106 protein-coding genes and 5 pseudogenes (1 of these 111 running past the window's edge) are annotated in these 115,343 nt (G+C 38.7%); 64 read left to right on the top strand and 47 right to left on the bottom strand.

The features are described 5' to 3' along the window. Nucleotides 1–142, top strand: the 3' portion of a protein-coding gene (locus FTU12_RS09630) for a transposase (RefSeq protein WP_168378619.1). 77 nt of this gene lie to the left of the window's left edge; only the last 142 of its 219 coding nucleotides appear in the window; its start codon lies off the left edge, out of view; the stop codon is at nucleotides 140–142. Between the two features lie 135 nt (nucleotides 143–277). Here FTU12_RS09630 and FTU12_RS09625 read toward each other — a convergent pair whose 3' ends face one another. Both FTU12_RS09625 and FTU12_RS09620 read right to left on the bottom strand, forming a co-directional pair. After that, entirely contained in the window at nucleotides 278–997 is a 720-nt protein-coding gene (locus tag FTU12_RS09625) for a UDP-2,3-diacylglucosamine diphosphatase (protein WP_180041586.1), read from the bottom strand. Between the two features lie 122 nt (nucleotides 998–1,119). Then, nucleotides 1,120–1,629: a peptidylprolyl isomerase gene (locus tag FTU12_RS09620; protein WP_180114252.1), complete on the bottom strand. Its 510-nt coding sequence runs from the start codon at nucleotides 1,627–1,629 to the stop codon at nucleotides 1,120–1,122. 168 nt (nucleotides 1,630–1,797) lie between these two features. On the opposite strand from FTU12_RS09620, the gene FTU12_RS09615 reads away from it, so the two are divergent. Both FTU12_RS09615 and FTU12_RS09610 read left to right on the top strand, forming a co-directional pair. Continuing rightward, nucleotides 1,798–3,525: a glutamine--tRNA ligase/YqeY domain fusion protein gene (locus tag FTU12_RS09615; protein WP_180004641.1), complete on the top strand. Its 1,728-nt coding sequence runs from the start codon at nucleotides 1,798–1,800 to the stop codon at nucleotides 3,523–3,525. 135 nt (nucleotides 3,526–3,660) lie between these two features. Further along, on the top strand, nucleotides 3,661–4,572 hold the full coding sequence (locus FTU12_RS09610) for a bestrophin family protein (protein ID WP_180059086.1): 912 nt from the start codon (nucleotides 3,661–3,663) through the stop codon (nucleotides 4,570–4,572). Nucleotides 4,573–4,581: 9 nt separating this feature from the next. Here FTU12_RS09610 and FTU12_RS09605 read toward each other — a convergent pair. Then, nucleotides 4,582–5,505: pseudogene (locus FTU12_RS09605) on the bottom strand (LysR family transcriptional regulator). Nucleotides 5,506–5,601: 96 nt separating this feature from the next. Here FTU12_RS09605 and FTU12_RS09600 point away from each other — a divergent pair. Next, nucleotides 5,602–6,632: pseudogene (locus tag FTU12_RS09600) on the top strand (aldo/keto reductase). A gap of 80 nt (nucleotides 6,633–6,712) precedes the next feature. After that, a complete protein-coding gene (locus FTU12_RS09595) occupies nucleotides 6,713–7,171 on the top strand; it encodes an SRPBCC domain-containing protein (protein WP_180026256.1) in 459 nt (152 codons plus the stop codon). A 139-nt stretch (nucleotides 7,172–7,310) separates the two neighbouring features. Here the strand turns inward: FTU12_RS09595 and FTU12_RS09590 are convergent, their stop codons facing one another. Beyond that, on the bottom strand, nucleotides 7,311–7,847 hold the full coding sequence (locus FTU12_RS09590) for a lecithin retinol acyltransferase family protein (RefSeq protein WP_111883727.1): 537 nt from the start codon (nucleotides 7,845–7,847) through the stop codon (nucleotides 7,311–7,313). Between the two features lie 135 nt (nucleotides 7,848–7,982). Between FTU12_RS09590 and FTU12_RS09585 the strand changes: the two genes are divergently transcribed. Beyond that, nucleotides 7,983–8,759: a phosphodiester glycosidase family protein gene (locus tag FTU12_RS09585; protein WP_257227307.1), complete on the top strand. Its 777-nt coding sequence runs from the start codon at nucleotides 7,983–7,985 to the stop codon at nucleotides 8,757–8,759. A 56-nt stretch (nucleotides 8,760–8,815) separates the two neighbouring features. Here FTU12_RS09585 and FTU12_RS09580 read toward each other — a convergent pair whose 3' ends face one another. The 4 genes from FTU12_RS09580 to putA all read right to left on the bottom strand — a co-directional run bounded on the left by FTU12_RS09580 (nucleotide 8,816) and on the right by putA (nucleotide 14,848). After that, complete coding sequence (locus tag FTU12_RS09580; RefSeq protein ID WP_078188680.1) at nucleotides 8,816–9,064, bottom strand: hypothetical protein; 249 nt, start codon at nucleotides 9,062–9,064, stop codon at nucleotides 8,816–8,818. A gap of 263 nt (nucleotides 9,065–9,327) precedes the next feature. Next, on the bottom strand, nucleotides 9,328–9,552 hold the full coding sequence (locus FTU12_RS09575; RefSeq protein ID WP_168378613.1) for a hypothetical protein: 225 nt from the start codon (nucleotides 9,550–9,552) through the stop codon (nucleotides 9,328–9,330). Between the two features lie 252 nt (nucleotides 9,553–9,804). Next, nucleotides 9,805–10,887, bottom strand: a complete 1,083-nt coding sequence (trmA, locus tag FTU12_RS09570) for a tRNA (uridine(54)-C5)-methyltransferase TrmA (protein ID WP_180114251.1) — start codon at nucleotides 10,885–10,887, stop codon at nucleotides 9,805–9,807. 229 nt (nucleotides 10,888–11,116) lie between these two features. Next, nucleotides 11,117–14,848, bottom strand: a complete 3,732-nt coding sequence (putA, locus tag FTU12_RS09565) for a trifunctional transcriptional regulator/proline dehydrogenase/L-glutamate gamma-semialdehyde dehydrogenase (RefSeq protein WP_180114250.1) — start codon at nucleotides 14,846–14,848, stop codon at nucleotides 11,117–11,119. A gap of 133 nt (nucleotides 14,849–14,981) precedes the next feature. On the opposite strand from putA, the gene FTU12_RS09560 reads away from it, so the two are divergent. Further along, nucleotides 14,982–15,476 (top strand): Lrp/AsnC ligand binding domain-containing protein, encoded by a 495-nt coding sequence (locus FTU12_RS09560; protein WP_180114249.1) that lies wholly within the window; start codon nucleotides 14,982–14,984, stop codon nucleotides 15,474–15,476. A gap of 61 nt (nucleotides 15,477–15,537) precedes the next feature. Here the strand turns inward: FTU12_RS09560 and putP are convergent, their stop codons facing one another. After that, on the bottom strand, nucleotides 15,538–17,040 hold the full coding sequence (gene putP, locus FTU12_RS09555) for a sodium/proline symporter PutP (protein ID WP_180114248.1): 1,503 nt from the start codon (nucleotides 17,038–17,040) through the stop codon (nucleotides 15,538–15,540). A 423-nt stretch (nucleotides 17,041–17,463) separates the two neighbouring features. Between putP and aspA the strand changes: the two are divergent. The 5 genes and pseudogenes from aspA (at nucleotide 17,464) to FTU12_RS09530 (ending at nucleotide 25,438) form a co-directional block, all read left to right on the top strand. Continuing rightward, nucleotides 17,464–18,913, top strand: a pseudogene (gene aspA, locus FTU12_RS09550) (aspartate ammonia-lyase). A gap of 335 nt (nucleotides 18,914–19,248) precedes the next feature. Then, nucleotides 19,249–19,605 (top strand): hypothetical protein, encoded by a 357-nt coding sequence (locus FTU12_RS09545; protein ID WP_180007827.1) that lies wholly within the window; start codon nucleotides 19,249–19,251, stop codon nucleotides 19,603–19,605. A 179-nt stretch (nucleotides 19,606–19,784) separates the two neighbouring features. Further along, nucleotides 19,785–23,252, top strand: coding sequence for a transcription-repair coupling factor (gene mfd, locus FTU12_RS09540; protein ID WP_180114288.1), 3,468 nt, complete (start codon nucleotides 19,785–19,787; stop codon nucleotides 23,250–23,252). Between the two features lie 223 nt (nucleotides 23,253–23,475). Next, entirely contained in the window at nucleotides 23,476–23,910 is a 435-nt protein-coding gene (locus tag FTU12_RS09535) for an HIT domain-containing protein (RefSeq protein WP_067762788.1), read from the top strand. A gap of 61 nt (nucleotides 23,911–23,971) precedes the next feature. Continuing rightward, nucleotides 23,972–25,438, top strand: a complete 1,467-nt coding sequence (locus FTU12_RS09530; protein ID WP_180004649.1) for an adenylate/guanylate cyclase domain-containing protein — start codon at nucleotides 23,972–23,974, stop codon at nucleotides 25,436–25,438. Nucleotides 25,439–25,610: 172 nt separating this feature from the next. On the opposite strand, the gene fdx is transcribed toward FTU12_RS09530, so the two are convergent. The 8 genes from fdx to FTU12_RS09490 form a co-directional block, all read right to left on the bottom strand. Further along, the gene (gene fdx / locus FTU12_RS09525; protein ID WP_078193483.1) at nucleotides 25,611–25,949 is read right to left on the bottom strand and encodes an ISC system 2Fe-2S type ferredoxin; all 339 of its coding nucleotides are present in this window, start codon (nucleotides 25,947–25,949) and stop codon (nucleotides 25,611–25,613) included. A gap of 16 nt (nucleotides 25,950–25,965) precedes the next feature. Further along, a complete protein-coding gene (gene hscA / locus FTU12_RS09520) occupies nucleotides 25,966–27,825 on the bottom strand; it encodes a Fe-S protein assembly chaperone HscA (RefSeq protein ID WP_180114247.1) in 1,860 nt (619 codons plus the stop codon). Nucleotides 27,826–27,864: 39 nt separating this feature from the next. Further along, entirely contained in the window at nucleotides 27,865–28,380 is a 516-nt protein-coding gene (hscB, locus tag FTU12_RS09515) for a Fe-S protein assembly co-chaperone HscB (RefSeq protein WP_078188669.1), read from the bottom strand. A gap of 104 nt (nucleotides 28,381–28,484) precedes the next feature. Then, the gene (gene iscA, locus FTU12_RS09510) at nucleotides 28,485–28,805 is read right to left on the bottom strand and encodes an iron-sulfur cluster assembly protein IscA (RefSeq protein ID WP_078188668.1); all 321 of its coding nucleotides are present in this window, start codon (nucleotides 28,803–28,805) and stop codon (nucleotides 28,485–28,487) included. Nucleotides 28,806–28,842: 37 nt separating this feature from the next. Then, nucleotides 28,843–29,229: a Fe-S cluster assembly scaffold IscU gene (iscU, locus tag FTU12_RS09505; protein WP_078188667.1), complete on the bottom strand. Its 387-nt coding sequence runs from the start codon at nucleotides 29,227–29,229 to the stop codon at nucleotides 28,843–28,845. Between the two features lie 104 nt (nucleotides 29,230–29,333). Continuing rightward, complete coding sequence (locus tag FTU12_RS09500; protein WP_078188666.1) at nucleotides 29,334–30,551, bottom strand: IscS subfamily cysteine desulfurase; 1,218 nt, start codon at nucleotides 30,549–30,551, stop codon at nucleotides 29,334–29,336. Nucleotide 30,552: 1 nt separating this feature from the next. Next, nucleotides 30,553–31,026, bottom strand: coding sequence for an Rrf2 family transcriptional regulator (locus FTU12_RS09495; RefSeq protein ID WP_078188665.1), 474 nt, complete (start codon nucleotides 31,024–31,026; stop codon nucleotides 30,553–30,555). A gap of 112 nt (nucleotides 31,027–31,138) precedes the next feature. Next, on the bottom strand, nucleotides 31,139–31,786 hold the full coding sequence (locus tag FTU12_RS09490; RefSeq protein ID WP_180114246.1) for a hypothetical protein: 648 nt from the start codon (nucleotides 31,784–31,786) through the stop codon (nucleotides 31,139–31,141). Between the two features lie 207 nt (nucleotides 31,787–31,993). On the opposite strand from FTU12_RS09490, the gene FTU12_RS09485 reads away from it, so the two are divergent. The 3 genes from FTU12_RS09485 to FTU12_RS09475 all read left to right on the top strand — a co-directional run bounded on the left by FTU12_RS09485 (nucleotide 31,994) and on the right by FTU12_RS09475 (nucleotide 34,901). After that, nucleotides 31,994–32,464 (top strand): phasin family protein, encoded by a 471-nt coding sequence (locus tag FTU12_RS09485; RefSeq protein ID WP_180022145.1) that lies wholly within the window; start codon nucleotides 31,994–31,996, stop codon nucleotides 32,462–32,464. Between the two features lie 166 nt (nucleotides 32,465–32,630). Beyond that, a complete protein-coding gene (locus tag FTU12_RS09480) occupies nucleotides 32,631–32,903 on the top strand; it encodes an HU family DNA-binding protein (RefSeq protein ID WP_078188662.1) in 273 nt (90 codons plus the stop codon). 132 nt (nucleotides 32,904–33,035) lie between these two features. Then, the gene (locus FTU12_RS09475; RefSeq protein WP_180090032.1) at nucleotides 33,036–34,901 is read left to right on the top strand and encodes a SurA N-terminal domain-containing protein; all 1,866 of its coding nucleotides are present in this window, start codon (nucleotides 33,036–33,038) and stop codon (nucleotides 34,899–34,901) included. Nucleotides 34,902–35,014: 113 nt separating this feature from the next. Here the strand turns inward: FTU12_RS09475 and FTU12_RS09470 are convergent, their stop codons facing one another. Beyond that, nucleotides 35,015–35,761 carry an IS5 family transposase gene (locus FTU12_RS09470; protein WP_180114245.1) on the bottom strand — a complete coding sequence of 249 codons (747 nt, stop codon included), beginning with the start codon at nucleotides 35,759–35,761 and terminating at the stop codon, nucleotides 35,015–35,017. Nucleotides 35,762–35,929: 168 nt separating this feature from the next. On the opposite strand from FTU12_RS09470, the gene FTU12_RS09465 reads away from it, so the two are divergent. The 3 genes from FTU12_RS09465 (at nucleotide 35,930) to FTU12_RS09455 (ending at nucleotide 38,435) form a co-directional block, all read left to right on the top strand. After that, nucleotides 35,930–36,577 carry an Ig-like domain-containing protein gene (locus FTU12_RS09465; protein ID WP_180114244.1) on the top strand — a complete coding sequence of 216 codons (648 nt, stop codon included), beginning with the start codon at nucleotides 35,930–35,932 and terminating at the stop codon, nucleotides 36,575–36,577. Between the two features lie 78 nt (nucleotides 36,578–36,655). Continuing rightward, entirely contained in the window at nucleotides 36,656–37,267 is a 612-nt protein-coding gene (locus FTU12_RS09460; RefSeq protein ID WP_180022148.1) for a hypothetical protein, read from the top strand. Nucleotides 37,268–37,517: 250 nt separating this feature from the next. Further along, nucleotides 37,518–38,435: an alpha/beta fold hydrolase gene (locus tag FTU12_RS09455; protein ID WP_373684146.1), complete on the top strand. Its 918-nt coding sequence runs from the start codon at nucleotides 37,518–37,520 to the stop codon at nucleotides 38,433–38,435. 77 nt (nucleotides 38,436–38,512) lie between these two features. On the opposite strand, the gene FTU12_RS09450 is transcribed toward FTU12_RS09455, so the two are convergent. After that, entirely contained in the window at nucleotides 38,513–39,382 is an 870-nt protein-coding gene (locus FTU12_RS09450) for a DUF2797 domain-containing protein (RefSeq protein WP_078189198.1), read from the bottom strand. Nucleotides 39,383–39,416: 34 nt separating this feature from the next. Between FTU12_RS09450 and FTU12_RS09445 the strand changes: the two genes are divergently transcribed. Continuing rightward, nucleotides 39,417–39,887: a DUF6231 family protein gene (locus FTU12_RS09445; RefSeq protein WP_180114243.1), complete on the top strand. Its 471-nt coding sequence runs from the start codon at nucleotides 39,417–39,419 to the stop codon at nucleotides 39,885–39,887. A 112-nt stretch (nucleotides 39,888–39,999) separates the two neighbouring features. Then, nucleotides 40,000–40,626, top strand: coding sequence for a YidB family protein (locus FTU12_RS09440; protein WP_180114242.1), 627 nt, complete (start codon nucleotides 40,000–40,002; stop codon nucleotides 40,624–40,626). A 98-nt stretch (nucleotides 40,627–40,724) separates the two neighbouring features. On the opposite strand, the gene FTU12_RS09435 is transcribed toward FTU12_RS09440, so the two are convergent. Genes FTU12_RS09435 through FTU12_RS09425 form a run of 3 tightly spaced genes read right to left on the bottom strand, consistent with a single transcriptional unit; the run spans nucleotide 40,725 to nucleotide 42,680 of the window. Next, entirely contained in the window at nucleotides 40,725–41,333 is a 609-nt protein-coding gene (locus tag FTU12_RS09435; RefSeq protein ID WP_180114241.1) for an OB-fold-containig protein, read from the bottom strand. Between the two features lie 16 nt (nucleotides 41,334–41,349). Then, the gene (locus FTU12_RS09430; protein ID WP_180004656.1) at nucleotides 41,350–41,676 is read right to left on the bottom strand and encodes a Rieske (2Fe-2S) protein; all 327 of its coding nucleotides are present in this window, start codon (nucleotides 41,674–41,676) and stop codon (nucleotides 41,350–41,352) included. Further along, a complete protein-coding gene (locus FTU12_RS09425) occupies nucleotides 41,676–42,680 on the bottom strand; it encodes an adenosine kinase (RefSeq protein ID WP_180114240.1) in 1,005 nt (334 codons plus the stop codon). The genes FTU12_RS09430 and FTU12_RS09425 overlap by 1 nt, the downstream gene beginning before the upstream one ends. A 277-nt stretch (nucleotides 42,681–42,957) precedes the next feature. On the opposite strand from FTU12_RS09425, the gene FTU12_RS09420 reads away from it, so the two are divergent. From FTU12_RS09420 to FTU12_RS09405, 4 genes are all read left to right on the top strand, one after another. Next, complete coding sequence (locus FTU12_RS09420; protein ID WP_078188654.1) at nucleotides 42,958–43,407, top strand: GNAT family N-acetyltransferase; 450 nt, start codon at nucleotides 42,958–42,960, stop codon at nucleotides 43,405–43,407. Nucleotides 43,408–43,570: 163 nt separating this feature from the next. Next, entirely contained in the window at nucleotides 43,571–44,344 is a 774-nt protein-coding gene (locus FTU12_RS09415) for a hypothetical protein (protein WP_180114239.1), read from the top strand. A gap of 141 nt (nucleotides 44,345–44,485) precedes the next feature. Then, nucleotides 44,486–47,425 (top strand): insulinase family protein, encoded by a 2,940-nt coding sequence (locus FTU12_RS09410; RefSeq protein WP_180114238.1) that lies wholly within the window; start codon nucleotides 44,486–44,488, stop codon nucleotides 47,423–47,425. An 18-nt stretch (nucleotides 47,426–47,443) separates the two neighbouring features. Next, on the top strand, nucleotides 47,444–48,601 hold the full coding sequence (locus FTU12_RS09405) for a phospholipase A (protein WP_180022830.1): 1,158 nt from the start codon (nucleotides 47,444–47,446) through the stop codon (nucleotides 48,599–48,601). A 378-nt stretch (nucleotides 48,602–48,979) separates the two neighbouring features. On the opposite strand, the gene FTU12_RS09400 is transcribed toward FTU12_RS09405, so the two are convergent. The 4 genes from FTU12_RS09400 to ilvA all read right to left on the bottom strand — a co-directional run bounded on the left by FTU12_RS09400 (nucleotide 48,980) and on the right by ilvA (nucleotide 53,333). After that, entirely contained in the window at nucleotides 48,980–50,317 is a 1,338-nt protein-coding gene (locus FTU12_RS09400) for a TrkH family potassium uptake protein (RefSeq protein ID WP_180114237.1), read from the bottom strand. A 51-nt stretch (nucleotides 50,318–50,368) separates the two neighbouring features. Beyond that, a complete protein-coding gene (locus FTU12_RS09395) occupies nucleotides 50,369–51,028 on the bottom strand; it encodes a TrkA family potassium uptake protein (protein WP_180065508.1) in 660 nt (219 codons plus the stop codon). A gap of 104 nt (nucleotides 51,029–51,132) precedes the next feature. Continuing rightward, nucleotides 51,133–51,600 (bottom strand): hypothetical protein, encoded by a 468-nt coding sequence (locus FTU12_RS09390; RefSeq protein ID WP_218955936.1) that lies wholly within the window; start codon nucleotides 51,598–51,600, stop codon nucleotides 51,133–51,135. Between the two features lie 194 nt (nucleotides 51,601–51,794). Continuing rightward, nucleotides 51,795–53,333 (bottom strand): threonine ammonia-lyase, biosynthetic, encoded by a 1,539-nt coding sequence (ilvA, locus tag FTU12_RS09385; protein ID WP_180114235.1) that lies wholly within the window; start codon nucleotides 53,331–53,333, stop codon nucleotides 51,795–51,797. 107 nt (nucleotides 53,334–53,440) lie between these two features. Here ilvA and rpiA point away from each other — a divergent pair, with 107 nt between their 5' ends. The 8 genes from rpiA (at nucleotide 53,441) to FTU12_RS09345 (ending at nucleotide 60,561) form a co-directional block, all read left to right on the top strand. Beyond that, nucleotides 53,441–54,112, top strand: coding sequence for a ribose-5-phosphate isomerase RpiA (gene rpiA, locus FTU12_RS09380; protein WP_180114234.1), 672 nt, complete (start codon nucleotides 53,441–53,443; stop codon nucleotides 54,110–54,112). Between the two features lie 167 nt (nucleotides 54,113–54,279). Beyond that, nucleotides 54,280–54,960 (top strand): SprT family zinc-dependent metalloprotease, encoded by a 681-nt coding sequence (locus FTU12_RS09375; RefSeq protein ID WP_180114233.1) that lies wholly within the window; start codon nucleotides 54,280–54,282, stop codon nucleotides 54,958–54,960. Between the two features lie 10 nt (nucleotides 54,961–54,970). After that, nucleotides 54,971–55,342 carry a hypothetical protein gene (locus FTU12_RS09370; protein WP_180114232.1) on the top strand — a complete coding sequence of 124 codons (372 nt, stop codon included), beginning with the start codon at nucleotides 54,971–54,973 and terminating at the stop codon, nucleotides 55,340–55,342. A gap of 185 nt (nucleotides 55,343–55,527) precedes the next feature. Beyond that, nucleotides 55,528–56,580, top strand: a complete 1,053-nt coding sequence (gene argC / locus FTU12_RS09365; protein ID WP_180084340.1) for an N-acetyl-gamma-glutamyl-phosphate reductase — start codon at nucleotides 55,528–55,530, stop codon at nucleotides 56,578–56,580. A 79-nt stretch (nucleotides 56,581–56,659) separates the two neighbouring features. Beyond that, nucleotides 56,660–57,409, top strand: a complete 750-nt coding sequence (locus FTU12_RS09360) for a hypothetical protein (protein ID WP_180114231.1) — start codon at nucleotides 56,660–56,662, stop codon at nucleotides 57,407–57,409. 18 nt (nucleotides 57,410–57,427) lie between these two features. Then, entirely contained in the window at nucleotides 57,428–57,841 is a 414-nt protein-coding gene (gene clpS / locus FTU12_RS09355; protein WP_078188641.1) for an ATP-dependent Clp protease adapter ClpS, read from the top strand. Nucleotides 57,842–57,853: 12 nt separating this feature from the next. After that, nucleotides 57,854–60,130 carry an ATP-dependent Clp protease ATP-binding subunit ClpA gene (clpA, locus tag FTU12_RS09350; protein ID WP_078193466.1) on the top strand — a complete coding sequence of 759 codons (2,277 nt, stop codon included), beginning with the start codon at nucleotides 57,854–57,856 and terminating at the stop codon, nucleotides 60,128–60,130. Between the two features lie 77 nt (nucleotides 60,131–60,207). After that, nucleotides 60,208–60,561, top strand: coding sequence for a YnfA family protein (locus FTU12_RS09345; RefSeq protein ID WP_180007869.1), 354 nt, complete (start codon nucleotides 60,208–60,210; stop codon nucleotides 60,559–60,561). 330 nt (nucleotides 60,562–60,891) lie between these two features. Here the strand turns inward: FTU12_RS09345 and FTU12_RS09340 are convergent, their stop codons facing one another. The 3 genes from FTU12_RS09340 to FTU12_RS09330 form a co-directional block, all read right to left on the bottom strand. Next, entirely contained in the window at nucleotides 60,892–61,368 is a 477-nt protein-coding gene (locus FTU12_RS09340) for a hypothetical protein (protein WP_180114230.1), read from the bottom strand. A 91-nt stretch (nucleotides 61,369–61,459) separates the two neighbouring features. Beyond that, nucleotides 61,460–62,380: an ornithine carbamoyltransferase gene (gene argF / locus FTU12_RS09335; protein WP_078193464.1), complete on the bottom strand. Its 921-nt coding sequence runs from the start codon at nucleotides 62,378–62,380 to the stop codon at nucleotides 61,460–61,462. A gap of 112 nt (nucleotides 62,381–62,492) precedes the next feature. Beyond that, nucleotides 62,493–63,146, bottom strand: a complete 654-nt coding sequence (locus tag FTU12_RS09330; RefSeq protein ID WP_180114229.1) for a TetR/AcrR family transcriptional regulator — start codon at nucleotides 63,144–63,146, stop codon at nucleotides 62,493–62,495. A gap of 239 nt (nucleotides 63,147–63,385) precedes the next feature. Between FTU12_RS09330 and prpB the strand changes: the two genes are divergently transcribed. Continuing rightward, nucleotides 63,386–64,270 (top strand): methylisocitrate lyase, encoded by an 885-nt coding sequence (gene prpB, locus FTU12_RS09325; protein ID WP_180114228.1) that lies wholly within the window; start codon nucleotides 63,386–63,388, stop codon nucleotides 64,268–64,270. Nucleotides 64,271–64,273: 3 nt separating this feature from the next. Next, nucleotides 64,274–65,410, top strand: coding sequence for a 2-methylcitrate synthase (gene prpC / locus FTU12_RS09320; RefSeq protein ID WP_180041409.1), 1,137 nt, complete (start codon nucleotides 64,274–64,276; stop codon nucleotides 65,408–65,410). 64 nt (nucleotides 65,411–65,474) lie between these two features. Here the strand turns inward: prpC and FTU12_RS09315 are convergent, their stop codons facing one another. Both FTU12_RS09315 and FTU12_RS09310 read right to left on the bottom strand, forming a co-directional pair. Further along, nucleotides 65,475–66,092: an aminotransferase gene (locus tag FTU12_RS09315; RefSeq protein ID WP_180114227.1), complete on the bottom strand. Its 618-nt coding sequence runs from the start codon at nucleotides 66,090–66,092 to the stop codon at nucleotides 65,475–65,477. Nucleotides 66,093–66,171: 79 nt separating this feature from the next. Further along, nucleotides 66,172–66,648 carry a CinA family protein gene (locus FTU12_RS09310; protein ID WP_180007802.1) on the bottom strand — a complete coding sequence of 159 codons (477 nt, stop codon included), beginning with the start codon at nucleotides 66,646–66,648 and terminating at the stop codon, nucleotides 66,172–66,174. Between the two features lie 236 nt (nucleotides 66,649–66,884). Between FTU12_RS09310 and FTU12_RS09305 the strand changes: the two genes are divergently transcribed. Next, entirely contained in the window at nucleotides 66,885–67,115 is a 231-nt protein-coding gene (locus FTU12_RS09305) for a hypothetical protein (protein ID WP_078190858.1), read from the top strand. A 438-nt stretch (nucleotides 67,116–67,553) separates the two neighbouring features. On the opposite strand, the gene FTU12_RS09300 is transcribed toward FTU12_RS09305, so the two are convergent. Together FTU12_RS09300 and FTU12_RS09295 are read right to left on the bottom strand one after the other, a co-directional pair. Beyond that, the gene (locus tag FTU12_RS09300; protein WP_180109210.1) at nucleotides 67,554–68,759 is read right to left on the bottom strand and encodes an alpha/beta fold hydrolase; all 1,206 of its coding nucleotides are present in this window, start codon (nucleotides 68,757–68,759) and stop codon (nucleotides 67,554–67,556) included. Between the two features lie 272 nt (nucleotides 68,760–69,031). Then, nucleotides 69,032–69,538, bottom strand: a pseudogene (locus FTU12_RS09295) (GNAT family N-acetyltransferase). Between the two features lie 482 nt (nucleotides 69,539–70,020). On the opposite strand from FTU12_RS09295, the gene FTU12_RS09290 reads away from it, so the two are divergent. Then, the gene (locus FTU12_RS09290) at nucleotides 70,021–70,383 is read left to right on the top strand and encodes a NirD/YgiW/YdeI family stress tolerance protein (RefSeq protein ID WP_180109205.1); all 363 of its coding nucleotides are present in this window, start codon (nucleotides 70,021–70,023) and stop codon (nucleotides 70,381–70,383) included. A 336-nt stretch (nucleotides 70,384–70,719) separates the two neighbouring features. Here FTU12_RS09290 and FTU12_RS09285 read toward each other — a convergent pair whose 3' ends face one another. Continuing rightward, nucleotides 70,720–70,953 (bottom strand): DUF2171 domain-containing protein, encoded by a 234-nt coding sequence (locus FTU12_RS09285; protein WP_180090177.1) that lies wholly within the window; start codon nucleotides 70,951–70,953, stop codon nucleotides 70,720–70,722. Between the two features lie 340 nt (nucleotides 70,954–71,293). Here FTU12_RS09285 and FTU12_RS09280 point away from each other — a divergent pair, with 340 nt between their 5' ends. Next, nucleotides 71,294–71,491, top strand: coding sequence for a hypothetical protein (locus FTU12_RS09280; RefSeq protein ID WP_180114226.1), 198 nt, complete (start codon nucleotides 71,294–71,296; stop codon nucleotides 71,489–71,491). A gap of 64 nt (nucleotides 71,492–71,555) precedes the next feature. Here FTU12_RS09280 and FTU12_RS09275 read toward each other — a convergent pair whose 3' ends face one another. Both FTU12_RS09275 and FTU12_RS09270 read right to left on the bottom strand, forming a co-directional pair. Beyond that, nucleotides 71,556–72,041 (bottom strand): hypothetical protein, encoded by a 486-nt coding sequence (locus FTU12_RS09275; protein ID WP_180009667.1) that lies wholly within the window; start codon nucleotides 72,039–72,041, stop codon nucleotides 71,556–71,558. After that, nucleotides 72,010–72,657, bottom strand: coding sequence for a hypothetical protein (locus FTU12_RS09270; RefSeq protein ID WP_180009666.1), 648 nt, complete (start codon nucleotides 72,655–72,657; stop codon nucleotides 72,010–72,012). The genes FTU12_RS09275 and FTU12_RS09270 overlap by 32 nt, the downstream gene beginning before the upstream one ends. Nucleotides 72,658–73,109: 452 nt before the next feature. Here FTU12_RS09270 and FTU12_RS09265 point away from each other — a divergent pair, with 452 nt between their 5' ends. The 4 genes from FTU12_RS09265 to FTU12_RS09250 all read left to right on the top strand — a co-directional run bounded on the left by FTU12_RS09265 (nucleotide 73,110) and on the right by FTU12_RS09250 (nucleotide 79,375). Beyond that, on the top strand, nucleotides 73,110–74,513 hold the full coding sequence (locus FTU12_RS09265; protein WP_180114225.1) for a hypothetical protein: 1,404 nt from the start codon (nucleotides 73,110–73,112) through the stop codon (nucleotides 74,511–74,513). 611 nt (nucleotides 74,514–75,124) lie between these two features. After that, the gene (locus FTU12_RS09260; RefSeq protein WP_168379498.1) at nucleotides 75,125–75,541 is read left to right on the top strand and encodes a DNA breaking-rejoining protein; all 417 of its coding nucleotides are present in this window, start codon (nucleotides 75,125–75,127) and stop codon (nucleotides 75,539–75,541) included. 456 nt (nucleotides 75,542–75,997) lie between these two features. Beyond that, nucleotides 75,998–77,968 carry a choline BCCT transporter BetT gene (locus FTU12_RS09255; protein WP_180114224.1) on the top strand — a complete coding sequence of 657 codons (1,971 nt, stop codon included), beginning with the start codon at nucleotides 75,998–76,000 and terminating at the stop codon, nucleotides 77,966–77,968. Nucleotides 77,969–78,214: 246 nt separating this feature from the next. Beyond that, nucleotides 78,215–79,375 (top strand): MFS transporter, encoded by a 1,161-nt coding sequence (locus tag FTU12_RS09250; protein WP_180114223.1) that lies wholly within the window; start codon nucleotides 78,215–78,217, stop codon nucleotides 79,373–79,375. A 24-nt stretch (nucleotides 79,376–79,399) separates the two neighbouring features. On the opposite strand, the gene FTU12_RS09245 is transcribed toward FTU12_RS09250, so the two are convergent. Beyond that, a complete protein-coding gene (locus FTU12_RS09245; protein WP_257227306.1) occupies nucleotides 79,400–80,782 on the bottom strand; it encodes a sensor domain-containing diguanylate cyclase in 1,383 nt (460 codons plus the stop codon). 299 nt (nucleotides 80,783–81,081) lie between these two features. Between FTU12_RS09245 and FTU12_RS09240 the strand changes: the two genes are divergently transcribed. Continuing rightward, nucleotides 81,082–81,564, top strand: coding sequence for a hypothetical protein (locus tag FTU12_RS09240; protein WP_180114221.1), 483 nt, complete (start codon nucleotides 81,082–81,084; stop codon nucleotides 81,562–81,564). 71 nt (nucleotides 81,565–81,635) lie between these two features. Here the strand turns inward: FTU12_RS09240 and accC are convergent, their stop codons facing one another. From accC to aroQ, 3 genes are read right to left on the bottom strand one after another with little or no spacing between them, the layout of a single operon-like run. Further along, nucleotides 81,636–82,997 (bottom strand): acetyl-CoA carboxylase biotin carboxylase subunit, encoded by a 1,362-nt coding sequence (gene accC / locus FTU12_RS09235; RefSeq protein ID WP_180005521.1) that lies wholly within the window; start codon nucleotides 82,995–82,997, stop codon nucleotides 81,636–81,638. Between the two features lie 17 nt (nucleotides 82,998–83,014). After that, nucleotides 83,015–83,431: an acetyl-CoA carboxylase biotin carboxyl carrier protein gene (accB, locus tag FTU12_RS09230; RefSeq protein WP_078190790.1), complete on the bottom strand. Its 417-nt coding sequence runs from the start codon at nucleotides 83,429–83,431 to the stop codon at nucleotides 83,015–83,017. Between the two features lie 15 nt (nucleotides 83,432–83,446). Further along, nucleotides 83,447–83,902, bottom strand: a complete 456-nt coding sequence (aroQ, locus tag FTU12_RS09225) for a type II 3-dehydroquinate dehydratase (protein WP_180022653.1) — start codon at nucleotides 83,900–83,902, stop codon at nucleotides 83,447–83,449. A gap of 1,118 nt (nucleotides 83,903–85,020) precedes the next feature. Between aroQ and FTU12_RS09220 the strand changes: the two genes are divergently transcribed. From FTU12_RS09220 to FTU12_RS09180, 9 genes are all read left to right on the top strand, one after another. Continuing rightward, nucleotides 85,021–85,389: a hypothetical protein gene (locus FTU12_RS09220; protein ID WP_078190788.1), complete on the top strand. Its 369-nt coding sequence runs from the start codon at nucleotides 85,021–85,023 to the stop codon at nucleotides 85,387–85,389. Between the two features lie 3 nt (nucleotides 85,390–85,392). Then, nucleotides 85,393–85,785 (top strand): hypothetical protein, encoded by a 393-nt coding sequence (locus FTU12_RS09215; protein WP_257227305.1) that lies wholly within the window; start codon nucleotides 85,393–85,395, stop codon nucleotides 85,783–85,785. A 268-nt stretch (nucleotides 85,786–86,053) separates the two neighbouring features. After that, nucleotides 86,054–86,314, top strand: coding sequence for a hypothetical protein (locus FTU12_RS09210; RefSeq protein WP_180064169.1), 261 nt, complete (start codon nucleotides 86,054–86,056; stop codon nucleotides 86,312–86,314). 3 nt (nucleotides 86,315–86,317) lie between these two features. Further along, on the top strand, nucleotides 86,318–87,073 hold the full coding sequence (locus tag FTU12_RS09205) for a zeta toxin (RefSeq protein WP_257225714.1): 756 nt from the start codon (nucleotides 86,318–86,320) through the stop codon (nucleotides 87,071–87,073). A gap of 40 nt (nucleotides 87,074–87,113) precedes the next feature. Beyond that, complete coding sequence (locus FTU12_RS09200; protein WP_180008109.1) at nucleotides 87,114–87,359, top strand: hypothetical protein; 246 nt, start codon at nucleotides 87,114–87,116, stop codon at nucleotides 87,357–87,359. Between the two features lie 241 nt (nucleotides 87,360–87,600). Beyond that, nucleotides 87,601–88,014: a YeeE/YedE family protein gene (locus tag FTU12_RS09195; protein WP_180005525.1), complete on the top strand. Its 414-nt coding sequence runs from the start codon at nucleotides 87,601–87,603 to the stop codon at nucleotides 88,012–88,014. Between the two features lie 2 nt (nucleotides 88,015–88,016). Beyond that, nucleotides 88,017–88,436: a DUF6691 family protein gene (locus tag FTU12_RS09190; RefSeq protein ID WP_180008166.1), complete on the top strand. Its 420-nt coding sequence runs from the start codon at nucleotides 88,017–88,019 to the stop codon at nucleotides 88,434–88,436. After that, nucleotides 88,436–89,320, top strand: a complete 885-nt coding sequence (locus tag FTU12_RS09185) for an MBL fold metallo-hydrolase (RefSeq protein WP_180059885.1) — start codon at nucleotides 88,436–88,438, stop codon at nucleotides 89,318–89,320. Before FTU12_RS09190 ends, FTU12_RS09185 begins: the two co-directional genes overlap by 1 nt. 176 nt (nucleotides 89,321–89,496) lie before the next feature. Continuing rightward, nucleotides 89,497–90,258, top strand: a complete 762-nt coding sequence (locus FTU12_RS09180; protein ID WP_180114220.1) for an alpha/beta fold hydrolase — start codon at nucleotides 89,497–89,499, stop codon at nucleotides 90,256–90,258. 43 nt (nucleotides 90,259–90,301) lie between these two features. Here the strand turns inward: FTU12_RS09180 and FTU12_RS09175 are convergent, their stop codons facing one another. The 6 genes from FTU12_RS09175 to tssH are packed head-to-tail and all read right to left on the bottom strand — an operon-like array spanning nucleotide 90,302 to nucleotide 97,944. Next, entirely contained in the window at nucleotides 90,302–91,258 is a 957-nt protein-coding gene (locus FTU12_RS09175) for a M15 family metallopeptidase (protein ID WP_180059881.1), read from the bottom strand. Further along, the gene (locus tag FTU12_RS09170) at nucleotides 91,255–91,926 is read right to left on the bottom strand and encodes a hypothetical protein (RefSeq protein ID WP_180059879.1); all 672 of its coding nucleotides are present in this window, start codon (nucleotides 91,924–91,926) and stop codon (nucleotides 91,255–91,257) included. Before FTU12_RS09170 ends, FTU12_RS09175 begins: the two co-directional genes overlap by 4 nt. A gap of 12 nt (nucleotides 91,927–91,938) precedes the next feature. Continuing rightward, entirely contained in the window at nucleotides 91,939–92,742 is an 804-nt protein-coding gene (gene icmH, locus FTU12_RS09165; RefSeq protein ID WP_111885479.1) for a type IVB secretion system protein IcmH/DotU, read from the bottom strand. A gap of 9 nt (nucleotides 92,743–92,751) precedes the next feature. Next, nucleotides 92,752–94,116 (bottom strand): type VI secretion system baseplate subunit TssK, encoded by a 1,365-nt coding sequence (tssK, locus tag FTU12_RS09160; protein WP_078193368.1) that lies wholly within the window; start codon nucleotides 94,114–94,116, stop codon nucleotides 92,752–92,754. Nucleotides 94,117–94,121: 5 nt separating this feature from the next. After that, a complete protein-coding gene (gene tssA / locus FTU12_RS09155) occupies nucleotides 94,122–95,252 on the bottom strand; it encodes a type VI secretion system protein TssA (RefSeq protein WP_180114219.1) in 1,131 nt (376 codons plus the stop codon). 19 nt (nucleotides 95,253–95,271) lie between these two features. Beyond that, nucleotides 95,272–97,944, bottom strand: a complete 2,673-nt coding sequence (gene tssH / locus FTU12_RS09150) for a type VI secretion system ATPase TssH (RefSeq protein WP_180114218.1) — start codon at nucleotides 97,942–97,944, stop codon at nucleotides 95,272–95,274. 373 nt (nucleotides 97,945–98,317) lie between these two features. On the opposite strand from tssH, the gene FTU12_RS09145 reads away from it, so the two are divergent. The 13 genes from FTU12_RS09145 to FTU12_RS09085 all read left to right on the top strand — a co-directional run bounded on the left by FTU12_RS09145 (nucleotide 98,318) and on the right by FTU12_RS09085 (nucleotide 115,145). Then, entirely contained in the window at nucleotides 98,318–99,013 is a 696-nt protein-coding gene (locus tag FTU12_RS09145) for a hypothetical protein (RefSeq protein ID WP_180114217.1), read from the top strand. A 15-nt stretch (nucleotides 99,014–99,028) separates the two neighbouring features. Next, nucleotides 99,029–99,532: a type VI secretion system contractile sheath small subunit gene (tssB, locus tag FTU12_RS09140; protein ID WP_078193364.1), complete on the top strand. Its 504-nt coding sequence runs from the start codon at nucleotides 99,029–99,031 to the stop codon at nucleotides 99,530–99,532. Next, on the top strand, nucleotides 99,525–101,009 hold the full coding sequence (gene tssC / locus FTU12_RS09135) for a type VI secretion system contractile sheath large subunit (RefSeq protein ID WP_168379480.1): 1,485 nt from the start codon (nucleotides 99,525–99,527) through the stop codon (nucleotides 101,007–101,009). Before tssB ends, tssC begins: the two co-directional genes overlap by 8 nt. Nucleotides 101,010–101,057: 48 nt before the next feature. After that, nucleotides 101,058–101,561 (top strand): type VI secretion system tube protein Hcp, encoded by a 504-nt coding sequence (locus FTU12_RS09130; protein ID WP_078190771.1) that lies wholly within the window; start codon nucleotides 101,058–101,060, stop codon nucleotides 101,559–101,561. A 70-nt stretch (nucleotides 101,562–101,631) separates the two neighbouring features. Then, nucleotides 101,632–102,108 carry a type VI secretion system baseplate subunit TssE gene (tssE, locus tag FTU12_RS09125; protein ID WP_078190770.1) on the top strand — a complete coding sequence of 159 codons (477 nt, stop codon included), beginning with the start codon at nucleotides 101,632–101,634 and terminating at the stop codon, nucleotides 102,106–102,108. 15 nt (nucleotides 102,109–102,123) lie between these two features. Then, on the top strand, nucleotides 102,124–103,932 hold the full coding sequence (gene tssF, locus FTU12_RS09120; RefSeq protein ID WP_180102273.1) for a type VI secretion system baseplate subunit TssF: 1,809 nt from the start codon (nucleotides 102,124–102,126) through the stop codon (nucleotides 103,930–103,932). Next, on the top strand, nucleotides 103,896–104,888 hold the full coding sequence (gene tssG / locus FTU12_RS09115; protein ID WP_180023729.1) for a type VI secretion system baseplate subunit TssG: 993 nt from the start codon (nucleotides 103,896–103,898) through the stop codon (nucleotides 104,886–104,888). The genes tssF and tssG overlap by 37 nt, the downstream gene beginning before the upstream one ends. 2 nt (nucleotides 104,889–104,890) lie before the next feature. Then, entirely contained in the window at nucleotides 104,891–106,336 is a 1,446-nt protein-coding gene (locus tag FTU12_RS09110; RefSeq protein ID WP_180114216.1) for a hypothetical protein, read from the top strand. Nucleotides 106,337–106,364: 28 nt separating this feature from the next. After that, nucleotides 106,365–110,195 (top strand): type VI secretion system membrane subunit TssM, encoded by a 3,831-nt coding sequence (gene tssM / locus FTU12_RS09105; protein WP_180008120.1) that lies wholly within the window; start codon nucleotides 106,365–106,367, stop codon nucleotides 110,193–110,195. A 57-nt stretch (nucleotides 110,196–110,252) separates the two neighbouring features. After that, on the top strand, nucleotides 110,253–111,212 hold the full coding sequence (gene tagF, locus FTU12_RS09100) for a type VI secretion system-associated protein TagF (protein ID WP_180114215.1): 960 nt from the start codon (nucleotides 110,253–110,255) through the stop codon (nucleotides 111,210–111,212). Nucleotides 111,213–111,232: 20 nt separating this feature from the next. Beyond that, nucleotides 111,233–111,979 (top strand): OmpA family protein, encoded by a 747-nt coding sequence (locus FTU12_RS09095; protein ID WP_257227308.1) that lies wholly within the window; start codon nucleotides 111,233–111,235, stop codon nucleotides 111,977–111,979. Nucleotides 111,980–112,387: 408 nt separating this feature from the next. Beyond that, a complete protein-coding gene (locus FTU12_RS09090) occupies nucleotides 112,388–114,016 on the top strand; it encodes a long-chain-fatty-acid--CoA ligase (RefSeq protein WP_180114213.1) in 1,629 nt (542 codons plus the stop codon). A gap of 241 nt (nucleotides 114,017–114,257) precedes the next feature. Then, complete coding sequence (locus tag FTU12_RS09085) at nucleotides 114,258–115,145, top strand: DMT family transporter (RefSeq protein WP_180041436.1); 888 nt, start codon at nucleotides 114,258–114,260, stop codon at nucleotides 115,143–115,145. An 87-nt stretch (nucleotides 115,146–115,232) separates the two neighbouring features. On the opposite strand, the pseudogene FTU12_RS09080 reads toward FTU12_RS09085, so the two are convergent. Then, a pseudogene (locus FTU12_RS09080) lies at nucleotides 115,233–115,343 on the bottom strand (IS5/IS1182 family transposase); the annotation flags it as partial.

Genomic DNA, 115,343 nt, shown 5'->3' with positions numbered 1-115,343 from the left:
ACGTCAACAAAATACCAATGCTGGTTTAATTTGGGTTGATGTTGGGCAAATGGTTGAATTAGAAACAGGCGAGACATTTAACCTGAATCTAGATGGCAAAAGCTTCTATACTGGCCCAAACCAGCTATATCGCTTAGCCTAAAAGCAAAAAACAGCAGATCATCTGCTGTTTTTTTTTTTGCTTAATTAAAAGTCTACGTTTGCATGGTCTGGATACGTACATTAATCAGATATGATGGTAAGTTTTTCTAAAGTCTAACGATTAGAAAGCTATGGACTAGTAAGACCATATTTTTAATTTTAAATCACTTACAGATGGGTTTTCATTAAACTCTAATATTTGAGCTTGTTCTGCACGCCAGTCCCCTAAAACGATACGTGATTTGCCGTGCACATCATGTATTTGGGGGCGGTGGGTATGTCCATGAATCAGTAGATCGGCTTGCTCTAAAGCCTTTTCTACAGCTTCGGCATTTACATCCATAATGTCATAGGATTTAACTTGCTTGGTTTCAGTACTTTTTTTGCGGAAACCATTGGCGATTTTTTGTCGAATGCTAAGCGGTAAGCTTTTTAAGAAACCTAAAAGGAACGGATTACGAATCACTTTACGAAACTTTTGGTAAGACACATCATCGGTGCAAAGTAAATCGCCATGTTCGAGGCGAATTTTATAGTTGCTAATGTGGAGATAATCAACGTCTTGTAATAATTGACCGTGAAATTTATCTAAAAACTTTTGACCCAATGCAAAGTCACGATTACCTACTTGGAAATAAATTTGATTTCCCAAAGCAGTAAAATCTTTAAGCGCTGCAATGATTTCGTCTAACCATGGGGCAGTAAAGTCATCACCAATCCAAGCATTAAACCAATCACCTAAAATATACAGCTGGGTATTTTGAGTTTTGTATTGTTCTAACAAAGCTAAAAACCCCCGAACGAGTCGAGGGTGTTCAGGTGACAAATGTAAATCAGCGATAAACAGATAGGTCACGAATCTTTTCCTTATTCTAAAAATCCCTCCCAGCCTCCCTTTGGAAAAGGGAGGAGTTCCGACATTTATTTCATATTGAAACTCCCTCCTTTATTAAAGGAGGGTTGGGGAGAATTTAAAAATTACTCAGAAATGATTTTAGCTGATTCAATTACAACGTTCTCTAGAGGAACGTCTGCGTGGTAGCCACGGTTACCAGTGCGAACGCCTTTGATTGCGTCAACAACGTCAAGACCTTCAACTACTTTACCAAATACTGCATAGCCCCAACCTTGCGCTGTTTTACCAGTGTGGTTAAGGAAGGAGTTGTTTTTAACGTTAATGAAGAATTGAGCTGAAGCAGAATGAGGTGCTTGAGTACGTGCCATAGCGATCGTACCAACATCATTGCTTAAACCGTTGTCAGCTTCGTTTTCAATAGAATCACGAGTTGTTTTTTCTTTGAAGTTTTCATCCATGCCGCCGCCTTGGATCATGAAACCATCAATAACACGGTGGAAAATCACGCCGTCATAGAAACCATCGCGAACATACTGTAAGAAGTTTTCAGCAGTTTTAGGTGCTTTTTCAGTGTTAAGCTCAAGAACAATACGACCTTTATTGGTGTTTAATTCGACTTGAGGAAAACTCATTGTGTAATCTCCTGTACATGGACATGAAAGCCATGGGTTTTTTGGTTGTGAGAAGCATAAGCAAACTGTAAACTACAAGGCAAGTAAAAACGTTACTTTCTTTGTTAAAAATAAAGAAAAGCGTTTTAATTATCCTAATTTTATCTTTATAGAAGTGATTTTATTACCATGAAGCCAAACGATGTTGTTTCATCCCTGCCTAACAATCCGACAACCAAGAACAATGCCCCTGTCGAAGCTGCGCAGCAGGAACAACAGCCAGGCTTAGATTTTGTACGTCAAGTCATTACCGATGATTTATCTGCAGGTCGTACAGAACAAGTTGTAACACGTTTCCCACCAGAGCCAAACGGCTACCTACATATTGGTCATGTAAAAGCCATTTGTCTGAACTTTGGTATTGCTCAAGAATTCGCGGGTCTATGTAACCTCCGTTTCGACGATACAAACCCAGATGCCGAAGAACAAGAGTATGTAGATGGTATTGCCAATGACGTGAAATGGCTAGGTTTTGAGTGGAACGGCGAGCCGCGTTATGCATCGAGCTATTTTGATCAGCTTTACACTTGGGCAGTTCAATTGATTGAACAAGGTGATGCCTATGTGGATTTGCAAAGCCCTGAAGAAATCAAACTAAACCGCGGTAATTTTGTTGAGCCGGGTAAAAACTCGCCGCAACGTGATGCTAGCGTAGAAGAAAACTTAGCGCGTTTTGAACAAATGCGTAATGGTGAGTTGGGAGAAGGTCAGGCAGTACTACGTGCCAAAATTGACATGACTTCACCTAACATTCATATGCGTGATCCTATTTTGTATCGTATTTTGCATTCTGAACATCACCAAACTGGTGATAAATGGAAAATGTACCCAATGTACGATTATGCGCATCCATTATCAGATGCCATTGAAGGAGTTACGCATTCACTGTGTACACTTGAGTTTGTTGATCACCGTCCATTCTATGACTGGGTTGTAGAAAAAGTTAAATCACCATCTGTACCACGTCAGTACGAATCAAGCCGCTTAAATGTGGATTACACCATTACCTCTAAGCGTAAATTACGTAAATTGGTTGAAGGTGGTTTTGTGAATGGTTGGGATGACCCGCGTATGCCGACCGTTGTAGGTATGCGCCGTCGCGGCTTTACTCCAGAAGGTCTGCGTGACTTCTGTAAACGTGTCGGTGTAACAAAAGTCGATGGCAGTATCGTGGATGTTGCAATGCTTGAATACTGCATCCGTCAGTCTTTAGAAAATACTGCTTCGCGTGGTATGGCAGTGTTGAATCCACTCAAAGTGACTTTAACTAACTTGCCTGAAGCAATGGATTTGGTACATGCACGTCATCCAAACGTTGACATGGGTGACCGTATCATTCCGTTGACTCAAGACATTTACATCGACCGTAAAGACTTTGAAGAAGTTGCACCTAAAGGCTTTAAACGTCTTATTCCGGGCGGTGAAGTGCGTTTACGTCATGCGTATGTGATTAAGTGTGATGAAGTGATTAAAGACGAGAACGGTGAAGTGGTTGAATTGAAATGTTCAATCGACCCTGAAACTTTAGGTAAAAACCCTGAAGGCCGTAAAGTGAAAGGTGTTGTACATTGGGTTTCTGCAAGCAAGGGTATTGCTGCGGAAGTTCGTATCTACGACCGTTTATTCACTGAATCAGACCCTGAAGTGGGTGATGACTTCCTTGCAAACTTAAATCCAGAATCACTTAAAGTAGTTCAAGCGGTCATTGAGCCTGCATTGGCAGAAGCAAAACCTGAAGATCGTTTCCAATTTGAACGTGAAGGTTACTTTGTTGCAGATCAGTTTGATCATACAGCTGAAAAACCAGTGTTTAACCGCATCTTAGATTTGAAAGACAGTTTTAAACCGGGTAAATAAAATCTTAGTTTTTAAAGGGATTCATCTTTGAATCCCCAATAGGTTAAGATCAAGTAGGTTAAGATTAAGCTCAACTTCGGTTGGGCTTTTTTCATGCTTGAGATGGTTCATTAAGGCAGTACAGAGGGGAAATAAGTGATCATTCGAAATAAAAATAATAGCTTTAAACTTTTATTTGCATGGCATGGCACGATACTCCCAAAAGTCATGCCTGCGTTGGCTGTCGTCGTGAGTTTGTCGGCGATTTTGGTGTATCTTAGCGCTGCACATTACCTGAATACGCCCGAAGTTCCAGCCATCGGGTTTACTATCTTTGGGGTAATTCTGTCGATTTTTTTGAGCTTTCGAAATACTGCCTGTTATGACCGTTGGTGGGAAGGTCGCAAGCTTTGGGGCACATTGATTGCCAATACACGCCACATGATTCGGGATAGTCATGTACTTGAAGATGAGCAAAGAACCGTGTTGATGTACCGCATCATGCTGTTTTGCAATTTGTTACGTGATCGCTTACGCTATGAATCACAAGATATTGTACATTTTAAAGACGGTGTAGATTTAACGGAGCAGCAATGGCAGCAATGCCGAGACAATATCAATGCACCACAGTATTTACTTGAAATTATTCAAAAAGATTTAGTCAAAGCCTATAAGCAAGGTCAGATTACAGACATTATCTACAGCACGCTTACACGTCATACCGTAGCGATGGGTGATATCCATGCAGGCTGTGACCGTATTATGACCACGCCATTGCCATTTTCCTATTCGGTGCTTTTACATCGCGCGGTGTATTCATTTTGTCTGATTTTGCCGTTTAGCCTAGAGGCCAGTTTAGGGATTTGGACACCTGTAATTGTGGCTTTGATTGCATATTTATTTTTAGGTTTGGATGCGTTAAGTGCAGAACTGGAAGAGCCTTTTGGCTTGCAGGAAAATGATTTGCCGCTGGACTCGATTGTACGAAACATTGAGCGTGAAATGTATAGCAGCTTAGAAGTTGAACTTCCGCCGCTGATTAAGACTTTTAACAGTAATTTAAGATAAATTCTTGGCCTAATTTTCAGATAAATTAGGCGATACATACCACGCATATTGATGCTGAAAAAAATCGTCCAAGTGTTGCATAAAGGCCTGTACTTTAGGCGGAACAAAATGTCGATGCGGAATTACCACATAGATTGCTGTGCTTTGAACAGGGATTGCTGGTAGAACTTGGACAAGTCGGCCAGAGAGTAGATCGTCCTCCACATGCCAAATAGAGTGGTTTGAGATGCCTAAACCTGCAAGTGCTGCTTGGTGTACGCCTTCACCTGAGTTGATATGAACTTGTCCTGAAACAGGTATATTTATGTTGTGTTGATCTTGGACGAATGTCCAAAGCTGCGAAACACCCTTAGGGTATTTCTGTAAAATGCATTGGTGTATAGAGAGCTCTTCTAGGGAGTGAGGTTCGCCATGTTGTTCGATATAGCTAGGCGAGGCACACAAAATACGACGGTTTAAGCTGAGCGGTTTAGCAATCAGTGATGAGTCTTCTAACTATCCAATACGTATCGCAACGTCGATACCTGCGGAGACCAAATCTAAATTTTGATCGGTCTGTTCAATATCCAAAGTCAATGTTGGATGCAACTTGGCAAAGGCTGCAAATACTGGCCCTAAAATACGATTTCCAAAAACTTCTGAACATGTGATTTTTAATACGCCACTGAGTTGTTGTGGTTCAGGCTGAAATTGGCTCAGTAGCGAATTAAATTGTTCGAGTAAGGGAAATCCTTGCTGCAATAAAACAGCACCTTCCTGTGTTAAATGTAGCTGCCGTGTGGTGCGATGAAAAAGGCGCAGCCCTAAACTTTGTTCAAGTCTGTGTAGACGGCTACTAGCGACAGAAACAGAGAGATTGGCTTCTTTGGCAGCTTGACTGATTGAACCCAGTGCCGCCATTCGTGTGAATAAGTCGAAATCTTCAGTTAGCATTATCAATATAATCAAGAAAGTCTTTCTCGATATTCAGGGTTTTTCTGATAAATATCTGTGCCTATTCTGTGTGTAAATTAAACACAGGAAATCACCATGAACTATCACAATCTAGGGCAATCTGGCTTACAAGTTTCAGAGTTCGGCTTTGGTACAGGTACATTTGGCGGGCAAGGCCCAATTTTCTCTGCATGGGGGCAATCGAGTTTAAATGATGCCCAACGTATGATTGATCTGTGTATTGATCAAGGCGTGAATTATTTCGACACTGCAGATGCTTATTCAAATGGTGCCTCAGAGCAGATGCTCGGTGGATTACTTCAATCAAAACGCCAAGAGGTGATTATTTCCAGCAAAGTGGGTATTCTAGAAGCTATATAATTCAAGCCGTGGAGGCGAGTTTAAAGCGTTTAGGCACGGATTATATTGATGTGCTGCAACTGCATCAGTTTGATAGCACGACGCCACTTGAGCAGCTGATGCGCAGTTTGGATGACTTGGTACGTAGTGGAAAAGTTCGCTATATCGGTGCGTCGAATTTTTCAGGCTGGCAGCTTATGAAAGCACAGTCGATTGCTCAACAGCATGGCTATGAAAAGCTAAGTGTGCATCAAGTCTATTATTCTTTGATTGGACGTGACTATGAATGGGAGTTGATGCCTGCGCAGCATGATCAACAGATTGGTGCAGTGGTATGGAGTCCGCTAGGCTGGGGGAGATTAACAGGAAAATTTGATCGTGAGCATGCGATTCCAAAGCAAAGTCGACTACATGAGACAGCACAATTCGCACCACCAGTTCAACACGAAAAGTTATTTGCAGTGTTAGATGTAATGCAAGAAATTGCCATGGAAACAGGGCACTCTATCCCGCAGATTGCATTGAATTGGCTGAAAACCAGACCGACTGTGTCTAGTATTTTGATAGGCGCACGTAATGAACAGCAACTGTTGGAGAACCTTGCGGCGAAGGAATGGTCATTAAGCGTAGAGCAGTTAGCCCGATTAGACGTAGTCAGTGCAGTGTATCCACCTTATCCATACTATCCCTATTGGAATGGGCAATTTGCAGAGAAAAATCCAACGCTAGTGACATCAGCATGTATTTCAGAACATACAGCAGAATAGGGCAATAACAATTCAGTGGTAGGCAATGATCAGTTCTCTGTGCTATCACTGAATAAAATTAAAATACTGAAGGAATACTGATGAGTGTCGTGATTGAAACCCAGATGTTAATTCGTAAGTCCATCAATATCGTATTTAATGCTTTTGTTGATCCTTTAATAACACAGCATTTTTGGTTTAGTGCATCGAGTGGATATCTAGAAGAAGGTAAAACGGTGCAATGGACTTGGCAAAAATATAATGCAGTCGCCGATGTAGACGTGCTGAATATTAAGGAAAACAAATTAATTCAAATACAGTGGGGTGAACCAAAAACTCAGGTCGATTTTATTTTTGAGCAAATTAGCCCGATGGAAACCTATGTTCGCATCAAAAATTCAAAGATTCCTCTGCAAGGTCAGGCATTGATTGATTTTATTATTGATAGTACAGGTGGTTTTACAACGGTTTTGGATGCAGCCAAAATTTATTTAGAACATGGCCTGCAAAGCAATTTGGTTGAAGATAAATTTCCACCTTTTAGCAATGCGAACTTTTAGCAATGTGAAGAGTGACCAAGATTAAGCATTACATCTGATACGCTAAAATAAAAAGCTTGTGTATTGGCACAGGATCTCTAAGCAATGTGCTGATCTACTGAAATTTGATAAAGCCACAGTTCAACGATGCTGTAGTGGATTAACGATTTTTATGTTCTTCACGCTTTAAATAGGTATAAACCGGCATCTGCATTTTGGCTTTTTCGCGCAGTTTCTTTTTGATATAGAACACCAGTGCAAAGCAAGTAGTGGTCACGGTCAGCATCATGCTACTCATAAAACTCATCAGAGAACTGACATAACCAATCGTGGTGAGTCGGTTCATCATACGAAACACCTGAGGACTACTTTCAACACCGGTAATGGCCCATGTGCATAAGTGTTCGCAGTTATTAATAATCAGATGATAGTTGTTTTCATGCATACGTGAGCGCATGCGACGCACCACTTTACGCCCTTTAAATTTTGGATTGCTGTACGACTGAACGATGATTTTTTTGCCGTGACTGAAATTTTCGATAGAAGTCATTTCAATCGGATGTTTTTTGAAAAGGTGTGCAAAACCTGAGTAGTGAATGACTCTACCGCGGCCGGCATATATGCCATGATGGCTATAACCGAAGTGTTTAACAATCAGATGTGTTCCAAGAGGAAAACCATCTTTCTGCACATGCATGTATTTACCAGTCCTACTTTAAATCCGAATTATTTTTAAAGATTAGTCTACTTTTAATCTGTGAATTAATCGACTATTTTAGCGATGATTTAGCTAAAATTTGTTCGATTTTTAACGTGCGCTATGGATAGGGTCATGCTTGGTCTTCAATTAACCTCAATGTTTAAAAAAATGCGCTTTATGATGCTGCTCGGTCTGATTTTCTCACCGAGTATTTCCTATGCCAATATTCAAGCGAAACGTGTCAGTCAGCCTATTGCCGTGGATGTGGTTGAAATTTCCGATCTGAGTCAACTAAAGCTCTATTTATATGATACACAGCAGCAGCCATATCGAGACCTACAGCGTTTAAAGCAGTCATTAGCGCGTAAGTGTAATACGATGAGCTTCGCAATGAATGCAGGGATGTATCATGCAGATTTAGCACCTGTTGGTCTATACGTTGAAAATGGAGTGCAGAAAAAAGCCTTGAATCGTGCAACACGAGGCTTTGGTAATTTTTTAATTCAGCCGAATGGTGTTCTAGCATGGAATGGCAAGCAAGCGGTGATATCAACCACACAAAAATATGCTTCCACAGATTTTAAGGCACGTTATGCAACGCAGTCAGGTCCAATGCTGGTGGTAGATGGAAAAATCAATCCAAACTTTATCCCACAGTCAGATTCATTGAAAATCCGCAATGGTGTGGGGATCAAAAACGGCAAGTTGTATTTTGTGATCAGTCGTGAAGGCGTGTCGTTTTATGCATTTGCACAATATTTTAAGCAGCAATTATCGATTAACAATGCCTTGTATTTAGATGGATCTGTGTCTAGTGCAGATATCCAAGCGTTGAATAGACATGATTCGAGTTTAAAACCTTTAGGGCCAATTGTAGCGTATACAACAGGATCTCAATGCAAACAATAAAAGCCCGAATAATCGGGCTTCATCTGTACAGTGTTTAGATTGATAGAAACAACTGTTTATTTGCCGACTAAACCTAAAAAGGTACTTTGGGTTTGGCACATTTGAATGGCTTGTTCTTTAGATTGTTTTTTAATACTTTCTTCAAACTGTTTTTTCTGTTCTTTGATTTGTTCTTCGTTTAAGCCCATTTGTTTCGACAAGGCTTCGAGTTTGTCCCAAGATTCTTCGCATTCTTTGGGGATTTGGCTACAAGCACTTAGACTAAGTATGCAGCAGGCAATAAGGCAACTTGTTAATTTATTCATGTTCATTCCTTTAATTTTTATATCAATGCTGTTTAGAGGTCATCTGCCTCTTATTTGATGCAATATTAGGTTTTATTGTCGTATGTTTAAAAATTAGACATCACTGAGTTGCCTTGGAGCATAGCATAAAAGCTGTAAATAGCGATGTGGCCAATCCACAAAACCTGATCTGTAAATAAGCGGCATACTTTTGATTAGACTAAAAAATGAAAAAGGCACTCTGTAAAACAGAATGCCTTGTTTGAACACTGAATGTTCAGACTCTACTGTAGAGGTAGATGCTGGATTTCATTTAATTCCTTACGGCTATAACCGCGCGAAGCGAGCACTTTTTTAATACCGAGGATAACATCTTCATCTGTTGCCTTTGTAAGAGCAGCAATAAGCTGTTCATTGGTTTTACAAGAGCAATCATTTTCAACACAGGCAATTTGATTCTTATGCCCGTTTTGCTGTTCATTAGCGAACAACTTATGCCAAAAACTCATAGAGCCTTCATTTGCGACCTAACATAGGACGAAATATAACCAATCCAATAAATAAAGCAAGACTACTAAAGTGATATTTTAGCCAGTTGAATGATCATTTTTTCGATTGGACTTTTAGAATCTTTGCCTAATTGATATAAAAAGGCATCCATTGCACTGCATGTGGCGAGAAAATAAAGCTTTTTTAGCATATAAAAAAGGAGCTTTTAGAAAGCTCCTTTTATGACAACAACATGATTTGAAATAATTTGTTTAAATCTTCTCAAGAAACACACCAGACTCTACATGGTGTGTATAAGGGAATTGATCAAACAAGGCAAATTTACTGATTTTATGCGTTTGTGAAAGCAGTTTAAGATTGTCATGTAAAGTATCTGGGTTGCATGAAATATAGATAATGCGTTCAAAACGTTGCAACAGTTTTAGTGTTTCATCATCGATACCTGCACGCGGTGGATCGACAAATACCGTATCGAAGTTATAGCTTGAAATTTCAATCTCAGCTTCTTCAAGGCGGCGGAATGTACGTTCAGCATTGTAGGCTTGGGTAAACTCTTCAGCTGAAAGACGAGCCACTTGGATATTATCAATACCATTTTGCTCAATATTCCACTGCGCGGCATAAACTGAAGACTTGGCTAATTCGGTTGCCAAAACGCGATTAAAGCGTGTTGAAAGAGGCAGCGTGAAATTACCATTACCACAGTAGAGCTCAAGTAAGTCTTTGTCTGAGTGATCCGCAACCTGACACGCCCATTCCAGCATTTTTTGACATACGCCGGCATTTGGCTGTGTGAAGCTACTTTCAATTTGTTTATACTGATATTTACGGTCAAATACTTGGAGTTCTTCAACCACATAGTCATCAGTTAAAATCACGCGCTGACCACGACTACGACCATAAATCTTGATATTGAGCTTTTCAGACAGCGCTTTGGCAGCAACTTCCCATTCAGCATTGAGCGGGCAGCGGTAAACCAATGAAACCAGCATTTCACCTTTCAGCGTTGCTAAGAAATGAACTTCAAATAATCGGCTATATAAGATCTCTTGTGCCTTGAGTTCATTTAATAATACGGGCATTAAATCATTAATGCTTTTATCTGCAATCGGGAAATCTTTAATTTCGACAACTTGTTTTTCATTGTCTGCATTGCGTTCAAACATTGCATAGAACATATCATTTTCAGTATGCCAAATTCGGAATTCCGCTCGCATACGAAAGTTTTGTTCAGCAGAAGGAAAAACTTCTAAAGAGGGAGGGTTGTATTCTGAAAATTGAGCCGTAATGCGGGCAACTTTGGCATCAAGTTGTTGCTGATAAGTTGAAGTCATATGCAGTAAAAAATCGCAAACATATTAAAAAAAGTCATGTTAGCAAAATTCACCTTATAAGACTAAATTAATTCCACTTTTGGCTGTATTTATCTGTCGAGAGGATGAGTCTGAATGCGCTAAACAGAATATTTATCTAGGGGTAGTTAAAAAAACGCTCAATCTTTATGGAACATTCATAAAGATTGAGCTAAGTGAGGAACTGATTAGTTGGAGTTCAATTCAGTGTTTAATTCATTGTCATTAAGCTGGCATTACCACCGGCTGCCGCTGTATTGACACTGATTGCCCGTTCAATCACGAAACGTTCTACAGGGATGTCATATTGGCCTGAAGCTAAATGTGTAATGCCAATAATTGCACCTTCACGAGACGCGATGACTTGTTGAATTTTTAATAACTCAGCTTTTTCACCATGATGTAAAACCGCATCAAAATTGCCATGATAAATATCCGTGATCACTTTAAATTGGTCTACGAGGACTTTTGGCATGCTATTTAAGTGTTTCAACACAAAAGTATTGTCTGCAAGTACAACAGGCTGACTACCCACCGATAAAATCGCAGCAATTTGATTCAGTTGATCTGCATCATTGTTAGCCAATGAAAGCACACCTTTACGTGCCAAAATGGCATATTGGTTGTTTTCACCAGTTGGGCCTTGCAGTTCAAAACTTTGTCCTGCAGCTATGGCCTGCGGTGTTTGAATAGCAATGCCTGAAAAATGTTGCTTCGCCCAAGTGTTAAAAGCTTCATATGCAGGGAAGTGTGCAGCTTGTGTTTCTGCCTGAGCCGCATAAGGTGTAGCCAATTTTTTCTCAGAAACTTGATGCATTAAACGGTAAAGATATAAAGGACCGCCCGCTTTTGGACCAGTACCTGATAAGCCTTCGCCGCCAAAAGGTTGTACACCGACCACTGCACCTACAATATTACGGTTAATGTACAGGTTGCCGACTTCTGCATGACCGATGACTTTTTGAATCGTGTCATCAATACGTGTATGCAAGCCCATGGTTAAACCATAACCTTTGGCATTAATTTGTGTTAATAGGTTTTCAATCTCACCATATTTGTAGGTGATTAAATGCAATACTGGCCCAAAAACTTCGCGTTCTAAATCATTTAAATTTGGCAGTTCAATCAAAGTTGGTGCAACGAAAGTTCCCGTACTTAAGGCATTGCCATCAGCATTAAACATGATTTGATGTACTGGATAGCCTTTGCTACGCATCTTCTCAATATGTTTTTCAATATTTTGCTGTGCTTCAAGGTCGATCACTGGGCCAATGTCAGTTGCTAAAAGTGCAGGATTTCCGACACGAAGTTGCTTCATCGCACCTTGTAACATGGTACGGACAACGTCCACATTATCTTCTTGTACACAGAGAATACGTAGGGCAGAACAGCGTTGGCCTGCACTGTCATAGGCAGAGTTAACGACATCTAATACCACTTGTTCTGTCAATGCAGATGAGTCAACAATCATGGCATTCTGACCGCCAGTTTCAGCAATCAAAACCACACTTTCGCCAAATTGGTTTAAGCGCTGTGCCACGGTTTTTTGCAAGATACGTGCGACTTCAGTGGAGCCTGTAAACATGATGCCTTGGATACGTGAGTCAGCACTGAGTTTGGCACCAATGGTTTCGCCACGCCCAGGAAGGAGTTGCAATACATCAAACGGAACACCTGCTTCCCATAAAATATGTACAGCTTGAGCAGCAATCAGTGGCGTTTGTTCAGCAGGCTTGGCAATCACTGTATTACCTGCAACCAATGCTGCAGCAATTTGACCTGTGAAAATAGCAAGCGGGAAGTTCCACGGGCTAATGCACAGCACAGTGCCAAGGGGTTCAATTTGGGTATTTTCAGCTAGATCAATCATTTGAGCAGCATAATAACGTAGAAAATCTACAGCTTCTCGAACTTCAGCAATAGCATTGGCATAGGTTTTACCACTTTCACGTGACAACAACACCATGAGAGATTGCAATTGTACTTCCATCAAATCCGCCGCACGGTTTAAGCATGCTGCACGCTGATCTTTGTCTAAAGTTTTCCATGAAGCTTGGGCATTTAACGCATTATTTAGGGCGATTTCCGCTTGCTCTAGACTAGCTTCACTGACACTGCCAACCACATCACTACGGTTTGCAGGGTTTGTAATGTTGATACTTGCAGTATGAATTTCTTCTAAATTAGCGCCGATTGCACTAGCATGCCACTGGGTATGTGCATGCTGTACTGCCGTGGTATTGAGCTGAGATAAGTCGCGATCATTGGCTAAATCGAGTCCTTTTGAGTTGCGACGTTCTGTGCCATACAAATCTTGCGGAAATGGGATAGAAGGATGCTTAGCTCCAGTGATACCTTCTTTTTCAGCCGTCGCTAATATCGTCTGTCTTGGATTTTCAATTAAATCTTCAATTTTTAAATTTTTATCTGCAATACGGTTGACGAAAGAGGTATTCGCACCATTTTCCAGTAAACGTCGAACCAAATAGGCCAATAAGGTTTCATGGTTACCCACTGGTGCATAAATACGACAAGGCACACCCAGTTTGTTATCAGACTTCGAACCCACCACTTGTTCATAGAGGGGTTCACCCATGCCGTGAAGGCACTGAAATTCATACTGGCCTGGATAGTAAAGCTCTGGCTGTGCTAATTGGTAGATCGTAGCAACGGTTTGCGCATTGTGTGTTGCAAACTGAGGATAAATTTGCTCAGGTGCTGCCAAGAGTTTTTTAGCACATGCAATATAAGACAGGTCGGTATGAACTTTGCGCGTAAATACAGGATAGTCACTCATACCTTCAATTTGCGCTTTCTTAATTTCGCTGTCCCAGTATGCACCTTTCACTAAGCGGATCATTAAACGTTTTTGGCTACGCTTAGCGAGGTCAATAATATGGTCGACCACATAGAAACAGCGCTTTTGGTAGGCTTGAATCACAAATCCAATACCTTTCCAGTCTGCTAATTTAGGCTCAAAACACAGGCGCTCAAGTAGTTCCAAAGAAATTTCTAGGCGGTCAGTTTCTTCAGCATCAATGTTTAAACCAATATTGTAATGCTTAGCTAATACAGCAAGTTCTAGCACTTTGCCATAAAGTTCGTTATGTATACGGTCGATCTGTGAACGTTGGTAGCGTGGGTGTAGGGCAGACAATTTGATCGAAATACCTGCGCCGTTATAAACATCCTTACCTTCAGAGGCTTGACCAATCGCGTGGATCGCATCGGTATAGTCTTGATAATAACGTTCTGCATCAGGTTCAGTTAATGCTGCTTCACCTAACATGTCATATGAATAACGGAAGCCTTTGTCTTCTAATACTTCTGCATGTTTAAGCGCTTCATTGATGGTCTCGCCTGTAACAAACTGTTCGCCCATCATACGCATAGCCACGTCGACAGCTTTACGGATAATGCCGCGACCACTACGTGCTAAAATACCGGTCAATAGACTAGAAAGACTTTTTTGTTGAGGGGTTTCCATTAGTTTACCCGTCAGCATTAAACCCCAAGCAGCAGCATTTACGAACATGAGGCTACTTTGGCCAACATGATCTTTCCAGTTACCTTGGTTGATTTTATCTTTGATCAGTAAATCACGTGTTGCTTTGTCTGGAATACGGAGTAGCGCTTCAGCTAAACACATGAGCGCGATGCCTTCCTGAGAAGACAATGAAAACTCTTGTAGCAAGCCTTGCACAATGCCTGCTTTACCTGTACCGCTTTTACGTTCACGTAATGAATGGGCTAAGTCAAAAGCCAATTGTTGAATTTGATCGCTGATCGGGGAAGGGATTTCACTGTGTGCTAATAAGTTTTCAATGCACTCAGTTTCAGCACGACGCCATGCTGTATTAATCGATTGTTCAAAGCTATTCTTGTCTTTAAATTCAGTGATGTAGTCATCGCTTCCCGTGACTTCAAATACTTTTCCATTCATGTTTCAATTTTCCGTGTCAAAGTTCTATGACGAGCAAATAAATCTTGAGCTTGATCCTTTATTTAATTTATCATCACAGAATATTTAGCGAATAACTCACTATAGTTTTAATAATATTTAGAGAAAAATTCAGATGACTAGCCCATATTTGAGCTTAGACCGTATAGATATTCGAATTTTAGAGCTGCTGCAAGAAGACGGGAAATTGTCCAATATTAGGCTTGCGGAAATGGTGAATTTATCACCTACTGCGGCGTTGGCACGTGTGCAAAAATTATCGAAAGAAGGCTTTATTTTAGGCTATGAAGCGCGTTTAAATCCGGTCTTACTCAACAATGGATTTGTGGTTTTTGTGGAGATTTTACTAGATAAAACTACGCCCAATGTATTGGAAGATTTTTCGGATGCAGTGCGTCAAATTCCAGAAATTGTAGAATGTCATATGATCAGCGGCGGTTTTGATTTTGTAGTGAAAATACGCTGTGCAAATATGGAAGAATTTAGAAAAATTTCAGGGCAGGTGCTTTGGCAATTACCTGGTATCAAGGAAACGCGTAGTTATCCTGTGATGGAAGTGATCAAAGAAAGTATGCAAATTAAGCTGAAACCTGCGGCTCGGCCGAAGTAGCTAATCATCAATAATTGAGTACTAAAAAGGGGCATTTAGCCCCTTTTTAGTGTCAAAAATTTTAGATTTCAGACATTTCTTTTTGATATTGCGCTTCGGCTTTTTCAAAGCGTTCAACCACATCCGCCTCTGGTGCTTTGCCCAATAAGCTCACGACAACGATACTGATTGCAGAGAAAATAAAGCCTGGAATGATTTCGTATAAACCAAGGTGGCCTAAGTAGTTTTTCCACACGATGACAGTCACAGCACCTACGATCATGCCAATGATTGCTCCGTTAAGCGTCATACGTTTCCAAAGCAATGAAAGAATAATCAGTGGGCCAAATGCAGCACCGAAACCTGCCCATGCATAAGCCACTAAGCCTAAAACTTTACTTGCAGGGTTCATTGCAAAGGTGATTGCAAATACGGCAATTGCCAAGACCATCGCACGTCCAATCCAAACCAATTCTTTTTGCGATGCATTTTTACGAATAAATCCTTTGTACAAATCTTCCGTCAAGGTGGTTGAGCAAACCAATAACTGACAGCTAAGTGTGCTCATCACCGCAGCTAAAATTGCGGCTAAAATAATCCCAGCAATCCACGGATTGAATAGAATTTTAGTCAACTCCATAAATACCGTTTCAGGGTTGGCATTAACGACACTTGCCAGTTCTGGGTGGACTTGGAAGTAAGCAATACCGATATAACCCACTGCTACAGCACCGCCTAGACACAGGATCATCCATGTCATACCAATGCGTCGTGCATTCGGAATGGATTTAACAGAATCGGCTGCCATAAAGCGAACCAAAATATGCGGCTGACCAAAATAGCCTAAGCCCCATGCCATGCTGGATAAAATCGCAACTGTACTTAAACCTTCAAATAAATTAGAAGCTTGTGGGCGAGCTGTTTCCAAAACAGCAGCAAGATTTTGACTGTTATCACCTAAAGCAAGGTAGGCGATGATCGGTGTGATCAGCAGTGCAAAGATCATCAGACCCGCTTGGAAAGTATCGGTCCAACTGATCGCTAAGAATCCACCAATACAGACATAGCTGATGGTTGCAATTGCACCAATCCACAGTGCTGTTGTGTAGTTCCAACCGAATAAACTTTCGAAAAGTCGTGCGCCAGCCACCATGCCAGAAGCACAGTAAATCGCAAAGAACACTAAAATCACTACAGCTGAAATGATACGTAAAATCTTTTTACGGTCTGCAAAACGGCTCGTGAAATAATCGGGCAGGGTCAGGGCATTATTTTGATATTCGGTATGAACACGCAAGCGACCAGCAACGATCAGCCAGTTCAACCAAGCACCGATAATTAAGCCGATTGCAATCCAAGCTTCGGAAAGACCAGATAGATAAATTGCACCAGGGAGACCCATGAGTAGCCAACCACTCATGTCGGATGCACCTGCTGAAAGTGCAGTCACAACACTTCCTAAACTTCGTCCACCTAAAATGTATTCGTCAAAGTTATGCGTAGCTCTGTAGGCATACAAACCAATGGCAAGCATTGCAAGAATATAAAAAATAAAGGTGACTAATGTCGGGTTTAAATGGCTCATAGGCGGTTCATCCTTAATGAAAGCAAATCATCTCTGTCCTAGATGAAAATTTGTACTTCTGTCGTAAGTCGCAGATTCAAGCACGATTTAAAAATTACACTCTGTAACCTTTAAGCATATTTTATGTATGTTTTGCGTAAATGATATTTTTTCTTATTACAAATCGAATTTTTTATTGTGCTGCTGAAATGTTGTACAGAAGGGAATTTAAATTTTGAAATGTAAATCTACTTAAGACTTTTCATCACAAAAAGAGAACTAATGAAATTAGGTAAAAATTACACAATGTTACATGGTGAACAAGAAATGTGCATTTGAAATATTTGGTTGCAAATGTGCATCACATCATCTGTAGTGAGATGATTTGAACAGGTCGAATATGAGGTATGCACAGTCTTGGTGCGTAATTAGAGGGAATGCGCAGTGACAACGGTTCAAATGGAAAAAACGAGAATAGAGCATGATTTATTGGGGGATAAAGCAGTCCCGCAGTCATGTTATTACGGTATACATACATTGCGTGCCATCGAAAACTTTCAAATATCAAAGCAGCATGTCGGACAAAATTTAAACTTTGTACGCGCTATTGCTCGGGTAAAAAAAGCGTCAGTAGAAACCAATTATCAATTTAACTTAATACAAGATTGATATTCGCCAAGCGATTCAGCAGGCGTGTGATGCATTGATAGATCATCCAGAACAATGGTCGGATTCATTTCCAATTGATATTTATCAAGGTGGAGCAGGCACTTCTATTAATATGAATGCCAATGAAGTCATTGCCAATATTGCCCTTGAGTCGCTCGGAGATGCTAAAGGCAGTTATCAACGGATTCATCCAAACGATCATGTTAATAAGTCACAATCCACCAATGATGTCTATCCAACAGCGCTGCGTCTAGCAACATTTAGCGCTTTTGATGCTTTATTTGTGGTTTTAAATCAGCTAATTGGAAGCTTACATATTAAAGCCGATGAGTTTAAACATGTCATCAAAATGGGGCGTACACAGTTACAAGATGCAGTTCCGATGACTTTGGGGCAAGAGTTCCGAGCATTTGCAACATTATTAAAAGAAGATTTGAAGTTGATTGAGCAAAATCGACAGCTTCTATTGGAAATTAATTTAGGTGCGACGGCAATTGGCACTGGCGTGAATTCTCCTGCGGGTTATGCAGGCAAGGCCGTTGAAAATCTAGCTCATTTGACCGGTCTAAAATTGCAAGGTGCAGAAGACTATGTCGAAGCAACCAGCGATTGTGGCGTATTCATTTTATTATCAAGCTGCTTAAAACGTTTAGCTGTCAAACTTTCTAAAATTTGTAATGACTTACGTCTTTTAAGTTCAGGGCCACGAACAGGTTTAGCGGAAATTCGTTTACCTGAGTTACAAGCAGGTTCGTCGATCATGCCTGCAAAGGTCAATCCTGTGATCCCTGAAGTGGTCAACCAAATTGCATTTCGAGTAATGGGGAATGATTTAACCATTACTTTGGCCGCAGAAGCGGGGCAATTACAATTAAATGTCATGGAGCCGGTGATTGCATTGTCCATGAATGAATCAATTGAGCTTTTGGTGAATGCGGTGAAAACTTTAGACAGCAAATGTATTCAAGGGATTCAGGCAAATGAGCAAGCATGTTTTGATGCTGTGATGCGTAGTGTAGGAATCGTGACCTTACTTGATCCATATTTAGGTCATGCAAAATGTGATGAAATCGGTAAGCAATGTATTGCCGAAAATAAAACCATTCGCCAAGTGGTATTAGAGCAAGAGCTGTTAACTGAAAGTCAATTGGATGAAATTTTCTCGATTGAAAATTTAGTTTCTGAAGTGACACCATTTAGTATGCCACTCGCTCAAGTGAGTTAAATGCTTATTTAGGACTTTTAAATAGCTAAATGATGAGTAAATGACGAAGGTTAATCCTTCGTTTTTTATTTGAAGAAATTAGTGGTAAATATAGAGAACTAAACTAATGACAGTCATGTATTAAGTATCCATTAGAAACCTAATTTCTAAAAGAAAGTATTAGGTTGAGAATAAAACGCTATATTTGCTTAGGATTGTAATTATTGTTCTATATATAGTCATGAAGGTTTGGATGAAAAATTTAGTGCATAGATAAAGTCAGAAAAGCTTTAACTTGCCCAAAAAAGGATGTAATCGAAGTACAATAGGTTTTTTATCATGTTGTAGATAGTCAGATGTTTAATAAGTTAGTCGATTTATTCAAAGGCGCTAAAGAGTCGCCTGAGCAACTTTACTTAGAACAACACCACATTCAATATGATGAAACTCAGGGCTATATCATTGAAGGCGTAGTTTTAAATACTTTGTCTGAACGTATGGAATATTTGTCGAATAGAAAAATGACAAATTTCGATGATTTAAAACAGCTCTATGCGACTGCAATGATTATCAATGAAAAAATAGACTTGGAAATTGCAAATCAACGCTTTGTTGCACGATTAGGCAATACTGAAGAAAATCTGTTGCAATTTAAACATTATGTCAAACTATTGAATGATTATTATCGTCAATTCATCCGTGATCGTAAGTAAGTGAATGGACTGCAGTGTTTGAGTTTGATGGGTGCGTTAAGGGTATTCATCAATAGAAAATACAATCGCAAATCCATATTGGTTAAAACACTGTATATAGTTGCTTAATTCTCGGAATGTAAAAAGCATCGTGTTAATATGATCACCAAGTGATTAAAACATTAAAAGCTATTTACATCATGTTCCAGCAAGAAATTTCACAACTCAATCTTAAACAGCTTAAAGCTGGCGAAAAGCGGTGGGTCGGAAACTTACAAGGCTCATCTGCTGCATTATTATTTAAAGAAATTAGCAAACAATCCAAACAGTTGTTTGTGATTGTTGCACGTAATAATCAGCATCTCGGGCAGTTAGAAAGTGAGCTGGAATTTTACGGAATTAAGCCGACTATTTTCCCAGATTGGGAAATTTTACCTTATGACCGGCTGTCGCCACATCAAGACATCGTTTCTGAGCGCTTGGCGATTTTGTCCAATATGCCACAGCAAGGTGTGTTGTTGGTTTCAGCAACAACTTTAGCGCAGCGAGTTGCGCCTGCATCTTGGGTATTAGGTGAACACTTTGATATTAAAGTAGGTCAAAAATTTGATATAGAACAACAAAAATTAAGATTAGTACAAGCGGGCTATCACTTGGTGGATACCGTTTATGATCATGGTGAATTTGCAGTACGCGGCAGCATCATGGATATTTACGCTTCGGGGCAAAGTTCACCGATTCGTGTTGACTTATTTGATGATGAAATCGATACCCTCAAATTCTTTGATCCTGAAACTCAGCGAACCACCCAAAATTTAGATCATTTTACGGTTTTACCTGCAAAAGAATTTCCATTAAAAGAAGCGCGTTCACTGTTTCGTGATCGATATGCGGAAAATTTTCCGACGGCAAATCCAAAGAAAAATCCAATTTATCAGGATGTACAAGATGGCATAGCTTCACCGGGTATTGAGTTTTATTTTCCGTTGTTCTTCTCTGAACAAGCCATGAGAGAGCAAAGTACGCTATTTTCGTACTTACCAGAGAATGGCATTGTCATTACAGATAAAGCTATTGATGACACATTGATTCAGTTTTGGTCAGACATTGTGCGTCGTTATGAAGACCGCCGTCATAATGTTGACCAACCGATTTTGCCGCCAGAGCAGATTTTCCTACAACCAAATCAGGTTTTAGAACAATTAAATCTTTGCCGTCGTATCGTGGCTTCACCTGAGGCTTTTGATGAACGCAATGGCGTGATCAATCTTGCAGCTGAGATTCCACCCCGATTACCTGTCGATCCAAAACGTGAAAAACCATTTTCTGCGGTTAAGCAGTATATCGATGCGGCAAATTATCCGGTACTTTTAGTGGCTGAAAGCGCTGGTCGACGTGAAACTTTAAAAGATGCATTGCGTCCAAGTTTGGGTGATATCCCGACGGTCGAAAGTTTTAATGATTTTATGCATTCTATGCATGCGATTGCGATCACCAATGCGCCCTTAGATCGTGGTTTATTGCTAACTGACAAACTCAGTGTAATTTCTGAAAATCAGCTTTATGAACACCGTGTGGTTCAACGTCGTCGTAAACGCCAACAGGAAGTATCAGAAGAGTTCCTTGTTCGCAGTTTAACCGAGCTAAGTATTGGCGCACCTGTGGTTCATATTGATTATGGTGTGGGGCGATATGCAGGTTTAATTACCTTGAGTATCGATGACCAAGACCATGAATTTTTGCAGTTAGACTATGCCGATGCAGCCAAGGTGTATGTCCCTGTGACAAACCTGCATTTAATTAGTCGATACAGTGGTGGTGACCCAGATCTAGCACCATTACATAAATTGGGTACAGATGCATGGTCTAAAGCCAAACGCAAAGCTTTAGAGCAGATCCATGATGTGGCGGCAGAACTTTTACATATTCAAGCACGTCGTCACTCGAAGCCGGGTTATGGTTTTGAACTGGATCAGAGCCTTTATATGCAGTTTGCCAGTGGCTTCGCCTATGAAGAAACTTTAGATCAAGCCAATGCTATTGAGGCGACACTGTATGACATGCAACAAGCGAAGCCGATGGATCGTTTGGTTTGTGGTGATGTCGGTTTTGGTAAAACAGAAGTGGCCATGCGTGCTGCATTTGTGGCAGTACAAAATAACAAACAAGTGGCTGTACTTGTGCCAACCACGTTGTTGGCGCAGCAGCACTACGAGTCTTTCAAAGACCGTTTTGCGGATTGGCCTGTACGTATTGAAGTTCTTTCACGTTTTGGTTCATCAAAATCACATACCAAAACCATTGAAGACCTCGCAGAAGGCAAAGTGGATATCGTGATTGGCACACATAAAATCTTGCAGGAAAGTGTGCAATTTAAAAATCTCGGTCTCATGATCGTGGATGAAGAGCACCGTTTTGGTGTACGGGATAAAGAGCGAATTAAAGCCTTACGTGCCGATGTTGATATGCTGACGCTAACTGCAACGCCTATTCCACGTACGCTGAATATGGCTTTTAGTGGTATGCGTGATCTATCTATTATTGCAACGCCGCCTGCACGTCGTCTTGCCGTGAAAACTTTTGTGCAAGAACACACTGGTGATTCGATTAAAGAAGCCATCTTGCGTGAATTGCTACGTGGTGGACAAGTGTATTTCTTACACAACGAAGTCGAGACCATTGAACGTACGGCAGAAACTCTACGTGAATTGGTTCCTGAAGCCCGAGTTGCGGTAGCACATGGTCAAATGCGTGAGCGTGAGCTAGAGCAAATCATGCAGCAGTTCTATCACAAAGAATATAACGTGCTGGTGTGTTCAACCATTATTGAAACTGGGATTGACGTGCCAAACGCCAATACCATTTTGATTGAACGCGCAGATAAACTGGGACTAGCGCAGTTGCACCAACTACGTGGTCGTGTCGGTCGATCGCACCATCAAGCCTATGCATATTTACTTGTGCCTTCGCTTAAAGGTTTAAAAGGTGATGCTGAAAAACGCCTAGATGCCATTTCTCGTGCATCGACTTTGGGTGCGGGTTTCATGTTGGCAACAGAAGACTTAGAAATTCGTGGCGCAGGTGAGTTGCTGGGTGAACAGCAAAGTGGCTCAATGCAAACCATAGGTTATAGTCTTTATATGGAAATGCTTGAAAAAGCCACCAAAGCCATTCAAAAAGGTAAAACGCCTAACTTTGACTCTCCATTGTCATTAACGGCTGAAATTAGCATGCACATGCCAGCCTTAATTCCAGATGATTATTTAGGTGATGTACATCAACGGTTATTGTTCTATAAACGCATTAGTAATACGGATACTCAAGAGAAACTCGATAACATTCGTATGGAGTTGATCGATCGTTTTGGCTTGCCGCCGCAAGCAGTCAAGCAGTTATTCTCTGTCCATCAGTTGCGTTTAAAAGCGGAACAATTGGGTATCACAAAAATTGATATCAGTTCACATGGCGGCAGTATTGAGTTCTCACCAGATACACCAGTTCAAGCCATATCGATCATTCAAATGATGCAAAAGCATCCGACTTTCTTCCGAATGGAAGGTGGACAGCGTCTAAAAGTGATGGTCATGCTCGAAGAATATGACAAACGCATTCAATTTATAAATGACTTATTAGACAGTTTGCTGAAGGAATTGGCGCCAAATCAATAGATTTGGCGTATAAATTGCTTGTTTAGAATGAGTAGATTTTCATGAGTGTTTTTTATATAGAAGAAACGCTTGATTTTTTTGAAAAATTTATTAGAGTCATAAGCACGCAACGTTTTATTCAAATGCAGTTTATTTGTAATGAAACGTTCTGTACAGAATATTCACACCCATAAGGATGTGATAGTATTAGCCATCATTCTAATTTTGCATCATTTATAAAGATATGTTTAGTTTACATCCACAACTTGCTCAAGATACGTTTTATGTAGGCGACTTTCCTCTGTCAACATGTCGTTTGATGAATGATATGCAATTCCCGTGGCTTATTTTGATTCCACGTGTTCCGGGAATTACAGAGCTTTATGAATTAAGTCAGGCAGACCAAGAGCAGTTTTTACGTGAATCAAGCTGGTTATCAAGCCAATTGTCACGTGTATTCCGTGCAGACAAAATGAATGTAGCTGCATTGGGTAATATGGTTCCACAATTACATTTTCATCATGTTGTTCGTTATCAAAATGATGTGGCTTGGCCGAAACCAGTTTGGGGTACGCCAGCAGTTCCTTATAACAATGATGTCTTGGCACACATGCGCCAAACACTAATGCTTGCACTACGTGGTCAAGGTGATATGCCTTTCGATTGGCGTATGGACTAATCCCGATTTACGGACAATATCAGGATAGTAGAAGAATGAGTGTCCGTATGGGGGCGATCGAGTGCCGTTAGACAATTTAATCAGCAAAGAGCCTAAACAGTTTGAATATTTTCATCGTTTGATGGGATATATCATGCTGTCTTTGGTGATTGTTGTCTATCACTACACCCAACCAGATACGCATTATCAAATCTATATTCCTGCATTTTTATTTTTTCTGATTTTAGTTGTTCCCAAGTTTTCCCATTGGCTAATTTATCGATATAGCAATCAAACTAAACGCAATGTGCTGTTTCTGATCGATATCATAGTTATTGCTGTACTGATGTCTGCGGTACATTTAAGTCTTGTTTTAACCTTTCTTGCGGTCTTTGCGCTGCTATACACAACAATCTATAACAAGATCAATTTCTTAATGATGTCCTTGGCAGGGATTGTTGGCGTCACTGTATTTTATTTATGCAATATTTATGTCTTTGGTTTTCAAGAGTATTTTGAGTCGACCAGCAGTGAATTAACCGTTCTTGGCTTTCTGTGCTTAATTACATATTTCAGCGTAGGGGCTTTTTATCAACACACCCAAGTTCAGTCTCTGAGTAATAAAAAGAACCACTATTATGATCAGATGAATCGTTATATGGAATTCGCCAATCAGCTGAGTCGTTATGCGCCTATGCAACTTTGGCAATCGATTATGAAAGGTGAGTCTGAAGCTAAAATCGAATATAAACGTAAAAAGTTAACGATTTTCTTTTCCGATATCCAAGGATTTACTGAGCTTTCTGAAACATTAATTCCAGACGATTTAGCATTTCTACTCAATGACTATTTGAGTCATATGACTGAGATTGCCAAACAGTATGAAGCGACTGTTGATAAATTTATGGGGGATGCAATTCTAATCTTCTTTGGTGATCCACATAGCCAAGGCGTAGAGCAAGATGCAAAAACTTGTTTAGAGATGGCAATGGTCATGCGTCAGCAAATGAAGTTGCTGCGTGAACGTTGGATTAAAATGGGTTATCCGCCGTTACATATTCGTATGGGTATTTCTACAGGGTATTGCCACGTTGGGAACTATGGTGCAGCTCACCGTATGGCGTATACCATCGTTGGTCGTGATGCGAACTTGGCTGCACGATTGCAAAGTGCGGCTGAAGTCGATGAAATTTTGATTTCAGACGATACGCATCATTTAGTGAAAAATGACTATTTATGTGCACCTAAAGCACCGATCTTCTTAAAAGGCATCAAAGGCCCAGTACGTACTTGGCAAGTGATGGAAAAATACACCTCGCAGAAAACAGATTATCAGCGGTGGTTTGACTACGAATATAAAGGCTTTAATCTATTGTTGAACTTAGATGAAGTACAAAACTTTGAATATCCTGAACTAATACATGTTTTAGAACGTATGATTCAACGCTTACAAACTCAGCAAAAAATGACCAACTCTGCTGGTATCGTAAAACTGAATTTAGAAGACGAAGTGATCGAAGAAGTCAAAAAAACTGAATCTCACTCTTAATTTCACATATACATTATAAAATTAGATCTAATCGTATCGCGTAAAATTTAAACAAGAACACAATTCATGCTTTTATCAAAACGTCTTCTTTTTTGATATGTTGAATACATTTATGTATAAAAAAGCCAGTTACGATAAACTGGCTTTTTAATTATAGAAAATTATCTATAAATTAATGATTTTCTGAAGCATGGTTGATGGTGTATTTAGGAATTTCAATTTCCAAATCTTCATCTTCAATTTTTACTTGGCATGACAGACGAGAGTCTGGTTCTAACCCCCAAGCACGATCGAGAAGATCTGCTTCGACATCATCCATTTCATCTAGACCATCAAAACCTTTACGTACAACCACATGGCAAGTGGTGCATGCTTTAGACATATCACATGCATGCTCAATTTTGATGCCGTTTTTTAACATGCTTTCGCAAAGGTTAGCATTTGATTCGACTTCAAACTCAGCGCCGTTTGGGCAGATTGTTGCGTGAGGCAGTACTTTAATACGTGGCATAATCTTGACCTATAAATTAATTTGAGTTTGACCAGTCATCGAGTTTTGTGCCTTTCAATGCGGCATCAATGTGCTGATTCATACGAGCTGCAGCAAATGCATCGCTATGTATTTTAAGCTGTTCTACAGCATGTTCAATAGCTTTAATATCTGTCGTTTCAAGTGCAGCATCTAAAACAGTGCGTGCTGCAGTGAGGGAACTGAGTTGCTCTTGGCTGAGAAGTTGAGCATCCACTTTAAGTGCTTGATCAAGTGCTTCAAGTTCACGTTTTGCTTCCACTTTGGTTTCTTGAAGATGACGTAAGTTTTTATCTTCTTCAGCAAACTTATAACCATCAATCAGTAAGCGTTCAGTGTCGGCATCAGATAAACCATAAGAAGGTTTGATGTCAATTTGGGCATGCACACCAGAAGTGGTTTCTTTGGCAGACACCGTGAGTAAACCATCTGCGTCAACTTGGAAAGTCACTTCAATGCGCGCTTGACCCGCAGTCATCGGTGGAATACCACGAAGCACGAAACGACCTAGACTACGGCAATGTTCAACCAGATCACGTTCACCTTGTACAACATGAATTAACATCGCTGTTTGACCATCTTGATAGGTTGTGAATTCTTGGCGACGCGCCACTGGAATGGCTGTATTACGCGAAATAAGGCGCTCAACCAAACCGCCCATGGTTTCTAAACCTAAAGAAAGCGGTGTGACGTCTAAAAGCAATGAACCATCATTAGAGTTACCAATAAGTTGGTTTGCTGTAATCGACGCGCCAATGGCCACAACTTCATCAGGGTTAATTGTGCAGAGTGGTTCTTGATTGAAGACATCTTGAACAGCTTTTTGCACAGCATATGAACGGGTAGAACCACCGACCAATACCACATTTTGAATATCGCTGAGCTCAAGCTTGGCATCACGCATGACACGTTTGCAAACGCTGATGGTTTTATCCAAAGCAACTTTGATGATTGATTCAAAAGTAGGGCGGTCTAAAGTCAATGATTGATCAAGAACTTTAAGCTCTACAGATTTAGCCTCGGTTAGAGCTTCTTTTGCTTTACGTGCAGAAACAATGAAATGCGCATATTCAGCATCATCTAAAGTTTCAATGTTCAGTTGTTTTTTTGCCCATTTTACAATCAGACGGTCTAAGTCATCACCACCAAGCGCCGTGTGGCCACCAGTTGCTAGAACTTCAAAAACACCTTGAGAGAAACGTAAAATTGAAACGTCAAAGGTGCCGCCACCTAGATCATAGATCACATAGTTTTGATCATGTGCAAGATTGGTGTCTTGGTCTAAGCCATAAGCCACTGCAGCAGCAGTCGGTTCATTTAAAAGACGTAGTACATTTAAACCTGCAAGCTGTGCTGCATCACGCGTTGCTTGACGCTGTGCTTCATCAAAATAGGCAGGTACAGTAATGACAGCACCATTTACTGGATTGTTTAAACTACTTTCTGCACGGTCTTTGAGTTGTTTTAAAATTTCAGCAGAAATTTCAACTGGTGTTTTACGACCTTGTGCAGTTTCAAAAGCAGGCATTTCATTCGCTTCACCGACTAAGTTGTACGGATGTTGGAATTTGATATCTGCTTTAGAGCGACCCATAAAGCGCTTTACAGAAACGATGGTATTTTTAGGATCAGTCGTTAAGAATGCCTTTGCGTCTTCACCATATTGCGCAGTGGATTCGCCATAGTGTGCAATAGAAGGGAGTAACACACGACCATGTTCATCGTTAAGCACTTTCGCTTTACCAGAAAGTACCGTGGCTACTAAAGAGTGTGTAGTCCCAAGATCGATACCAATTGCGATGCGGTGTTCATGCGGCGCACTTGATTGACCAGGTTCTGCAATTTGCAAGAGAGCCATGTGTGTTACATCCTTTGAACGTCAAATATAAAAAATAAATTAAAAATCATCGTCTAAATCAAAGCTATCGTCGTCTAAGAAGCGATCTTCAGCTTTATCGATGTCAGCCATTACTTTTTGGAAGAAGCGTAATTTACGTACGGTATCACGTGCTTCAGCCCAGTCTTCGTCGTCATAATCAATCTTGAATTCACGAACCAAACCGTCAATCCATTGCTGAACTTCAGTTTTAAGTGAAGTGAGGTCATCAGCAGAGCCTGCCTCATCTAACTGTTCACGAATTTCTAAGGCATCTTGTAGGAACTCAAAATCACTAATTGATTGATCAAGGTGATAATCTTGTTTTTTGAGACTTAATAGATATGCAGCGCGGCTATCAACATTGGATAAAGCTTTAAATGCTTGATTAATCTCACTGGATTTAATCAGGGCTAGATCTTTGTCTTCGGCTTTATCTGGATGATATTGTTGCTGCAACTTTAAAAATTCAGATTTTAAAACTGCTAAATCAATATCGAGTGCTACAGGTAAGTTAAACAACTCAAAATGATTCATGGGAGATGGTGTCCGCAATAGAGGTGCAAAAAGTGTTGCTTTAAATGCAATTAAAACAGTGAATTTTACACTGTTTTAATGCGAAAAAGGAGTGTGGAAAAGGCTTAAACCGTAAACGATTCGCCGCAGCCACATTCGCCTTTTTTATTTGGGTTATTAAATTCAAAACCTTCGTTTAATCCATTTTTCACATAGTCCATCTCCATACCTTCGAGATAAACTAAGCTTTTTGGGTCAACGAATACTTTTACGCCAAACTGATCGAATACTTGGTCATGCGTGTCAATATCATCGACAAACTCAAGTACATAAGCTAAACCAGAACAGCCAGAAGTTTTCACGCCAACGCGAATGCCTTCACCCTTACCGCGATTCTTGATGTAATTGCTGATATGAGTTGCAGCATTTTCAGTTAAATGAATCATGAAAACTCCGTTAATCTTTTTTAAAACACGTAAACAATTAAGCTTTTACTTTCTTGCTACGGTAGTCTTCTACAGCAGCTTTGATTGCATCTTCAGCAAGTACAGAGCAGTGTACTTTTACTGGTGGAAGTGCAAGTTCAGTTGCAATATCAATGTTCTTAATTGCTTGAGCTTCATCAAGAGTTTTGCCTTTTAGCCACTCTGTTACTAATGAGCTAGATGCAATTGCTGAACCACAACCGTAAGTTTTGAAGCGAGCTTCTTCAATTACGCCGTTGTCATCAACTTGGATCTGTAGACGCATAACATCGCCACAAGCTGGTGCACCGACCATACCTGTACCAACGTTTTCTGCATTTTTGTCTAAAACACCAACATTACGAGGGTTTTCGTAATGATCAATTACTTTTTCGCTATAAGCCATGACGCTTCTCCAAACCTCGGGGTCAGCCTTAAGATTAATATGGGGGTGAAATTACGTTAATCAATGAGATAGCCTTAAAATAAAAGCTATCTCACCGGGATGAATTAGTGTTCAGCCCATTCTACAGAATTAAGGTCGATACCTTCTTTGTACATATCCCAAAGCGGTGAAAGATCACGTAGTTTTTCAACTGCTGCTTTGGTAATTTCAAGTACATGGTCAATATCGGCTTCAGTGGTGTATTTACCAAAGCTGAAACGAATCGAGCTATGAGCCAATTCATCTGAAAGACCCAATGCACGAAGTACATAGGATGGTTCTAAAGTTGCTGATGTACATGCAGAACCAGAAGATACTGCGCAATCTTTAAGTGCCATCATTAACGATTCACCTTCAACGAAGTTAAAGCTGACGTTTAGATAGTTTGCAACGTTGTATTCTGGGTGACCGTTCAGGAAGACTTGTTCAAGACCTTGCAAGCCATTCCAAAGTTTGTCACGAAGTACACGAATACGAGTTTGTTCGGCATGTAAGTTTTTGCCTGCAAGTTCGAACGCTTCGCCCATACCCACGATTTGGTGAGTCGCTAGCGTACCTGAACGCATACCACGTTCATGACCGCCACCGTGCATTTGCGCTTTAATACGTACACGTGGTTGACGACGTACATAAAGAGCACCAATACCTTTAGGACCATAGATTTTGTGGCCAGAGAAACTCATCAAATCAACTTTCATTGTTGAAAGATCAATTTCTACTTTACCAGCAGCTTGCGCAGCATCTACATGGAAATAAGTTTTGTTTGCACGAGTCAATTCACCGATTGCAGCTACATCTGTAGTTGTACCGATTTCATTGTTCACCATCATCAAAGATACAAGAATTGTATCTGGACGAAGGGCTGCTTGAACCATTTCAGGTGTGATTAAACCTGTTTTTGCTTCTGGCTCAAGATAAGTAATTTCGAAGCCTTCTTCTTCAAGCTCGCGGCAAGTATCAAGAATTGCTTTATGTTCAATTTTACTTGTAATAATGTGCTTCCCTTTAGATGCATAGAACTGAGCAATACCTTTAAGCGCAAGGTTGTCAGATTCAGTTGCACCAGAAGTCCAAACGATTTCGCGTGGATCAGCTTTTACTAGATTAGCAACTTGTTCACGTGCATATTCTACTTTTTCTTCTGCCTGCCAGCCGTAAGCATGAGAACGAGAAGCTGCATTACCAAAAGTACCGTCAAACGTTAGACATTCCATCATACGTTCTGCGACTTGAGGGTCTACAGGTGTAGTTGCTGCATAGTCAAGATAAATAGGACGCTTCATGTCAAATACCTGTAACCGATAAAAGGGCTGAATCAAAGTTTGCTGAATTTTGACGAATTGATACGGTTTGAACGTTATCGCGTGCTACAAGGTCAGCAAGGGTGATTTTTGCAAGATAATCGGCAATGTGGTGGGAGAGTTCCTGCCATAAATCGTGAGTCAAGCACATTGCACCATTTTGGCAGTTGCCTTTGTGGTCACAACGGGTTGCATCAACTGTTTCATTTACAGCTTCAATAATTTCCAAAACAGTGATGTCTTCAGCACTACGAGCAAGGTGATAACCACCGTTTGCTCCACGGATGCTGGAAACTAAGCCGTGACGCTTTAATTTTGCAAATAACTGCTCAAGATAGGCCACTGAAATGGTTTGACGAGCTGCAATTTCTGCAAGAGTGATCGTTTGTTCAGTTGGCTGCAAAGCTAGATCAAGTAGAGCAGTCACTGCGTAGCGACCGCGAGTTGTTAAGCGCATGATTCGATACACATGTTAAGTCTAGATGTGCAGATTTTATGAATCCTGACTAAAATAGTCAAGTTTTTTTGAGATTGTTTATTTGTTTTATTTTGTCTGAAAAATTATGTATTTATTTGAACCACACATTATACACTAATAACGTTATTAAAAGAACAGATATTAGACTAAAAGCGATATTAATCCGCTTTTGACGACGTTCGATACGCTTAATACGGTTTTTGTATTGTTTAACTTCAACTTGTAGCGTGTTTATTTTAGAGCGTTGCTGTTCGATTTTTTCTAAAAGTGGGGCAATACGTTTTTTGGAAGCAATAATCTCCTGTTCATCAGTGGGTTCGCTAAGCCACTGTTTCCAGTCAGATAAAATTTTCGGCACACTAAATAAAGAAACCAAATCACGAAATTCATCTTTTAAAACCACATCACCATCGATACGCATGGTTTTGATACTTTTGCGATTACCAAAGACAAAGATTTTCACCAAATCCATTAGTGTCGTACGGACATCAAGGTCGATCGCTTTATCTGGGGATTTTGTGTCGAACAGAATACCGTGTTCAGTAAACTGAACATAAAAATCAAAATAAGGGATATAGCTATTTATTTTCAGTGCGACTTTTTGATCAACAAATTTTTTAGCTTGTAATGCTACAACGCGGTCATGTTTTAAAATGAAAGTAAAAATCGTTTCTAAAACAATCAGGGTCATAGTAAGCAACAAATGTGGTTGAGCTTGTGTTTGTTGCGTATCACTCATAAAAAAAATGTCCTTGTTAAAATCTGAAAGCACTGGAAATTGAGCATCCTGCTCTAGAGGAACTTAGAATATACCAAAAAGTTGGTAATTCACCAGCTTTGTAGAACAGTTTAATCAATCTATCAAGTCATATGTTTGCTATTATGTTGTTAAAATGAAGAATCACATGTTGCTGTGCACATAAAATAATCAGGAGAAGTGCGGATTATGGAAAATACAGAAAGCATAATTGATGATGCACAAGAAAAAGCAGAAAAGCCGGCTAAAACTCGCGTACGTAGTCATTCTGACCGTCGCTCTAAAATGGATTTTCGCAAATATACCAAACAGATTTGGTTGGCTGGATTAGGTGCTTTTTCACGTGCTGAGGGTGAAGGAAATAAGCTTTTTGACTCTTTAGTCAAAGTTGGAGAGGAGCTTGAGTCCAAAACGATTGATATTGCAGATCAAACTGTCGAAAAAGTTTCAGAAAAAGCCAAAGAATCTGTAACTGATACGAAAGATAAAGTAGAAAAAATTTTAGATAATGGTGTTAATCATTCCTTAAACCGTTTAGGATTGGTGACTGTAAAGGATTTACAGCACGTAGAAAGGCTTATACTTCAATTACATACTAAAGTTGACCTATTGGCCGAAGAAAATGCCCAACTGAGGGCCGAAATACTAAAAAAACACTAACTTTTTTACTATTATCGAATTTTCAAGGTTTTTTTCGTCAAAAAATTCTATAAAAAGAGGTTGATGAGTATTGCGTTTAACCCTAAAGCATTGCTATAAAGGCGTTATGGCGTTTTATACAAATTCTTGAACCTTAAATAAACGATATTAAGAGGACGTAATTTTCATGAATAAATCAGAATTAATTGATGCAATTGCCGAAAATGGGGGATTATCTAAGGCCGATGCCGGTAAAGCTTTAGATGCTACAATTGCTGCAGTTACCAATGCATTGAAAGCTGGTGATACAGTTACTTTAGTTGGTTTTGGTACTTTCAGCGTTAAAGAACGCGCTGCACGTACTGGTCGTAACCCACAAACTGGTGCGACTTTAGAAATCAAAGCAAGCAAAGTTCCTAGCTTCAAAGCTGGTAAAGGCTTGAAAGATTCTGTAGCTTAAGCTTATTAAGCACATGAGACGCGCCATTATTTGGCGCGTTTTTTATTGGTAAATGTGATTAATTGATATATCGCATTCATTCATCTCGGGTTTTCGGTTAAAATTCACCGCAAATAAAATATTGGAATACTTATGGAATCGTTTCGTAAAGTCATTAAGGGTTGGCTGGGCAAGGTCTTGCTCGTTTTGTTTTTGACCCCTTTAGCACTTGTAGGTATTGAAGGATATTTTAGTGGTGGATCTAAAGATGCAGCAAAGACTGTAAACGGTACTGAAATTTCGCAAAAAGAACTCGAAGCACTGACGAACTCATTAAAAGAACAATATCTGGCATATGCTCAGGGTGATGAAACGTTATTGAATCAAAATTTCATTAGCAATAAAGCGATGGATACTTTGGTTTCACGCCAATTGTTATTGCAACAAGCTGATAAATTAGGCATTAGCTTGAGTGATGCACAAATTGTGCAAATGATTCATCAGCAGCCAAGCTTCCAAGTCAATGGTCAATTTTCAGATGAAGCGTTTGGGAGATACCTCGAATCGATTGGTATGACGAACCGCACATTCATTGATAACTTACGTAAAGACCATGCTTTAAAAATGTTGTCTACAACATTTATGGAATATGCATTGGTGAGTAAGCTTGATATCTTGCAAATTGCGAACTTACAAACGGAACAACGTAGTATTCAGTTGGCGAGCATTAATCTTGAAAATTACAAGAAAAATGTAAAAGTATCTGATGCCGAAATTGCCGCTTATTATGAGCAGCATAAAAACAAATTTAAGCAAGCAACCAGTATTGATGCAGATTTTGTCGTATTAACACCTGCCAATATTACTGCACCTGTAGAAGCTGCAACTGATGCTGAATTGAAAGAAGCGTATAACAGCTTTGTTGAGAATGCACAGAAGTCAGTTAAACCACTCGTTAAGCACATCATGATCACTGCAGACAGTCGTTCAGATGCCGAAGCTAAAAAACTGGCTGAAAGTGTTCAAGCTAAAATTAAAGCGGGTTTAAGCTTTGACCAAGCTGCAGCGCAATTCTCTGAAGATCCGGAATCTAAAGCAAAAGGTGGTGAACTGGTTGCTTATGAAAAAGGTGTGTTTGGTGATGCGTTTGATGCTGCAGTTGAAGGTGCTCTAGCTGGTCAAGTGACTGCTCCAGTGAAAACAGACAGTGGTTATCACTTGATCGAAAAAGTGGCACCAGCTGTAAAAGTGGCTTCATTTGAACAAGAAAAAGCACGTCTACAAGCTGAAGTTGCTGCTTCGAAAAAAGCCAATGTTTTTTCTGACACTGTAAACAGCCTCAATGACATGGTCGTGAGCAGTGATGCCCTTGATGTCGTGGGTCAAGAAGTGAAAGGCGTAAAAGTACAATCATTGAATGGCTTAACATTAGCATCGCAACATCCAGTTTTAAGTGATGCAAACGTCAAAGTTAAATTGTTTAACGATGATGTTAAAAATGGTGAACGTAATGTTTCATCGAGCATTCAGTTGAAAAACGGTGATGTGGTTTGGGTGAAAGTGCGTAACTATCATGCTGCGGGTGTTCAAACCTTAGCTGAAGCGAAAGCGCATGTGAAAACTCAGTTGATTGAAAAGAAAGCGTCTGATGCTGCAAAAGCCCAGATTCAAGCGACATTAAAAGAGTTTGCTGCAAAACCTGCTGCTTCAGTTGCAAAAGGCAGTTTAAACTTTGAAAATGCGGGTACATTCACTCGTGCGGATGGTTTGTTAAAACGCGAAATTCAACGTGCTGCATTTAGTGTAAAAGCGCCGAAAGCAGGTCATTGGTCTGTTACTACGACTAATCTACCAAATGAATTGGTTGTGGTTGCTGTGACTGCAGTGAACAAACAATCTGATGCGGCATTAACGGGTGAGCAGTTAGATGAGTTAACAAAACTTTATCAACAGCTTCGTGGTCAACAAGAATTTGATGACTACACACGTTATCTAAAAGATCATGCCAAAATTAAATAATTAAGGCAGCTTTAAAAAAAACCAGCTTTCGAGCTGGTTTTTTTATGTTTAAGTTTAATGCATCACACTTTAAGAAAAACTTTTACAAACAAAGATTAGGGTCTGTTGACATTTCATAATGGTAGCCAGATAAAGATACAAGCTAGAGCAACTGAGTTTTCATAATTCTGCTTTAGCTTGTCGTAACGAGTGGCAATCCCTCTAAAATGTTTTAATCTAGCAAATGTATTCTCTACTAAGTGTCTGATTTTATATAAGTACCAATCCATATTTTGATTGCAGGACTTGGAGTTACATTTTTTCGGAATATTTGCTTTAGTTTGGGTATTTTCGATTTGTACTCTGATTAATTCAGAATCATACCCTTTATCAGCACATATGATTTTGGTTTCCTTTAAATCCAAAGCATCAATTAAGTCTGGTGCAACTTTCACATCGTGAGTTGTGCCATCACCAATTATAAATTCGATAGGATTACCATGGGCATCCACAGCTAGGTGAATTTTAGAGCTATTCCCACCGATGCTTTTCGAAATGGCTTGATTATTAATGCCTGTCGCATGTTGATGTGTTCTTACATGACTGGCATCAATAAAGATCCATTCTAAATCTGCATGATTAGACAATAATTTAAATATTCTTAGTAATTTACTATCTTTACTCCATCGACTAAATTTCTTAAAAATAGAATTTGGCTTACCGAAAGCATCAGGTAAATCACGCCAAGGGCATCCTGTTCTAATCCGATAAAGGATCGCTTCGATAAACGACCTTAAATTGTGTTTGAGATAAACACCAAAATTGGCGAGAATAGATTTCAGCTTAGACCAGTGTTGATCATTCAGCATTGTGCGAGGCATAGCGAGGAGTGAATTTGGTTTGGCGATTGAATTCTACTTTCTCGCTATTTTTTTGAACAGCAAATGTCAACAGTCCCTAAATAAAATTGACTATTTAAATAATTCTCTTAAATTGAGTTTGGGAAGGCATTTTCCCAAATAAATATAATGATGTGATTTGAGGGTGTTATGCAAAAGATGAGAGATTTAAACGGTATTTTAAAAAACATTTTGGGACAAGTTGAAATAAAGCAGTTGCTGATTCAGGGGAAAACACAGCATCAGCATATTCCCTCAACACCAGAAGTGACTGGACTAGATGATCTTATAACTGGCACGGCAGAGCCAAAAACATGGGTGATCATTTCAGTCGGTGAAACTGTTACACGCGTCAAAGTGGATAAACAAGGACATCGGCAGATTGATAATCCACTGAAGGATGGTGGAGTTGCCACAATTTATGCGGTAAATCATCATGGCTTACGCTCAGAGGCAATAATGATTGCTCCAATTGCAGAGCCAAGTGTGCTACCCAAGATGCCGGAAATAATTGAAAAAGGCGAATATTTGGTTGGTAAAGCTGATGCAGGAAATACGGTGGTTGTGAACTATGGTGAGCAAGAGTTTATAACAGTTGCTGATGTAAATGGCGATTGGTCGATGCTCAATCCTTTAACGACCACAGGTGCAATAAGTGTTGTGGCAATTGATCAGGACGGTAATCGTTCTGAGGCGTTGCATACAGCGCAAATCATTTTACCGCAAGCTGTTACGATTTTAGAGTCTGGCGCGGTGATATCAGGTACTGCCGCACCAAATACGACTGTTGTGATTTAGTCGGATCAAGCGGTCTATCGTATTCAGGTCGATGAAAATGGTGATTGGTCAATAGAAAATCCAGTGGCAAATGGTGGCATGTTGATGATTGTTGTGGAAGATCAATTTGGTCAGCAATCTCCTGCGATTGGCTTGGTATTTCCATTTATTCAGACCTCGCCTGAAAATCCAAGCTATCTACTGCCGGCGCCAGAAGTGACGCTAAATACTGAAAAACTCGAAGGCAATGCATTTCAACAGGCTAAAATCATTGTTACAGCCAATGGTCAAGAGTACGTGACGTATGCCAATGAAAGTGGTTTTTGGTCGATGGATAACCCGATTCAAAATGGTGGCTTTGCAACAATCGTGGCGGAGGACAGTCGTGGTGTTCAATCGCCTGAAATCTCAATAGCTAAACTGTTTCTTGCACAACCTGAATCATCTGTTGAACTTACAGAGATTTTATTGGCAAGTGATGAGCAAAGTGAAAACCAAAATGACAGTCAAATTGAGCCGATTCAATCTGTGATCAATCTAGATACGCTTTTACAGGATGCGAATGAAGTCCCAATTGTATTGCACACCGATGAACAGGATTTGATCGCATTGGGCAGCGACGTTTCAAATCCGCCCGCTATACTTCCTGCGCTTGAATATCCAAGCTTACTCATTGAAGCTCCACTGACACCGTCTGATTGGCTTGCTTAGAAATATGAACCAGCTTCCGAGCTGGTTTTTTTTGGTTTAAATTGACAGATATAATTTTTATTTAAAAGATTTGGCAAATGAAATATTGACTCTAGCATCGTAGATTGGTGTTCTCAAAAAATAATATGAAAAAAATAACTCATCACGACAAAGGATTAAGTGGATGATATCTCTGTATATGCCTCAATGTAAACGTTTAAAGAACCCGTTATTGCGATGGATAGATCATTATTTTAAACACATGATACAGATGCTACTAACGATTTGCGTTGCCAGTAGTATTCAAGCTGCAGAACTAAACTTTCAAAAAGTTTTAGAGCAGGAAAGAGCTTGGGCGGGCTTGAGTAGTAAAAAAGTCAAAAATAATGAAATCGAATGGACATACAGTGAAGGAGGAGATCCACGAAAACCGACGCTACTGTTGCTGCATGGTTTGTCAGGCACGCGTGATAATTGGAACCGAGTTGCCCGTTATTTAACGCCCAATTATCATGTCATTATTCCAGATCTGCCGGCACATGGAGAAACTATTGTCGCAGATCAATTTGATCTATCAATTCCTAATTTAACTGAAAAATTACGACGATTTATAGATGCTGCAAAGTTAGATCCAAATTTACATATCGCAGGGCATTCGATGGGTGGTGCAATTGCCATGCTCTATAGCGCTCAGTATCCCTTAGAAGTGAAATCTTTATTGTTGGTGGATTCAGCAGGTGTCTTTAAGTCGAGCAATACAGCGTATCTAAAAGATACGGCAAAGCTTGCAGAGCTAGTGGTCAGAAAAACTGGTGATTTTGATCGCGTGATGAAGATCGTGATGCAATCTCCGCCTTTTATTCCACAAGAATTAAAAATTGGGCAAGAAAAGTTGATGATCGTTCAGTCTAAACAAACCAATAAAATGGTGGAGCAACTGCAAAAAATGGCCACCTTGTATACGCCAGAGTCCTTTGCTTTGGCTGCACGAGGCATTGATGCATCTGTGTTTATTATCTGGGGGAAGCAAGATCAGATTATCAATGTTGAAGTAGCAGAAGAACTGAGACGCTTATTTAAAAAAGCCGAAAAGCCTCTGATTTTAGACCATGTTGGTCATATGCCAATCTTAGAAGCGGAGCAGTTAATGGCGTTGCCATATTTAAAGTTTCTTTCAACTGTTCAATGAATCAGATTGGTAGAGTAGGTGTAAAAAAGCGAGAAATATCTCGCTTTTTTAAACTTAATTAGATACTTTGAGTCGATTTAAGTACGTACTTTAATTTCATAGCCAGTGTATTTTCGAATATTAATCACACCGGTATCCAAAATCAGATACTGACCTTTAATCCCTTGTAATTTTCCTCGAATAATCGGTGTTTTGTCCAAATTATGCGATTTGATTTTTTCAGGATATTCATCTACCGGGTAGATAAATTGGCGTGGCAACTCATCTTCTAGCAGTTCAACGGTTTCATTAAACTCTAAATTTTGGCTAAATTCTTCACGAATGGTCTGAATTTTTGGTGCGAATTCTTCTACCAATTGGTCGCGAATTTCGATCAGGTTGATCGGTTCTGCTTCACCTTTGAGCAATTTACGCCAATCGGTTTTATCGGCCACTTGCGTACCAAACATGACTTCAAGCTGACCAGATAAACGACGTGAACCAACTTTCATAATAGGCAAAGCTTGCGTCGCACCTTGGTCTAGCCAACGTGTAGGCATTTGACCCAATCGGGTAATCCCGACTTTTAAGGCACTTGAATTGGCTAAATAGACAATATGCGGTTGAAAGCAAACTTCATGGGCAAAATCATCTTCACGGCAAGTCCCGAGATGATAATGACAGGTTTCAGGCTTCATGATGCACATATCACAAGAAGCCTTAGTCTTCATGCATTTGAAGCAATGACCTTGTGAATACGATTTAGGTGTTTTTGCGCCGCAAGAAATGCAGTAGATATTTCCAGTGGCTTCGATTTCAATTTCTTGACCAAGGCTAAACGGTAGATCAACTTCTGAGCGATCTAGAATAAATTTATACTCAACATTTGCCTTGTGTGTATGTTGATCAGTTACACTAAGGTCTTTAAGACCTGCATGCATTTTATGGCAAATGCCTTGTAGTTCCATACGAATACTCACTTCATTATTAAGGATGCGGTCAATGGCTGAACAAAATGTCATCACTTCTATGCTAGACGATTTGTCAAAAGAGCAGCCCATTTTAACCGCAATCTGTATTGGCCAGGATCTTGAGCAATACAATCAATTTCATCCAATTCAATGGCAACATTTTAACGTAACTGAGTTTTTAAATCTGCCTTTTACCCAGCGTTTTGACCTTGGATTTGTGATTCTTGATACTGAAACGATGTTGAGTTTGGATCAGCAGCAGAAAACTCAGATGTTGGTAAAATTGCGTGATCTATTTGCCAAACGCATCGTAGTGGTGAGCAAATTACACGATGAACAATTATTACGTGCTTTAGGCTTTACTCAACTCATAGATAAAACCACGCATGAAAGTGATTTTGCTTTATGGCAGTTTAATATTTTGACTTATAAACACATTCCAGATTGGTTTAACTCTAAATTTTGGGCAAATCCTGAAAACTGGGATAAATTCCGTTGGTAACAAATACTTAGCCTGCGAGAAATTGCAAAAAATAACAAACATTTATGATAAATCTATGTTTTCCCACGTATGCTGTAATTAAGTTTATCTAGGTTTTACTGGGAAAAATAAAATGACAAATTTAAATAATATTGTTGAGATTTTAGCAAAGCAGGCCCTTGGTGGTGCAAACAATCAAAATCAACAAGGTGGCTTGGGCGGTATTTTAGGTTCGGTGCTGGGTCAATTGGGCGCAAATGCAGGCACTCAAAATACCCAAACCAATGCTCAAAACCAAGCGGGTGGTTTGGGTGGAATTCTAGGCTCTGTGTTGGGCCAACTGGGTGGTGCAGCGCAGCCGCAGCAACGTAGTAGCGGTGGTAATGCATCAACCATTTTAGTAGCAGTGTTACCTCTGGTGCTGGCTTGGATTCAAAAACAAGGTGGCCTACAAGGTGCTTTGGATAAATTACGTGGACAGGGCTTGAGCAGTCAGGTTGATGATTGGGTATCTACAGGTCCAGGTGATAATGCTGCTGTGAATAATCAACAAGTACAAAATTTATTTGATGATGCCGAAGTAGAGCAAGTTGCACAAGAAACTCAAACGCAGAAACAAGATGTGTACAGTGCAATTTCAACAGTATTGCCGCAAATTATTGACTCATTGACGCCACAAGCTGGACAAACCAATCAGCAAGAAGCGAATGCAGATATTCAACAAGTGATGAATTTGGTCTCAGGTTTTCTTAAGCGTTAATCAAAATATCGCTTTAGGTATTTGATTGAATAAAAGCCAGTGAATACTGGCTTTTTTATGACTTGAAAAATGATAACAATGTGTCACTAAGATTGTCACTAGGATGGATTAAATAGACGGTTCGATACACTGATTTTTTTGCCAATATAGTGTGATTTTTTTTGACGAATCAAAATGATTTTCGACTGAAATTCTAACTCACCAAACTCTGGCTCAACTTGCACATAATGTAGTTGACCAAACTCATCACGCACACGCGCTTGAGCTGAAAAGCCGGGACGGGCATTTCCACTAGAAATGGTTGCTAGACGACCCAGTAGGTTAACGGTTTGTTTTTTATATTTGGGCGGGACAACCTGATCCAAACAATGAATCATAAATACCGTAAAGAAAATGGCAATAATCAACGCAGGTAAAATAAGATAATAAGCAGGAACGAATTGACCTTCTTTGGCGTGGATACAGAACTGAAGTACATAGCCTGCAAAGCTAAAATTCATCAATAGGAAAAACAAAATCAGAGTCTTGGAAAATTTGACATTCAATAATGCCAATTCTTGTATGCGCTGTGGGGCGATTCTTTTTAAAACTTGGCTAGGACTAATATTGATGTAATAGCCAATGGTTTCAATCATGCCCAATAACAGTACGGCCAATAAACTTAAATGAAAGGGTATTAAGTTATAGTCTGTTAAAAATGCGGACATGGTTGTATTCCAGTGTTTATTCTTCTGTGAGGTAGATTCCACCATCAGAATGCACGTTAATGTTCACTTTTTCAAGGGCTTGACCTTGGCATGGGCCAGAAATACATTCCCCAGAGTCGACCATAAACAGTGCGCCATGTGTTGAGCACTCAATAAATTCTTGGTCACGATCTAGAAACTGATTTTCAAGAAACTCAAGTTCCACGTGCAAGTGTGGGCAGTTATTTTGATAAGCGTAAAACATGCCATCACGTTGGGTGATAAAAATCGTTTCACCTTCAGGCGTTTCGAATGATCGTGCTTCACGTTCAGGCACATCATCCGTCATGCAAATTTTAAACATTAAGCACATTCCTTCTGAAATGATTGTAAAAGCTGAGCATAGTCTTCAACTGCTAGGCGTGGACCAAACTGAGCCACAACTTCACTTGAGATCAAGATGGCAAGTTCAGCAGCCGTTTGATAGTCATGACCTGCATTCAGTGCATATAGGAAAGCACCAGCAAAAGCATCACCAGCACCATTGGTATCTACTGCGGTAACTTTACGACCTGGCACGGTAAATGTTGCGGCTTCATTATGAATTAAGGCACCTTTGGCACTCAATGTAATGACAATGTGTTTGCTTAGTGATTGCAATTTCGTAAGTGCAGCATCTAAATGATCTGTTTCTGTGTACATCAGTGCTTCTTGTTCGTTACAGAACAATAAGTCCACACCATCATCGAGCAACTCATCTAGACCTTGACGTGCATATTGCACCATTGCTGGATCAGATAAAGTCAATGCAATTTGTACATCATTGGCTTTGGCGATTTGACGTGCTTGTTTTACCGCAAGACGCGCGCTATCTGATGTTGAAAGATAACCTTCGATATATAGCCATTTCGCAGTATTTAAGCTGCCAAAATCAATTTGGCTATCAGTCAATTCAGCAGTAATACCGAGGTAAGTATGCATCGTACGTTCAGAATCAGGGCTGACCAATACCATACATGTGCCAGTTACACCTTCACTGATTGATTGAGTTGCAGTTTGGATGCCAGCGTCGTTTAAACCATTTAGGTAAATTTGACCTAAGTCATCATTACCGACACGACAACCATAAAATGCAGTTCCGCCTAAAGCACTAAAAGCAACCGTTGTATTTGCTGCAGAACCACCAGAAGCTTGACCTTTATATTCTTGAGTGGCTTTTAGATTGTTATAAAGGGCTGCTTGAGTATCGCCATCAGTCAGTTGCATCGTACCTTTTTGCAGATTGTGTTGAATTAGAAATTCGTCAGAGACTTTAAATTCTTGGTCAATAAGTGCATTACCAATTGCAAAAAGGTCAACAGTTGCCATGTTGTATGTTCACATCAAAAAAATGAAAGTGCTAAGTTTACACGAATGCTCAGGATTGCTGTAGTTTGTTGAAAAAAATTCAATTAAAGGACAAGTGTGTATAAAAATCGGGCAAATCCATTATATTTTTACATTTTTTTTGAATTAGTTGCCGTTTTAATCAGCTTTGCTATTGTGCAAATCGAAAAATTTTACTTTTATAGAGCTATAGGGTGTTCAGACTGAATCAAGATGATTTGGTCATCATAAATAGATAACAGATTAAAAGTGTGAATATATGGAAATTACGATTCGTCCAGCAGAGCAACTTCCTGCTCAAATCGAAAATATTGCTGCTTTGGCGCAGCATGAAGGCTATACATTTATACACCGTTTAATTGAAGAATATCAAAGTGGTAAAAATCGTTTTGACCAAACGGGTGAGCAATTATTGCTTGCTTATGATGGCGATAAATTAATTGCTTGTGGCGGTTTAAATCAGCAATGGGGTGATACTGGTGTAGAAGAACGGATTGGACGAGTTCGCCGTTTCTATGTGCATCCGCAGTACCGTCAGCATGGCGTGGGTAAGCAGCTATTGGTGGAATTGGAAAAGGGTGCGAAAAAGCATTTTTCTGCACTGTGCTTAAATACAGAACTTAAAAATGCTGCAAAATTCTATCAAAAGCAGAATTATGTCTATGTTGAAAGTCATCCAAATTATAATTATTTTAAATATCTAGTTTAGTTTTAAATCCACAAATAGACAGTAAATACTGTAAATGAAGCATCCGATATCGGGTGCTTTTTTTCTTGTGACAATTCTAAAAAAAGAGTGCCTTATTTTAAGCAAAAATTCATTTCAGTTATCGAAGATATAAGCATCAAAATAACTGCATTGAGTGATGCATATGCATATGCAAGTGCATGAACTACAAGACTACGTTAAAAAAGTCCCCCAGATTACCGCGCTGTTTTGGTTGACCAAAATTTTTGCGACCACTTTTGGTGAAACCAGTGGTGATGCACTGTCCATGTCCTTAAATTTGGGCTATTTACTCAGTACCTTTATTTTCGCAGGCATATTTATCAGTCTGCTGTATTTTCAAATACAGTCCAAAGCCTATAAACCTTATTTATATTGGGCCACGATTATTGCCAGTACTACGGTCGGTACGACTTTAGCGGATTTTGTAGATCGTTCTTTAGGGATTGGCTACTTGGGTGGTAGTTTGCTGTTACTGAGTTTGGTGCTCGTATCGCTTTTTAGTTGGTATCGAGTCGAAGGCTCGATCAATCCAAGCGTGGTGAATTTGCCGCGAACACAGATCTTTTATTGGTTGACGATTACATTTTCTCAAACGCTAGGTACAGCTTTGGGGGACTGGACTTCCGATAGTGCAGGATTAGGCTATAGCGGTGGTATATGGCTATTTGGTGGTTTAACTCTATTGATGGCGTTGTTGTATTTTTTTAGTCGGGTCTCAAAGACGATTTTATTTTGGGCTACTTTTGTTTTGACACGTTCATTGGGCGCTGTTGTCGGTGATTTTTTAGATAAGCCCATCAGTTCAGGTGGATTGGACCTAAGTCGCTTTATGGCTTTTTTTGTATTGTTGTTGGCGATTGTGATTTGTGTCTATTGGTCAATACGAAATGATATGCAATCCATAAAACCAGTCTAAATGTTTTAGTGCGAAAACAAGTGATTTTTAAAATTAAAGTTCAAGTTGATTAAAACAGTTGGAAATGTTGTTTCGGTGAATCTAGTTGTGATTTTTTAAGGTATACTTTGCCTAATTTAAATGAATAGATTAGGAGCACACATGACTGTAGATGTCACTGAAACCATTTCTCAAACTGTACATCCCGCGTTTCAGTTGATTCGTCAACATCATGTTGAAGCTTTAGACATTTTAGTGTCTGAATATAAACACAAAGTGACTGGCGCAGTGCATTATCACTTAGCCACAAACCATGACGAAAACGTATTTTTAGTTGCCTTCCGTACGCAGCCGATGGATTCAAAAGGTGAGGCGCATATTCTTGAGCATACAGCACTGTGTGGCTCAGAAAAGTTCCCTGTACGTGACCCATTCTTTTTAATGATTCGCCGTTCACTCAATACGTTTATGAATGCGTTTACCGCAGCGGATTGGACGGCTTATCCATTTGCAACGCAAAACAAAAAAGATTTCCAAAACTTGTTAGAAGTTTATATGGATGCTGCTTTTGCTGCGAATTTGAACCCGCTTGATTTTGCGCAAGAAGGGATTCGTATTGAGCTAGAAAATGGCGAAGCTGTATATAAAGGCGTGGTATTTAATGAAATGAAAGGTGCAATGAGTTCACCTTCAGATCAGTTGTATCACCAACTTGCCCATCATTTATTCCCAGAAACAACTTATCATTACAACTCAGGCGGTGATCCGAAAGACATTCCTGACTTAAGCTATGAAGAGTTGGTCAGTTTCTACAAATCACATTATCACCCAAGTAATGCGGTGTTTATGACCTTTGGTAATGAGCCTGCATATAATTTACAAGAACAGTTTGAAACGCTTGCTTTGTCTAAATTTGAAAAAGGTCAAACGCTGTATTCAAAACCTGAGCGCCGCTTAACTGCGCCTGTAACTGTAACTGAAACGTATGCAGTTGATGCTGAAGACCTCAAAGACAAAACATATCATGTGCTTTCTTGGTTATTGCCTGAAGCAAGTAATATTAAATTACGTTTAGGTATGCGTTTGGTTGAGGGGGTATTGCTTGAAGATTCTGCTTCGCCATTACGTCATTACTTAGAAACCTGTGGTTATGCACAGTCTACTGGTCCATTCATGGGCGTAGATGACTCAAACTATGAAATGACGTTCTACTGTGCAATTCAAGGTTCAAACCCTGAGCATGCAGAACAATTTAAAAATGGCGTGTTTAAAGTATTAGAAGACGTTGCGGCTAAGCCTGTTGATCCAGCTTTAGTTGAGGCGATTTTACATCAGATTGAATTGCATCAGCGTGAAATCAATGGTGATGGTACACCATATGGCCTAAGCTTAATTCTGAATGGTTTAAGCAGTGCGATTCACCATTCAGACCCTGTAGATGTTTGGGATGTGGATACGGCCATTGAACAAGTGAAGGAAGAGTTGAAAGACCCAATGTGGTTATCTAACTTAATCAAAACCTACTTGCTTGATAATCAACATCGTGTGCAATTAACTTTGGTTCCAGATGCTGAAAAAAATGCGTTGGAAGCGGCAGCAGAAAAAGCACGTTTAAAAGAAATTGATGCGAACTTAACTGAAGCGCAAAAAGCAGAGATTATTGCGCAGACTGAAGCACTGAACATTCGTCAAGATACCCCAGATGATTTGAACCTATTGCCTAAAGTAGGTTTAGAAGACGTTCCTGCACAATTACAGATTGTACAAGGTCAATTACGCGAAATTATCAGTAATGGCTTGGATACGCCGTTAAATCTTTACCACGCAGGCACCAATGGTCTTTACTACCAACAAGTTTTGATTCAGATTCCTGATGAAGTGGTGCAATCGCCGTATTTCAATCTCTTATCGATTTTGATGGGTGAAGTTGGTGCAGGTGAATACGATTACTTAGAGCTACAACAGTTGCAAACAGCTGTGAGTGGCGGTTTAGGTATGGGGGCATCGCTGCGTTCAAAAGTGGATGATAAAGGTCAAATTAGTGCTTGGCTAACGTTGACCACTAAATCATTGGTGAATAATCTTGAAGCCATTCGCTTATTGAAATTGGCTTTTGAACAGCTACGTTTTGATGAAAAAAATCGTATCGTAGAGTTATTGCAACAACGTAAAGCACGTTGGCAGTCACGTGTATCTGGTTCTGGTCATAGTTATGCAATGCAAATTGCAGGTCGTCAACATAGTGCATTGGCGCTACGTGATTATCATAATACAGGCCTAGGCGCGCTGAACTGGTTGTCAGAACTTGTCAGCAAAATTGAGCAAGACGAAACGGCTTATAATGCCTTGATTGATGAGCTTAAGTTAATTCATAACCGTTTGCTTAAAGCACCAAAACAATTCTTGGTGGTGTGTGAAGAACATCATTCAGACCGATTGGTTGAGGAAGTTCAAACCATTTGGGATAAAGTGGCGATTGATGATAACCCACATGCTTTAACTCAAGTGAATTTTGCAGATAGCAACAATGACGAAGCTTGGCTCATTCAAGCCAATGTTCAGTTCTGCGCTTCAGCATATCCTGCGGTGGAAGTGTCACATCCAGATGCAGCACCTTTAATGATTTTGGCGGCTTATTTGCGTAATGGCTTCTTGCATAGCGCGATTCGTGAAAAAGGTGGTGCTTATGGTGGTGGTGCAAGCTATGACGGTAATGCATGTTCATTCCGTTTCTATAGCTACCGTGACCCACGTTTAGCTGAAACGTTTAAAGATTTTGACGCAAGTGTGCAGTGGCTACTGAATGCTGAACAACAACCGCATCAGCTAGAAGAAGCAATTTTGGGTCTAATTGCCAGCATGGATAAACCGGGTTCACCAGCGGGTGAAGCCATTACAGCTTGTTATGCTTTATTGCATAAACGCACGCCAGCTTTCCGTCAAATGTTACGTGAACGTCTGTTGAATGTGACTTTGGAAGATCTAAAACGTGTTGCTGTGGCGTATTTGGTTGAACAACAACCGACAAAAGCTGTGGTTGCACCGGTGGCTAAGCGAGATGCTTTGGTTGAGCTTGGTTTCGAAATAAAACAAGTGAATTAAAACAAAAAAGGGGTTTTTATGGCGTTCAAATCTCTTGAGCGTACGACATTGCAACTGAGCCTCATTGCGCTCAGTTCAATGTATGTCAGTACTGTAAATGCACAAAATGCGGATGTGGCTGCTAAGCCTGCAACCGCAGAAGCATGTGTGGCACTTGAGTCAAATGCAGAGCGATTATCGTGTTATGACGCTTTGTTTAAAGTGCAACCTGCTGAAAAAGAAATGTTGGTCTCTGAGCGTCAAGCCGCACAAGAAATTAAGCCTGAACCGACAGAGAAACTAACTTTCAAAGAAAAAGTCAGTCATGCGTTTACGGACCGTTTATTTGCTGTAGAAGCACCGAACCTCAATCCAAATCTTTCACTATTGGATAGTCGTTGGGAGCTTTCTCCAGAAAGTAAATTGGGGACGTGGAATATTCGTGGCTATCAACCTGTGTATTTAATGCCGGGATATTGGACTTCGGATAAAAATGAACGTCCATCAAGCCCGAATGAAAACAACACGGTACAAGCCGATCAGGAACAAAACCTGAAATCGATGGAAGCCAAATTCCAATTGTCATTAAAAACCAAAGCTGTTGAAAACTTATTTGGTGATAATGGTGATATCTGGTTGGGCTATACCCAGTCTTCTCGTTGGCAAGTCTACAATGAAGACGAATCACGACCATTCCGTGAAACCAACTATGAGCCTGAAGCCAGTCTGGTTTTTCGTACCAACTATGAACTCTTGGGTTTGAACTGGCGTATGCTGGGCTTAACTTTTAACCATCAGTCTAATGGGCGTTCTGATCCTTTATCGCGGAGTTGGAATCGTGTCATGTTAAATCTTGGATTTGAACGTGACAATTTTGCACTGATGTTACGTCCTTGGTATCGTTTCGAAGAAGATACCAAAGATGATAACAACCCTGACATTACCGATTATGTGGGACGTGGGGATTTAACAGCGTTTTATCGTCATAAAGATCATGACTTTAGTTTGATGTTACGTCATTCATTGAAAGGTGGTGATGATTCACATGGTGCGGTGCAGTTCGATTGGACTTTCCCAATCAATGGTAAATTACGCGGCACAGTTCAATTGTTTGATGGCTATGGTGAAAGCCTGATTGACTATAACCATCGGGCAACCTATGTCGGTGTCGGTGTGTCATTAATGAATTGGTTTTAATGATTGCTCAATAATTAATTTACGGACGTAAAAGTAATTTCGCATTTTTAAGATGCTTTTAAGTCTAATCGACGGAGTCTTATATCTAGGGATTGAATAAAGGGATTAGCCTTCGGCTGGAGGTACTTTTGTTTAGGCAAAAGTACCCAAAACCATTGTCATCCGCAAAACTCGCTCTCTAGCGTCTATTTACTTAAAGTATCGCAAAAACATTTTTGATTAGAAGTCATCCTGTCTCAAACACTTGCGGATGACCTTACCGCGTATCGTTCTTTCATTTGAATCAAATTACGCTACTGATGTTACTATGTAACATCAGTAAATAAAAAAACCATGCTATGGCGTCGTTTTTTTTATGGCGGAGAGAAAATGTACAAATCAACCGATTTGGATCTCAGAAGGTGGGTGTTTTAAGCGACTCTTCTTCGGTGTAGCAATCAGATAAGCCAGTGTTAAGGGGCCAAGACGGCCTGCGAACATTAATAACATCAGGGCGACTAAACTGGCGGGTTGTAAGTCACTGGTAATGCCACGAGATAGACCAACGGTGCAGGCAGCGGATACTGCTTCAAAGAGTAAGTCTAAAAAGCGTTTGTCAGGCTCTAGTAATAATAGACTGAAAAAACCAATGAAAATCAACGTTACTGTAATGAAAATTACCGCTAATGCTTTAAAGGTGGTTTTTTCTGAAACAGAGTGGTTAAACACACGCAGTTCATCTTCACGTCTTAAAAAACTGACCACACTGAGTACAACAATAATAAACGTCCCGACTTTGATGCCACCAGCTGTACTGAGAGAACCACCACCAATAAACATCAGTAACATCGTTACGAGTGATGATGCATCGCTCATGCTTTCCATAGGTAAGCTGTTAAAACCCGAAGAGCGTGGAACCGTTGCATGGAACCACGCGTTGAGGGCTTGGTCACCAAGTGACATCGTGGCTAAGGTCGCAGCATTATTGGCTTCTAATAACCAAATGGTGATGAAGGCAAAGACATTTAAACCTGCAATAGTCGATAAAATCAGCTTGCTATTGGTACTGAGTTTTTTCCAACTTTTATTGCGCTTAATGTCCATTAGTACCAAAAAGCCGATACCCCCAATAATGTAAAGCATACTGATGGTAAACGTAATGAAATAACGGTCAGCAAAGCTCATTAAACTATTAGGAAATAATGAAAATCCACCATTATTAAATGCAGAAACACTATAAAAGGCAGCATAAAACAGGGCCTGGTTAAAATTGTATTCTTGCATCCAAGCGATGGTCAAAATAACCGTTCCCACCATTTCAAAAAATAGCGAATAAAGCAGTACGCCTTTGATGGTCATGGTCACTTTGGCAAGGCTGGTTTGTCCAATGGCTTCTTGAGCCATAATTTGTTGTTTTAGCCCAATTTTAGGGGACAAACTCATAGCGGCCAATATCGCAAAGGTCATAAAACCGAGACCACCGCATTGTAGTAACCCCATAATCACGACTTTACCAAACACCGTATAGGCTTCGCCGACATTTACAACTGAAAGTCCTGTAATGGTTACGGCAGAGGTCGCTGTAAAGAGGGCATTGATCCAACTTAAATCGCCATGATGTGAATATGGGAGCTTTAACAGCAAGGTGCCAATGATAATTAGCCCAAGAAAACCCAATGCCAAAATACTGGGTGGGCTAAGATTAATGGTATTACGCTGTTTATTGTGCAGTTTCATGTTTTTCTACTGTCATCTTGCGCGATTGTGTGCAAATAGACACGACGCTGATTACAAAGTTGCTTTAAAGTGTTTAGCCAGTCGACGTAAATGTTCGAGTAAACCTTCAACCACTAAAATATCGCCTGTTTGTAAAATCAGGTTCGGATCTAAACTATATTGAAGCTGGGTGCCACGTTTATGCAAAATCGCCTTCACTTCAGGGACATGACCCATTATTTGATTTAGACGCGTGCCTTGTTGTGATTCTTTAATTTCAACTTTCACCAAATAATGATCATCTTCGAGCACCATGTAGCGACTCACCATCGGATAACTCAGTGACTGGGCAACACGGACGCCCATATCTTCTTCAGGATGGATGATTTTGCTGATGCCTAAATGGGTTAAAATCATGTGATGCGCTTTGGACTTGGCTTTGGCCCAAATTTTGTTGATCCCCATGTTTTTAAGATGGAGCACACATAAGATGCTGGCTTCAATATCTTCACCAATTGCGACTACGACTGCTTCACAATTTTGAATATTGAGTTCTTGTAAAACGTGTTCATCTGTTGCATCAGCAATCACTGCATGGGTTAGTTGGTCCGAAATACTTTCAACAAACTTTTTGTTGCTATCGATTCCAATGACATCGTGTTTTAAACCCATGAGTTCAGTGGCTACAGTTGCGCCAAAACTTCCTAAGCCAATCACAGCGAATTGTGCCATGCCGTATTCCTAAATTATTCTAAAGTTATTGAATATGTTGATGTTAGCTTGTTCAGCCTAGAGCGGCTATGAAAATTTACATAATCCATCTAAACCGAAAAGTTTTAATTTTTAATTTCTTCAGCGTTTTGATAGGCATAAAGTTCAGCAATATTGGGACAATTATCCATAACTTGTTGGTATTTAAAAATTTCATAGCCTAGTTTATTTTTTAGAATATATTGAAATTGATGTTGATCTTCTTTAATGACATTTAGAGTGGCTTTACGAACGAGCTCGGAATTGTTCTTTAAACGGTTTAAGCCATCGCATGAAAATTCACGGATAATGGCTTGAACAGATTCGGGAGCGGTTTGATCACTTAGCTCATCAAAGCGAATATATACAATGTAATTTGGATATTGATTCAACATTTCAGCCTGCGCGGTATAGCCGTAAATATTTTCTAGATTTTGCGTACGTGACTGATTTGGAATTTGTTTCATACTTTGACGAATCTTATCTTCCTCTTGCTTAAGTTGATAAGCCGGATATGCATAAAAATATCCACCTAAACCCACAATGACGATCATAAATAAGGCATAAAAATTCAATTTTAAATATCCATTTTGTTTTATTTTCAATGGATTATAGGGTGTGGTGAATTTAACAACAATGACGGCGTTGATGAATTAAATTGATGAATATATTCTTTTTGATGTAGAAAAGAATTGATGCAAATAAAAAAGCTGGAATCTAGATTCCAGCTTTTTTATAAAAGTCTCATTTATTTCAAGAAACGTTGATAACCCAGATTATTGGTAATCTCAACATATGGGTAGTTAATATTTTCCAATGTTTCAATCAAGCCATCTGGGTTTTGTTTCGCATCTGTTGCTTCCATACCCACCAATACACGACCTTCAGCAGCACCGTGGTTACGGTAGTGGAATAGGGTGATGTTATGGGTCGGACCAAGACGTTCTAAGAAAGTCAGCAATGCGCCTGGACGTTCGGGGAATTCCACGCGGAATAAACGTTCATTCTCGATATCTGCATGACCGCCAATTAAATAACGGATATGCAGTTTAGCCACTTCATCATCAGAAAGATCGTCTACATCGTATTGGAATTTTAAGGTTTCAAAAATTTCCTGACGTTCTTTTTCGCCATTTTTGAGACTGATACCCACAAATACTTGAGCGGCACTTGAGTTGCTTGCGCGGTAGTTAAACTCAGTGATGTTACGGCCTTGTAGTGCACGGCAGAATTTAAGGAAAGAACCTTTTTCTTCTGGAATGGTCACAGCAAAGATCGCTTCTTTACGTTCACCAAGTTCGGTACGTTCTGCAATATAGCGCAGACGGTCAAAGTTCATATTGGCGCCGCATACAATCGACACCATATTCTTGCCTTCTAGACCATGCTCAGCAACATACTTCTTAATACCTGCAAGCGCCATTGCACCTGACGGTTCAACAATGCTGCGGCATTCATCAAAGGTATCTTTAATCGCTGCACAGATTTCATCGGTATTTACTAAAATAACATCACGCTCAACAATTGGGCCTGAGTTATCTGATTTTTGTAGCTGAATCACTTCAAATGGTTTTTCACCAATTTGTGCAACCGCTGTACCATCGGCAAAAAGACCGACAGATGGCAGAATGACACGTTCATTGGCTTCAAAGGCTGCTTTTAAACATGCTGATTCATCATATTCAACAGGAATGACTTTAACGTGAGGTGCCACATCACCTAAGTAAGCGGCTACACCGGCAATAAGACCGCCACCGCCTACAGCAACAAATACATAGTCCACATCACGCCATTGACGAAGAATTTCATTGGCAATGGTTCCTTGACCGGCCATAACGAGTTCGTCGTCATAAGGTGGAATAAAGGTCATACCTTCATCTTTTGCACATTGGATTGCGTATTTATTGGCTACATCAAAAGAATCGCCATGCAGAACCACTTCACCGCCTAAGCGTTTAACCGCTTGTACTTTAATGTCTGGTGTGGTTTTAGGCATAACAATAATGGCGCGAATACCCAACTTTTTACCAGATAATGCCACGCCTTGAGCATGGTTACCTGCAGAAGCAGTAATAACGCCACGTTCCAACTGAGATTTCGGTAATTGACTAATACGGTTGTAGGCACCGCGTAGCTTGAAAGAAAAGACAGGTTGTAAATCTTCGCGTTTAAAGCGAATGTTATTGTTTAGTTTTTCACTAATTCGTGGCGCTGCTTCGAGTGGGGTTTCGATTGCAACGTCATAGACCGTTGCCTGTAATATTTGTCGAACCAAACGAGACAGCATGTTAATTTTCCATCTAACAGTTTAAAATAGGGGTTTATTGTAACAAACCCCTGTACATTTGGGCTGAAAAATCAGCGTCTAATGTCAAAAAATAGTTGAGCCAAGTTATGAGTCTGTATGCAACCCAAGATGAAAAGAAACAAGCTGCCGCAAAAGCTGCGTTAAAGCATTTGCCAAAGGGCGGTATTTTGGGTGTTGGTACAGGAAGTACTGTGAACTTCCTCATCGAATTATTGCCAGAGCTTCAACTCGAAGCTGCTGTTGCAAGTTCTGAAGCAACTGCACAACGTTTGAAAAAATTAGGCATTGAAGTGGTTGATATGAACCACGTTGGCGGTTTAGATGCCTATGTGGATGGTGCAGATGAAATCGACCGTCATATGCACATGATTAAAGGCGGCGGTGCTGCACTGACTCGTGAAAAAATCGTGGCATCTATTGCAAAAAAATTCGTTTGTATCGTTGATGACTCTAAATGGGTTGAGCAATTGGGTCGCGAATTTCCACTTCCTGTAGAAGTGATTCCAATGGCACGTTCTGCTGTTGCGCGTAAAATTGTTTCTTTAGGCGGTGACCCAGTTTACCGTGAAGGTGTTGTGACTGATAACGGTAATGTAATTTTAGATGTTCATAACCTAAATATTTTGAATGCGTTGGAACTTGAAAAAACCATCAATGATATTCCTGGTGTAGTGTGTAACGGTATATTTGCATTAAACAAAGCAGATATTGCGGTTGTAGCAACTGATAATGGTATTGAAGAGCGTACTGCGGTTTAATAGGCTAATATTTCCCTCTCCTTTTAGGAGAGGGTTAGGGAGAGGTTTCTTTTTAATAGCTTCCTCATCCTAACCTTCTCCCAGAGGGAGAAGGGATTCCTAATATATTTTTGAAGATATTTAAAATTCAATTTTATGCATTATTAATAAGCTTTTAAAAAGAATAAATGACACCAAACCTTCCTGAAATTCAAATCACTCGAAAATTACGTGCCACACGCTTAAGACTGCGTGTAGAACCAACGCAAATTAAATTAACAGTTCCTCAGTTTTGCACGCAGCGCCAAGTTCAAGATTTTCTGAAACAATCTGAACAATGGATGATTGAAACATGGCAGAAGCAGCAGGAAAAAACAGGGCAGATTGATAAAACGCTTCCAGCAGAATTAAAACTCTTTAATTTAGAACAGCCTTTACAGGTTGTGTATCAAACGCAAAAACATTCATTTATCTTGGATGAAGAAAATCATCAGCTTTTCATCAGTGACCGGCAGCCTGAACAATATTTAAAAAGCTTTGTGATTGCTTATGCCAAAAAGTATTTACCGATTTATTTAAAGCAAGTGAGCAGTGAAACAGGCTTGAAATATGGTAAGTGCTCGATTCGTCAGCCTAAAACTCGCTGGGGGAGTTGCTCTGCAAAGCATGACATTATGCTGAATAGCGGCTTGGTGTTGTTCCCATTGGAAATCACGCGTTATGTGGCTGTACACGAGTTAGCGCATACTCAGCATTTTGATCATAGCCCAAACTTTTGGGCAGAAGTTCAAAAACATGATGTTCATTTCCAGCAGCATCGGAAAATACTAAAAATGACGGCAATGCCTTGGTGGTGGCTGGAAAAATAGGGGTATACAAATGAGTTATAAAATTAAAATACTGTCTCAAGATGAGCATGTGGAAGAATCACTTTGGATTGAAGTTGATGGAAAAATATTAAACGTTTTTTGTAGTGATTATAATTTTGTTTTCAACGTTAATAGTATTTATCATGTTGAATTAGAATATGAAATATTTAATGAGTATGTGCCCGAGATAACAGATAATTCACCTCAATTTAGAAAAATTGATCAGTCTTTTACTTATGAAATTATTGGGATGTTAAATAACGGAAATTTATCAGTAGGAGATATCTTTTTTAAAGATGAAATTCTATTAAGTGAATACGGGTATTTAGACAATAAAATAATTAGTTTAAAAGTAGATCGTATTAAACTTTATTTTGACTAGATAACTTATATTTACTAATCGCTACTTAGTTTCTGTAAAACTAGCTTGAAGCAGTTTGTGGAGCACTGTTGTTTTTTTTATAAATTTACCGTTTATGAAGAAATAAACCCAAGCAAAACAGTTCAGAAATCCTCAACTTCCTGTCATACTACGCAGTCATCAAATGGATACTTTGAATAGAGGTAATGAGCGTGATTTCAGTAGGTATTGTCGGCGGTACAGGTTACACAGGTGTTGAATTACTGCGTATTTTACTGCGACACCCAAATGCAGAAGTGAAAGTTTTAACTTCGCGTACTGAAAATGGCCGCCGTGTGGATGATATGTTCCCAAGCTTGCGTGGACATACAGACCTTTGCTATTCAGATCTAAATATTGAAGAACTAAAACAATGTGATGTTGTTTTCTTTGCGACGCCGCACGGTGTAGCAATGAAACACGCAGAAGAGTTAGTTGCTGCAAATACTAAAGTGATTGACCTTGCTGCTGACTTCCGCTTGCAAGACTTAGCTCAATTTGAAAAATGGTATGGCCTCGACCATGCATGTCCAGAGCTATTAAAAGATTCAGTTTATGGTTTGTCTGAATTAAATCGTGAAAAAATTCAAAAGGCTTCAGTGATTGGTAACCCAGGTTGCTACCCAACAACTGTTCAGCTCGGTTTAGCGCCAGTATTAAAAGCTGAAGGATTAGTGAAACCTGAAAGCATTATTATTGATGCAAAATCAGGTGTGTCTGGTGCAGGTCGTAAAGCCAGCCTAGGTATGATCTATTCTGAAAATGCAGATAACTTTAAGGCATATGGAGTTGCAGGTCACCGTCATCATCCTGAAATTGTAGAAGCCTTAGAAAATATTTCAGGTCAAAAAGGTGTGTTTAACGAAATTTTATTCGTACCGCATTTGGTACCAATGATTCGTGGCATGCTCAGCACTATCTATATTGATTTGACAGACGCAGGTGCTTCTGCGGATTTACAAAGCATATATGAACAGTTCTATGCCAATGAGCAGTTTGTAGATGTTATGCCGGCAGGTAGCTCACCTGAAACACGTACTGTGCGTGGTGCGAACCAATTACGTATTGCGATTTGCAAACCTCAACCGAAAAAATTAGTGATTTTGGTTGCTCAAGACAACTTGGTGAAAGGTGCAGCAGGTCAAGCCGTACAAAATATGAACTTGATGTTTAGTTTTGCTGAAAATGCAGGACTTCAAGGCATTGGTTTATTACCATAAGAAACGATTTAAAACTTCACACACATTTAAAACTGGATTTAAATGTGTGCCTTGAGTGAACTAAAAATAAGAGATGACGATGTCGAATACAGAATCTAATTTCAAGTCAGAACCTGAAAACAGTGAAAAAACGCCTTTTATGAAGACGAATATGCCACTGGCGATTGGTGCAGTTGTACTTGCATTGAGCAGCGGTTTTCTCGGATATAGTATCGGTCATCGTCAGGGCTTAACTGTGGTCGGATATGATGCAGATGCAGAGCAACTGGTTGATGTGGTGCAAAAGCAAAAAAATGAATTAGCAGGCCTGAATAAAAGTTTGAATGCGGCAATTCAAGAGCGTGATGTCGCTGTAAGTAATTCAAATGATTTATATTTGGCTGTTAAAAAAGCACGTGATGATCAAGAATTAACCGGTAATTTGGGTGTTTTGTATCGTGAAGTATTGCGCCAACGTGGTGGTATGCCGCTTGCAGTACAACATTTAGCGATTAAACCGTTACCTGAAAATGCGTATGAATACCAACTTGATCTCGTTCAAGTAAGTCCGTCAAAAAGTAATGTGTCTGGAAGTGTTGAGCTGCGTCTAATTAAGGGTACAGAAGTACTTGCAGTGCCTTTAGAAGACAAAAACTTTAACTTTAGCGAAAGTGAGCGACTCACTGGACGTTGGACCATGCCAAAAGGCTTTAGTCCAGACTTTATTGAAGTGCGTTTAACCGGTTCTAAACCCGTTATTCGCCGTTTTAGCTGGTCGAAAGGTCAGCCTGTTGAAAATCAATCTGCCTTCCTTTCAGAAATTCCTCAAACTGAAGCAAGTGCAAACTAAGTGTGAAACCTAAATCCTATGCGAACCAATAAGCGTCAAACGTGTTTATCTGACATTAAAAATTCATTTTACCAATCTGGTTTAGTGGACTGGCATCTAAACCCGACTCTCAGCCAAGGTACGCAGGATGATGGTGATTCAGACATTCAAGTATTGACTGCGCCACCTGAGTTAAAGCGTCCTCCTATGTATGCTGTCGTTTTAATGAATGATGATTACACCCCAATGGACTTTGTAATTGAAATTTTACAACAATACTTTGCTTTGAATCTTGACCAAGCCACTCAAGTAATGCTAACTGTACATTATGAAGGAAAGGGTGTTGCAGGGGTTTATCCGCGAGACATCGCAGAGACTAAAGCAAATCAGGTCAATAATTACGCTCGGTCGCAAAGTCATCCATTACTTTGTCAGATTGAGCCAAAAGATTAATAAGGGGATTACATGCTCAGTCGTCAATTAGAAGTATCACTACGTTTGGCTGTCAGCATGGCTCGTCAAAAGAGACATGAATTTTTGACGGTAGAACATTTATTATTGGCTTTACTGGATAATGATTCCGCTGTTAATGCATTGAAAGCATGTGGCGCAGACATTATTGTGCTTCGCAAAGAACTTGAAGAATACGTAGAACAACATACCCCTAAGCTTGGCGAAAATAGCGATCAAGCACCACATCCTACAGAAAGTTTTGATCGTATTTTGCAGCGTGCAATTTTCCATGTGCAATCGAGTGGAAATGACCGCACTGTAGAAGGTGCAGACATTTTAGTTGCGATGTATTCAGAGCGTGATTCATTTGCGGTGTATTTACTTAAACGCCATCAAATCAACCGTTTGACATTAACGCAGTATTTGTCTCATGGCACACGTAAAGATGAAGTCCAAGCCGAAGAAGAAATCGAAGAGCTCGATGGTGAAAGCACTACGTCTTCAAATTCTGGCCCATTAGAGCTTTATACGACCAATCTCAATGTTGAAGCTCAAAAAGGCAAAACAGATCCACTGATTGGTCGTGAAAAAGAGATTGAACGTACAGCTCAAATTCTATGCCGTCGCCGTAAAAACAACCCACTTTTGGTGGGTGATCCGGGTGTAGGTAAAACTTCGATTGCTGAAGGATTGGCTTGGCTCATTGTAAATGGTAAAGCACCTAAACCGCTTGAAAATGCAGAAGTGTTTAGCTTAGACATTGGTGCTTTAGTCGCTGGAACTAAATACCGTGGTGATTTTGAAAAGCGTTTAAAACAACTGCTAAATGCCTTGAAGAAAAAGCCCGAAGCTATTTTATTTATTGATGAAATTCACATGATCATCGGCGCAGGCTCAAGTATGGGCAGCACGATGGATGCATCGAACCTCATCAAACCTGCTTTGGCGAATGGTACTTTGCGTTGTATCGGTTCGACGACTTTCCAAGAATACCGTCAAGTCTTTGAAAAGGATCATGCATTATCTCGTCGTTTCCAAAAAATTGATGTCAATGAACCATCTATTTCAGAAACGATTGATATTCTGCGTGGCTTAAAAGGCAAATTTGAAGAATTCCATCATGTGAAATACGAAGATCAAGCGTTGGTTTCTGCGGTAGAACTATCTGCAAAATTTATCAATGATCGTTTCTTGCCTGATAAAGCCATTGATGTGATTGATGAAGCTGGTGCGCAGCGTCGTTTAAAAGCTGAGCAAGATGATACGGTCATTTCAGTTGAAAACATTGAAGATATCGTTTCGAAAATTGCGCGTATTCCACCGAAAACTGTCTCTAAAGATGACAAGAGCGTTCTTGAAAATCTTGAGCGTGATCTGAAACGTGTGGTGTTTGGTCAAGATGAAGCGATTGAAGCGCTTGCATCTGCGATTAAATTATCTCGTGCAGGTCTTAAAGCGCCAGATAAGCCTGTGGGTAATTTTGTCTTTGCTGGTCCTACAGGTGTGGGTAAAACTGAAGTCACTAAGCAATTGGCGAAATTATTAGGCGTCGAACTTGTACGTTTCGATATGTCGGAATACATGGAACGTCATGCCGTATCTCGTTTAATTGGTGCGCCTCCGGGTTATGTGGGTTTTGATCAAGGTGGTTTGCTCACCGACGCGATTCATAAAAATCCGCATTGCGTACTATTACTAGACGAAATAGAGAAAGCACATCCAGATGTCTTTAATTTGTTACTACAAATTATGGATCATGGTTCATTAACGGATAACAATGGCCGTAAGTCTGACTTCCGTAACGTCGTGTTAGTACTGACTACCAATATTGGTGCAGAATCAATTTCACGTGTGAGCATTGGTTTCATGGATCAAGATAACAGTAATGACAACCAAGACGCGATGAAAAAAGCCTTCTCACCAGAGTTCCGTAACCGTTTAGATGGTGTTATTCAATTTAAAGCATTGCCAACAACCGTTATTGAAAGTGTGGTTGATAAGTTCTTAACAGAGCTTCAGGCACAGTTAGATGACAAGAAAGTGGTTCTTGAAGTTGATCAAGATGCGCGAGAATGGATGGCAGAGCAAGGATATGATCGTCTGATGGGCGCTCGTCCAATGCAGCGTTTAATTCAAGAGCATTTGAAAAAACCGCTTGCTGAAATGATTCTGTTTGGTGAGCTTGCGGAACATGGCGGCAATGTTGGTGTTTCAGTGAAGAAAGAAAATGGCAAAGCAGTGGGCTTAAAACTCGAAGTGTTTGAAGACCAAACCGCTGAACCAGCTTAAGTAATTTAATTAACGAAAAACCCGTGCTTGCACGGGTTTTTTATATTTATTCAACGCTAGATTTGGATTTCTCAATGATGGACGTATCATTAACAAAAGTGCTGACCACTTTCGGTTTATTTGCACTAACAGCATTGATGGAAATTTTAGGCTGTTACTTCCCATATTTGATTTTAAATCAGCAAAAATCGCAGTGGTTATGGATTCCTACAGCACTTGCATTGGCTGCATTTGTTTGGTTATTGACGTTGCATCCAGCAGCTTCGGGTCGTATCTATGCAGCTTATGGCGGAATCTATATTTTCTCTGCATTACTGTGGTTGCGTTTCGTTGATCAAATAAGTTTAACGCGATGGGATATGCTAGGTGGCGTTATTGTATTGGTGGGGGCGGCAGTGATTGTATTACAGCCTCAAGGTTTAATTCGTTAAGTAAACATTGCAGAAGTTAAACCAAGAACTGTAAGAAATCAGAAGCGCAATCTGATTCAAATAAAAAGAACAATACGCGGAAAGGTCATCCGCAATTGTTTGAGACAGGACTACTTTTAATCAAAAATGTTTTTGCGATACCTTGAATAAGTAGGTGCTAGTGAACGAGTTTTGCGGATGGCAATGGTTTTGGGTACTTTTGTCGAAACAAAAGTACCTCCAGCCGAAGGCCAATCCATTCATTCAAACCCTAGATGTAAGACTCCGTCGAATGAACTTAAAAATCATTTTAAAATACGAAATTACTTTGGCGTGCGTAACATCAGATGTTTATTTAAATTTGCATTCAGCGTTGTGGATTTTGATTTCGTATTTCTGTTGAGGTGAAGATAAGTCCATTTCTAACACATATGGATTTACACGTTGAAATTGATGCTCAAATAGCAATTCACAATTTTGTAGAGAATTCTTTTTGATCAGTTGCTTGACTTGCTGTTGGCCGACCGATTCTGCAAATTGTGTAAAGTCAGGTGTGGTGATAATTCCTTCGATTTCTATTTTATCTGCTGAAACTTCCATTTTTTCCATCAACATATTTTGGTCAACTTGAAAAGGAAGGGTGCGAGAGTCTTCGTCACTTATGGCAGAAAGTATTTCATCTAAAGCAGGTTTATTTTTAATTTGGAATGCAGCATCCAAAATTCCTTTTTTTACGAGGTATTGATCTAGCTCAGTTGAAGATGCTGCAAATGTAACGGTGCTTAGGCCCAAAGAGACTAAAATTAAAAAGCTTTTTTGAATGTGCATATTTTAAATCACTTATAAAAGTTATGGTTTTATTAAAGCATGCAAAAACAAAAAAAGCACCCGAAGGTGCTTCATTTATCTAAGTAAAAACTTAGTCTTTTTTTAGATTTTCGTTAATTAAAAATTCAACAAGTGCTTTTTGTGCATGTAAGCGATTTTCAGCTTCATCCCAAACCACTGCATTTTTGTGGTCAAGCATATTTTCAGAAATTTCTTCGCCACGATGCGCAGGTAAGCAGTGCATAAATAGGCAATCAGCGTGAGCAAGATCCATCAGGCGTTCATTCACTTGATAATCAGCAAAAGCTTTTTCACGAATTTTTTGTTCTTCTTCTTGCCCCATACTTGCCCAAACATCTGTCACGATTAAATCTGCATTAACTGCAGCATCTTCGGCAGAATCAACAAGTTCCACACAGTGTGCAAATTCAGATAAAAATTCTGCTTTAGGTTCATAGCCCTTAGGTGCAGCGATTTTTAATTTAAAGCCCCACATATGAGCCGCTTCAATATATGAGTTACACATATTGTTGCCATCACCAATCCAAGCAACCGTTTTGCCTTCAATAGAACCACGGTGTTCAACAAATGTTTGAACATCGGCAAGTAATTGGCAAGGGTGGTGATCATCTGTTAATGCATTGATGACAGGAACTTTTGAATAAGAAGCAAAACGTTCAACAATGTCATGACCAAAAGTACGAATCATCACAATATCAAGCATGCTTGAAATCACACGTGCAGAATCTTCTACTGGCTCGCCACGACCTAATTGAGAGTCGCGAGATGAAAGGAAAATTGCGCTACCACCAAATTGGCTCATTCCTGCTTCAAACGATACACGTGTACGGGTGCTCGATTTCTCAAAAATCATGCCCATGACTTTACCAACGAAAGGCTGGAAAACTTCATTGTTATGCTGTTTGCGCTTGAGTTCGATACCGCGCTGTACAATTTGGTTAAGTTCTAAAGTCGATAAATCGCGTAAAGTTAGAAAGTGACGTAGAGCCATTGTTACTCCACAATAATTGCTGAATCAAAGAACAAAACAACAATTAGTTGTTGGTTGGTTAGAGAAAAAGTAATCGATTAATATACTATAAGAGAGGTAAATTGCAAAAAATCTAGCGCTTTTGGTGACCGTCTAGGAAACGATCGACGCAATAACTGATGTAATTGATGGTTTCTTGATCATTTTCGTCAATGCTGATGCCCATGAGAACGCGCCATTCTAAATTTCGCAAAATTCCAAAATAAAATTGAGCCGAAAACAGTGGGTTTTCACAATACAGCAAACCGTGTTGATGCGCTTGATTTAAAATTTCTGCAACGGTGTTCTGAATTTGTTTTGGGCCTTGCTCATGAATATAACGTGCTATTTCAGGATTACGTCCTGTTTGTTCTAAGACTAACCGCATAAATGCAGCATTTTCAGGCATCACAATATGCTGATGAAAGTCATTTAAAGTATTGATGAGATAAGCACGAATATCGGTGTCAGGGCTCACCGTAAATGGTAGGCAAATATCTTTGAAAAATAAGCAGCGACGATAGTCACAAATGGCCTTAAATAATCCGTCTTTATTACCAAAATATTTATAGATTGACGCTTTTGAACCACCTGCATGATTCACGATGTCATCTAATGAAACTGCATCAAAACCACGTTTTAAAAAAAGCTCCGTAGCACTTTCTAAAAGCGCAACACATCGTTCATGTCCGCGCCGCGTTTGTGGCTGGTCATGCGTTAGAGGTTCAATGTGTATTAAATCTTGCATAAAGTGATAATTTTTAACAAAAAAAGAGCTGATTTGACGATAATTATAGCAAAAAAATTAGTACTTTTCTGCTTTGCTTATAAATCAGAGATCTTTGACTAAAGAATAACAACAGATAGGTGACAAGTGAAATATTTGACTAAAGTTTTAGAGTTAATATTCTACAAAGCCATAGAGTTGGAAAAAAATATGGATATACTCAAACTTCGAAAATTAAAGTAAATGCCGTGGAAAGGAATATGACACAACAAACGTCTGCAGGCTTAAGATTTAGACAAGCATTGGAAGTAGAAAAACCATTACAAATCATTGGCACAGTAAATGCCTATGCAGCAATGATGGCAAAAGAAGTTGGCTATAAAGCCATATATTTATCTGGTGCAGGTGTTGCGAACTATTCTTATGGTTTACCTGACTTAGGCATGACCAGTTTAGACAATGTTTTGGAAGATGTTCGTCGTATTACTGAACGTGTAGATACGCCATTACTTGTCGATATCGATACAGGTTGGGGCGGTGCATTTAATATTGCCCGCAGTGTGAAGCAAATGATTGCAGCAGGTGCAGCAGCGGTTCATATTGAAGACCAAGTCGCACAAAAGCGTTGTGGTCACCGTCCGAACAAAGAAATCGTGTCACAACAAGAAATGGTTGACCGTATTAAAGCGGCTGTTGATGCAAAAACCGATTCAAACTTTGTGGTGATGGCGCGTACAGATGCATTACAAAAAGAAGGTTTGCAAGCAGTGATCGACCGTGCATGTGCATGTGTAGAAGCGGGTGCAGATGCGATCTTTGCTGAAGCGATGACTGACATCACCATGTACAAAACAGTCTGCGACGCTGTTGGTGTACCTGTACTGGCAAACATTACAGAGTTTGGTGATACCCCTTACTACACCAAAGAAGAACTAGGCGAGCAAGGCATTTCAATGGTGCTTTATCCATTGTCTCCGACACGTGCAATGCAAAAAGCGGCACTCGAAGTGATGCATGCAATCCGCAATGACGGTACACAAGTCAATGTACTGGATAAAATGCAACAACGAAAAGAACTCTATCAATTCCTCGATTATCACACTTTTGAAAACACCTTAGATAAATTGTTCACTGAAGGAAAATAAAAAATGGCTGAAGGAAAAGTACTCACGGGCGCAGGACTGCGCGGACAAGTAGCTGGTAAAACTGCATTGTCAACTGTAGGCAAAAGTGGTGCGGGCTTAACCTATCGTGGTTATGACGTTCAAGACTTGGCAGAAAACTGTCAGTTTGAAGAAGTCGCGTACCTGATTTTCTTTGGTGAATTACCAACAACAGAACAGCTTGCAGCATACAAAGCCAAACTCAAATCACTGCGTCAATTACCACAAGCCTTGAAAGAAGTTTTAGAGCGTATTCCTGCTGACTCACACCCAATGGACGTGATGCGTACAGGCGTTTCAATGTTAGGTAACCTTGAAACAGAAAAATCATTCGATGAACAACAAGATGTTGCAGATCGTATTTTGGCAACGCTTCCTGCGATCATCTGCTACTGGTATCGTTTTAGCCATGACGGCGTACGTGTAGAAGAAAATACCGATGATGATTCAATTGGCGCTCAATTCTTGCATTTACTTCGTGGTGAAAAACCAAATGAATTGCATGAGCAAGTGATGAACGTATCACTGATTTTGTATGCAGAGCATGAGTTTAACGCATCTACTTTCACAGCACGTGTATGTGCTTCAACATTGTCAGATATGCATTCATGTATCACAGGTGCAATTGGTTCACTTCGTGGTCCACTCCACGGTGGTGCAAACGAAGCTGCGATGGAAATGATTGAAAACTGGACGACTCCTGAAGAAGCTGAACGTGAAATGCTCGGCAAACTTGAGCGTAAAGAAAAGATCATGGGCTTTGGTCATGCGATTTATAAAGACAATGACCCACGTAACGGCATCATCAAAATCTGGTCTGAACGCCTAGCGAAAGACGTTGGCGATACGGTACTTTATCCAGTATCAGTACGCTGTGAAGAAGTGATGTGGCGTGAGAAGAAACTGTTCTGTAATGCAGATTTCTTCCATGCATCGGCTTATCACTTCATGGATATTGCAACGAAATTGTTTACGCCAATTTTTGTAATGTCACGTGTAACAGGCTGGGCTGCACATGTAATGGAGCAGCGTGCGGACAATCGTATTATTCGCCCAAGTGCGGACTATACAGGTCCGGAATTACGTAAAGTTGTGCCAATTGCAGAGCGTTCTGCAGCATAATTTTAAGTGTAATAAAAAAGCCTCAAAAGAGGCTTTTTTATTATTTGTTATTTAATTTAACAATCTATTTGGTTAATAAAACTGGATCTTCAACGCTATATCCTGTTTCAAATGGAATCCCTAGATATTTAACAGTTACTAAATAAAAAGGCTTTTGCACTACACGATAAGTTTTAGAGATTTTTAAACCTTCTTTATAGGTCTCAGCCTTTTGTACAGCGCTTTTATACTGCGAATTTTTAACACGATATTGATAGGTCCATTTATCAATGGTTTCAGTGGGGTCATACCATGATTTTGCAGTGCCATTCATGGTTGTTAATACCTGTATTCGAGCATTATTGTTATTTACTGGTGTTAATTCGACCAAACGTTTTTTTATTTTCGCGATTTCTTTATCAAACTGGGTGCTGTCTTGATCGTAATCAATCCGTTTTGTCTTTGGATTAATATACAAAGACTTCACTGTAATTAATTGCGTCGGTTTTTGGCTATTTAATTGATAATAATATAATTGTGGTAAACGACCACGACCATCTTCAAAATGACGCATTAAATAGATTTTTTGGTCTTTTTTATCAAAACCTAAAACCTCAATGGTTTGAGGGCCGCCTACCGTCGCGAAAGCAGAGCAGGACAGTAGGGTGCTAATTGCGAATGCATTGAAATGACGTAGCTGCATTTTCTTGTCCTGATGAGAAAAATTTCTCAATACAGTATGCTATGCAAAATGATATTTAAATATGAAGATTATGTATGTTTTATTCTGCATTTAAGATGTCTAATACACTGTGAGCAACATTTTCAGTTAACTGATCTAAGCGTTCTAAAGCTGTACCTAAAATAAAATAGTGGTAATTATAAATACGACTGTCATGTAAGATTGAAATATAAAATGTTCCTTCGGGTTTTTCTACAGTTGCGCTGCCACCGGATTTGAGTAATCCAGTGCAGGCAACCACAAAGTTTGCACGTGAAAAAAGCTGTTGTCCGTGCTCAGCCATCGCTTGAGTCACTTCTGCCGATTCGGCCGTATATTGTTCTATCAGTAGAGGATCTACTTTTAAAATTTCACGCTTGATCGACGGATCATAGCTGACCAGACCACCTAACAAGATATCTGCACCACTATTCTTATAAATTGAAAATTGGCTACATAAATAACCAGAGCTTGCACTCTCGATAAATGCGATAGTCATGGATTTTTGTTCTAAAGCATCGCAACACTGTTTAAGCATGTGCTTACCCCAAAGTAGAATGGTGAATGATCATTAGTATTCTTAAAATTTTAGCATTGATTCCGCTCGCCTGTAATTTCACTAAAAGTCTAAGTTGGTACTGTGGGTGTTGTGGAATTCACAAAAATAGCGTGATTGCTTAGAAGCTGTACGAAAATATGAAATAAAGGTTTTTTCGGAAGGAAAACGATGTTAAAACTTAAAATAAAGAGCGTAACAAAAGTAGGTTTATTTCAATGAAAACGACTGTTAAATATGTAGTATTAAAAAGCCTAGACTATCAATTGGGCACGCCACTTTTTCAAGAAGAATTAGACGCAGATAGCCTGTATTTTGATCAAATTCCGGCTGTAATTCAGTATCAAAATCATCAATTCAAAGTGAAAAGTAAAGAGTTAAAGCGTGTTTATTTGGCTGAAGAAAATGAAGACATGCAAACCATTATTGTGAAAGTACTTGCTGTTTAATTTCGATCAATTTGTAGTATTAATAATACAGTTCTCATTGAGTTGGGAACTGTATTTTTGTATTTGCCTGATTCAAACTTTAGATAAGTCTAGATTCAAAAGTAATACATATTTTTTTAATGATCACTTGATCCATAGCTCTAGCTATTCGACCAACGGCTATTTAATCCACGAGATATTATTGAGTATAATTTATTTATTTTTTCATGGGGGGAAGAAATAATGGATTTATTTAAATTTCTAAAAAGCTTTAATACAACGGGTACTTATTTATTCATTTCAACTATTTCTTTGATTTGTTTAGTTGTGTATTTTTATTTTATTAATCCAAATTGATCTAGGCTGACAGCCAACATCTTTAGGTTTGAATAAAAAACTTAATAAATAAAATTACATAATGAATTTTCTATCAAAAATATTGATATAAAATTTTAAGTATTAGTTTATTGGGCAGGTATTTAAATACGTCTTATTCTCAATTGAGTGAATAAAGTTGTCGATTAAATATTCGCTTTGTTTGAGTGAATCACGATGGTCACCATTTTTAATTGGGTGAAAGGCTATGGGTTTATTTTCCTTGCAGACTTTTTGGTAATAAGCATGGACACCCCGATAATCTACCAATTGATCTTGATCACCTTGTACTAACAGTAAAGGTACCTGAGGTGTCATAAATTCGATCGACTGTTTTTTTAAATAACGGGTCAATGGCGTTAAATCTACATTGGGTTTAAAAACAGTTTTTGGCGATACTTTTAGTTCATTTTGTAGTTCTGATAAGCAGCGATTGCGAGCTTGATTGAGGATTTTCTGCATTTCTGGGCTGACAAAATCTTTTGCTGAAAGTGTAGGCTCTGCAGCTTCAGCACCTAACAGGACTATAGGTAAAAATGCTGCAACGCTCGGATCAATATTAGACTGATTTGCGACATATTCAGCAATCCCTTCATATTGGTAACCGCCGGGTGCCAATGCAATTGCGCCGCGTAAATTGAGTTCTGGGGCATTCTTTTGTCCAAACGCTGCTACGGTTAGGGAAGCAGCGCCGCCTTGACTGTGGCCCATGACATACCAGTTTTTACTCAATTTTACTGATTTTAATTGATGCATCGCACGGACTGCATCAACGACAGTGTGTAACTGACTTTGAGCATTCATATAGGGGTGGCCGCCTGGTGTACCTAAACCTTGATAATCCGGCGCAACGACTGCATAGCCACGAGCAAGCCAAGCGTTTAAAGCTTTGGCTGCAATTTGTTGGTATATGTGAACGGGTCCATCTGCATAATCACCCGAAGGGGCGCAGGTATCAGCTACACCAGTTGTACCATGTGCCCAAGCCAAAACTGGCCAGCCGCCCTTAGGGGCTTTACCCTTAGGTAATAGGACATATCCAGAAGCAACAATCGGTTCTGAATGAACACCTCGGCTTCGATAGCTGATGATATATCGTTCTGCTGCATTACTAAAAAGATCAGGCGTTTGGACTTGTAAAGATAGTATTGTACCGGGTGTAAGGGCTGTTATATTGGCGATTTGACCTTCATTTATCTTGGAAGGTACAGGAGATGCAGATGTGTATGTTGAAGCTAGACAAATACAGCTAGCAACCAATTTGAGAATATAATGCTTTGTTTCCATTATGGGCGCCGTCTTCTTTTCAAAAGGTTAATTTCAAGTTTTCACGTTGTTTCATTTATTCTATGAATTTTTAATATAGTGACTAATATGCATAAAATAAAGTTCGAAGTTGATTTTATTTTTTTGATTTGAAAATAATAAATTGTAGTGGATAAATATGAATTTACTCACAATGTTTATGCTGAAAATATAGCCTTTTGTTATTTCCCTTAAAACTAAGCCGCCCAAATGAGCGGCTTTTATGCATGAAAATATAGGAGAAATATAGACATTTTTTACTCAGTTGCATTAAAGGCTTCATGATAGTGAACCTCACCAGTAGGAATATGGTCGATGAAGCTGATAGCCTGAAAGTATTCTTGAGGTACGTTTGGTAACCTTAAACGAGGATATGATTTAAAACCAAACTAATGGTAATAATTCGGATCACCTAGCAGAACACAGCCATTTGCTCCTAATTGTTTTAGTTTCTCAAGTGATGCTTTCATGAGTAAAGTACCGATGCCCATACCTTGTTTATTTGGCAAAACGGAAATTGGACCTAAACCATACCAGCCCATTTCACCTGAGGAGATTGAGACTGGCGAAACAGCAACATGACCCACGAGGGTATTGTTCTCAAGCGCGACTAAGGAAATCGTGAGTTGGTCATGTTCTCGAAGGCTATTCACAATAAATTGCTCAGTATGACTGGAGTGTTCTACATTTAAAAAAGCGGCTTTGGTTAATTCTGCAATATCATGTATATCTTCTGGTTTTTCGTCTCGAATTATAAAACTCATCAAGATTCTCCTATTAAAGCAAAATATATATGTTGTTGAAGTAAATCAGATAGTGAGTGAAATGGCGATTTTTTAATGCTTATGATACTTTTATGGGTTAGAAGTATCCTATCACTGAATAATTAAAGTAATGAATTTTCTTGTTTATTTTCAAAAATATATGCTTTTCAAATACTTTAATAAAAATTAATTTGTATACTCATCTGATTTTATTAAAGCCATTTTGATGTAAAAATATACAACTTTGAAAAACTTATAAGTTTCTGTAAATACTAATGAATAGATGCTAATGCTTAATTTCTAATCTAGTACAAACTAACAGGATTCTACTTTTACATTTATATGTTTTATAGTTAACCGTAGTCCCATTCACTTCATTTGAAGGGGATTTTACACTTGAAAGATATGAAAATTATCCAAATATATTAGACTGAAAAGTCTTATAGTTCGTAGAACAGAATTAATTAATAGGAGTCATAAGTATGAAAAAAATACTTTGTGCAGTACTTGGTGGTTTTGCCTTATTCAGTGTAAATACATCATTTGCAAAGTCCGATGCAGCGTTATTAAAAGAAGCTGAAAAAAATGTTGTAACAATTGCCCAAGCAAAAAAATTATCAGATGAATCTGGTGTAACGCTAAAAGGAAAAATCACTAAACATATTGCAGGTGATGATTTTGAGTTAAGTGATTCAACAGGTGCGATCAATATAGACGTTGATGATGATTTATGGAAACCGCTTAAACTCAAAGTGGGTGATCAAGTGCATGTAGTCGGGGAGGTTGATACTCATCGTATTAAACCTACTGATATTGATGTAATTCATATTGAGCGTACAAAATAGGTTTTTGGATTTAAATATTTATAGATGCACCTAAATTCATTCTATTTAAGAAAGCTCTCAATTGAGGGCTTTCTTATTTTTAATTCAATACACAGTAACCTTCATGCTTTGTTAGTGTAGAGCTTTAACACATATATAGGCCTAAGTATGAAAGCGTTAGCAATTATAAGCGTGGTACTAGTATTGGGGCTGGTAGGTTGCCAGCAAAAAGATAGTAATGAAAATGAGGAGACAACAACACCTCATACATTAGATAAAGACTAACTTCCTCCAATGACAATTCTCAGAAGACATTAAAAAAACCCTCACTAAGAGGGTTTTTTTAGGATTGAGCTTTTAAGCTTCAACCCAAGTATCTTTAACTTCTTGAGAGTCTTTAGTCAGTACAATTTTATTGTCTGTAATTTCACCAACCCATGAAACTGGAATTAAGTGGTGATGGCCGTCACCATGTTTAGTCAGTTTAATTTGATCCGAACCTTGCAAGTGGTCAACTTCACCGACTTTAGTACCGCAAGAAGCAATAACATCTGCATGATTTTTAATATTTTCAACATTAATAGTAGTCATTGGAATATTTTCCTATTTCAATGTGAGTGAACATTTAGCCTATCGTAAAGCCTATCGTAAATATGTCGTGTTATCCGGGATTGAAATAGAAGGGATACAAAGGGCTTTATGTTCTTACGTTCTTGACCAGATAAATTACATTGTATTATTTGGAAATAAGTTTTGATTTGAGCGTTTTACGGCCCATTTATAGTGTTTTGGATATTTTTTATCTTTTGGAAATGCGAAAACTTGCAAATATTGTCTTAATTTGCAATCCTTTTGGTCAAGGGTGTCTGGTTAATTTAAGGCAGGTATTTGTTGTAGTCGGGCCGCTATAACGCGGATAACGAGTGCCTGTATGTTTAATTTCAAGATTTTTAACAAAGTCTCTACGGAAGTATTGACTATAAAAAATGATCTCCAGCTTAATTCAGAGCTGCAACTTATTAATAAATATAAATCTTCCGATTCTGATATGTATAAACAAGCAATTGTTTTAATCTTCAAAGATCGTGGATATTCAAATTTAGAAATTGGTCAATTATTAGCAAGATGAATTTATTTTTAATCAGTCTAATAAAAAAGAGTGCCATATGGCACTCTTTTGATTTAAGTACAAATTAACCTTTATTGCATTTTGGATCTTGACCTAATGCACGAAGTTTATCCTGCTCTAAACGTTTTTTTAATACATTTTGATTGGCATTGTCTGTCAGAAGACTGCCACGTATTGTATAGATTGTAAGCTTAGATGAAGTTGAATCTATAGGCGTAATTGTAGTCTTAAAAATATAAGTCCCATATGGCGGTCTGCCATAAAAAGTCCCAATATTATTTTCACGATCTAGGTTAGCTTCAACTTTCAAATAATCATTATAAGTCCTGTATTCCACGCATTTTCCATATGCCTGCTTTAAGTTTGCATAGGATTGTACATAGTCCAAAGGAACTTCTACTGAACCACCACCATTGATTGATTTTGTGACCAATTCAGTTTCTGAGGTTGGTAGCATCATTCGTACGCAGCCTTGGAGCAATAACAGTGAAGTTAATAGCCCTAAGCCAGTAGCTGTTTTAATAAACTTTGACTTTTTTAAGGTTTGCATGCTCAACACCTTCAACAATACGTTTTGTAATAACAATAGATTCTGGCTCAGTCGCTTTAAATCGAGAGTCAACTTCATATTCAGCAATGAAAACTAGAGGTTTTGTATTTGGGTTACGATCTACGCCAATCACATAATCTTTATTTTCTTCTAAAGTCACGTTTTTGATCTCAGTAAAGTAACTATGATTTCCAATGCCACTTACGAAAACAATGTCGTGTTGACCAACAGGTAGTTTGAGTTTCACCTGCGAATGATCAAATCTTGTTTGTGTAGTTGATGGGCTGAGTAGTGAGTTTTCTACAAATTTCACACGTTGCTGGTCAAAAGTGTAAACCGTGTAAGGGTACGCACTTAAAGAACCTGATCCTTGGAAAAACTCATAAGGAATTGTTTTGATCGTGGCATATTTTTGGCCCGAGCTCACGAGTTGGTTAGCATAAGCTTCTCGCTTTTCTGAAATAGGTGCATTTGCAGCAGTATTTAGGTAGCGTGCTTCCTTTGGAATGTGTAGCGGTAACATAGAAACTGACTTTTTATTATCAGCAGTTTCTACAACTTGACACCCGGTTAATAGACCAAATAAGCCTAAAAGTAAAAGTGGTTTAATATGCATTATTGATCCAAATTTATTCATAATTTTTGGTAAGCATAATTTACTTAAAATATATTTCGACTGAAATACATTAGGAAATAATTAAATCTAATGGATTAAATTATAATCAATATACTTGTTCAATTTTATCTTTTCTTCTTCGGGCACTTCTTGCCATTTCCACCCGGCAGGCAATCACAGGCCTGACCATCGCCGTCGCGGTCTAAACTTTTCCAGCCGGTTTGTCCTGATTTCTTTCTTTGTTCATACCAGTTTTGTGTTTACATGCAGTTTGGAAGACTGTGCCCTATTAAAACAAAGAGTTGATAAAAAGTACCTTAAAGTGTTAATTTTACGTCAATTAATCTTTACTTAATTCATATTATTGTAAAAATTGAACATATTTTTTATGAAAGCCTCAGCTTGCCGCCATACTTTAATATTAATTAGAAACAGCCATTAGGTACTTAATAATGAAACTAGAATTAAATGTTCCTGATGATTTCCCTAGACAATTAATAGATTTATTCCATGGACTGCATCCACGACTTCCCAAAGGCTATCCAACAGAATGCATTTCTTTGGACAAAGCTATAGGTAGGAGAGTTGCAGAAAATGTTATCGCTTCAAATAACTATCCAGCTAAAAATTTATCAAAATTTGCTGGTTGGGGCATTAATTCACATATGACTCAAAATATCAAAGCAAATAACTTTTTAAAAATTAATAATATGTATTTCTGGGATGCAGAACTTTATCGATCCAAAGATATATACAAAATTGATTACAAAGAAGATTCTATTATTAGACTCCCTAAAAATATCGAACTGCCTTGTGAAATAGATGCTGTTATTCAAGAAGATGATAGTAGGTTAGATCTTGAAGATCCCTTTTCTTATAAGGTTCTTTCACCAATAGAAAAATTTGAAGGTGTGATAAAACAAGGAAGCATTATCCAACAAGGTGAATGTTTGGTTCAAAAAAATGAAAAAATTAATGCTGAAAAAGTAATCGTATTGTCAAGGGCAGGTTTAAGAGAAATTGAAGTATATAAAAAACCTAAAATCATTATAGTTAGTATGTATAACTATGATACTGAAGAAAAAATTAGTGAAGAATGCATTTATGTTCAAAATATTTTGCAGCAATGGGGGTACGATGATGTTGGAGTCAAAATCTTAAAACCAATTAGATTAGAGCATGCTTTCAAAATTGAAACTGAACAAAAAAATCCTATTATTAATCCAGCTTTAACATCTTCACAAGAGCGGTTTACTGATGAGTTTCATGTACTGACAGCAGAGTATGATTTAATTCTAGTTTGCAGCGCTAGTTCTTCAAGTGGTGGTATTTTAACTTTACCTAAACTCGCTACTTTTGATCAATCGTCAACTAATACTCCAATCAACATGCTCACGTTAAATGAGGAAAAATTTAAAGTTTTTAGAAGTGATCATCGTTCACATCCAATCAATAAAACGGAAAAAATATTAGACACCCAAGGTAATTATAGAGGTTTAAAAACTCACACTATTGAAGACAAAGCAACTATCGTGAACCTCTTAGGAGATGTTGATGATATTGCGATGACAATAAATGTCGGAGTGAGATATATTTTAAATAGAACTGACCCTAATTTTATAAAAAATAATTTTCACAGAGGATTCATTAAAAACTACAAAACTAACGATAAAATGCAATTATTATTTGGAAATTATACACAGGATGACTCTGGAAAATTTTTGATTGATATTGATAAGAATTTAGGCAATCATCCTTTAAATAAATTTATGCATTCTAATTGTATCGTGATTATTCCTAGTAAGCATCAAATCCAAGTTGATATTGCAGAAATTTTCTTTATAAGACTTTATTAATATAATAAATATCTTTTATATTTTAAAAAATAATCATTAATTCGTAGCAAGATTAATACTGAAATCTTCTTCTTTCTCAGGAATGAGCTGCATACTCCGTAAAAGGAGAGGGGGAGTTTTCATATAAATCCTCTCCCTCTTGCGCATAATTGCGCTCATCTTTGAAAAGGAGAGGGAACATTTTTTTGTGAATTAGGTATTGATTAAAAACTGACTTATGAAAGAAGTCTAATAAATATGGATTATATAGACCATAGATAAAGCACCTCACGACACTTTTCTAATTTTAGTCCCCACCATTACTGATGAGCATGCTCAACGACAATATGTTCTCTATGAGCAGTGCCATATCAAACGTAAGTAAAAATGTGGATTCATAATGCCAAACTATGATTACGACCACATGTTTGAATTACAGACACTTTCACATGCAAGATACGGACTGCTCAAGTAAAAAATAAGCCACCTTCGTACGGTTTTTTTATATCAATGGATAACAAAAGGAAATGGCAAAAGTGCTTTGTACATCTTACGATATAAATGAAAAATCATTGATGAAATTTAGAATTTCACATGATTAAAAATGATCAATTTAAAAATGGCACATAGTGATGAAAAAATTAACTTTGTTAGGTTCAATAACTTTGGCTTTGTCTGCGGCGGTTTCGCCAAGTGTATCTGCTGCACCAGTAAAACCCATTCAGTTTGCAAAAGGTGCTATTGGTACTACAGTTGCAGGATCATTTAAAGGCTACGATGACATTCAGTATAGTTTGAATGCTAAGGCTGGACAAACTTTAAGCTATAAGCTGACAAGCAATCATGATTTAGCCCAAATTAATATATATGCTCCTGGTGATAAACCAGGAAAAGCAGACGCTTTGGTGATTGGATCTACAACAGGAGCATCTGGAAAATTCAAGCTGCCAGAATCAGGCAATTATTTGATTCAGATCTACCAAATGCGGAATACGGCACGGAATAATAGAACAGTTAATTATAAATTGCATGTTGAAGCAGTTCGCTAAACTTACTTTATCTGGATAGCTTAGAAAGTAACCGAAGCAAAACCAACCAGATGAAATTATATAAGTGATAAAAAATATTCAAAAAACCACCAAAAAGTGGTTTTTTGAGTTTTGTATTAATTGGAAAATTATAAGAAATTAAGAAAAATGATATTGATAAATATAATGAATTTAGAATGAAGACATTAAATTGATCGTTTTCTTAATTTAATAAATTGCTTAATATTTAATTTAGTATCTAAAAATATGATAACATGTGCACATTCTAAACAGTGGCTTAGATTGAGTCAGCCTTTAATTTTCAATTTATGCACATGAATATTTTTAATATTTATCGTATAGAGCGAAATTACAATCGCCAGCACTCATCTTTACAAGCCTGTTTCTTCCGCAGTTAGCGGATATCTCTTTGATCAATTTTGATCTGTCTTACAAATAAAACGGAATAGGGAAGGTATGTCTTCATTGAAACCGTCATGGTATTCCAATGTGAATCCAAATGTGTTTATTAGCACAGTTGTTATTATCGGCATTTTCATTGCCATTGTATTTTTAGCTCCCAATGCTTTTGATCTAATTACTAAACAACTAAATCAATGGGTTACAAACTCATTCAGTTGGTTCTATGTGTTATCTGTAGCCATTTTTCTAATAGTGCTTATTTATATTGCCTGTTCAAATATGGGTAAAATTAAACTTGGTTTAGACCATAGCCAGCCAAAATATAGTAATAGCTCCTGGTTCGCTATGCTATTTACTGCTGGTATGGGTATTGGCTTAATGTTCTTCGGTGTCGCGGAGCCAGTGATGCACTATGTATCACCTCCAACCGGTGAACCAGAAACTATCCAATCAGCTCAGCAAGCTATGCGTGTAACATTCTTCCATTGGGGACTTCATGCTTGGGCAATCTACACAATTGTTGGCTTGGCGTTAGCTTACTTTGCTTATAGACACAATCTACCTCTAAAAATTCGCTCTGCGTTATATCCTCTCATTGGAAAAAAAATCTATGGTCCAATTGGTGATGGTGTAGATACCTTTGCAACGATCGGTACTGTATTTGGTGTCGCAACGACTTTAGGTTTTGGTGTAACCCAAATTAACTCCGGCCTGAATTATCTATTCGGGATTGAATATTCAACGACGACGCAACTAATTCTAATCGTCATTGTTACAGCTATGGCCTCTTTGTCCGTATTTATGGGCTTAGACAAGGGTATTAAACGATTATCAGAGATCAATTTAGGCTTAGCATTAACCCTCTTATTATTTGTATTTTTTGCTAGTTCTACGATATTCATATTACAAGCGACTATACAAAATGCTGGCCAGTATTTTTCAAACTTATTCAACATGACCTTTAATTTATATGCCTATCAATCTGATGGTTGGATTGGTGGTTGGACAATTATGTACTGGGCATGGTGGATTTCATGGTCGCCATTCGTAGGAATGTTTATTGCTCGTGTGTCTGAAGGACGTACTATTCGTGAGTTTATTGTAGGTGTTTTACTCATTCCAACAGGCTTCACGCTGATCTGGATGGGAGTGATGGGTAACGCTGCACTGTATAGCATCTTAAACGAAGCGAATACCTCACTGATTTCTGCAGTACAACGAGACTCATCCGTTGCGCTATTTGAGTATTTAGGAACTTTGCCATTCTCAGGCATTATGAGTTTTGTTGCGACCATATTGGTTATGCTATTTTTTGTGACTTCAGCGGACTCTGGTGCACTTGTTACAGATTATTTAACAGCTAAATCTGAGAACTCCCCAACATGGCAACGATTGTTTTGGACAACTCTAATGGCTGTTCTTGCGATAGTTTTGTTGTTTGCAGGAGGTTTAGGTGCTTTGCAATCTGCAACAATGTTGAGTGCATTACCATTCACTTTTGTAATGCTTTTAATTTGCTGGGGCTTAGTCAAGGCTCTACATTTAGATGCAACCAAGATGCAAGCATTACAGGATGCGCGTATTACACCTAAAGCAATTCATAATCCAAGAAGTTGGCAGCAACGTTTAGGATTGATTATGCATTATCCGCATACACGTGAAGAAGTTGAACAATATATTGATACAACGGTAAGCCAGGCATTTTCAAATCTACAGAAAGAGTTTAAGCGTCGTCATTTAGATGTGACGGTAAACACGATAGATGATGGCTTGCAGCTTCGTGTAAACCATCAAGATGAGATTAACTTTATCTACCAAGTAGTTGTCCAAGAAAAAAATACACCAAGCTTTATGATTGATTCAGGAGAAATTACGCAAGATTATCAAGCTGAAGTATTTTTGAGGGAAGGTGGTCAAAATTATGACATCATCGAATGGACGCAAGAAGATATCTTGCAAGATGTCATTGATCAATATGAGCGTCATCTGCATTTTTTAAATTTAGTTCGAACTAAGAGCCAATAGATAAAAAACCGCCCAAATGGGCGGTTTTTATTAACATATGAGAGTTTTATAAGTAAAAATAACATATTGTTTAATAAATAGAATAATGAGGAAATTTGATATTTTGATAAAATTGTACAAATTTTGAAATAATTTAAATAAAATAAATTTGTATACTCGTCATATCCTAACCAAGCCTTTTAGATGCAAAAGCATACAACTCTGAAAAGTTTATAACTTACTGTAAATACTAAGGAATACAGTTTGATGCTTAACATTCCAATCCAATCCAAACTCGGTGGATTCTACTTTTTCTATTATTCAATAGTGGGTACATTCATGCCGTATTGGAGTTTGTATTTAGAGGATCAAGGGTTTAATTATCAAGAAATAGGTGTTTTATCTTCGATTGCAATTGTGACACGTTTTTTTGCGCCATTTATTTGGGGGTGGATTGCAGATAAATCCGGCAAGCGCATGCTTTTAGTCCGAATTGCAACATGGATGGAAGCCTGTATTTGGTTTCTGATTTTTATAATTCCCAATAGTTTTCAGTCTGTTGCATTACTCATGCTGGTTTTTAGTTTCTTTCAAAATGCCATATTGGCTCAATTTGAAGGAGTAACTTTATTTTGGCTCGCTGAGCGGCGTGCAGAACTTTATGGAAAAGTCAGAAAATGGGGATCAGTTGGTTTCATTGTTGGGGTATTTGGAATAGGTGCCTTGCTAGAAATAATACCTGTTTCAATGCTGCCTATCATGTTGTTATGCATTGCATTTCTCGCATTTATTTGGTCATTTACGATTAAAGAGCCCGCTACTGCACCATCATCACAGAAAAAGCTTGAACCACTTTGGCCTATCTTAAAACGGCCTATTGTAGCGAGTTTTTTTATCATTGAATTCTTTCTGCTCTTTTCACATGCGCCGTTTTATAGTTTTTATAGTAATTACCTTAAGCAGGCTGATTTTTCGACGAGCCAAATCGGTTTTTTATGGTCTGTCGGAGTCATTGCAGAAATCATTATGTTTGCCTATGCCAATGGCTTTTTTAATCGTTATTCTTGGCGAAATTTAGTGCTTATTTGTCTGGGGCTAACAGGGATGCGATGGTTGATTGTAGGCTTATATCCGGCGGTGTTTATCACTCAATTTGCTTCGCAAACGATTCATGCATTCAGTTTTGGATTATTCCACTTAATCGCTATGCGAATCATTTTTCAAAATTTTACCGCAAGTCAACAAGGGCGAGGTCAAGCGCTATACAGTACCATGTGGGGCTTAGGTGTTGCGAGTGGCAGTATTTTAGCAGGTCGATATTGGGACATGCTTTCGGGACCCGTTATTTTTATGATCGCAGGACTGGCGGTTCTACCTGCCATGTTTTTGGTCGTGGGCTTGCCTAAAACGATTCAAAAGCCAGCTTGAAGCAATTCAGTATATTGATAAGTCTCAATGGACTAAAATCACCTGATTACGGCCGAGCTCTTTGGCTTGATATAAGGCCTGATCGGCTTGATTAATCATACTTTGCAAACTTGGAGATTCGGGCAAAGACTGATGAATCAGACCAATACTCACCGTAATATAAATCGTATTTTGTTCATCAATGAAAATAGGTGTGGTTTCAACGACTTTTCGGATACGCTCAGCAATACCTTGAGCTTCAGGTGCTGCAATGTTGGTAAGTAATATACTAAACTCTTCGCCACCAATACGTGCAAATAAATCTGTTTCACGTAAATTCTTACGCACAACACTCGAAAACTCTTGTAAAACTTGGTCACCGACATAATGCCCATATTGATCATTCAATTTTTTAAAATGATCAATATCCATCATGATAATGGAAAAGTTAAGCTGAATTTGGTTTTGTAGGTAAAGTTCACCGTGCTCGAAAAAATATCGACGATTCATCGCATGCGTTAAACTATCATGATTTGCAAGGTATAAAACCTCTTTATATAGTTCGTGCCGATTTCGGCTAATAATACAAAGAATCAACGGCGAGAGAATCAGCATGGCTAGGCCAATACGAACTGAAATTGCTGTCGATAAATAGGCTAATGAAGAATCGTGTAAGTAGAACGCATTTAAATTGTAATAGGTCGCTAAAATTACCACGGCATTAATTAGGGATAAGGTAAATAAGCGATAGGTTAATGCTGCCCAAATTAGAGCCGCTAAAGGGTAGAGAATTGCTCCTGGACCTGTAGAAACGGCTGTTAAAAATACGCAGAAGACAACTGCAATTGCCGGAAATATTTTATTGATCTGAAAGCTTTGATGACGTCGATCTTTGAAATAAAGTTTAAGATCGGCCAGTTTAGGAAAAGACAGAATAAGCGGTAATATAATCAGCGCATTTAATATTTCGGTAATCCACCACATACCAAAATCAATCGATAATCTATCGGTCGACATAAACGTGTTGGGGATATAAGGCACAGTGAAAATAGCAAAAAGAGCACCCGCAAGGCATCCACCGCAGGCGATGATGACAATCATGGTCAGAAAGGTGAAACCTTTATTATAGTTTTGATAGTTCACCTGAAAATATCGCATAAAAAATAGCGATACCATGCTGTTGGTTAAATTTGAAAAAGTGAGAAATAAAGTGAGTTGGAAATAATTGCCCGTCACTAAATCTGCGAGCATATAACCGGTAAATGCACCTAACCATCCTCCCAGATTACTCAGTTTAGGGAACCTTAAGAATATTGCTAACAATACTGCATTCGCAGGCCAAAAAATCGCTAAATAGCTTAATGGGCGGGTGAAAATACCGATTAAGCAGCAGCAAAGAATAACTGCAGCGACTATTACAAAAGCCATGCTGTGGCGTGCATTAAGCGGAGCAAGACTATTCGAATGCAGTTTCATTAGCTTATGTAAGCCTAAGTTAAATATGGGAGAATTCGTTTTTTTCGTATATTAAACGATAAAAAAGATTTTATATTATTTTATTGTAAATAGTGTGATTTGTTTGGCATTTAGCTGATTTGTAGTTTCGTTAACCGAGATTGATTTTTTGGATAAATAGGAAAAATGATTGTTATGAAAATGTGATAAACCGCGGATTTGTAAAAAAATGTGTTACTTTAAGAGCATGATTTATATGACTGATTAAATGTATGAAAATAGCATATCTTACAGTTTTACTCATGTTGAGTTCATCGTTGGTGATGGCGGCAGATAATAAGAATACAACTCAAAATTTAGAGCCTAAAAATCAAGTTGAAGCGGTGAATAGCTTTAGGGTGACAACACGTTCTGAATTGGTCGGCTTATGGGGTATGGAAATTCCGACCAATAAAAAGTGCGTTGAATATTATAATTTTAAGAGCAATAATGATGTTGTGATCAAAAGCGGTGAAGAGTGGTCATCTGGGATATATGACTATCAACCTGCGCAAGATCCGAATGTGCAAATTCCAGCACTGATTTTACAAGTGAAATATGACAATAATCAGATGGATTGTTCGGGCAATATTCAAGATCAAACCGGCGAAATTTCACAGTACTTTGTAAAGTGGAAAAGTCCATCTGTTATTAATTTCTGTGCCAATGATCAGGGTCAACAGTGTTTTGCGACATTGCGTCGAGTTTTACCTTAAGTATGACTATAGATCTTTCTTATGAAAATAAAAAAACCACTCATTTGAGTGGTTTTTTTGACACTGAAGTTTTATTTCTCTTCATGTCCTTCGACTTTCTTTAATAGATGCTTTTCAAGATAGTGAATATCCATTGCTTGTTCGCAGAAATTTTTATCTTGAAGAATCAAATCTTTATGTAGCGGAATATTGGTTTTCACGCCAGTTAAGATAATCTCTTCCAGAGCTTGTTTCATGCGCGCAATAGAGGTTTCACGATCTTTACCATGCGCAATGAGTTTTGCAATCATTGAATCATAGTATGGTGGGATGCTATATCCTTGATAGATATGAGAATCTAATCGGATACCTGCGCCACCCGGTGCATAAAAATGGTCGATTTTACCCGGTGAAGGCATAAATGTAGATGGATCTTCTGCATTAATACGACATTCAATCGCATGACCTTTAAGTTGAATATCTTCTTGTTGAAGATCCAAACCTAAACCGGCAGCAATGCGTAATTGTTGCTCGATAATATCTACGCCAGTCACTTGCTCAGTAACAGGATGTTCTACTTGTACACGAGTATTCATTTCAATAAAGAAGAATTCACCTTCTTCAAATAAGAACTCGAATGTACCAGCACCACGGTATTGCATTAATTTACAAGCGTTTACACACGCTTCAAGAATATGCGCACGTGCTTCTTCAGGTAAACCCGGTGCAGGCGCTTCTTCAAGCACTTTTTGATGGCGACGTTGCAATGAACAGTCACGATCATAAAGGTGAATTGCATGGCCATTACCATCTGCAAGAACTTGCACTTCGACATGGCGTGGCTTTTGAAGGAAACGTTCCATATAAACGGTGTCGTCACCAAACCACATTTCCGCATCACGTTGAGCGGCTTGTACAGATTCGAGTAGCGTGTCTACACGTTCAACGATACGCATACCACGACCACCACCACCAGAGGCAGCTTTTACGATCAATGGAAATCCAATTTCTTTGGCTTCTGCCAATGCATTGTGAATCGTTACAGCATGGTCACAACCCGGAACAGTCGGTACACCAGCTTTTTTCATCGCAATAATGGCAGAAACTTTGTTTCCCATTAAGCGAATGTGTTCAGGACGCGGACCGATAAAGATAAAACCTGAGTTTTCTACAATTTCTGCAAACTCAGCGTTTTCAGATAAGAAACCATAACCTGGATGGATGGCATCTGCACCGGTGATTTCAGCCGCTGTAATAATGGCAGGGATATTGAGATAACTTTCGCTGCTGGCACCTGGTCCAATGCACACAGCTTCGTCACAGAAGCGTAAGTGCATTAGGTCTTTGTCGGCATCGGAATAAATCCCTACGGTTTTAATTCCTAAAGTTTTGCAAGCGCGGGTGATGCGGAGCGCAATCTCACCACGGTTTGCAATTAAAACTTTTTGCAACATTGTGATTCCCCGTGGTCTTAAGCGCGATAGCGGAATAATGGTTGACCGAATTGGATCACTTCGCCATTTTTAACCAAAATTTCTTCAATCACACCGCTTTGAGTTGCTTCAATTGGGTTCATGATTTTCATTGCTTCGATGATACCGAGTGTTTCACCAGCAGATACAGTTTGACCAACTTTAACAAATGGTGCTTCACCTGGATTTGGCGCAGCATAGAACACACCAACCATAGGAGACGGCTCAACAGCACCACGTGGTGAACGAGGTGCAGCAGGTGCAGCGGCGGGAGCAGCCATAGCAGGCGCAGCGGCAGCAACAACTGGATTGCGACGAGTTAGAGCGATAGATTGATCGCCTTCTTTAACTTCAATCGCCTGTAAGTCAGATTCAATCATCAAATCGATGAGTTTCTTGATTTTACGGATATCCATGAACAGTATTCCTAATTAAGATTGAGAAGTTGGTTGAATTTTTTCGATGGCGAAGTCTAGTGCTGCGGCATAGCCTTTTGCACCTAAACCACAAATAACGCCAACGGCTTTATCAGATAGATAGGAGTGATGTCTAAATGCTTCGCGAGCGTGGACATTTGATAGATGTACTTCGATAAACGGAATGGCTACACCAAGAAGGGCATCACGAACAGCAACCGAAGTATGTGTTAGGGCTGCTGGGTTAATAATGATGAATTGAACGCCTTCTTGTTGCGCTTGATGAATTCGGTCGACGACAGCGCCTTCCCAATTACTTTGGAAAGTGTCGAGAGAAATGGAAGCGTTTTGAGCCTGTGAAATCAGTTTTTGGTTGATATCATCGAGTGTTAGATAGCCATAAACTTCGGGTTCACGTTTTCCCAGTAAGTTGAGATTCGGTCCATGAATGACCAAAATGGTCGAGCTCATTCAGCCTGCTCCAATAAAAAGTTGCAAATTTACTTTGCAAGATACCTGCAAAGTTTGCTCATTATGGCATAAAATTCCACATTTTTTTTATAATTTCTTTGAATTGACGTGAAAAGCATGTGCCGAGAATGGGCTATATAATGCGAACTTTGCAGAGAATTGGCAATGTTAAAAGATTACATTTTTATCATTATATTGTAGGACATCATTTTAAACCCAATTGGCTAAAACTGTTGATATCTTTTGTGTAAACTTGCTTTATCATGGTGCGTACGTTTAGTAATAACCAGTGCGAATGATCTAAAAGGTGTGCTGATTTGTGTATCCGCCTTATAGGTCGTCAGTTGAACAGCCTACGCATGCATAGTCATAAAGATGGTATTCATACAGCGCATTAAAAATTCTAAGGTTTAATTTATTTGTGCATAAAGAAATCTAAATTGCTCTCAGCTTTCAAGCGAGTTATTTAAAAGAATAAAGCAAGTCTGTATGCTAAGTATATAAAAATTAAAAGATAGTTTATTTTTTTTATGATTGATACAGCATATTTCCAAACCAATGAAATGTTTTCATAAATGATAGGGCTCAAGCTAGATATTTTGTTTGCCTCAGTGAATTGAATATTCTGTGGGAGCATTTCCTTATAAGTAGGCAGCTTTAGATATGATGAACATTTATTGCCTAGCTAAGTCATACTTTATAGACCTATATATAAGCGTATTAACCATCCTGTGTATTTTCTAGTCAGTGTTTTGAATCTATGAAACGTGCAAGGCATTGACGATTTCTTTCATAAATCATGTAAGTTTGGAAAATCGGGTATTTGTCCAAATTTGCACAGGCATTGGCAAAAGTTAAATCTGTGGTGGTAAAGAAGCTTGCTGTTTGCATACTGATTCTATTTTTTATTCGTCTATTTCTGTGTTTGAACGGTATATGTCTTGAATTAAGTTTCCTTTATTCCTGTTTATATCTTTACATGGAATCTACTGCATTGAGTCTTTTGCTATAAATGAATTAATAAAACAAGGCACGAATGCTTTCGCACGGAAAAAATTTATCTATATATGTGTAATTCACGGTAGAATGCCCGAAACCTATATGGCCTGAGAACAAACATGGCAAAACATACGCAAAATTCATCACCTTTGGCAGAACTGATTGCAGAACAAAAACTTTTATGTGAAGAAGTGGGTTCTGCATATGTAGAAGTGCAAGGCGATGATGTAATTGCTGTGGCTGTCCATACCTTAAATAAAGATCCAATAGTCGGTATTCGTAAGCCTGCAGAAGGTGATGAAAATGTCAGTTGGTATATTTATGGCGGGGAGCTTGAAGGCGCAGATAACTTTGAAACAATGACTGTGCGTAAACTGCAAGATGTCGTGCCTGAAGTGCTACCGTATTTAGCTTTGGATGTGGGCTATCGTTTTATGATCGATGCTGATGATTATGAAGATGTCTGGAAAGAAGGTGATGAGGCTTAATTTATGCATTCTCCATTGATGTATAAACTGTATGTCTTTATTTTCTCTGTGTTTACTTCTTCTGTAATACATGCAAATGTGAATGAAGCGGTTACTCCACAACTGACTCAAGCTGAATATAATGCTCAGATACAAGCATATACTGAGCAAATTAATTCAACCAAAGCCATTTTGGATGACCCAGCCTCTACAGCAACTGGTCAGCAGCAAACTCAAGCTTTTTGTTTAAGATTGAATGCATATCGACAGATTTTAGAAATCTCTCAACAAAATTCAGCTCTTGAAATGGCCAATCTAATGCAAGTGGCTTCACAGCATTATTTACAACAACAGCAACAAAGTATGCAGTCGTCTGGACTAAACGAAAGTGCGTTTTGTTCGAGTCCTACAAAATAAATTGAGACGTAAACTTTTTCTTCTAAAACTTTTTGGATTCTATTCGGTGATAAATCTAACGTGGATAACCTTTACATGATTCATGATGTAGCATCCGCACACATTTACTCATATACGACATTCTATTCGAGTACGATAATCAAATGATTTAATCACTTTGAATTTTTATCGAGTTTCTCTCAGTATGGTTGATGGATAAATAGACAAATATTGCGAGTATGATAAGATGATTGAACACATTATTTTTGATGTTTGAGGAGTTGTTTACATGACAGCTTATACTTCAGTAATGAAAGCAAGCCAATATGAGGATGATATGATCCCGGGCCTTGCTATACATGCATTTCGCCATGCTTTTGAACAAGCAAGTGCGTCATCCACTGTGGTTTATGTAAAAGGTCTACAACTGGTTCAACGTCTGCAAAATGGTCAAGAAGTACAAATAAAAGATGTTTCAGCCGACTTTGTACAAGTGGATGATCTACCTAAAATTTTAAAACGTAAAAAGAAAATAGAGGAAATTGTTTAATACATGCCTCCACAGCCTCGCATTAGAATGTTCGCGGGTCCAAATGGTTCAGGTAAAAGCACAGTTAAAGAATATTTATTGCCCCATCATATTGGGGCATATTTAAACGCGGATGAACTTGAAGCTCAACTGAAACATTCACACCGGCTCAATTTGTTGGATTATCATCCCGCTTTAAAATCAGAAGCATTAATTAACTTTCTCGATACGAAAAAACGTCCCGCTGATGGAGATTTTATTCCGCTATTAGCACGTAAACCTCAGATATTAGATCCCTGGAAAATTGAATTTCATCCAGATCAGATTGATTCATATCTTTGTGCAAGAATTATTGATTACATCCGTTTGCAGTTTTTAGAGTTAAAAATTAGTTTTACGTTTGAAACGGTGATGTCCCATATTTCAAAGGTGGAATTTCTACGCGAAGCAAAAAGAAAAGGCTTTCGAACCTATCTGTATTATGTTTCCACTATTGATCCTGTTATCAATATTTCACGTGTTCAGTACCGAGTGAAAACGGGTGGACATGGCGTGCCAGAACAAAAAATTCGTGAACGTTATTATCGAAGTATGGATTTGTTAATGCAGGCGGTAGAAGCAACGGATCGAAGTTATTTATTTGATAACTCTGCCGATGGACAGCATGCGTCTTTCATTGCGGAAATTGAACAAGCTGAAATTTTAAAGATGAATTCGGGTATTCAGCGTTTACCGTGGTGGTTTGTAGATAAGGTGCTCAAAGAGTTTGAACCGAAGTAATATCAATCGTAAGTGATATAAAAAACAACAGGATAACTCTATGCAAAATATAGACAATGAATTACAACAACATTCAAACTCATCTCCATTAGATCAAACGGATCTAGATCAAGTCATTGAGCAGCAAGCTGAACAAGAACAGCAAAAAAACAATTCATCATTTGATCCTTTATCTTCTCTAGATTTGACCGACTTAGCTGAAATTGGTTCGAATATTATAGAATTGGGTTCAGATGCTTTAACGTGGGTGAGCGATGCACTCAGCGATATCAGTATTGATCTATAAACTATCTATTATTTCAATTAACTTCATAATAAACAGCCTTTATTGAAAAATCTCCGAGGATATATTTCGTGATTTTTCAAGTTTATAAATTATTTCTAAATAAATTAATCAAACACTCTTGAAACGTTGAATTTTTCAATCAGGAAAAGGCAAGTCAGAACGAATATTTCGGTTGGAGGGCTTGCATCTTTTTTTAAATAACATATTATAAAAACATATATTGTTTTTGTGGCTGATGAATATGCATCCCTTTCTAACCGCTTTTCTCGGCGGGACCTTATTGGGCCTAGCCGCAGTTGGCTACCTATACGTACATGGTCGAATCGCCGGTATCAGTGGTTTAATTGCGCAAATGTTGAATCCTCAAACGATTTTAAAAACACCTGCGATATGGTTTTTAGCGGGACTTTTTATTGTGCCTTTTATCTACGGGAAAATGACCTCTGTGACAATTGAACTGGATGCAAGCCCATGGATGATGATCATTGCCGGGGTATTGGTTGGATTCGGAACGCGATTAGGTTCAGGTTGTACAAGCGGACATGGCATTTGCGGTATTAGTCGTCTTTCTAAGCGTTCATTCGTTGCAACTGCTAGTTTTATGTTGGCAGGGATTATCACAGTTTATGTAATGAGACATGTAATCGGAGCTTAATGATGAAAAATATATTGGCTTTTATTTTTGGTGGAATTTTCTCATTAGGTTTAATGATTTCTGGCATGTCTAATCCAGAAAAGGTCTTAAGTTTCCTTGATATAACAGGGCAGTGGGATGCGAGTTTAGCTTTTGTGATGATGGGAGCCATTGCAGTTGCATTTATTCCATTTCAAATGGCCGTTCGTCAATCAAAACCGACAACCTTTGATGGGACGGCGATTGAATTACCGAGTAATAATCAAATTGATGCAAAACTCATCATGGGGAGTGTTATCTTTGGAATAGGTTGGGGAATTGCAGGAATCTGTCCAGCGCCAGCCTTTACTTTGATTGGACTTGGCTACTATCAAGCAATTTATTTTGTTGTGGCGATGTTTGCAGGCGTCTATCTACATCGAAAATTTGCGGGAGCAAATTAATGTCAAAGCGTGCACAGGTACAACCTTTTTTTGATGAAAATACCAATACATTCAGTTATGTGGTATCTGATCTACAAACAAAACGATGTGCGATTATAGACAGTGTATTGGATTATGATGCTGCTTCTGCAACTACTCAAACGAAGCATGCAGATTTGATTGTTCGCTATATTCAAGAAAATAGCCTAAGCGTAGAATGGATTTTAGAAACGCATGTGCACGCAGATCACTTAACGGCATCACAATATTTAAAACAGGTTCTTGGTGGCAAAATTGCGATGAGCCATAACATCAAGATTGTGCAGGAAACATTCAGCGCCATTTATAATTTTGATGTGAAATATTTTAATTCACATCAGTCTTTTGATTATTTATTTGCAGATCATGAAGCATTTAAAATCGGCGAGTTAAATGCGTATAACATTCCAACGCCTGGACACACACCTGCTTGTCTGAGCTATGTGGTTGGTGATGATGCTGTGTTTGTCGGTGATACCTTATTTATGCCTGATTATGGCACAGCACGCTGTGATTTTCCCAAGGGCAGTGCAGCAGTATTATTCGATTCAGTACAAAAGATTTATCAGTTAGCACCTGAAATGCGCTTGTTTTTATGCCATGACTATTTACCAGAAAATCGGTCAGAATACTGCTGTGAAAGCAGTGTACATGCACAAAAGGAGCAGAATATTCATATTCACGTTGGTACGAAAAAAGAAGATTTTGTCACAATGCGAACTCAGCGTGACGCAAAATTGGCTATGCCAAAACTGATTTTACCTGCAATACAAATCAATATGGATGCAGGTAAATTTCCAAAACCAGAAGGGAATGGTATTCGCTATTTAAAAATTCCTTTTAATCACTTTAAATCTGCAAATTAAAGACAAAGATCTTTTAGGTTGATTGCGGTTGGCTATTTCATTTATGAAATAGCCTAAGCAAGTTAAATCATATACCACATACAAATAGCCTAAGTAAGACTAATAGTTTTTAACTGTCATTTGATTTCATTCCGTCAACTAGGCATCATAATATCAACATAGCAAAGTATTCAAAAATGATCCTAAATTACGAATATCATCAAAAATTAGAGGGCGAAACGCACCCGCTAGTCTTTATTCACGGTTTATTTGGCAGCCTCAGTAACTTAGGGATGCTTGCCAGAGCTTTTCAAAATTCACATTCTGTCATTCAGCTTGATTTACGAAATCATTGTAAATCACCTCAAAGTACAGAAATGGATTATCGTGAGATGGCAAACGATGTACTCGAAACATTAGATGCGATTGGCATCGATAAGTTTTCAGTGATTGGCCATTCCATGGGAGGCAAGGTCGCAATGCAATTGGCTTTAATCTCAGAGCGGGTAGAGCAACTTGTTGTATTGGATATCGCGCCCTTTGCATATCAAGAACGTCATCATGATGAAATTTTTAAAGCATTGATCGCCGTAAATAATGCGCAAATTCAATCTAGACAAGAAGCGGTTGAAATTATGCGTGAGTATATTCATTTCGATATGGTGATACAGTTTCTACTCAAGTCGTTTAGTAAAGGACAATGGTTGTTTAATGTAGATGCGTTGTATCAACAGTATGACCAAATTATTGGTTGGGAAAATGTCGGAAATATTTGGCAACTGCCTGTATTGTTCCTCAAAGGTGGAGAGTCACCTTATATTTCAAAAGCGGAACATACTAAGGCTATAGAACACCAATTTCCACAAGCGAAAATTGTTGAGGTAGAAGGCGCAGGCCATTGGTTACATGCTGAAAAAACAGCTAAAGTTGTAGAAGAAATACAAAATTATCTAGAATAATACAGTGTGCCTTCACTGATATTCTGAAGGCACAACATCGAAATTATTCAATCGAAATATTATTGGCTTGAAGTTGACCTTCAGACGTGAGTAATGCAGCCATCTCTGCTGTTTTTTTCAGCCCTGGCATTCGATATTCTGTATGACCATAATCTTGAATAGATTTCCAGCGTCCGCCCCATGTTAAACCAACAGACTCAGCGGCTTGACCATAAAGTTGATAACCACGCATAGCCCAAGGGTCTCGTTCAGTAATGACCACTTTGCCATTGCGTTTAAATGCAACATCAGCTGCTAAACCAAACTGATGATAACTTTGGAAGCCACGGGCACGAGTGGTATTTTTATTGGTGGCTAAATTATTTTGACGTTCTGGACTACGATAACCTTCGAGTAAAACCATTTCATAGCCATGTTGTTCACGCATAATTTTAAACACCATCAATAAACGCTGCTTATAACGTGGGTTCATTTTATGCCATTTACGATCTGCTGAAGGTATATCCGTAGAGTATGAATGCGTATGGATATCTTGAACTTCTGGATTGAAACTTAAGGCCATAACAGATGGCTGCTCAACCATTGCTGCTTCTTCTGCGATTGCCTCTTGAACAAGATATTCTTCAACTTCAGGAGGTGCATCTAAAACCTGTCCATCGAGCATAGCGTAAATTTGTGGATCGACTTTACGTAAATAATCAGCTTCTACTTTACTTGCAGTAATCGGGCGAGTAAAAGCAAATAATAAAATACTGGCAAACAGTAAAAAGCCTGCAAATAAAATCCACCATTGTTGTAAATGCCAGTGTGATTGAATCTGTTGTGGTGCTGCTGCATAGTTCAGTTCATAAGCAAAATTTTTGGCGTGCTGAATTCTTTTTTTACTTTGTGGAATGATTTGAAAGAAAAAATCCTGAACTTTAATTCTGAGTTCATAAGAAAAACAAAGCACTGTCACCAGTGCTAAGACAAAGAAACAACTAACCAAAAAGATGATCATGGGGAAACTGTAGCGCTCACAGTCGCATTCGCCGTGTTTGTTGCAGCAACCACTTTCGGACGTTTTGTTTCAGAAATTTGCGTTCCGCCCATCGGCTCTTCAAAGTGCTCATCTTCTTTTGCTGCTTTTGTAGATGGCTCTGTAGGCTTGGTCACCTTGGCTGTTGTTGGTGCAGCTTTTGGTTTTGCTAATGTAGCTGGAATATGTTGTTTAACTGTTGTTGTAGCAGCTACAACGGGACGCTGTGGTTGGGTAATTTCAAAAGGTGAACGGTTATTCGCTACAGCTTGAACAGGCTGAGTTACCTTAGTCGTATTGCCATGATTGAAAGCAGTAGCTAAATCATTCGAATATAAACCACTATCCTGATCTTTTTCTTCAGTTGCATGAACGGTTTGCGGTGCTTTTTCAGCTGAAGCTTGCTCATTTTCGTTTTGACGGGGTACAGCGGATGCCTCAGTTTCAGCTTTATCTTCAGTTGGGGCAGAAGTTGTCATTTCTGCATTTGCAGGCTGATCGTCAGAACTTAGATAAAAATATCCCAGGCCAACAACAATAATCACCGCTGCACCAACAAGAAAGCCGATAGCAGCATGAGCTAAAGGCGGTAAATTATTTTTTTGAGTCGACTGTAAAATTCTAACGTTATTCGATTTTTCGTTTGCCATGGTGTCTAAGTCTTATGGTAAATGAATGGTGATATAAGCCTGTTCCGATGGGGCAGTTATGACGTTTTGATATTGTGATAACGCCTGATTATTTTGGCTAGATAACATATATCTCAGTCCACCAAATGCTAATACAGCAAACAAAGCCCAAAAGATAATGATCCAAAAAAATGGTAATTCACGGTGAATAATGTTTTTAATTTGATCCGGTAATGCCGCGAAAGGCGAAAACGCCTTTTTACCTTTCATATAATCAATTTCATCGCCGACACGTGCAACGAGTGAATTGAGCATTTCAATCGATTCAAGGCGGTATTTACCATGAAAACCAAGGAGCATGCAGTAATGATAAACTTCAAGTGCAGCTAATCGATCTTTATTTTTAGAACGAATTTGCTCTAAATTTTCAAAAAAACGATAACCAGCTAGCTGAGAACCAAAAAGACTTAATTGCAGTGGATTCATCATCCAATTGTTTTGTAAATCAAAAAAGCGAGCATCTTGTTGGGTGACAATGGTTTCATCCAGTAAAGCGCAATAAGCATATTTTGCGTCCGTGATATCTTCATTGCTGAATTGAAGCTTACGAGCTTGGCTTTCAAATCGGTTTAATAGATCCATAATTTTTGTCCTGAAACTTTCAGGGCTTGATGGAACATATTGATTTTTGAGTAAGAAAACAATGTAAAAACCATCATGCAGTAGATCAACTAAATTAGTTGAACTGTTGATTTTCGGTTCAGCACTTGGTTTTGAAGAGCCTAATCCAATTTGACCGTCGTCAAAAAGTGAAGGGGCATTATTTGAAATATTCATGATTGCTCCTTAACCATTCATCACTGCAATAAGTTCAATCGAGATATCTTGGAAACCAGCTGGTATGTAAACGCAGATCGATTCAGAATCAAGCATACGCTGATACAAATCATTATTTGGCTCAACTTCAAAATAACTCACACCTGAACGAACTGGAATTGCTGTTGGCACTTGCATCATATGTTGCAATGGAACAGCAGGTAATGCCGCCATGACACGCTGTTCAACATCAACGGTATTGCCGACTTTAAAGCGCAGCGGTACATAAGAAATAATGTCATGTGTAGGCATCACACTACTTGAAACAGCTAAATACAGGCGCGAATCGCGAGTAATTTTGTCACTTTCAAGACTGCCCACCCAGTAGGATTGACGGGTTTCTTTCAAGTTAATACTGATATATCGATTTGAAATAATCGTATCGAGCAACTCACGTAAAATCACATCTAATTGAGCAAAACTTTCTTGCAAATTATGATGTTGATACTGTGGGAGTTGATCTACTTCGTAAGCAGTTGAGAAGGTCAGTAACGAACCTGTCAGACGTAATAATTCAAAATATAAACGTTCCGGATGAATCAGTGGATATTGCAACAAATGGTTTAGGGTCGCATGTGCAGTATTTAGCGCATTAACCAACCAAAACGACACAATATCGCCTGAACGGAATTCAATTAACTTTTGTTCGTTTTCACGATTATTCGATTGAATGGTTTTAATTTTAGCTTTGATGATATTGAGCGTTCGTTTAAGCCCAGTAATTAGCGAATCACATGAACTAATATGTAATATTGGTGGGATAAATTGATAATCTAAAACAAAATTACCAGAACTTTGGCGCTTGATTCGGCCTATTGGCATATAAAGAAAACCATCAAGATTGTGCTGTGGTTCTTGGCCTAATTCAAAGATTTTGAACTCTGCACGGCGGCGTAATAAGGTAATTTCAGCAGCCGTTGCATCTGTAAACAAATCATGAGTTTCAGTCAAATGTGAATGATAGCGACTCGATTGGGTATTTTCTTCAAAATTGACGTTTCGTTTATTCGGTTGAACGATTGGTAATGCTAAATAAATTTGCATTTCACCGCGTAAATTTAATGAATCAAGTAGTACAGGCTCAGGTAATAAGTCTTGTGCAGGTGCTTGATAAATCTCGCCATCTTGCCAAATCATTTCAACTTTATTCAAAGCTAATGTGTTGGTACTGAGTTGCGATTCATCAAAAATTAAACTTTGAATACCATAAGCGAACGGTATCGTTGCGCGAACCGTATGGTTTAAACGCTGTTCATGATAAGCATCTTGTAATTGAAAGTGTTGTGGGCGTAAAAATAATCCTTCACCCCATAAAATTTTTTCTGCTTTAAACATTGTTTTTACCAGTCGCTATTCGATTCATTACTTTGTTGCTGAACACCTAACATTTCTTGTACAGCTTCAAGAGGGTTTTCATCCTTAATCACATGAGTTAACCATTCATGCAGTGGCATTTGTGACCATTTAATGGTTTTTTGCAGCATATAACTGACAGGGCTATGCGGCTCATTCACTTGGAAATAGTCCGCAATATCTTGCAAGACTTTCATGGCTTGTTCACGGTTTTCAAGATGATTTTGCACTTGAGGTTTAAATTGCTGTGTATGCTGTTGTTGTATTATTTGCATATCATTCTGCACGGAAGTTACAGTGGAAAGTGTTTGGCTTTCAATTGGAGAATTTGATTGAACCTGTTCAGCGCTCGATGAATTGATAAAAGCATCTGCTTTATAGATTTTTTTCAAGCTCAAGTGAATCATATCGATTTGAGAGTCAATGCCAGCAAAGCTTGGCGCATCTAAACCCATCAAATCATCAAGAGTCGTTTTTAAGTTTTCCCAATGGTTTAAAATATCTAAAAACTGTTGGTAATACTGGTATTGAATTGATTTTGACGTATTGAACAAGGCATGTTCAAACTGTTCCATACCATTAAAAGACTCTTCTAGATCATCATCTTCATGGTTGGATTTACGTCTTTGGTTTTGAACATGAAGTAGTCGATCATAGTCGGATAGGGAATAAGCTGCCGCGCCATGAACGATTGAAACTGATTTAATTAATGTTGGGATTTGATTAATTATCCCTTGTAATAAACCTAGACGTTGATCAAGGTCATCATCTTCAATTTCAGGATGAAGCTGCAGCCAAAAGTCTTGCAAACTTTTTTGTGTAAGTTCAATCCCTTTGGCAATCCCTTCAAAACCATGAATGTGAGTCCACGCTTCAAGCAACCAACCATATAAGCGAATATCTTTAGTTTGTTCGCGAAGTAGATCTGACGATTTTTGGTGCACAAAGCCCCAATCTGCTTGTTTCGGTTCTGCGATCCAGTCGCCTTGATCCAAGAGTGGGTCATCTTGTGTTTTAGCTTTTTTAATTGCATGAAAATCATTGGAAAATGAAAAATCACTACCGCAAGGTAAATCATCCGTAATCGGTTGCAATAAAGCGTCGAGCTCTAAACTCATATTCTACATCGTTCCTAGCTTATGCTTCTAAGGTTTTAGTCTTTTTGCTGCTGCGTTTTTTCGCAGGTTTACTTTTAGGATCTAAAACATAAATAATTTCATCGTCTTTAACATCGATTTCAATGACTGATGGAATCTTTTGCTCGCTCATTGCCATGAGTAATTCAGTGGCTAAAGCAGGCAAGACCGTCGCATTTAAAATGTTATCGACATTACGCGCACCACTATCGACCTCAGTACAGCGACTTAATAATAATTCGACTAAATCATCGGTATAACGTGTTTGCGTACCATATTGTTTTTCAATACGCGCGGTGATTTTGCCTAATTTATGCTGAATAATGCGTACGAGCAGATCATCGTGCAATGGGAAATACGGCACGATACGCATACGGCCTAAAAATGCCGGCTTAAATTGTTTATATAAAGCTGGTTTTAATACATCTAAAAGTTCTTCTGCTGACGGCCATTCTTCTACTGGCTGATTTAAACAGGCCTGCATAATGGCACTTGAGCCTGCATTTGAAGTCAATAAGATCGTAGTATTTTTAAAGTCAATAACACGACCTTCGCCATCTTCCAAAGTACCTTTATCGAATACTTGGTAGAATAGCTCTTGAACATCGCTGTGTGCTTTTTCAATCTCATCGAGTAAAACCACACTATATGGATTTCGGCGAACTGCTTCTGTCAGTACGCCACCTTGGCCATAACCGACATAGCCCGGAGGAGCACCTTTTAAAGACGAGACGGTATGTGCTTCTTGATACTCAGACATGTTAATGGTGATTAAATGAGACTCACCACCATATAACTCGTTTGCTAACGCAAGTGCTGTTTCGGTTTTACCCACACCACTTGGGCCAACCAGCATGAAAACGCCTTGAGGTTTATTTGGATCTTCCAATTTTGCCTTAGAGGTTTTAATGCCTTGTACCAGTTGTTGCAGTGCATAATCTTGCCCCATCACACGTTGTTCTAACTGTGCTTCAAGCTTCAAGATTTGCTGAATTTCATCATTCACCATTTTACCAACTGGGATACCGGTCCAGTCTGAAATGATTTCATTAATAATTTGAGCATTTACACGTTCAAAAACCAGCGGCGTTTGACCTTGTAAAGTTGCCAGTTGGTTACGAATATTGCTTAAAGTTTCAATATTTTCTGGTTTTTGCTCGGACTCTTGTTCAAGCGTTTTAATTTGTTGAACAAACTCGAGTTCTTTTTTCCACTGCGTTTCTGTTGACTGAATATCTTGTTTCAGTGTAGATATTTGTGTTTTTACATTTTCAATGCGTTCGTGGTGAATCGGAATATTCTTATGTTCATTTTCAAGAATCGCCAATTCAAGTTTCAAATTATGTAATTGAGCTTGAAGTTGATCCAATTTTACAGGTTGTGCATTTTGAGTTAACGCAACACGCGCAGAAGCCGTATCTAAGACACTAATCGCTTTATCAGGCAATTGACGGCCAGTGATATAACGGTGTGATGCATGGACTGCTGTAACAATAGCCTCATCATCAATTTGTAAATTGAAATGTTTTGCCATCACGGGAATCATGGCACGCAGCATATCGATTGCGACTTCTTCAGTCGGTTCTTCAACCTGAATTACTTGGAAGCGTCGGCTTAATGCGGCATCTTTTTCAAAATACTGCTTATATTCAGCCCATGTGGTTGCGGCAATGGTTCTTAACTCACCACGTGCAAGCGCCGGTTTTAACAGGTTTGCTGCATCATTTTGACCTGCTTGACCACCCGCACCAATCAACGTGTGTGCTTCATCAATAAATAAAATGATTGGATGTGCAGAGGCTTGAACTTCATGAATGACTTGTTTTAAGCGATTTTCGAATTCACCTTTAACACTGGCACCCGCTTGTAGTAAGCCCATATCTAAAGTATGAATGCTGACGTTTTTTAAAGCATCTGGAACTTGGTTGGTTGCGATTTTTAATGCCAGACCTTCAACAACGGCCGTTTTACCAACACCAGGCTCACCCGTTAAAATCGGATTGTTTTGACGACGACGCATCAAAATATCGAGCATTAAGCGGATTTCAAACTCACGACCAATCACAGGATCAATGTCACCATTTTTAGCTTTTTCAGTAAGATTAATGGTGTATTGGTCTAGAGCAGGTGTTTTAACTGGCGTAGTTGCATTCGTTTGTGCTGCTGATTTTTCATCTGGTGATGCAGTTGCTAAATCTTCATTTTCAATGCTCTTTAGGCAAAGATCTAAAAATTTATGTTTAATCGTATCGATAGGTAATAAATCGAAAAGAGAAGAAGCTCTTGCTGCAATTTGGTATAAATCTGGCGCGGTAAGGAGCGCAACAAGTAAATGACCACTACGAATTTGTGGATCTTGTTCAGCAGATGCTAATAACCAAGCTTGTTCAAGTAAGCGCACGATGGATTGGGCAAAAATAGGGGTTCGCGTATTTCCTTTTGGAAGTTGAGCAATATTTTCTTTGAGGTCATCTGCCAAACCATCTGCAGAAACTTTGTATTTTTCTAAGAGTATTTGAAGGTCATTTTTATTGTTATAGGTTAATAGTTCGAGTAAAAAATGTTCAATTTCGATTTCATAATTTTGCTGTGAAATACATGTATTGGCTGACTTTTCGAGTGAAATGCGGGCGTGAGGTGAAAGTTTAGTAATTAAAACTTTTAAATTATTCATAAATAACTCATCAAATTTAGAATCCACAGTACGAAATTTTACAAGTTTGACTGTGATCTCTTTTTTCTTGCTATAAAAATAAAAACTTTAAAATCAACACCTTATGTATTATTAGTGTCTTGCTTTAGGCGATATAATACAGACTAAATAAAAAAAGGAAAAAGATTTTTTTATAAAATGAAACAAAAAAAAACAAATAGTCTACAAACTTTGGAGTATTTGGCACATTTTTGTATTGACTCTATGTGCTTATTTTTTGTTAAATCTGCAGCATATTTTTAATTTTGATAAATGAAGAGAAAACCCACGGGAAAATAAGTGGTGATTTCTCCACATAAATTAAGTTTTAGCACGTAGAAATACAGAGGCAATTTTGAATAAATTTAGTGTTTTATTACCTATAATTTTAGCAGCCAGTTTAACACAAACCGTTTTTGCAAAAGATAAAGCGGCATCTGTGAAAAAATCCTGTTTAAAGGATTATCCACTGGCAGTAGGTGATACAGATCCAGAGATTATTGGTTTTTATAATCAGTTATGTGACAAAAAAAATAAGAAAAATGAGAACTTAAAAAATGAAATTTTTGTAGATATTGCCAAAAAATATCAAGCTAATGGTTACAATTTAAAAGCATTGCAAGCGGTCAATCTGCTGCGAGAAAAGAACTATCAGTCGCCTGAACTTACTGATGTCACTTTTTTAGCAGGTATCGCTATTTCATATAATGCGCTGAATCATATGCGCAGTAATGAAAATCGTACTCTAGATGAACAGACCTATTCTCCTGCCAAAGTGTTGTCGGATAATATTCGTTATATTCAGCCGACGATTGATAAATCTAAGTCTACTGCAGCAGATGCTCGTGAAAAAAGCACTGAATCTTCGAGCAATGTGAAATCTAAACAGACAACACCAGCTAAAAAACGAACCAATACAGCGTCTACCAAGCCTAAACAAACGACTACAGCTGCAAGCAAAAAGAAAACCACCACGCCAGCAAAACCGCAGACTACAGCGAAAAAACCTGCTACTAGTGGTTCACCTTTCGATACATTGAAGAATAAATAACAAGGAAAAGCACTCATGGCAAAACGTGAAAGTGTACAGAAAAAACTTCAACGAATTCGTCCTCCTCGTGTTCAATTGACTTACGATGTTGAAGTTGGCGACGGTAAAGAAATTAAAGAGTTACCATTCGTTGTTGGGGTGTTAGGTGATTTCTCTGCGGCATCTGAAGTAGAGAAAACTAAATTAAAAGACAAGAAATTCATTAATGTTGATTTAGATAATATTGATGAGGTAATGGAGTCTTTAGCGCCACGTGCTAATTTTCAAGTTGAGAATACCTTGACTGAAGACGGTGGAAAAATGTCGGTAGATCTTACATTTAAGAGCATGGCCGATTTCACTCCAGAGCAAGTTGTACAACAGGTTGATCCATTACAAAAGTTAGTTGCTGCACGTGAGCGTCTGTCTGACTTGCGTAATAAAATTTCAAATAATGAACGCTTAGAAGATTTACTGGATGAAGTGTTACATAACACTGATCAAATTCGTAAGTTGAGCGTGGAGGCAGAAAATGAGTAATTTTAATACTGCAACTGCTGCAAACCTTGAAGCAACCGAAGAATATTCACTTTTAGATTCAATTGTCGAACAAAGTCGTATCGCGCGTACAGATCAAGAACATGATCGTGCAAAAAGTTTGATTGGTGAACTTGCTAAAGAAGTGATGGCAGGTACCATCACCGTTTCGGACAATATGACTTTATCAATTGATAAGCGTATTGCTGAAATTGATGCGTTGATTTCATCTCAGTTAAGTAAAATCATGCACCATGCTGAATTTCAAAAAATTGAATCGACATGGCGTGGTTTGTATTATTTCTGCCAAGAAACACCTTCAAATTCTTTAACAAAAATTCGTATGTTAAATACGACGAAAAAAGAATTGATTAAAGATTTCCAAGGTGCGACCGATTTTGACCAAAGCACGTTGTTCAAAAAAATCTATGAAGAAGAATATGGATCATTCGGTGGTGCGCCTTATGCAACATTGATTGGTGACTTTGAGTTTGACCGTACTCCATCTGATATGTATTTGCTTGAGCAAATTTCACATGTCGCTGCGGCTGCACATGCACCGTTTATTTCGGCTGCTAGCCCGAATATGTTGGGACTAGAGTCTTTTACTGATATTGATCGTCCGCGTGATGTATCTAAAATCTTTGAAACAGCAGAATATGTACAATGGCGTTCATTCCGTGAAAGTGACGATGCACGTTATGTTGCGTTGACAATGCCACGTGTATTGGGTCGTTTGCCATATGATCCAAAAGAAGGCATTGCCACTGAAGGCTTTAACTTCGTTGAAGAAGTTTCCGGCGAAAACCACAATGAATATTTATGGATGAACGCGGCTTATGCTTTTGGTACACGTTTAACCAATGCTTTTGATATGCATGGCTGGTGTGCTGCGATTCGTGGTGTAGAAGGTGGTGGTTTAGTTGAAGGCTTGCCTGTCCATACGTTCAAAACCAATGATGGTGAAGTGGTCTTTAAATGCCCAACTGAAATTGCCATTACCGACCGTCGTGAAAAAGAGCTGAGTGATCTTGGTTTTATTCCGTTAGTTCATTGCAAAAATACTGATTATGCAGCATTTTTCGGTGCGCAATCGACGCAAAAACCTAAAAAATATGACAGCGATACAGCAAATGCCAACTCTGCATTGTCTAGCCAGATCCAATACATCATGGCAGTTTCACGTATTGCACATTATTTAAAAGCAATGATGCGTGACAAAGTGGGAAGTTTTGCATCAGCTGGTAATGTTGAGACCTTCTTAAATGAATGGTTATCGCAATATGTATTACTCGATGATGGTGCATCTCAAGAAGCTAAAGCTCAGTATCCATTGCGTGAAGCTTCTGTAAAAGTTGTAGAAAATCCAGCTTTGCCTGGTCACTACAAATCTGTGGTTTTCTTAAGACCACATTTCCAGTTGGATGAGTTGTCTGTTTCATTACGACTTGTGACCGAGTTACCTCAGTCCTCAAATTAATTTTGGGTCAACACTATAATAACTTTAAATAAATAGGTATTCAGAACAATGAAAGATATATACATTCAATTCCGTGGTAAGTACAAAGTAGACGGCGAATCGCGTGATGCAGAGCACAAGAGTTGGTTAGAAGTTAACTCTTGGACGCATAACATCCGTCAACCTAAATCTGCGACTTCTTCAAGCGTGGGTGGTCACACTGCAGAACGTGTAGAACATTCTGATATGGTGTTTGTTAAAGATTTAGACGCGACAAGCCCTAAACTTTGGGAAGCATGTTCAGCAGGTTATACATTTGATGAAGTTCAAATTGATTTCTACCGTGCGAATGGCGATAAACGCATTAAATATCTTCAAATCAAACTGAAACATGTGTTGGTTTCTAGCGTGACACCAACTGTAAATGATGAAGGTGTTCCACACGAATCATTTGGTTTGAAATATGCTGCAGTAGAGTGGACATATAACCAACAAGATATTAACGGTACTGCGAAAGGTGCTGTTACTAAGAAGTGGTCATTATCTAACAACACTGCTTCATACGCAGCGTAATAGATGGATTCAGATAGAGGCTTACTTGGGTAGCCTCTATTTTCATTTTTTTAAATATTTATAAGAAGATATGAATCTCGATCAGCTATATCCTTATGGTTTTAGAACGACTTTATTTGACCGCTTATTACCAGCAGATGCTCAGCAGACTCAAGGTCTGTCTTTGCAAGAACTTCGTGAATCTGTTGCTTCCGATTTAGAGGATCTCCTCAATAGTCGTGTGGCAAAGTTAGATGAACTGATTGATGACTTTCCATTAGCAAAAAAATCTATTTTGCAATTTGGCATTATCGATTTTGTTGGCTTATCAACTGCAAATCCATCGGATCGTGACAAAATTTGTCAGTCAATTGAACAATCGATTGCTGCACATGAACCGCGTTTAAAGCAGATTCGAGTCGAAATGCTCATGGATGGCCATAATATGGGGGCATTATGTTTAAGTATTCAGGCATATTTAAATATTCATCCTTTATACGAACCAGTTATCTTTGATGCCTTATTAAAACCAACAACACAACAATATGTTATTTCTCCAAGAGCTTAATGAAGTGGGTTATCTGTGATTGAAGAGCTGTTACCGTATTACGAAAAACAACTACAGGAATTTGGACAACAGTCCCGTGAGTTTGCCAGTAAATACCCCAAAATCGCCCAGCGTTTGTCTTTAAACCAAGAACAAATAGATGACCCGCATATTGAGCGTTTAATTCAAGCATTTTCTCTAATTTCTGCACGGATTGACAAAAAACTTGCAGATAGTTATGACGTTTTTACCCGTTCAATTTTTGAGGTGATGTTTCCTCAATATTTAAAACCATTTCCTGCATGTTCTGTGGTAAGCTTCGAAGATATAAATAAAATTAAGCAATTAACAGATCGACACGTTATTCCAAAGGCGACCAGTCTAAAAGCCAAAAGTACGCGCGGTGTTCAATGTGAATATCAGACGGTACAAGAAGTCACATTATTACCGATTCAATTAAAACAGCTCAATTTCAAAACTCATCCATCGGCACATATGCATTTAAATCAAAATGCTACATTGAGCTTAGGATTTGAAATTTTTTCGAATAAGCACGCTTTACTCAAAAATGAAACTTTGCCGATATTTTTAGACGCTATTTCTAATTTTCCTTTGCAGGTTTTAGATAGTATTTTTAAATCAACTACAAGTTTTTCGATTCGTGTGGGGCAGCACATTTTTGATATTGCCAATCCATTTGAAATTATGGGCTTTGATGAAGTTCAAAGTGTTCTACCTATCGATCAACATACACATCATGCATATCGTTTACTGATGGAATATTTTTGTGTTCCTGAAAAATTCAATTTTTTAAATCTAAATCTAGATTTCATTAAGTTTTTAAGTTTAGAACATAGTGAATTTGATGTTCAAATGCACTTTAAACTCAATTTAAATGATCAAGCAGCGATTCGAAATTATTCTGAATTAAATGCGGCAAATTTTAAATTGTTTGCTACACCAATTGTTAATCTTTTCAATAAACAAGCAGAGCCGCAAAAGATTAATCATAAGCGAATGGAATATCCATTGGTGACAGATGCACACCATCCTGAATATTTTCAAGCCTATAGCATTTTAAAAATGAATATGGTGCGTGAAAAAAGTAACCAAGATGAAGTGTATTATCCGGTACTGCCTTTTTTTGCAATGAGTCATTATCATCAGGATAAAGTCCAGTTTTTTTATAGTTTAAATCCGCAGCAGATGAAGAATAAACATCAGGAATTAAACTATTCAATCATATCTCGTGCTTTAGACCCACATAGCACTCAGTCCGATTTTATTAGTACTGAACTACTATGTAGTAATCGTGAGTTACCTTACGAAAGTTATAATAAAGATCAGAATGCATTAACTCTGAATGATAGTAATTTGGCCCGTCGTGCTCTGATGCTCAAACGACCGTCGTTACCGTATTATTTTGAGCAAAATAAACAAGAACAGTGGCGGGTCATTTCACATTTATCTTTGAATAATATGTCTTTAATGAAAGGCGATGCGGTCTCTCATATTAAAGAACTTTTGGAATTGTATAATTTACCTAAATCGAAAGAAAACCAAATTATTATCGACTCCATAAAAAATATTCAGTTTTCTACCACACAGAAACTTGTAGATAGTAAACCGTTTCCATTATTTGTCAGAGGTTTAAAAGTACAGCTCGATATCGATGCGGATATATTTAGAGGGCATAGCCTGTATATATTTAGTCAATTGCTAGCCCATATCTTTAATTTAAAAGTCAATATGAACAGCTTTGTCGATGTCTCGGTTTTTGATGCAAATAGTCAACAGGAGTTATACCAATGCGTGCAGAACGTTGGTGGCAAGAAAGCTCTGTAATTGACGGACTTTTCCAAGAACCGAAAGCCTACGAGTTTGTTCAAGCTACTCGTTTGTTAAGACATGCACCTTATGGAGCAGCTCAAGTCCATTGGGCTAATGACTTTGAGTTTAATAGTTCACTTAATTTGAACTTCCCGAATACTGAAATTGAAAGTTTAGAGTTCAACGATGAGAAAGTTGAACTGACAAATTTAATGGTGGGTTTAACGGGTATTCAAGGTGCATTACCTTATAGTTATACTAATAAGATTAAGCTCAGCGGGCGTCATCAGCGACACGAAACACAAAAGTTTTTAGGGCTGTTTAATCATAAATTAACAGCACATTATGTTGATGCTAGTTTAAATTATCATTTACCTATTCGTTATGAAATCGAGCAGGATAATCACTATCTTGATATTTTACATGCATTAAATGGTTATATCCGTAGCCAGCATGATCAGCCAGATTTAGATGATTATTTTGCTGAATTCTCAGGTTTAATGCAGGGGCAAAACAATACAGCTTATGCATTAAAAACCATGCTGAATTGTATCTTTAAGCAGAAATTTGATATTCGAGAATTTATCCCTGAAACTTTTGTATTTGAAGAAGATCAGAGAACATGTTTAGGTGGATCTCAGCCGAGCTTATTGGGGCTGAATACTTTTTGTGGTGAGAAGATTCAACAGATTGACGAAAAAATTGAAATCGTGATTGGACCTTTAAATCATGAAGATTATTTAACATTTTTACCGAATCAGGCACGCAGCCTAAAATTAAAACAAATGATTCAAACTTGGTGCAGTCCAACATTAATGGTGGATGTGCGCTTAATTTTACAAAAAGAAGAAATAAAACCGGTGTGTTTAAATTCTTTGAGCGGAATTGGTTTAGCTCAGGGAGCATTTTTACAGCCGAATAAACAGGTCGATAATACAGAAACCTGTTATGCCTTAATGGGGAATGCATAATAATGCTGAAATTAATAATTGGAACCTTTAGTACGCTTTTTGTTTTGTGTACTGCTTTCGTGATTTTTTACTGGCGAGATACAGGCTATGACCCGACAGCTTTTGATCTGATCACCTATTTTCTACTTCTTCCTGTCGCTTTATGTGCAATTATTTTGTCGCCTTATTTGCTTTACAAGGGCATTCAACATCAAAAAGAAAAAAAACTTGAAGCTGAAAAACGTGCAGAAGAACAAGCTGAGCAACAACAACTTGAGGCCATTGAACAAGCAAAACCAAAGCCTGTCGATGTACAGCAATTTCGTTTAAATGTTTATTCTTCAGCGGCTTGGCATAGTTTTGGTGAAAACGAACAAATTATCCAAGATATTCAACAATTCAAAAGTCCTGAACTCGATGATAAATTATTCAATGCATACGGTTTGCCTGTTCTTTCATTTCGAATCAAAGATTTGGATGAACTCACTAATGAAGAAGCAGATGATGAATATAGTGCCATCACCATGCGTGAAAAACGAATCCAGTCACTTATTCAGCAACAACTAGAGCAACACGTTGAAAGTCTATTTTTAATTGCTGAGCATCTGAAGCAATCAGCACTCTTTTATGATAGTGAATTGGCATATCAGTACCGTATGCATCCGGGTTGGGTGGATCCAGATTATACGCAAGATGAACATCCAGAACATTTGGCGAACAATGCACAGCAAGTTTCACGTTTAAATCGTTTAAATGTCCATATTTTGCTTGCTGATAATTTGATTCATCAATGGAATGATGATTATGCTCAAATTATTCAGCAGTATCTATCTGACGGATTTTCGATCATTCCCGAACAAATTCATATCGAGCCACATTTTATCGGCACTCAAGTCGCTTATTCAGAATGGTTAAGCATTTTAGAGATGATTTCAAAACAAAAGTTTGAAGTCAGTTTGATTCTCAATGCTGACTCTGAAATCGACCAAGAATGGATTGATGAAAAGATGTGGTTACAAGAAAAATACATTGCTGCAGAGTTTGCATCGAGTTGGTGTTTGGCTGCTTCAGACGTTCAAGTTCGAGGTTTAACTCCAAATAAAGTGCTACAAGTGGTGGCACATGAGCCTGAGTTGAAACATAATTTAGAGCTTAAAGCACTGAATAATTTAGATCAGTATGATCAAGAACAACCCTTTTTATTGATGTTAGATGATGCAACGGATATGAAAGTGGTGAAAAAATTACAGTATAAATTTAATGAAACCGCGATTGAAACCTATCATTTTTTATATACAAAACAGAATCTTGGAAATACCCAGCAATTGGCAAAAATTTTTGGATTCATGTTGGGTATGCACTTGCCAGAAGAGTTAACTGCCATGATTTATAGCACAGACCAAGAATCGACATTTGCTTTTATTCAAGCATTTTCAGTAGAAGATGAACTTGAACAAGAAACTGTTTAATTAGAATTAAGACGAAATTGAGAACATTGTGAACACACTATTTTATACGATCCTCGGTTATGTTTGGCAGTACGTCACCAATCCTAAAGCGATGGTGGCTTTGTCATTTTTTGTGGCCATTGTGGCTATGCATAATTCGATTCCACAAAAGACTTTTTACATTGTGGTTGCTGTTTATATTCTCGGATTAATTCTGTGGGGTATTTATGAATTAGTGCAGCATTATCGTCATAAACAGCAAGGCGAAGAGCTGGCTGAGGCGATTGCCAAAGATAATGAAGCTGAATACGGCAAACAAAAGAATAAAGAAGAACTTGCGCTGATCAATCAGCAAATGAAAGACTCGATTCAACTTATCCGTAAATCAAAACTCGGCGACAAAAAGGGTAATGCAGCCCTATATGAATTACCTTGGTACATGGTGATTGGTAACCCAGCAGCGGGTAAAAGTTCAGCGATTTATAATTCTGGTCTTAGATTTCCATTTGAAGAAACTCATCAGAAAATGGTGTCGGCAGGTCTAAGTGGTACTCGTAACTGCGATTGGTTTTTCTCTACAGATGGTGTCTTACTCGATACCGCAGGTCGATATTCTGTTTATGCCGAAGACCATTCAGAATGGTTAGGTTTCTTAAATATTCTCAAAAAAAACCGTTCTAAAGCACCAATTAACGGTTTAATCGTGATTGTTTCTGTGGCTGAGCTTGTCAGTCAAAGCCCTGAAAAATCAATCAAATTAGCCAAAAACTTACGCGCACGTATACAGGATTTGACTGAACGTTTAGAAATTTTTGCGCCAGTGTATATCGTTTTTTCAAAAATGGATTTGATTGCCGGCTTTACTGAATTTTTTGATTGTTATGATAAGGATGAATTTGATCAAGTTTGGGGTGCAACACTGCCTTATGATCCAGACTCATCTGAGCATGCCGTTGAGATGTTCGAAAAGCATTATTCAATTTTATACGATGGTTTGAAGAGCGTCAGTACTACGCACTTAAGTCGTCGTCATTCGCAAAATATTTCTCCAAGTGTAATGACATTTCCACTTGAGTTTAAAAGTTTAAAGCCAGTGCTCAAAACTTTTATTGGTACGTTGTTTCAAGACAACCCTTATCAGTTTAAACCAGTATTCCGTGGGTTCTATTTCACCAGTGCATTGCAAGAAGGTGTGATTGAAAGTCCAATGACTGAGCAAATCGCTGAAGATTTTCATTTGGTGAAAAGTACGGATAGTGAGTTTGGCATTCCTACGAATTCTGTTTCGCAAGATCATGGTTATTTCTTAAAAGGACTATTTTCAACCGTCATTTTAAAAGATAAAAATCTGGTTAAACAACATATTAATCCTGCACGTAAACGTCAGCGCTTTATGGCATTTATTGCTGCATTGTTATTGGTTGCTGTGGTGCTTGGGTTGTGGGTTTGGTCGTATCGTAATAACCAACAACTCGTGGCGGAAGTTCAAGCTGACTTAGACAAAGTTGTGCAAATGGAAAGCCGTAGCGGAAGTGAGCTTTCGACTCAATTGGATGCATTGCTGATATTACAAGGACATTTACAGCAGCTCGATCATTTTGATGAAGATCGTCCATTGAAATATAGTTTTGGTTTATACCAAGGGAATAAAATCCGTGAAAAACTCAAAGTTGAGTATTTACGTGGTATTCAACAAATTGTATTGGCACCATCTCAACAAAATATGGCGCAGTACTTACAACGTGTCAAAGCCAATGAAGCGACGTTGAAAGAAAATCACGTCAATGTGCAAATCACTCAAGCTGTGAAATCAAATCAGCCCTATTTAGAACCATCGGATACTAATCCTCAGGATGCCTACAATGCACTGAAGGCGTATTTGATGATGAGCAATCATAAATATATGGAATCGAGCCATTTGAGTGATCAAGTTACTCGTTTCTGGCGTTCATGGTTAGATTCAAATCGTGGTCAAATGCCACGTGGGGAAATGATTCAAAAAGCCGAACAAGTTTTATCTTATGCGATGACTTTAGCTGCTGATCCTGCGTTCCCGCAAATGGAATCTGATCCTTTATTGGTTGATCAAACACGTCAATTATTAACAGCTGTTACTATGGGTATTCCCGCACGTGACCGCGTTTATAATGAAATTAAAATGCGTGGTTCGGTACGTTTCCCTGCAGTAACTGTGAAGCAAATTTTAGGTGAAACAGGCCAAAACAGCATGTTAGGTAGTTATGCCTTGCCGGGTATTTTTACTTACCAAGCATGGAATGATTATGTAAAAGATGCGATTAACCAAGCAGCGAATAATCCGACGGATACTCAAGATTGGGTACTCAATACCAATCGTTCTGATGACCTGACATTTAGTGGCAGTCCAGATCAGATCAGTAAACAGTTAACCGAACTTTATAAGCAGGAATATATCGCTGAATGGCGTAAATTCTTAAATGCCGTACATTATGGCAAAGGCGCAGATGTCGCTCAGCAGTCACGTTTTATCGATATTTTAGGTGAACCTGAAAACTCACCAATTCGTAAAGTGGTCGACCGTATAGCGAAAGAAACCAGTTGGGATAATCCAATTGTTCAAGCAGAACTTGCTGCACCTCAGAAAGGCTTTATTGCGTGGTTTAAACGTAAAGTCCTTAGCCGTGATGATGCGCAGCAGGCACAGCAAGTGGCTTCTAAAGCCGGTCAAGGTGTTATTGCAAAAGAATTTGATGTGTTCTATCAATTGGTTCGTAAGCGTGATGATCAGCAAAACAAATCTATTTTAGATGAATACATGCTGTCTTTGAGTCAAGTGCGTAGTAAGTTCAATGACTTGAAGAGTGGTGGTGATATGGGACCTGCAAGCATGACATTGGTGAAACAAACCATCAATGATCAAAGCTCTGTCTTTAATAGCACGCAAAAATTTGTGGATGAAAAAATGTCTGTGGGTCTGAATGAATTAGATCAACAGTTGATTCAAAAACTCTTTATGCAGCCGGTGACTCAGTCATTTGAAGTTCTTTTGATTCCAGCTCAAAACGAAATTAATAAGTTGTGGGCAATGCAGGCGTATCAACCATTTACAACCAATCTTGCACCTAAATATCCATTTAATAGCAATGCTACTTTACAAGCGACCAGTAATGAAATTAGCCAAATTTTTGGTGAAAACGGAAGTATCGCTCGCTTTGTAAAAGAATATTTAGATCCATTGGTGATTCGTCGTGGCTATACCTTAACCACGAAAACATGGAAAGATTTGGGCATTGGTTTAAATCCACAATTCGTAGCGAATTTCCAACGCTATGTTGCGCCAAGTAATGGCGTTGCTACAGGGGAATTGAGTCAAGCAGCACCTGCGGCAACCAATCAATCGAACTTCCAGTTCTTCCCATTAGAAAACACACAGTTACTTTCATATACCATTGATATTGATGGTCAGCGTATGGTGTATGAAAACGGTGTTCAGCAATGGGTGAACTTCGTTTGGCCAAATAAAGGGGCAATTCCGGGTGCACGTATTACTGCAATTGACTTGGAAGGTCAAACGCATACGATTTTTGATGAGCCGGGTGAATATGGTATTAACCGATTGGTTGAAGGCGCTCAGCGTACACAAAATGGTAATTCATTTGAAATGGTGTGGCGTAGCAAACAAAATCCAAAAGTGTTTGTAAAAGTGAACTTCCGTTTAATTAGTGGTAACGCATCTGGCCCAACTACAGGTTCAGGCTATTCAGGTATGACTCTTGTTGATCAAGTGGTGACGAATAAAGGTGTTCGTGTCGTCGCAGCGCAAACGATGCCTGCAGGACAAGCGCCTGTAGCGCCAGCGACTTCACCGATGAGTGTTGTACAAGGAACAGCAACACCATGATGATGAATTTAAAAATGAGAGCGGTGGCATTCGTGCAAAAGAACAAGGAGTGTGACGATGTATGAAGTGAGAACGACACCGCTGTATTATGGGAAATGTCCAGCTCGTGGTGACTTCTTAAAGAGCCGTGAACAATATTCACTGATTCAGTTAATCGATCAGTGGATCACGGAGGCGCTTGAGTTCGCTATGCGTTCAGACAATTTTAATGCAGCGTATAACTCACTGCCTTCATTAGATTTCTTTATTGCCAGTCCAAAAGATAAGCGTTTTTTGGTTGCCAATTTGATTAGCAGTGAAGACAGTTCAAAGCGTCAATTTCCAATGGTGCTCGCTCATCTGCTAGAAATCGATGATCCTTTCGATAATATTTTGTATGCACCTTATCGTTATAAACAAACCTTAATTGACTTATATCAGCGTAACCGAGTGATGCGTTCTATTCGCGATCCCGATATTTTGCTCGATAAATTAGGCAAACTGAATAACGAAATTCAAGTGTTCGGGACAGAAGAAACCTCTTCTTTTTATGAGCATCATACGTTGCATTCATTTGCACGTTTATTGAATTTTACGCCTTATCAGTTTGCGCAAAGCATGATTGGTCTCGGTTTGCTGCTACAACCGATTATTCATCAGGGCACGTCTCGGTTGAATAAAGTGTTGATTTTACCAATTAATAATATTAGTTACTGCTATGAAATTGCGGCTTTTTGGGTCAATTTAATTAGTCGCTTTGTCGAAAACCAGGATGCTGAGTTACTCATTGGCATCCTACACAGTGATTCGCCAGTTTTACTGTTTGGTTTTCAAGGTGCTGATATTACTGCACTCAGTGATGTTTTCACCCAAAATATGCAAAGTGATCATTGGGTTTCCCTGATCGATGCCAGTTGGATTGATCCTTATCTTGAACAAAATGCAGGCTTAGCCGTTTTGGAACAGTCTTTGAGTGAGCGTCAGATCAGCCTTATTCATGGCATTAAACTTTTTAGACAGACTTTTATAGAAGAATAATGATGCAAAGAATCTTACCAATGTTGCCCAAATTTCTTGCGAGTGTGTGCATTTTAGGTTGTTCGACTTTGCTTTGGGCAGAGCCTATTGTGATTGAAGGTGCTGTACCGAATGAAGCAACCAAGCAAGAAATATTAAATAAAGCCTATTTGACCTATGGTCAGGCAAATGTGGTTGATAAAATTCAGGTTCGAGCGGTTACAGCACCCAATGGTTGGGGCAATAGCGTAAGCCAAATGATTAATGATGACTTAAAAAAAGTAAAACAGGGGAAACTCTCTGTACGCGGAACGCAAGTCGATTTAAGTGGCAAGATGTCAAATCAAAATGATATCCAACCAACGACCACCAAGTTTCAGTCTTTGGTCACAGCACCTTTTCGTTTCAATGCACAGCTTTCTGTCAATCAGGCTGAACAGACTATTATTGATGCGGCTTTACGTAATCGTATTATTGAATTTGAATCTGGAAGCGCAATTTTAGCGCCATCTGGGGTACAGATCTTAGATGAAATGGTTGTCGCACTGAATCGCGTAGGTGGGAAAAAAGTGCGTATTATTGGTCATACAGACAGCTCGGGAAATCCTGAGAAAAACTTAAGTTTAAGCCAAGAACGTGCTAATGCGGTTAAAAACTACCTGATTTCAAAAAATATTGCGACGGCGAACTTAAGTACTGAAGGGATGGGCTCAAATAAGCCTGTAGCAGACAATGCTACGCCTGAAGGTCGTAAGAAAAACCGTCGTATTGAGTTTGAAGTACTGTAACTATTGTAACTTAACTACAACGGCTAATGCGATGAATGAACCCAGTATATGTAGACTGGGTTTTTTTATGCCAATCTGATTCAGTCAATTATTTAATATTTGAACAAAAAAATTTCTTTAAAGCAGTGGTGTGCGCGCACATTAAGAATATATTTTGAATTGGGCTGAAGCTATTAATTTTTGCATTCTATACCACTAAAGCATTCATATTTTGAGCAATAAAACAGTGGATTCTAAAATCAATTAAGGTTAAAACATAAGAATCAGTTTTGGATATGCGTTTCATATCTACTGCTTTCAACCTTGTCGTTAAAGAATAATCACTTTTGACATAGCGTAAAGTTTTAAAAAATCTGCAGGACAGTGCGGAAAACAACAACTCAATATGGATGAATGTGGGAGCAAAGAATGCTTGGTAATATGATGTTTAAACCGCTTTTGATTAGTAGCATGATTGAACATGCGGGTCGCTATCATGCGGATAGTTTAGTAATTTCAAAAAATACAGACACGACGATTACGAAAACTACTTGGGGTGATGTTCATAAAAATTCAAAACGTTTTGCGAATGTTCTCGCATCACTCGGTTTAAATTTAGGGGATCGTGTTGCGACCATCGCTTGGAATAACCATCGCCACTTAGAGTCTTGGTACGCTATTTCTGGTAGTGGCTATGTTTGTCACACCATCAATCCTCGACTATTTCCTGAACAATTAATTTTTATCATCAATGATGCCGCAGACCGCGTCATGTTATTTGATAAAACTTTTTTGCCTTTAATCAAAGCAGTAAAACCTTTATTAAAATCTGTTGAGCACTTTATTTGCTTAGATGCACCAGATGCAGCGATTGTCGAAGCTGTGCCAGATGTTAAATTTTATGACGAACTTATCGCGGGGCAATCTGCAGACTATACATGGCCAGAATTAGATGAATTATCGGCTAGTTCTTTATGTTATACCTCGGGTACCACAGGCAATCCTAAAGGTGTGTTGTATAGTCATCGTTCAACAGTCTTACACAGTTATGCGATTTGTATGCCAGATTCATTAAATATCTCAGCGCGAGATATTATGATGCCTGTTGTGCCGATGTTCCATGTCAATGCATGGGGTACGCCATATGCTGCGGCTATGGTGGGTTGCACCTTAGTGCTGCCAGGCCCAGGTTTAGATGGAGCAAGCCTGACGCAAATGATTGATGACTATAAAGTATCCGTTGCATTGGGTGTTCCAACGATTTGGCAGGGTTTAATCAATGCTGCGCAACAAGCAGGTAGTCAGCTCGAAAGTTTAGTGCGTAATGTGGTTGGTGGATCTGCTTGCCCACCTGCGATGTTGAAAGTGTTTAAAGAGCAATTTAACTGTGAAACGATTCATGCTTGGGGCATGACCGAAACCAGTCCATTAGGTTCTTCAAACCAGTTTAAAGCCAAACATTTGTTATTATCTGAAGAAGAACAATTACAAGTGCGTTTGTCACAAGGTCGTCCACCATTTGGGGTCGATTTACGTATTACCGATGAAGAAAGCGGTACATATGAAGTTGCACGTGATGGTGAAACGACAGGTAATTTACAAATCCAAGGGCATTGGATTATTGGCAATTACTTTGGCAAAACAGAGTCCGCATTAACCTCAGATGGTTGGTTTGATACCGGGGATATTGCTACGCTGAATGAAGATGGTTTCTTAAAAATTAGTGACCGTTCAAAAGATTTGATCAAATCGGGCGGCGAATGGATTTCTTCTGTTGAGTTAGAAAATTTAGCTATGGGACATCCTAAAATTGCAATGGCGGCAGTGATTGCAGCGACCCATCCGAAATGGGATGAGCGTCCTGTATTGATTGCGATTAAAAAGCCAGATGTCGATTTATCTGATACAGAAATTTTGGATTACTATGCTGATAAAGTTGCTAAATGGCAGGTGCCAGATAAAGTGATTTTCGTGGATGCTATTCCTTTGAGTGGAACAGGTAAAATGCTGAAAAAAGATCTACGTGAGCAATTTGGTGCTGTACTACTTGAAAGCTAACTTAACGTAAGTCGCTAACTAAATGTTGGTAAAGTGCAAAATGCAAAGGTGATATGCCTTTGCATTTTTTTATAAAAACTTACCTTTCGATAAATACCATATGCTTAATATGAGGTTTTTAAATAAATTTTTTTCAACGAATCCATAACCAAGTTCAATGAATAATCTAGCCGTGTTGGGTCGCATTCAATTCAATAAAAGCGTAAATTGATGAGGCATCCACCGTTAAACCACCTTTCTTATGTTTCCAGTTTGGATCTTATTCACTTTAATGGCTGCTTTTATGCAGTCATGGCGCAATGCATTTCAAAAACAACTCAGTACCACTGTTGATGTGTATGGTGTTACCCTTGCTCGGTTTATTTTTGGGCTCCCATTTGCCTGCATTTATTTATTTGTGCTGTACCAACAACAGCCTGTGACTCAGGTGACCACATTTACACCTATGTTTTGGGTGTATGTGGTGATTGCAGGACTAAGTCAAATTTTAGCGACGATTTTAATGGTCTTGCTTTTTAAGCAAAAGAATTATGCCATCGGTGTCGGTTTAGCGAAAAGTGAAGCGATATTTGCGGCCATTGTTGGGGTGATTTTCTTAAGTGAGCATTTAAGTTTATTTGGTTGGATTGGTGTTTTGGTTGGTGGTGTTGCTGTTTTTCTTTTAAGTAAAGGTTCTCAACGACAAAAGTTATCACTACCAACTTTATGCATTGGTGTAGGGAGTGGATTAAGTTTTGCAATTACCTCGTTATTGGTTCGTGAAGCCAGTTTAGAGCTAAGTGATTTACCGACTTTGCATCGTGCGGCGTGGGTGTTGTTGAGTGTAATTGGCTTTCAATGTGTGATTATGCTGCTGTACCTCAGTCTATTTAGCCGCAAAACGCTCATTGCCATGTGGGAGAGAGTCGGTCTGACCTTTCGCGTTAGTGTCTGTAGCTTTCTAGCGTCCTTGGGCTGGTTTACTGCCATGAGCATGCAAACGGTTGCGATTGTCAAAACCCTAGGTCAAATCGAAATCTTATTTAGCCTCTTAATCTCTGCCTATTTCTTTAAGGAAAAACTCGCAAGAACCGATCATTGGGGATTAGCCCTTGTGGTGATTGCGGCCATTATGGTGATTTGGGCTTAATCTGTGCTTTAAACAGTCATGAAGGCAAATAGAGGCCGAATTTAAGTCAGTTTTTCGAATATATTTTTAATAGATTTCTTTCATAAGTCATTTTTCACTCAGCTCCAAGTTATAAATTCCAGCAATTAGATTGAATCTTAATGCTAGTCTTTTGCCTCGATTGCGATATCGCTCAGCAAGAATTTTGAAGGTTTTCAA

Origin of the sequence: Acinetobacter sp. YH12063, assembly GCF_013419715.1 — a bacterium.
Classification (GTDB): domain Bacteria; phylum Pseudomonadota; class Gammaproteobacteria; order Pseudomonadales; family Moraxellaceae; genus Acinetobacter; species Acinetobacter amyesii.
Note: the sequence above shows the minus strand (reverse complement) of the source record. Positions and strands in the feature narration are given on the sequence as shown.

Coding starts and splice junctions, on each gene's coding strand:
- FTU12_RS09280 (WP_180114226.1), top strand. CDS start 71,294: ATGTTTAATTTCAAGATTTTTAACAAAGTCTCTACGGAAGTATTGACT.
- FTU12_RS09240 (WP_180114221.1), top strand. CDS start 81,082: ATGAAAATAGCATATCTTACAGTTTTACTCATGTTGAGTTCATCGTTG.
- FTU12_RS09175 (WP_180059881.1), bottom strand. CDS start 91,258: ATGATCATCTTTTTGGTTAGTTGTTTCTTTGTCTTAGCACTGGTGACA.
- tssH (WP_180114218.1), bottom strand. CDS start 97,944: ATGAATAATTTAAAAGTTTTAATTACTAAACTTTCACCTCACGCCCGC.
- FTU12_RS09170 (WP_180059879.1), bottom strand. CDS start 91,926: ATGGCAAACGAAAAATCGAATAACGTTAGAATTTTACAGTCGACTCAA.
- FTU12_RS09345 (WP_180007869.1), top strand. CDS start 60,208: ATGGACGTATCATTAACAAAAGTGCTGACCACTTTCGGTTTATTTGCA.
- FTU12_RS09315 (WP_180114227.1), bottom strand. CDS start 66,092: ATGCAGCTACGTCATTTCAATGCATTCGCAATTAGCACCCTACTGTCC.
- FTU12_RS09440 (WP_180114242.1), top strand. CDS start 40,000: ATGACAAATTTAAATAATATTGTTGAGATTTTAGCAAAGCAGGCCCTT.
- aroQ (WP_180022653.1), bottom strand. CDS start 83,902: ATGAGCTCGACCATTTTGGTCATTCATGGACCGAATCTCAACTTACTG.
- FTU12_RS09535 (WP_067762788.1), top strand. CDS start 23,476: ATGTTTAGTTTACATCCACAACTTGCTCAAGATACGTTTTATGTAGGC.
- FTU12_RS09220 (WP_078190788.1), top strand. CDS start 85,021: ATGGCAAAACATACGCAAAATTCATCACCTTTGGCAGAACTGATTGCA.
- FTU12_RS09255 (WP_180114224.1), top strand. CDS start 75,998: ATGTCTTCATTGAAACCGTCATGGTATTCCAATGTGAATCCAAATGTG.
- iscU (WP_078188667.1), bottom strand. CDS start 29,229: ATGGCTTATAGCGAAAAAGTAATTGATCATTACGAAAACCCTCGTAAT.
- icmH (WP_111885479.1), bottom strand. CDS start 92,742: ATGAATATTTCAAATAATGCCCCTTCACTTTTTGACGACGGTCAAATT.
- hscA (WP_180114247.1), bottom strand. CDS start 27,825: ATGGCTCTCTTGCAAATTGCAGAACCTGGTCAATCAAGTGCGCCGCAT.
- mfd (WP_180114288.1), top strand. CDS start 19,785: ATGTTCCAGCAAGAAATTTCACAACTCAATCTTAAACAGCTTAAAGCT.
- FTU12_RS09575 (WP_168378613.1), bottom strand. CDS start 9,552: ATGAGTTTTTGGCATAAGTTGTTCGCTAATGAACAGCAAAACGGGCAT.
- FTU12_RS09430 (WP_180004656.1), bottom strand. CDS start 41,676: ATGTTTAAAATTTGCATGACGGATGATGTGCCTGAACGTGAAGCACGA.
- FTU12_RS09205 (WP_257225714.1), top strand. CDS start 86,318: ATGCCTCCACAGCCTCGCATTAGAATGTTCGCGGGTCCAAATGGTTCA.
- FTU12_RS09390 (WP_218955936.1), bottom strand. CDS start 51,600: ATGATCGTCATTGTGGGTTTAGGTGGATATTTTTATGCATATCCGGCT.
- FTU12_RS09410 (WP_180114238.1), top strand. CDS start 44,486: ATGACTGTAGATGTCACTGAAACCATTTCTCAAACTGTACATCCCGCG.
- FTU12_RS09560 (WP_180114249.1), top strand. CDS start 14,982: ATGACTAGCCCATATTTGAGCTTAGACCGTATAGATATTCGAATTTTA.
- accB (WP_078190790.1), bottom strand. CDS start 83,431: ATGGATATCCGTAAAATCAAGAAACTCATCGATTTGATGATTGAATCT.
- tssC (WP_168379480.1), top strand. CDS start 99,525: ATGAGTAATTTTAATACTGCAACTGCTGCAAACCTTGAAGCAACCGAA.
- tssE (WP_078190770.1), top strand. CDS start 101,632: ATGAATCTCGATCAGCTATATCCTTATGGTTTTAGAACGACTTTATTT.
- FTU12_RS09305 (WP_078190858.1), top strand. CDS start 66,885: ATGAAAACGACTGTTAAATATGTAGTATTAAAAAGCCTAGACTATCAA.
- FTU12_RS09310 (WP_180007802.1), bottom strand. CDS start 66,648: ATGCTTAAACAGTGTTGCGATGCTTTAGAACAAAAATCCATGACTATC.
- FTU12_RS09485 (WP_180022145.1), top strand. CDS start 31,994: ATGGAAAATACAGAAAGCATAATTGATGATGCACAAGAAAAAGCAGAA.
- iscA (WP_078188668.1), bottom strand. CDS start 28,805: ATGATTCATTTAACTGAAAATGCTGCAACTCATATCAGCAATTACATC.
- FTU12_RS09415 (WP_180114239.1), top strand. CDS start 43,571: ATGCATATGCAAGTGCATGAACTACAAGACTACGTTAAAAAAGTCCCC.
- FTU12_RS09215 (WP_257227305.1), top strand. CDS start 85,393: ATGCATTCTCCATTGATGTATAAACTGTATGTCTTTATTTTCTCTGTG.
- clpA (WP_078193466.1), top strand. CDS start 57,854: ATGCTCAGTCGTCAATTAGAAGTATCACTACGTTTGGCTGTCAGCATG.
- FTU12_RS09435 (WP_180114241.1), bottom strand. CDS start 41,333: ATGTCCGCATTTTTAACAGACTATAACTTAATACCCTTTCATTTAAGT.
- FTU12_RS09490 (WP_180114246.1), bottom strand. CDS start 31,786: ATGAGTGATACGCAACAAACACAAGCTCAACCACATTTGTTGCTTACT.
- tssA (WP_180114219.1), bottom strand. CDS start 95,252: ATGAGTTTAGAGCTCGACGCTTTATTGCAACCGATTACGGATGATTTA.
- FTU12_RS09180 (WP_180114220.1), top strand. CDS start 89,497: ATGATCCTAAATTACGAATATCATCAAAAATTAGAGGGCGAAACGCAC.
- FTU12_RS09480 (WP_078188662.1), top strand. CDS start 32,631: ATGAATAAATCAGAATTAATTGATGCAATTGCCGAAAATGGGGGATTA.
- FTU12_RS09595 (WP_180026256.1), top strand. CDS start 6,713: ATGAGTGTCGTGATTGAAACCCAGATGTTAATTCGTAAGTCCATCAAT.
- FTU12_RS09260 (WP_168379498.1), top strand. CDS start 75,125: ATGAAAAAATTAACTTTGTTAGGTTCAATAACTTTGGCTTTGTCTGCG.
- argF (WP_078193464.1), bottom strand. CDS start 62,380: ATGGCTCTACGTCACTTTCTAACTTTACGCGATTTATCGACTTTAGAA.
- FTU12_RS09190 (WP_180008166.1), top strand. CDS start 88,017: ATGAAAAATATATTGGCTTTTATTTTTGGTGGAATTTTCTCATTAGGT.
- clpS (WP_078188641.1), top strand. CDS start 57,428: ATGCGAACCAATAAGCGTCAAACGTGTTTATCTGACATTAAAAATTCA.
- FTU12_RS09200 (WP_180008109.1), top strand. CDS start 87,114: ATGCAAAATATAGACAATGAATTACAACAACATTCAAACTCATCTCCA.
- FTU12_RS09330 (WP_180114229.1), bottom strand. CDS start 63,146: ATGCAAGATTTAATACACATTGAACCTCTAACGCATGACCAGCCACAA.
- tagF (WP_180114215.1), top strand. CDS start 110,253: ATGTATGAAGTGAGAACGACACCGCTGTATTATGGGAAATGTCCAGCT.
- FTU12_RS09495 (WP_078188665.1), bottom strand. CDS start 31,026: ATGCGCTTAACAACTCGCGGTCGCTACGCAGTGACTGCTCTACTTGAT.
- FTU12_RS09285 (WP_180090177.1), bottom strand. CDS start 70,953: ATGACTACTATTAATGTTGAAAATATTAAAAATCATGCAGATGTTATT.
- FTU12_RS09470 (WP_180114245.1), bottom strand. CDS start 35,761: ATGCCTCGCACAATGCTGAATGATCAACACTGGTCTAAGCTGAAATCT.
- FTU12_RS09245 (WP_257227306.1), bottom strand. CDS start 80,782: ATGGCTTTTGTAATAGTCGCTGCAGTTATTCTTTGCTGCTGCTTAATC.
- FTU12_RS09185 (WP_180059885.1), top strand. CDS start 88,436: ATGTCAAAGCGTGCACAGGTACAACCTTTTTTTGATGAAAATACCAAT.
- hscB (WP_078188669.1), bottom strand. CDS start 28,380: ATGAATCATTTTGAGTTGTTTAACTTACCTGTAGCACTCGATATTGAT.
- FTU12_RS09420 (WP_078188654.1), top strand. CDS start 42,958: ATGGAAATTACGATTCGTCCAGCAGAGCAACTTCCTGCTCAAATCGAA.
- FTU12_RS09085 (WP_180041436.1), top strand. CDS start 114,258: ATGTTTCCAGTTTGGATCTTATTCACTTTAATGGCTGCTTTTATGCAG.
- FTU12_RS09340 (WP_180114230.1), bottom strand. CDS start 61,368: ATGCACATTCAAAAAAGCTTTTTAATTTTAGTCTCTTTGGGCCTAAGC.
- fdx (WP_078193483.1), bottom strand. CDS start 25,949: ATGCCACGTATTAAAGTACTGCCTCACGCAACAATCTGCCCAAACGGC.
- prpC (WP_180041409.1), top strand. CDS start 64,274: ATGGCTGAAGGAAAAGTACTCACGGGCGCAGGACTGCGCGGACAAGTA.
- FTU12_RS09590 (WP_111883727.1), bottom strand. CDS start 7,847: ATGCATGTGCAGAAAGATGGTTTTCCTCTTGGAACACATCTGATTGTT.
- FTU12_RS09405 (WP_180022830.1), top strand. CDS start 47,444: ATGGCGTTCAAATCTCTTGAGCGTACGACATTGCAACTGAGCCTCATT.
- FTU12_RS09270 (WP_180009666.1), bottom strand. CDS start 72,657: ATGCATATTAAACCACTTTTACTTTTAGGCTTATTTGGTCTATTAACC.
- tssK (WP_078193368.1), bottom strand. CDS start 94,116: ATGTTTAAAGCAGAAAAAATTTTATGGGGTGAAGGATTATTTTTACGC.
- FTU12_RS09450 (WP_078189198.1), bottom strand. CDS start 39,382: ATGGAACTACAAGGCATTTGCCATAAAATGCATGCAGGTCTTAAAGAC.
- trmA (WP_180114251.1), bottom strand. CDS start 10,887: ATGACTTCAACTTATCAGCAACAACTTGATGCCAAAGTTGCCCGCATT.
- FTU12_RS09585 (WP_257227307.1), top strand. CDS start 7,983: ATGCTTGGTCTTCAATTAACCTCAATGTTTAAAAAAATGCGCTTTATG.
- FTU12_RS09195 (WP_180005525.1), top strand. CDS start 87,601: ATGCATCCCTTTCTAACCGCTTTTCTCGGCGGGACCTTATTGGGCCTA.
- tssB (WP_078193364.1), top strand. CDS start 99,029: ATGGCAAAACGTGAAAGTGTACAGAAAAAACTTCAACGAATTCGTCCT.
- FTU12_RS09425 (WP_180114240.1), bottom strand. CDS start 42,680: ATGGCAACTGTTGACCTTTTTGCAATTGGTAATGCACTTATTGACCAA.
- FTU12_RS09620 (WP_180114252.1), bottom strand. CDS start 1,629: ATGAGTTTTCCTCAAGTCGAATTAAACACCAATAAAGGTCGTATTGTT.
- argC (WP_180084340.1), top strand. CDS start 55,528: ATGAGCGTGATTTCAGTAGGTATTGTCGGCGGTACAGGTTACACAGGT.
- FTU12_RS09210 (WP_180064169.1), top strand. CDS start 86,054: ATGACAGCTTATACTTCAGTAATGAAAGCAAGCCAATATGAGGATGAT.
- FTU12_RS09395 (WP_180065508.1), bottom strand. CDS start 51,028: ATGGCACAATTCGCTGTGATTGGCTTAGGAAGTTTTGGCGCAACTGTA.
- FTU12_RS09360 (WP_180114231.1), top strand. CDS start 56,660: ATGTCGAATACAGAATCTAATTTCAAGTCAGAACCTGAAAACAGTGAA.
- FTU12_RS09580 (WP_078188680.1), bottom strand. CDS start 9,064: ATGAATAAATTAACAAGTTGCCTTATTGCCTGCTGCATACTTAGTCTA.
- FTU12_RS09615 (WP_180004641.1), top strand. CDS start 1,798: ATGAAGCCAAACGATGTTGTTTCATCCCTGCCTAACAATCCGACAACC.
- FTU12_RS09090 (WP_180114213.1), top strand. CDS start 112,388: ATGCTTGGTAATATGATGTTTAAACCGCTTTTGATTAGTAGCATGATT.
- accC (WP_180005521.1), bottom strand. CDS start 82,997: ATGTTGCAAAAAGTTTTAATTGCAAACCGTGGTGAGATTGCGCTCCGC.
- FTU12_RS09275 (WP_180009667.1), bottom strand. CDS start 72,041: ATGCAAACCTTAAAAAAGTCAAAGTTTATTAAAACAGCTACTGGCTTA.
- FTU12_RS09460 (WP_180022148.1), top strand. CDS start 36,656: ATGTTGATGATTGTTGTGGAAGATCAATTTGGTCAGCAATCTCCTGCG.
- putP (WP_180114248.1), bottom strand. CDS start 17,040: ATGAGCCATTTAAACCCGACATTAGTCACCTTTATTTTTTATATTCTT.
- FTU12_RS09290 (WP_180109205.1), top strand. CDS start 70,021: ATGAAAAAAATACTTTGTGCAGTACTTGGTGGTTTTGCCTTATTCAGT.
- tssG (WP_180023729.1), top strand. CDS start 103,896: ATGCGTGCAGAACGTTGGTGGCAAGAAAGCTCTGTAATTGACGGACTT.
- FTU12_RS09095 (WP_257227308.1), top strand. CDS start 111,233: ATGTTGCCCAAATTTCTTGCGAGTGTGTGCATTTTAGGTTGTTCGACT.
- FTU12_RS09455 (WP_373684146.1), top strand. CDS start 37,518: ATGCTACTAACGATTTGCGTTGCCAGTAGTATTCAAGCTGCAGAACTA.
- FTU12_RS09545 (WP_180007827.1), top strand. CDS start 19,249: ATGTTTAATAAGTTAGTCGATTTATTCAAAGGCGCTAAAGAGTCGCCT.
- FTU12_RS09475 (WP_180090032.1), top strand. CDS start 33,036: ATGGAATCGTTTCGTAAAGTCATTAAGGGTTGGCTGGGCAAGGTCTTG.
- FTU12_RS09465 (WP_180114244.1), top strand. CDS start 35,930: ATGCAAAAGATGAGAGATTTAAACGGTATTTTAAAAAACATTTTGGGA.
- FTU12_RS09110 (WP_180114216.1), top strand. CDS start 104,891: ATGCTGAAATTAATAATTGGAACCTTTAGTACGCTTTTTGTTTTGTGT.
- FTU12_RS09445 (WP_180114243.1), top strand. CDS start 39,417: ATGGCTGAACAAAATGTCATCACTTCTATGCTAGACGATTTGTCAAAA.
- FTU12_RS09370 (WP_180114232.1), top strand. CDS start 54,971: ATGAGTTATAAAATTAAAATACTGTCTCAAGATGAGCATGTGGAAGAA.
- FTU12_RS09375 (WP_180114233.1), top strand. CDS start 54,280: ATGACACCAAACCTTCCTGAAATTCAAATCACTCGAAAATTACGTGCC.
- FTU12_RS09400 (WP_180114237.1), bottom strand. CDS start 50,317: ATGAAACTGCACAATAAACAGCGTAATACCATTAATCTTAGCCCACCC.
- putA (WP_180114250.1), bottom strand. CDS start 14,848: ATGAATGGAAAAGTATTTGAAGTCACGGGAAGCGATGACTACATCACT.
- ilvA (WP_180114235.1), bottom strand. CDS start 53,333: ATGCTGTCTCGTTTGGTTCGACAAATATTACAGGCAACGGTCTATGAC.
- rpiA (WP_180114234.1), top strand. CDS start 53,441: ATGAGTCTGTATGCAACCCAAGATGAAAAGAAACAAGCTGCCGCAAAA.
- prpB (WP_180114228.1), top strand. CDS start 63,386: ATGACACAACAAACGTCTGCAGGCTTAAGATTTAGACAAGCATTGGAA.
- FTU12_RS09265 (WP_180114225.1), top strand. CDS start 73,110: ATGAAACTAGAATTAAATGTTCCTGATGATTTCCCTAGACAATTAATA.
- FTU12_RS09500 (WP_078188666.1), bottom strand. CDS start 30,551: ATGAAGCGTCCTATTTATCTTGACTATGCAGCAACTACACCTGTAGAC.
- FTU12_RS09250 (WP_180114223.1), top strand. CDS start 78,215: ATGCTTAACATTCCAATCCAATCCAAACTCGGTGGATTCTACTTTTTC.
- FTU12_RS09130 (WP_078190771.1), top strand. CDS start 101,058: ATGAAAGATATATACATTCAATTCCGTGGTAAGTACAAAGTAGACGGC.